Below are 115,343 nucleotides of genomic sequence, written 5' to 3'. Positions count from 1 at the left end.
GAGGTGTAGGCTGAACGGTATGCCGGGTGGCGGCTGACGCCTTACCCGGCCTACGGTTGTGTCGTTGTAGGCCTGATAAGCGCAGCGCCATCAGGCGTAGGGTGTTGCCGGATGGCGGCGTAAACGCCTTACCCGGCCTACAAATGTTGTCTGTTTTCACAGCCGGCATTCAGATTCGCTTACAGCTTATCCAGCAGCTTCTTCACGTCTTTACCGTTGCGGGTCTCTTTATTACGATCCGCCCAGTCGCTCAGACGACGTTTTGCTTCATCCTGCAAATGCTTACGCAGAATCTGGTCAACCTGGAGATTGTAATTCAGCGCCTGCCACTTACCGTATACGCGCAGCGGAACCGGCGTCTCTTTCAGGAAATCAATCAGCTTGCTTTCACCTGTCCAGCCGCCCAGCACGCGCACGTTAAACTGCGTGTCGCAGGTCTGCTCAACAAGATTCAACGCGCCATTACCGGAAACCGCCAGTATTGCAGACTGCCCTTCCATGCTGCCCAGCGTGAGCTTACCGTTATCCAGCGCCAGGTCGGTGACAAAGCGATCCAGACGGGTCGCGTTATCAAAATTCTGCTGCGATTGCTGCACATCGCCACCGCTACGCGTTACCGCCTGCTGCACCAGTTGCTGGAAGTTCATCCCTTCCATACGCGTGTCGCGCATTTCAACATGCGCCTGCCCTTGCCAGCTGTGACGAAACGCCTGGGCGTCAATATCCGCGCCGGAAAAATCACCCGCCAGCGACATTTTGCCGGTCAGCGCGATGGGATAGTCAAACGCGTTCAGAATCGTGCCAATTTCCACATCTTCAAGGCGCGGCTGGAACACGGCGCGCGGATTTGCCGCTCTCGCGTCCAGCGTACCGGGCAGAGAAATCTCACCGCCGTCGAGTTTCCCCTGCAACTCGACGATATTCAGCAAACCGGCCTGATTCGTCATTTTCGCCGACACGTCGGTAAACGCCATGCCACGCCACTGCGCGTTATCCGCCCGCAGAGAGAGGGCCGCAGAAAACCCTTTTAGCCCCTGATAAGCGGGTTCATCAACGCGGGACGCGATAACCGGCCGCGGCCGCGTCGACTGCTGCCCCGTTTGCGCCACGTTTTTGGATGTGCTTGCCACGTCATTTCGCGGAAGAAGGTTATCCAGATTCAGCTTGCCAAATTGCAGATCGATCGCCCATTCCGGCTCATCGCTCAGCGTCACCTGAGCCTGTCCGGTCAGGGTGCTGTCGTTGGCGGTTAAACTGAGCTGACTGAAAGAGAGCCTTTTTTGCCCTTCCTGCCACTGCGCCTGTAATTGCCCCTGGCCCTGAATACCCTGTTTCGGTAAATCGGCTCCCTGCAACTGCCAGTTGAGCTGCTCGATACCGACCGTTAAGTTGTGCGGATAGTCAGACGCATCGACCGTTCCGTTGAAGGAGAGCGAGAGATCGCGCTGATCGCGGTTCACCCGCCCGGAAAAATCAAACGTCCCGCGATGCTGTTCATCCTGCTCCATTTGCAGGCGAATATCGCGAACCGTAATTTGCTCGTCGTCTTCATGCTGGAACACCAGCACGCTGTCAGCAACGCGTAAGCTGCTGATATCAAAAGACCAACCACGGTCTTCCGGGACATCCGGCAGCGTATTGTCTTTTGGCGCAACAGGCGCGTCTTCCCGGCGCGCCGCTTCCGTCTGCGGCGTCAACTGGATGACCGCGCCTTTGAGCATCACCTGTTCAACCTTCAACTGATGACTAAGAAGCGGCCACAGCGCAACGTCCAGACGCATATTGTCGGCCCGAACCAAGGGTTCGCTGGCGCCTTCCGCTGTCAACGCCATCCGTCCAGAAAGGATGCTGAGTTGAGGCCATACGTGCCAGCGCAGAGGGCCATCCAGTTGCAGTTGATATCCGCTACGCGCAGCGACCTGCTGCACCATATACGCGCGGAAATCATTCGGATTCACCAACATCACCAACGCCGAGAAACCGGCCACCAGCACGACCAGGAGAATCATCAGCGTCGTCAGAAATCGTCTCATGCTATCCTCAGTGGAGCAGACTCAGTCTTTGTCAATCCGGCTGGCAACAGCGCCTTGCTGATCGCGGTATTTCGCATCCTGGCGACGGTTATAAGGGCGTGCGGCAGGGCCGGAGAGCGGCTCAAAGCTCAGGGCGCCAATCAGCATTCCCGGACGCAGGGCCAGCGGTAATTTCCCGGAGTTGTAGAACTCCAGAACGATGCAACCGGACCAGCCGGGATCGATACGGTGCGCGGTAACGTGCACCATCAGCCCAAGACGCGCCAGCGAGGAACGGCCATCCAGCCACCCCACGAGATCCGGCGGCAGCGTGACGGACTCAAAGGTCACGGCCAGCGCCAGCTCGCCCGGATGAAGATAAAACGCGTCGCCTTCATCCAGCACGATTTCATCGCTCATCACGCGATCCAGCGCGGCGCTGACCTCATCCTTCGGGCCGCTTAAATCAATAAACGCAGCCGTGTGGCCACGAAATGTACGAAATTTATTGCCAAGGCGCACATCCACCGTCGCGCCATTAATACGCTCAACAGGAGGACGCGGGTTGATCGACAAGCGGCCTTCATCCAGCCAGGCTTCAATATCTCGGTCACACAAACGCATGGCACTTTCTCCTTTCGTGCATCAGGCCCTTAACGTTCAACGCGTCAAGGGCGAACCAGGTTATCACTGAACGGTACACAATTCGCTGGGCTTATTCAAAGAACTGACTGATTTTCGCTTTCAGAATATCAATCGCAATGCGGTTCTTACCGCCGCGCGGTACGATAATATCGGCGTATTGCTTGGAAGGTTCAATAAATTGCAGGAACATCGGGCGTACGGTTTTCTGGTACTGCGCCATCACCGAATCCATTGAACGCCCACGCTCGTTGACGTCGCGCTTAATACGGCGCATCAGGCAGATATCCAGCGGGGTATCGACAAAAATGGAGAAGTTCATCTCTTCACGCAAACGCGCGTCCGTCAGCAGCAAAATCCCTTCAAGAATAATGACTTTTTTGGGCTCGACGCGAACGGTTTCCTGCATGCGGGTATGTTCAACATAGCTGTATACGGGCAATTCAATCGCCGAACCGCGCTTGAGCGCTTGCAGATGCTGGAACAGCAAACTGTGATCCATCGCATTAGGATGGTCGTAGTTGGTTTTTACACGCTCTTCCATCGACAGATGGCTTTGATCTTTGTAATAGCTGTCTTCGGGAATAACGCCGATATGTTCATCACCCACTTGTTCACGCAATTCGCGATAAAGGGTACTGGCAATAAGACTCTTGCCGGAAGCCGATGCGCCAGCAATACCGATAATGACGCACTGATGAGACTGAACAGTCATAAATTTAGCGACCTGATTAACCTGGATGTTAGGGAGGGCGACGCCGAAGCGTCAAACGCGGCAATTATAGGGATTTCAGCGGCACGATACCAGTCGAGATAACAGAACGCTAAATTGCCGTCCATCTCTCCTTGTCGCAAATTAAAATGCTTATTTTTAAAGCAGCTGCCGGATTTATTCGTTTATGCCGGAATTAATCCCCCGGAGATGTCAAATTATGAGCCGCTGACGTATAAATCGTAAATTGTTTGTACTAGCATGATCCTGAATGAAAACTGACGCGTCCGGGCCCTCCGCGACGGCAAGGGCTATTCGGATAACGTGGTAATGAGTAAACAAACCCAACATGTTTTAGTTACCTTGCCTCACCCTCTACTGCGTCTCGTCAGTTTAGGTCTGCTCACCTTTATCTTTACACTCTTCTCGCTGGAACTGTCGCGTTTCGATACGCCGCTGGCGCCGCTGTGGTTCCCGACGTCAATCATGATGGTCGGTTTTTATCGCCACGCAGGACGGATGTGGCCGGGGATCGCACTGGTCTGTTCCCTCGGCAGCATAAGCGCGTCACTCGTTTTTTCTCCTGCCGGTTCGCTGAATTTTGGCTGGACGGCGATCAATATTATTGAAGCGGTGGTCGGCGCAATCCTGTTACGTAAGCTACTGCCCTGGTATAACCCCTTACAAAATCTGAATGACTGGCTCCGCCTGGCGACGGGCAGCGCGGTGATTCCACCGTTACTGGGAGGCGCGCTGCTCTGGCTGCTGATGCCCGAAGGGACACCAGTAAAAACATTTTTGATTTGGATTCTGTCCGAGTCTATCGGCGCGCTGGCGCTGGTGCCATTAGGCTTGCTGTTTAAACCGCGCTACCTGCTTCGCCATCGCGATCCCCGCTTACTGCTTGAAACGCTGCTTACGCTGACGATAACGCTGGGGCTAAGCTGGCTCTCTATGCTGTACGTCCCGTGGCCTTTCACCTGCATTATTGTTCTGCTGATGTGGAGCGCGATACGTCTGCCGCGTATGGAAGCGTTTCTGATCTTCCTCGCCACCGTCATGATGACGTCGCTGATGCTGGCATCCGACCCGGCGCTGCTGTCAACGCCCAAAACATACGCCATGATGAACGTTCCCTGGCTGCCGCTTTTAATGATCCTGCTGCCCGTCAACATCATGACAATGGTGATGTATGCGTTTCGGGCGGAACAAAAAAATATCACGGAAAGCGAATTACGCTTTCGTAACGCGATGGAATATTCCGCGATCGGCATGGCGTTAGTGGGCACCGAAGGCCAATGGCTACAGGCCAACAAGGCATTGTGTCAGTTTCTTGGCTACAGCCAGGATGAACTGCGCGCCCTCACCTTTCAACAGCTTACCTGGCCTGAGGATCTGCATAACGACCTTGAACAGCTGAATATGCTGGTGCGCGGCGATATCAACAGCTATTCCATGGAGAAACGCTATTACACCCGCGACGGCGATGTGGTCTGGGCATTACTGGCCGTTTCACTGGTTCGCCATAGCGACAACACCCCGCTCTATTTCATTGCGCAAATTGAAGATATCAACGACCTGAAACATACCGAACGGGTAAACAAGCGCTTGATGGAACGGATTACGCTGGCGAACGAAGCGGGCGGTATCGGCATCTGGGAATGGGAACTGCGGCCTGACGTGATCAGCTGGGATAAGCGCATGTTTGAGCTGTATGAGGTTCCGCCGCATATCAAACCCACCTGGCAACTCTGGCACGACTGCCTGTTGCCGGAAGACCGCGCGCCGACGGAAAAGATCATCCGCGAGTCTCTGGCGGCACGTCTCCCCTTTAAGCTCGAATTCAGGATTGGCGTAAAAGATGGCATCCGGCATATCCGCGCCCTGGCGAACCGGGTGCTGGATAAAGACGGCGACGTGGAACGCCTGCTTGGCATCAACATGGACATGACCGAAGTCAAACAGCTTAACGAGGCGCTGTATCAGGAAAAAGAGCGCCTGCACATTACGCTGGACTCCATCGGGGAAGCGGTTGTCTGTATTGACGTCGATATGAACGTAACCTTTATGAACCCTGTCGCCGAAAAGATGAGCGGCTGGCAGCAGGAGCATGCGTTCGGCATCCCGCTGCTGACGGTATTGCGCATCACTTTTGGCGATAACGGCCCGCTGATGGAAAATATCTATAGCGCGGATATGTCGCGTTCCGCCATTGAGCAGGATGTGGTGCTTCACTGTCGCAACGGCGGTCGCTACGACATTCATTACAGCATTACGCCGCTCAGTACGCTGGACGGCGGGAATATCGGCTCCGTACTGGTCATTCAGGACGTCACGGAATCGCGGAAAATGCTGCGCCAGCTCAGCTACAGCGCCTCTCATGACGCCCTCACCCACCTGGCTAACCGGGTCAGTTTTGAAGGCCATCTTAAAGAAATCCTGCTTACGGTACGCGATACGCGCCAGCATCATGCGCTGGTCTTTATTGATCTTGACCGCTTTAAAGCCGTTAACGACAGCGCCGGGCATGCCGCAGGCGATGCGCTGCTTCGCGAGCTGGCCGCCTTAATGCTCAGTATGCTGCGTTCCAGCGATATGCTGGCCCGCCTGGGCGGGGACGAATTTGGCCTCCTGCTGCCGGATTGCAATATCGACAGCGCGCGCTTTATTTCTACGCGGATCGTCAACGCGATTAATGAATACCGCTTTACGTGGGAAGACCGTGAACACCCCATTGGCGCCAGCGCCGGGATCACGCTAATCAATAACGCCAATCGCCTTGCGGCAGACGTGATGTCCCAGGCGGATATCGCCTGCTACGCCTCTAAAAACAACGGTCGGGGATGTGTCACCGTGTACGAAGCGCAGCAGGAACAGGCGCACAGCGAGCGGGAAGTTACGTCTCAGGATGAACAATGGCGCATAATCAAAGATAACCCTCTATTGATGATCGCCTGCGGGGTCGCGTCGCCGCGCATCCCTGAAACGTGCGGTTTTTGGCTGATCTCGCTGCGGCTGTGGGCCAGCGACGGCGAAATCATGGAGGAGCAGGCATTCCGCGCAGGGCTAACCGATCCCGAACTCAGCCACGCTCTCGATCGTCGCGTGTTTCAGACATTTTTCCAGCACGCGGCATCCACCGTCGCCAGTAAGGGGGTGAGCATCGCCCTGCCGCTTTCCGCCGCCGGACTCAGTCGCGCAACATTCATTGATGAGCTGCTCGAACAGCTGGAGCGCAGCCCACTTCCGCCGCGCTTATTGCATCTGGTTATCCCGGCAAATGTCCTGATGCAAGAGTCCGATAAGGCCATACCCGCGATACAGATACTGCGTCAGGCGGGCTGTCGCATTGTTCTCAGCCAGGTCAACCGTGACCTGGCGCTTTTCGATTGCTTAAGCGCCCACATGGCTGACTACCTGTTGCTTGATAGCGAACTCTGCGCCAGCCTTCACGGTAATTTAATGGATGAAATGCTGGTATCGATTATTCAGAGCCATGCGCAGCGGCTGGGCGTCAGAACCATTGCCGGCCCGGTACAAATGCCGCTGATCATGGATGCGCTTTCCGGTATTGGCATCGATCTGATTTACGGCGACGTCATTGCCGATGCCCAGCCGCTGGATCTGTTACTGAACACCAGTTATTTCGCCATCAACTGACGGCTGCCAGCCATCCGTATACCAGATATGCAGCAACGCGTAGGAGCGCCAGGGTTTCCAGCGCTCCGCATAACGGCGGATTTGCGCGGGCGTCATTCCCGAAAACCGCTGTTTAATCAGATAATCATCCGGCAAAAAGATATCTTTCGCCTGCCAGCCGCGCAGCGCGAAGTAGTTGGCCGTCCAGCGCCCAATCCCAGGAAAGGTTTGCAGGTTTTTCACCCCCAGCGCAATATCCGGCGGCGCAGACGTCTCTAACGTTCCATCCAGCGTCGCACGCGCCAGATGGATCAGCGCTTCCGCGCGTTTCAGCGGCATCCCCAGTGCTTTAAGCGCGAATGGGTCCACCGCCGCCAGCGTTTGCGGCGTGGGGAAACAGACATACTCCGGTGCGTCGGCAAGCACATCGCCATAACAACGGGCGACTTTCGCCGTCAGCTTTGCCGCCATCGCCACGCTGACCAGTTGCCCGAGTATCGCCCTTACGCCCTGTTCGAAGGCATCCACCGAGCCGGGCAGGCGCAATCCCGGTCGCGCAGCCCCCAGACTGCCGAGCGCATCGGCAATCTGATCGGGGTTACAGCGCAGATCGAACAGGCGTTCAATTTTTGCCAGACATTCTTCGGCAACGGGCAACAAGCCCGCGCTCAGGGTTACGCGCAGCGTATGCGTCTGGTGCTCCGGTACAACGGCGATAAGCCCCCGATGTTCTCCCGTCGCCAGACTGCGAACGTAACGCGCGGGCTCAACCGTTTCGACGCCGCTCACCGCACGCGCGGCGAGAAAACCCAACATCCAGGACCAGTCATAAGGCGGCTGCCAGCTTAGGATATACATTGCGACTCCTGTTTTTATTCTCCTTCAGCATAAACGCTATTCAAACGCCGCGCCTTGCTTTCATATTCCAGTTGTCGGGATTACAACATTTCGTTAAAGTCACGCCCCTTCTTCACTGGCATGGGGATTATTAAGGTGTTTATTGGTTTTGACTACGGCACGGCAAACTGTTCCGTTGCCGTCATGCGCGACGGGCAACCGCAGTTGCTAAAAATGGAAAATAACAGCACGCTGTTGCCCTCAATGCTTTGCGCCCCGACGCGTGAAGCCGTCAGCGAGTGGCTGTACCGCCATCACGCGGTTCCGGCGACGGATGACGAAACGCAGGCGCTGTTGCGGCGCGCAATGCGCTACAACCGTGAAGAAGATATTGAGGTCGGCGCAGGCAGCGTGCAGTTCGGGCTGGCTTCGCTGAGCCACTACATTGACGACCCGGAAGAGGTTTACTTCGTTAAATCGCCAAAATCCTTCCTCGGTGCCAACGGCCTAAAACCGCAGCAGGTTGCGCTGTTTGAGGATCTGGTCTGCGCGATGATGTTGCACATCCGTCATATGGCGCAAACGCAGTTGCCGGAAAGCATCACGCAGGCGGTGATTGGTCGACCGATTAACTTTCAGGGGCTGGGTGGCGATGAGGCCAACCGCCAGGCGCAAGGCATTCTGGAGCGCGCGGCAAAACGCGCCGGTTTTCAGGATGTCGTCTTCCAGTTTGAACCGGTTGCGGCGGGTCTGGATTATGAAGCCACGTTGCAGGAAGAGAAGCGCGTACTGGTGGTGGATATTGGCGGCGGGACGACCGACTGTTCATTGCTGCTGATGGGGCCGCAGTGGCATCAGCGCGCTGACCGCGCCTCCAGCCTGCTCGGGCACAGCGGCTGTCGCGTGGGCGGTAACGACCTGGACATCGCGCTGGCGTTTAAACACCTGATGCCGTTGCTGGGCATGGGCGGCGAAACCGAAAAAGGCATCGCATTGCCGGTTCTGCCGTGGTGGAACGCTGTCGCGATCAATGATGTTCCCGCACAAAGCGATTTCTACAGCAGCGCCAACGGTCGTCTGCTCAACGAGCTGGTTCGGGACGCCCGCGATGCGGATAAAGTCGCGCTGCTGCTTAAAGTCTGGCGTCAGCGCCTCAGCTATCGTCTGGTACGCAGCGCGGAGGAGAGCAAAATCGCCCTGTCCGGGCAGCCCGATATCCTCACCACGCTGCCGTTTATCAGCGATGAGCTGGCGACGTCTGTCAGTCAGCAGGGGCTGGAAGCCGCGCTGAGCCAGCCGCTGGCGCGTATACTGGAGCAGGTACAACTGGCGCTGGACAATGCGCAGGAAAAACCGGATGTCATCTATCTGACCGGCGGCAGCGCACGCTCACCGCTGATCAAAAACGCGCTGGCGGAGCAGTTGCCGGGCATTCCGATTGCTGGCGGCGATGACTTCGGTTCCGTCACCGCCGGTCTTGCGCGATGGGCGGACGTCGTATTTCGTTAACCGCCTCGCAAGCTGAGCGGCTTGCAGATTGACATTATTTTTGCTGTGGCTTATTTTCAGGAGTGAGGGTTAGGGAGGGTTTCCCCTCCCCCTGGTGTCTTAGTAAGTCTGAAAGCTAATCACTAAGAGTATCACCAGTATGATGACGCACTTCATCATAACCCTTTCCTTATTTTAGCCCCTTCCTCGGGAGGGGCTTTCCCGTTCCAGCGTCCTGCTGAAAGCTGTGGCTTACCTCCTTTTTTTGCCGTGCCGCCACTCTAACGTAAGAGTAAATATCCGTGTTTTTCATGGGTGATTGTTGCGTAACGCCTCGCAAAGGCCGACGTCATTCAGACGAATCCAGACAGTGTTTCATAATTCCTCCATTTTTCTCCCGTTATGGATGACTAAACTAGTATCATTCCGCGAAACGTTTCAGGATGAGAAACTTATAACGATGAAAGGCAGTAAAAAATCCCGCTGGGTGATAGCAATCGTGGTCGTTGTGGCGGCCATTGCCGTGTACGAGTTCTGGCATAGTCGCAGCGAAACCCAGGGGAATGCGCCGGGCGCTAACGAACATGCGCAACGTCAGGCTGGCGCAGGACGTCGCGGCATGCGTTCCGGCCCGCTGGCGCCGGTTCAGGCGGCTACCGCAACGGAACAAGCCGTACCACGCTATCTGACCGGGCTGGGCACGATCGCTGCCGCCAATACCGTCACGGTACGCAGCCGCGTGGATGGTCAACTGATGGCGCTGCACTTCCAGGAAGGACAACAGGTCAAAGCGGGCGATCTGCTGGCGGAAATCGATCCCAGCCAGTTTAAAGTCGCCTTAGCGCAAGCGCAGGGGCAGCTCGCGAAAGACAAAGCCACGCTGGCGAATGCCCGTCGCGATTTAGCACGCTATCAACAGCTGGTGAAAACCAACCTTGTCTCCCGCCAGGAGCTGGACGCGCAACAGGCGCTGGTCAGCGAAACAGAAGGCACCATTAAGGCCGATGAAGCCAGCGTCGCCAGCGCGCAGTTGCAGCTTGACTGGAGCCGCATCACCGCACCGGTAGAGGGTCGCGTGGGGTTAAAACAGGTGGATGTCGGTAATCAAATTTCCAGCGGCGATACCACAGGCATTGTCGTTATCACCCAGACGCACCCAATCGATCTGATTTTTACCTTGCCGGAAAGCGATATCGCCACCGTCGTACAGGCGCAAAAAACGGGCAAAACATTGACCGTTGAAGCCTGGGATCGCACTAACTCACAGAAATTAAGCGACGGCGTACTGCTCAGCCTGGACAACCAAATCGACGCCACGACCGGCACCATCAAAATCAAAGCCCGTTTTAACAACCAGGATGACGCGCTGTTCCCTAACCAGTTTGTTAACGCCCGCATGCTGGTCGACACGCAGCAAAACGCGGTGGTGATACCGACAGCGGCCGTGCAAATGGGTAACGAAGGCCACTTTGTCTGGGTGCTAAACGATGAGAACAAAGTCAGCAAGCATCTGGTTAAACCGGGTATTCAGGACAGTCAGAAAGTGGTAATCAGTGCCGGGCTGTCGGCAGGCGATCGCGTCGTGACGGACGGGATCGATCGTCTGACGGATGGGGCTAAAGTCGAAGTGGTGGAAGCGCAAGCGCCTGCGGCGAAAGAAGATAAAGCCACGAATCGGGAATACGGTAAGAAAGGAGTGCGCTCCTGATGCAGGTGTTACCTCCGAGCAGCACAGGCGGCCCGTCGCGCCTGTTTATTATGCGCCCTGTCGCGACCACGCTGCTGATGGTGGCGATTTTACTCGCCGGGATTATCGGTTACCGCTTCCTGCCCGTCGCCGCATTGCCGGAGGTGGACTACCCCACCATTCAGGTGGTAACGCTCTACCCCGGCGCCAGCCCGGATGTGATGACCTCCGCCGTCACCGCGCCGCTTGAACGCCAGTTCGGGCAAATGTCCGGCCTGAAACAGATGTCGTCACAAAGTTCCGGCGGCGCATCGGTTGTGACGTTGCAGTTCCAGCTGACTCTGCCGCTGGATGTCGCCGAGCAGGAAGTACAGGCCGCCATTAACGCGGCCACAAACCTGCTGCCGAGCGATCTGCCTAACCCGCCGGTATACAGCAAAGTTAACCCGGCAGATCCACCGATCATGACGCTGGCCGTCACCTCAACCGCCATGCCCATGACGCAGGTGGAAGATATGGTGGAAACCCGGGTGGCGCAGAAAATTTCCCAGGTTTCCGGCGTAGGGCTGGTCACGCTGTCCGGCGGCCAACGCCCGGCCGTGCGTGTGAAGCTGAATGCGCAGGCGATTGCCGCGCTGGGGCTTACCAGCGAAACGGTTCGCGCCGCCATCACCAGCGCTAACGTCAACTCGGCGAAAGGGAGCCTTGATGGCCCAACTCGCGCGGTCACGCTCTCTGCTAACGATCAGATGCAGTCTGTAGATGAGTATCGCCAGTTAATCATCGCCTGGCAGAACGGCGCGCCGGTACGTCTGGGCGATGTGGCAACGGTCGAACAAGGCGCGGAAAACAGCTGGCTCGGCGCGTGGGCCAATAAAGAACAGGCCATTGTGATGAATGTGCAGCGCCAGCCCGGCGCCAACATTATCTCCACGGCGGACAGCATTCGTCAGATGCTGCCGCAGCTTACGGAAAGCCTGCCGAAATCGGTCAATGTCACCGTGCTGTCGGATCGCACCACCAACATTCGCGCTTCCGTTACCGACACCCAGTTCGAACTGATGCTGGCGATTGCGCTGGTGGTGATGATCATCTACCTGTTCCTGCGTAATGTCCCCGCCACAATCATTCCGGGCGTCGCCGTGCCGTTATCGCTGATCGGCACTTTTGCGGTAATGGTCTTTCTCGATTTCTCGATCAATAACCTGACGCTAATGGCGCTGACCATCGCCACCGGCTTCGTCGTGGACGACGCGATTGTGGTGATTGAGAACATTTCGCGTTACATCGAGAAAGGGGAAAAACCGCTGGCGGCGGCGCTCAAAGGCGCTGGCGAAATCGGTTTTACCATTATTTCATTAACCTTCTCGCTGATTGCGGTACTGATCCCGCTGTTATTCATGGGCGATATCGTCGGGCGTTTGTTCCGCGAATTTGCGGTCACGCTGGCGGTAGCGATCCTGATCTCCGCCGTCGTGTCGCTGACCCTGACGCCCATGATGTGCGCCCGGATGCTCAGCCAGGCGTCGCTGCGCAAGCAAAACCGCTTCTCCCGCGCGGCGGAAAAAATGTTTGATCGCGTCATTGAGAAATACGGTCAGTGGCTGGCAAAAGTGCTCAACCATCCGTGGCTGACGCTGAGCGTGGCGCTCGGCACCCTGCTTCTCAGCATCATGCTGTGGGTCTTTATCCCGAAAGGGTTCTTCCCGGTGCAGGATAACGGCATTATTCAGGGCACATTGCAGGCTCCGCAATCCAGCTCGTTCGCCAGTATGGCCCAGCGCCAGCGCCAGGTGTCTGATGTGATTTTAAAAGACCCGGCGGTAGAAAGTCTGACCGCCTTTGTCGGCGTTGATGGCACCAACCCGGCGCTGAACAGCGCGCGTCTGCAAATTAACCTTAAACCGCTGAATGAACGTGACGATCGGGTGCAAAAAGTCATCGCCCGCCTGCAACACGCCGTGGCGAAAGTGCCCGGTGTCGATCTCTACCTCCAGCCAACGCAGGATCTCACCATTGATACTCAGGTGAGCCGCACGCAGTACCAGTTTACGCTACAGGCCACCTCACTGGACGCGCTCAGCACCTGGGTGCCGCAGCTGATGGAAAAACTCCAGCAGCTTCCGCAGCTTTCTGACGTCAGCAGCGACTGGCAGGACAAAGGTCTGGTGGCGTATGTGAACGTTGACCGCGACAGCGCCAGCCGTCTTGGCATCAGCATGGCGGATGTCGATAACGCCCTGTATAACGCCTTTGGCCAGCGCCTGATTTCGACCATCTACACCCAGGCGAATCAATATCGCGTCGTGCTGGAACATAACACCGACACCACGCCGGGGCTGGCGGCAATGGACACCATCCGTCTGACCAGCAGCGACGGCGGGATTGTGCCGCTTAGCGCCATCGCCAAAATCGAGCAGCGTTTCGCGCCGCTTTCCATTAATCACCTGGATCAGTTCCCGGTAACGACCTTCTCGTTTAACGTGCCGGATAATTATTCGCTCGGCGATGCGGTACAGGCCATTCTGGACACGGAGAAAACGGTCAACCTGCCAGTCGATATCACCACCCAGTTCCAGGGCAGCACGCAGGCCTTCCAGGCCGCGCTCGGCAGCACCGTCTGGCTGATCGTGGCGGCAGTGGTGGCGATGTATATCGTGCTTGGCGTGCTGTACGAAAGCTTTATCCACCCAATCACGATCCTCTCCACCCTGCCGACGGCGGGCGTCGGGGCGCTGCTGGCGCTCATGATTGCCGGTAGTGAACTGGACGTGATTGCCATCATCGGGATCATTTTGTTGATCGGTATTGTGAAGAAGAACGCCATCATGATGATCGACTTCGCCCTGGCCGCCGAGCGCGAGCAGGGAATGGCGCCGCGTGATGCGATTTTCCAGGCCTGTCTGCTGCGTTTTCGCCCGATTCTGATGACCACGCTGGCGGCGCTGTTAGGCGCGCTGCCATTGATGTTAAGTACCGGCACAGGCGCGGAATTACGCCGCCCGTTAGGGATTGGCATGGTAGGCGGCCTGCTGGTCAGCCAGGTCTTAACCCTGTTCACCACGCCCGTCATCTATCTGCTGTTTGACCGCCTGTCGCTGTATGTGAAAAGCCGCTTCCCCCGCCAGGAAGAGGAGGCGTAAATGAAATTTTTCGCCCTTTTCATTTACCGCCCGGTGGCGACCATTTTAATCTCCATCGCCATTACGCTCTGCGGCGTGCTGGGTTTCCGGTTATTGCCGGTCGCCCCGCTGCCGCAGGTGGATTTTCCGGTCATTATGGTGAGCGCATCGCTTCCGGGCGCTTCGCCGGAAACCATGGCGTCGTCGGTCGCCACGCCGCTGGAGCGTTCGCTCGGACGCATCGCGGGAGTCAGTGAGATGACCTCCAGCAGCTCGCTGGGTAGCACGCGAATTATTCTTCAGTTTAACTTTGACCGCGATATCAACGGCGCGGCGCGTGACGTGCAGGCGGCAATTAATGCCGCACAGAGTCTGCTGCCCAGCGGAATGCCCAGCCGCCCGACCTACCGTAAAGCCAACCCGTCCGACGCGCCGATTATGATTCTGACGCTCACATCGGACACCTGGTCGCAGGGAGAGCTGTATGACTTCGCCTCAACGCAGCTGGCGCAGACAATCGCGCAGATTGACGGCGTCGGCGATGTGGATGTCGGCGGCAGTTCGCTGCCCGCCGTACGCGTGGGGCTTAACCCGCAGGCGTTGTTTAATCAGGGCGTATCGCTGGATGACGTGCGCAGCGCCATCAGCAATGCCAACGTGCGTAAGCCACAGGGCGCGATCGACGACAAGACTCATCGCTGGCAGATTCAGACAAATGATGAACTGAAAACGGCGACGGAATACCAGCCGTTGATTATCCACTACAACAACGGCGCCGCCGTGCGTCTGGGCGATGTCGCCACGGTAACTGACTCGGTACAGGATGTGCGTAACGCCGGGATGACCAACGCCAAACCGGCGATTTTGCTGATGATTCGCAAGCTGCCGGAAGCCAATATCATCCAGACGGTAGACAGCATTCGCGAGAAGCTCCCGGAATTACAAACGCTGATTCCCGCCTCAATTGACCTGCAAATCGCTCAGGATCGTTCCCCGACGATTCGCGCCTCGCTGGAGGAAGTGGAGCAGACGCTGGTTATTTCCGTCGCGCTGGTCATTCTGGTGGTCTTTTTATTCCTGCGCTCCGGGCGCGCAACGTTGATTCCTGCCGTTGCAGTTCCCGTGTCGCTGATTGGCACCTTCGCCGCAATGTACCTGTGCGGTTTTAGCCTGAACAACCTGTCGCTGATGGCGCTGACTATCGCCACCGGTTTTGTCGTCGATGACGCCATTGTGGTGCTGGAAAATATCTCCCGCCATCTTGAAGCCGGCATGAAGCCCTTGCAGGCGGCGCTTCAGGGAACGCGCGAAGTTGGCTTTACGGTGCTCTCCATGAGCCTCTCCCTGGTGGCGGTATTCCTGCCGCTCTTGCTGATGGGGGGATTGCCCGGAAGATTATTACGCGAGTTTGCCGTCACCCTTTCGGTGGCGATCGGCATCTCGCTGCTCGTCTCGCTCACGCTAACCCCCATGATGTGCGGCTGGATGCTGAAGTCCAGCAAGCCTCGCGAGCAGACGCGAAGCCGCGGCTTTGGCCGTCTGCTGACTGGCCTGCAACAGGGGTACGGCACATCGCTGAAATGGGTGCTAAACCATACGCGGCTGGTGGGCGTCGTCTTGTTGGGCACCATTGCGCTGAATATCTGGCTCTATATTTCCATCCCCAAAACCTTCTTCCCCGAACAGGATACGGGCGTACTGATGGGCGGCATTCAGGCTGACCAAAGTATTTCGTTTCAGGCGATGCGCGGCAAACTTCAGGACTTTATGAAGATCATTCGCGACGATCCGGCGGTCGACAACGTGACCGGCTTCACCGGCGGTTCGCGGGTCAACAGCGGGATGATGTTTATTACGCTGAAATCACGCGGCGAGCGCCATGAAACGGCGCAGCAGGTTATCGACCGGCTGCGGGTCGCACTGGCAAAAGAGCCGGGCGCAAACCTGTTTCTGATGGCGGTACAGGATATCCGCGTCGGCGGGCGGCAGGCTAACGCCAGCTACCAGTATGCCCTGCTGTCTGATGATTTAAGCGCGCTGCGAGAATGGGAGCCGAAAATCCGTAAGGCGCTGGCGGCGCTCCCCCAACTGGCGGACGTTAACTCCGATCAGCAAGATAACGGCGCGGAGATGAACCTGATTTACGACCGCGAAACCATGTCCAGGCTGGGGATCGACGTGCAGGCCGCCAACAGTCTGCTGAATAATGCCTTCGGTCAACGGCAAATTTCCACCATCTATCAGCCGATGAACCAGTATAAGGTTGTGATGGAGGTTGACCCACGCTATACCCAGGACATCAGCGCGCTGGAGAAGATGTTCGTCATTAACAGCGACGGGAAGGCGATTCCGCTCTCTTATTTTGCAAAATGGCAGCCCGCCAATGCACCGCTGTCAGTGAATCACCAGGGGTTGTCCGCCGCCTCGACTATCGCGTTTAACCTGCCTACGGGCACGTCGCTGTCCGAAGCGACGGAAGCCATCAACCGGGCGATGACACAGCTTGGCGTACCGTCAACGGTGCGCGGCAGTTTCGCCGGAACGGCACAGGTTTTCCAGGAGACGATGAATTCGCAGGTGATTCTGATCCTGGCGGCGATCGCGACGGTCTATATTGTGTTGGGGATATTGTATGAAAGTTATGTTCATCCGCTGACCATCCTCTCTACCCTCCCCTCCGCAGGCGTGGGGGCGCTACTGGCGCTGGAGCTGTTCAATGCCCCGTTCAGCCTAATCGCGCTCATCGGGATCATGCTATTAATTGGCATTGTGAAGAAAAACGCCATCATGATGGTCGATTTTGCGCTTGAGGCGCAGAGAAACGGCAACCTGACGCCGGAACAGGCGATTTTCCAGGCCTGCCTGCTGCGTTTTCGCCCAATCATGATGACCACGCTGGCGGCGCTGTTTGGCGCGCTGCCGCTGGTTATCTCCGGGGGCGATGGTTCAGAGTTACGTCAACCATTAGGGATTACGATCGTGGGCGGACTGGTGATGAGCCAGCTGCTGACGCTCTATACCACCCCGGTGGTCTATCTCTTTTTCGACCGTCTGCGGCTGCGTTTTTCACGTAATAATAGCCAACCGGAATCCATAACAGAGCCATGACAGAACTTCCTGACAGCACACGCTGGCAACTCTGGATTGTGGCATTCGGCTTTTTTATGCAATCGCTGGATACCACAATCGTCAACACCGCGCTTCCCTCTATGGCGCTCAGTCTGGGGGAAAGCCCGCTGCATATGCACATGGTCGTGGTTTCCTATGTACTGACCGTGGCGGTAATGCTGCCTGCCAGCGGCTGGCTGGCGGATAAAGTCGGCGTGCGTAATATCTTCTTTACCGCCATTGTGCTGTTTACGTTGGGATCGCTATTTTGCGCCTGGTCCAGCACGCTGAATGAACTGGTGCTGGCGCGCGTTTTACAGGGCGTGGGCGGCGCCATGATGGTGCCGGTCGGCAGACTGACGGTCATGAAGATCGTTCCGCGCGAACAATATATGGCGGCGATGACCTTCGTCACGCTGCCCGGTCAGGTCGGGCCGCTGCTCGGCCCGGCGCTGGGCGGTATTCTGGTCGAGTACGCCTCCTGGCACTGGATTTTCCTGATTAACATTCCGGTCGGCATTGTCGGGGCGATTGCGACGCTCATGCTGATGCCGAATTACACCATGCAAACCCGGCGCTTCGATCTTTCAGGGTTCCTCCTGCTGGCCGTCGGCATGGCGGTACTGACGCTGGCGCTGGACGGCAGCAAAGGCACAGGGCTCTCGCCTCTCTCACTGGGCGCACTGGTGTTGTGCGGCATCCTGGCGATTGCGCTCTACCTGAAACACGCCAAAAACAATCCGCGCGCGCTGTTTAGTCTGGCGCTGTTTCGCACCCACACCTTCTCGCTGGGCCTGTCTGGTAGCTTCGCCGGGCGCGTCGGGAGCGGCATGCTGCCCTTCATGACGCCGGTCTTTTTGCAGATTGGTCTGGGGTTCTCGCCGTTTCATGCCGGGTTGATGATGATCCCGATGGTACTCGGCAGCATGGGAATGAAACGTATCGTCGTACAGGTGGTAAACCGCTTTGGCTATCGTCGCGTACTGGTCTCCACCACCCTCGGCCTGTCGCTGGTCAGCCTGCTGTTTATGAGCGTCGCGATGCTTGGCTGGTATTACGCCCTGCCCTTTGTGCTGTTCCTGCAAGGCATGGTCAACTCCACCCGTTTTTCATCCATGAACACCTTAACGCTCAAAGATCTGCCCGATGAACTCGCCAGCAGCGGCAACAGCTTGCTGTCCATGATCATGCAACTGTCGATGAGTATTGGCGTGACCATCGCCGGGCTGCTGCTGGGCATGTTTGGTCAACAACATATCGCGGCCGACAGCGGCGCGAGCCACACGGTGTTTATGTATACCTGGCTGTGCATGGCCCTGATTATCGCGCTGCCCGCACTCATCTTCGCCCGGGTGCCGAACGACACGCATAAAAACGCCGTCATTTCACGACGCAAAAGGAGCACGCAATGAAGTTCTGGCGGCCCGGTATTACCGGCAAATTGTTTCTGGCGATTTTCGCCACCTGCATTGTCTTGCTGATCAGCATGCACTGGGCCGTACGCATCAGCTTTGAGCGTGGGTTTATCGACTACATCAAACATGGCAACGAACAGCGGTTGCAGATGCTCGGCGACGCGCTGGGCGAGCAGTATTCGCTGCACGGCAACTGGCGTTTTTTACGCAATAACGATCGCTTCGTTTTCCAGATCCTGCGCTCTTTTGAGCATGACAACGACGATAACAAACCCGGCCCCGGGATGCCGCCTCATGGCTGGCGAACCCAATTTTGGGTCGTCGATCAACACGCCAATGTGCTGGTCGGCCCGCGAGCGCCAGTCCCGCGTGACGGCACCCGCCGGGCTATTCACGTAAACGGTGTGGAGGTTGGCGCGGTGATTGCCTCTCCCGTTGAGCGACTGACGCGCAATACCGATATTAATTTTGATAAGCAACAGCGCCGTACAAGTTGGCTGATCGTGGCGTTGTCGACTCTGCTGGCGGCGCTGGCAACGTTTCCGCTGGCGCGCGGGTTGCTGGCGCCCGTTAAGCGGCTGGTGGAAGGCACGCACAAACTGGCCGCAGGCGACTTCACGACGCGCGTAACGCCGACCAGCGCGGATGAACTGGGTAAACTGGCGCAGGATTTTAACCAGCTCGCCAGCACGCTGGAAAAAAATCAGCAAATGCGCCGCGATTTTATGGCGGATATCTCCCACGAACTGCGCACGCCGCTGGCGGTATTGCGCGGTGAGCTGGAGGCTATCCAGGACGGAGTCCGCCAGTTTACGCCCGAATCGGTGGCCTCGCTCCAGGCTGAAGTCGGCACGCTCACCAAGCTGGTTGACGATCTGCATCAGCTTTCTATGTCCGATGAAGGCGCGCTGGCGTACCAGAAAACATCGGTGGACCTGATTCCCCTGCTGGAGGTGGCGGGCGGCGCGTTTCGCGAGCGCTTCGCCAGCCGTGGGCTGACGTTACACTTTTCCCTTCCTGACAGCGTAATGGTATTCGGCGATCCGGATCGTCTGATGCAGTTATTCAATAATCTGCTGGAAAATAGTCTGCGCTACACCGACAGCGGCGGCAGCCTGCACATTTCCGCCGAGCAGCGCGACAACATGCTGCTGTTAACGTTCGCCGATTCCGCGCCCGGCGTTCGCGATGAGCAGTTACAAAAACTGTTTGAACGTTTCTACCGCACGGAAGGCTCCCGCAACCGCGCCAGCGGCGGGTCCGGTCTGGGACTGGCGATTTGCGACAATATCGTACAAGCGCATAATGGTCGTATTCGGGCGTCCCATTCGCCTTTTGGCGGGCTTAGCATTACAGTAGAGTTACCGCTGGAACGCGATTTACAGAGAGATGTATGACTGAGTTACCCATTGATGAAAACACGCCACGTATTTTAATCGTGGAAGATGAACCCAAGCTGGGACAACTGCTGATCGACTATCTGCGCGCCGCAAGCTATGCCCCCACGCTAATCAGTCATGGCGATCAGGTATTGCAGTATGTGCATCAAACACCGCCAGACCTGATCCTGCTGGACTTAATGTTGCCAGGTACGGACGGCCTGACGCTGTGCCGGGAAATTCGCCGTTTTTCTGACGTACCCATTGTGATGGTCACGGCAAAGATTGAAGAGATCGACCGCCTGCTTGGGCTGGAGATTGGCGCCGATGATTACATCTGTAAACCTTACAGCCCCCGTGAGGTGGTCGCCCGCGTGAAAACGATTTTGCGCCGCTGCAAGCCGCAGCGTGAGCTGCAACAGCTGGACGCGCAAAGCCCGCTGATTGTCGATGAAGGCCGTTTTCAGGCATCCTGGCGCGGCAAGATGCTCGACCTGACCCCCGCAGAGTTTCGCCTGTTGAAAACGCTGTCTCACGAGCCGGGGAAAGTCTTCTCCCGCGAGCAGCTGCTTAATCATCTCTACGATGATTATCGCGTGGTGACGGACCGCACCATTGACAGCCACATCAAAAACCTGCGCCGCAAGCTGGAATCGCTGGACGCCGAACAGTCGTTCATCCGTGCGGTATACGGCGTCGGGTATCGCTGGGAAGCGGATACCTGCCGGATTGCATAAGTCACGCCTGCAATAGCCGGATGACGCTCCGCTGATCCGGCCGACAAATAAGAGCGTTGTCGGCCAGAGAAGGCGCTACGCCGCCATCCGGCGTTTTTCTTTACCTGCCTCCCCCACAGCGCTACAATGCCCGCCCTTAACGTAGGGGCACTCCCCTAACCGCCTCATTCAGTGAAGCGGATCTGACCTGTCATCAGAACGAGAAAATTATGTTTAAACCGGAACTCCTTTCCCCGGCGGGAACGCTGAAAAATATGCGTTACGCTTTCGCTTATGGCGCAGATGCCGTGTATGCGGGCCAACCGCGTTACTCCCTGCGCGTGCGCAACAACGAATTTAACCACGAGAATTTGCAGCTCGGCATTAACGAAGCCCACGCGCTTGGCAAAAAATTCTATGTGGTCGTGAACATTGCGCCGCATAACGCGAAACTGAAAACCTTTATTCGCGATCTTAAACCGGTTGTGGAAATGGGGCCGGATGCGCTGATCATGTCCGATCCCGGGCTTATCATGCTGGTGCGTGAAAACTTCCCGGAGATGCCGATTCACCTTTCGGTGCAGGCCAACGCCGTAAACTGGGCAACGGTGAAGTTCTGGAACCAGATGGGGCTGACCCGCGTTATTCTTTCCCGCGAACTGTCGCTGGAAGAGATTGAAGAGATTCGTCAACAGGTGCCGGAAATGGAGATCGAAATCTTCGTACACGGCGCGCTGTGCATGGCCTACTCCGGTCGTTGCCTGCTCTCTGGCTACATCAACAAGCGCGATCCGAACCAGGGAACCTGCACCAACGCCTGCCGTTGGGAATATAACGTGCAGGAAGGGAAAGAAGACGTCGTAGGCAACATCGTCCATAAATACGAACCTATTCCGGTACAGAACGTCGAACCGACGCTGGGTATCGGCGCACCAACCGACAAAGTGTTTATGATCGAAGAGGCTCAGCGTCCGGGCGAATACATGACCGCGTTCGAAGATGAACACGGCACCTACATCATGAACTCGAAAGATCTGCGCGCCATTGCTCACGTTGAGCGCCTGACCAAAATGGGCGTGCACTCACTGAAAATCGAAGGCCGTACCAAATCCTTCTACTACTGTGCGCGTACCGCTCAGGTTTATCGCAAAGCGATCGACGATGCCGCTGCGGGCAAGCCGTTTGATCCGCAACTGCTGGAAACGCTGGAAGGCCTGGCGCATCGCGGTTACACCGAAGGCTTTCTGCGCCGTCACACGCATGATGACTACCAGAATTACGAGTACGGTTACTCTGTTTCTGAACGTCAGCAGTTCGTGGGTGAGTTCACCGGCGAGCGTAAAGGCGCCCTTGCCGCCGTTGCCGTGAAGAACAAATTCTCCATCGGCGACAGCCTGGAGCTGATGACGCCGCAGGGGAACGTCAACTTCACTCTGGAGCATATGGAAAACGCCAAAGGTGAAGCAATGCCGGTGGCGCCTGGCGATGGCTACACCGTCTGGATGCCGGTGCCGCAGGATATGGATCTGAATTATGCGTTGTTAATGCGTAATTTTTCCGGCGAATCCACGCGGAACCCACACGCTAAGTAGTTAATCCACGTTATTTTTTCATTATGGGAAGATTCTTAGAAATCGATCACATACCGCCTCGTTCATTACGGGTATTATCCGAGGCGCTGAAAAACATAACCCATAAATGCTAGCTGTACCAGGAACCACCTCCTTAGCCTGCGTAATCTCCCTTACGCAGGCTTATTTTTTTTGTGCTGCACAAACCTTCTATTTTCAGCCTGTTCTGACCTTTCCGCGCCTTTTCTGCTATACACTTTCAACAGGTTAACGACAGAGGCAAACAAAGGATGGCTACGTTTCCCGCCAGCTTACTGATTTTAAATGGCAAAGGCGCTGATAATCAGCCCCTGCGCGACGCGATAGGGCTACTTCGCGATGAGGGCGTGGAGATTCACGTCCGGGTTACCTGGGAAAAAGGCGATGCCCAGCGTTATGTTGATGAAGCCCGACAGCTTGGCGTTGAGACGGTCATTGCGGGCGGCGGCGACGGCACCATCAATGAGGTTTCCGCCGCGCTGATTCAGTGTCAGGGCGGCAACGTTCCCGCGCTTGGCATTTTGCCTCTGGGCACGGCCAATGACTTCGCCACCAGCGCAGGCATCCCGGAAGCGCTGGATAAAGCCTTAAAACTGGCGATTGCCGGTAACGCGGTTGCGATCGATATCGCTCAGGTCAACGATAAAACCTGCTTTATCAATATGGCGACAGGGGGTTTCGGGACGCGCGTCACCACCGAAACGCCGGAAAAACTCAAGGCCGCGCTGGGCGGCGTCTCTTACTTTATTCATGGGCTGATGCGCATGGACACCCTCAAGCCCGATCGCTGTGAGATTCGCGGCGAGAATTTTCACTGGCAGGGCGATGCGCTGGTGATTGGCATTGGTAATGGTCGTCAGGCCGGTGGCGGACAACAGCTCTGCCCTGGCGCACTCATTAATGACGGGCTGCTGCAACTGCGGATCTTCACCGGGGAGGAGCTGCTTCCGGCGCTGTTTTCCACATTGACGCAGCCGGAAGAGAACCCCAACATTGTCGATGGCGCATCCGCCTGGTTTGATATTCAGGCTCCGCATGAAATCACCTTTAACCTCGATGGCGAGCCGCTCAGTGGTCAGGAATTTCATATTGAAATACTTCCCAACGCGCTGCGTTGCCGTTTGCCGCCAGACTGCCCGTTACTGCGCTAACGAAAAAAGAAAGTAAGCGCAGAGAGGGATAATCAGACCGGCGACATCCCGGAACCTCTGCGCTCACAAACGGGTCATTTACCCTGCGGCCCGAACCGGCGGGGCCAGCGTCTCCAGGAGTTGCGGCATTGACGTGTAGCGCCCGATGGCCTCACTAAAGCAGGGATGCTGGCAGCCGTCAGACACCACGATGGTATCAATTCCGGCGGCCTGCGCGGCGCGAAAACCACTCAGGCTGTCTTCAATCACCAGACACTCTGCGGCGGGCAGGCCCAGCTTTTTCAGCGCGGAGAGATACACCGCCGGGTGCGGTTTTCCGTAGCGTTCATCGTCAGCGCTGCAAATGACGTCAAAATGCCCCCGGAGATTAAGTTTAGAGAGAACAGCCTCAATAACCTGATGGGATGATGACGTAGCCAGCGCAATCCGATACCCCCTGTGGCGAAAATGATGCAATACCGCGTAGACGCCGTCCATCGCTTCGCCTTCCGTTGCAATAAGTCCGGTAATGCGTTTGCGAATGGCCGATTCCAGCACCCCGGGGTCTGTCTGCAACGGGCAGTATTCGCACCAGACGCGGGCAATCTCATCCAGTCGCTTCCCTTTGGTTAACGTTTCACACTCCTCGTCATTAACCGTCACTCCCCAGCCTGCCAGCGCGTCTTTTTGCGCCTGACGCCACAGCCCTTCGGAGTCAATGATGACGCCATCCATGTCGAAAATTACCGCTTTACTCTTCATCATTTACCGCCTTAAAAAGGCCCGGCAGCGCAGCCGGGCCCGACATCATTAAGAAATACCGACCGTTTCGCCTTCACATGCCTCCTGACGCGTGAATCCGGGTTGTTCAACACGAATAAACGGACACAGAATAAACGCCACAATATAGAGCAACGTATACGCAATCACGACGCCAATGGTGCTGAAGTGCGGTAACAACACCACGGCGATCGCCGGGGCGAGGAAGTTGGAAAGCCCAGCCGACAGGTTGTAGACCGAAATCGCGGCCCCTTTGTGTTTTGGCTCAAGCGCAGGAAAGACGGCGGCCATCGGCACAAACGCGGCAACGAAGATCCCCAGCGCGATTGCCGGAACCAGCGCCATCGCGAAGTTATGGCCAAAGTGCTGCGGAATGTAATAAAACGCGAGGCTGGAGAGCGCCATCCCGATGCAGCCAAACCAGCGGACAACCTTCATCCAGCCCATTTTCTCTGCCAGTACGCCCCAAAAGACGTTGGAGAAGATGGTTGTGAAGAAGAACGCCGCCCATACCTGTAGCCATTCAGAGGTGGTGAAGCCCAGTTCATCCACAAACATCATCGGCATGACCACCGCAAAACCGAACAGCGATAACGTATTGATAATACGCACGATGCTGGACAACATAATGCTACGGTTGGTGTAAAGCAGCGTGACCGCACGCCCCAGTTCGCTGAACTTTTCACGGGTGGTGAGGTTTTGCATATGGCGCGGCGTTTCAATTTTACGCAGCGAAACCAGCGCGATAACACCGCCGGTCAGGCAGAACGCCAGCGCCAGCCACAGGGTGCCCATTTCGCCAATATGCGGAATGGTAAAACTCGGGATATAACTGCCGAAAACGCCGATCCCAATAGAGTAGACCGCCCAGAACCAGCCCAGCGCGGCGCTGGTGCTGTCGCTACGGACGTTATGCACAATGGCGACGATAAACGCATAAAGGAACAGCGGATACGCCAGACCGCGAATACCGTAAAACAGCAGAATTAAGGCGTAGTTGGACTGACCCAGCCCAAAAACGAGGAACAATACGTGGAATACGCACCACAGCACAAAGCCGATCATCATGGTTTTTTGCGGCGTGATGATCTCCGCCACTACGCCGGATACCCAGGCCGACAGCGCCGCCGCCAGGCCATATAGCGTAAAGGCGAAGGAGGCTTCCGCCGGGGTAAAGCCCAGCGCTTTGATGTAGTGCGACAAAAATGCCAGCTCGAAACCATCACCAGTCATGAATACGGCGATGGCGATATACCCCCAGACCAGACTTAAGGGTAATCCCAGCCATTGTTTGTTAGTTAACGACATATTGACCTCGTTTTAGGGTGCAGGGAGCCACTCCGGTACATTCACCGGAGGGCTTTTGTTATAGAAATTATTGATTTCGATAGTTCAGGTCGTTTCGGTACAGTGCGTTAAACTGCTGATAACGCTGCATCAGCGCCGTATGGCGAACCGGATCGCCATACCAGGTTTTATAGACTTCCGGTTTTTCGCAAACGGACGCCAACGGTTTACCTGCCGCAAGGCACGCCAGTCGCGCCGCGCCCAGCGCGCCGCCGGTTTCTCCGCCTTTGTGCGTCACCACGGGCATATCCAGAATATCTGCCAGCAGTTGCGCCCAGAACGGACTTCGGGCGCCGCCGCCCACCAGCGAACATTGTTCGATATTTGTACCGCTCTCCTGCAAAACACGGAGCCCGTCAGCGATGCCGAAACTGACGCCTTCCAGAACCGCATAACCCATCAGCGCGCGCTGGCTGGAGTGCGTCAGCCCCCAGAACATACCCCGGGCGTCAGGATCGTTATGCGGCGTGCGTTCGCCGGAAAGGTACGGCAGGAACATCGGCGCGCTGGCTTTTTCCGCATCGCTTAACTGCGCGATTTCTTCCAGCAGTTCCGTTTCCGTTGTCCCCACCAGGCGGCAGAACCATTGCAGACAGCTGGCGGCGCTGAGCATTACGCTCATCTGGTGCCACAAATTCGGCAGGACGTGGCAAAAAGCATGTACTGCGGATTGCGGCGCGGGACGGTACGCGTCCGTCACCACAAACAGCACGCCGGACGTCCCCAGTGAAATAAACGCATCGCCGGGCGATACCGCGCCAACGCCAATAGCGCTGACCGCGTTGTCTCCGCCGCCCCCGGCGACCACCACCGAAGGGTTTAACCCCCAGCGTTGCGCGACGACGGGATCGAGCGTGGCAGAAATATCGCAGCCTTCCACCAGTTCCGGCATATTGGCTCGCGTCAGCCCGCATTTCTCCAGCAGCGCATCCGACCAGTCGCGCTTCTCGACGTCAAGCCACAGCGTCCCTGCTGAATCGGACATGTCGGAGACTTTTTTACCCGTCATTTTGAAACGCAGATAATCCTTCGGCAGCAGCACCGTTTCGATGCGGGCAAAATTCTGCGGTTCATGGCGACGCACCCACAGCAATTTCGGCGCGGTAAACCCCGGCATCGCCAGGTTACCGGCAACCTGATGCAGCTCTGGGGCAATTTCTTCCAGCTCCGCACACTCCTGGGCGCTACGGGTGTCATTCCACAAAATCGCCGGGCGGATCGCATTCCCGGCGGCATCAAGCAGTACCGCGCCATGCATCTGACCGGAAAGACCGATCGCCTTAATCGCCTGCCAGTGATGACCACATTTCTCCCGCAGGGTGGACATCAGATACTCCGTCGCGTCCCACCAGGCTTCCGGTGATTGCTCTGACCAGTGTTGATGGGGCCGCTGAATCGTCAGCGGCGCGCTATGGGTGGCGACAATGTCATTATTTTCATCAATGACCAGCGCCTTCACTTCAGATGTGCCGAGATCGATACCCAGATACATAGCCACCTCTCAGTTAATCAGCGTGTGAACAGCGGCGATTTTCTCGCGCAATAGCGCGGCGAAATCATCACGTTCCGTCAGGTCGCCAAACAGCGCTTTATCACTGGCATACGCCGCGATCGGATCGGCGGATTCAAACATGGCATGTACCGCTGGCGCATCCAGAATGCCGTCCTGGTATTCATAAGGCAGCGTGCCCTTGTGCCACTGCTCCATAAAGACGTAAAACAGTGCGGGCAGCATAGCGGTAGCGTTCGGCCGCACGCCGCGCTGATAGCACTCGCGCAGCGTCGGCGCAATCATCGCCGGGATTTTCGAGAATCCGTCGGCGGCAACGCGCTGGTTGGTATCCTGAATATGCGGGTTGGTAAAACGCTTAAGCACCACATCACGATAGGTCGGGAGATCGATGCCGTTATCTCCCAGGCAAGGGATCACGTCTTCCGTCACGTAGCGGTCGGCAATCTGGTAGATAAAGTCCGTCAGGGTGCTTTCATGAATATACTGCTGGCCGATTAACGTACCCGCCCACGCAATGCAGCTATGTGATGAGTTGAGGATGCGGATTTTCGCCTCTTCATACGGGATAACAGACGTCACCAGCTCCACACCGACATTTTCCAGCGCAGGGCGCACATCGCGGAAACGATCTTCAACCACCCACTGGATAAAGGTTTCGCCCATTACCGGCGCTTTATCATCAATGCCCGTCTGCGCTTTGATACGCGCCGGAAGATCGGCTGCCGGACGCGGCGTGATGCGGTCCACCATCGTATTCGGGCAGGTCGCATTGGCGCTAAGCCAGTCAATCACCGCCTGTTTGCCGGTCAGCTGTAAAAACTCAACCAGACCATCGTGGAACCGTTCACCGTTGTGACGCACGTTGTCGCAGTTGAGCAGCGTCAGCGGCCCTGCGTTATTGGCCATACGCGCTTCCAGAATGCGGGTAATGACGCCGTAAATCGTTTTACAGCCGCCGTTGAGATCGCTCGCCAGATCGAGGTTATTCACTTCCAGCTTGTGGCTGGTGTTCAGGTAGTAGCCCCCTTCCGTCACGGTAAAGGCAATCACTTTGGTCTGCGCTCTGGCGCCTTCGGCAATCAGCGGCTGCAAATCCGCCTGCCACGGCAGCAGTTTCTGAATCGACGTGATCTCTTCGTACTCACGTTCGCCCTCCGGGCTGACCGTTTCCAGCACATAACGACCGTTTTGCGCCGCCAGCGCCTGCACAACGTGCTCGGCGTCATTGCGAATATTGCCGGCGGCAATGTGCCAGCGCGTATCGCCGGAAGCGATCAGACGATGCAGATACCACGCCTGATGGGCGCGGTGAAAAGAACCTAAGCCAATATGAAGCCATGTGTATTGATCGTTCATTGTTCTGCTCTCCAGTGAGGTTATGCCTGCACTCTAGTCGATCATTTGTATTAAATAAGAGCCATAGATCACAAAAGATCAATTGCTCTATAAAATTACAAATGACCACAAAAGAGCAAAGAGCTTGCCTCAATCCTGAGCACCCGCCAGAATGACCTTATCGGTTGAGGGAAATTAACGCCCCCAACGCCACTCTTAAGGTAGGGAAACGTGAGCAAAGAAGATGACATCAGGCTGGATCAGAAAGTCCGGGCCGCATGGATGTACTACATTGCGGGTTTAAACCAAAGTGAGATAGCCAGCCAGCTTGGGACGTCAAGACCGGTGGTACAACGCCTTATCGCTGCGGCGAAAGAGGAAGGCATTGTTTCGATTGGTCTGCACCATCCTGTCGCGAACTGCCTCGATTACGCGCAGCTTTTGCAGGAAAAGTATCAGTTAATTAACTGCAATATTGTTCCCGCCTACAGCAGCGAAAGCACCCTCGACAGCGTAACCTTTGGCTGTTATCAACTGATGGCCCGCTACTTACAGGGCGACAAACCGACGGTAGTCGGCATTGGTTCCGGGTTGACGCTGAAAAAAACCATCAAACGCATTGATTTCGACAGTCGCAATACGCGCTGCGTGGCGTTGATCAGCGCCATGAACGAACACGGACAATGTAACTATTACGACGACGTCCCACTGTTGCTGGCGCGTAAAATTCAGGGCAAATATTACCAGTGGCCCGCGCCACGCTATGCGCAATCCTGTGATGAATACGAGATGTGGTGCACCAGCCGTCTGTTTCGCAACGTCTCTGCCGTCGCCGAAGCGTCGGAGGTCATTTTTGTCGGCATCGGCGCGCTGGGGAAACAGAGCCCTATTTTCAAAGACGGTTTTATCAATGAGGCGCAACTGGACGAACTGACCGCGCGCGGCGGCGTAGGAGAAATACTTGGCCGCTTTATTGACGCAGACGGCAACGTAGTGGATAGCCTCATCAACCGCTACATCACCAGCTACGATATACGCCAGAGCCAGTGTCCGCGTATTGCGGCGGCCTGCGGTGAAGATAAGCGCCCTGCTATCCTCGCCGCACTGAAAGGCGGCTGGATCAACGGTCTGGTCACCGATGAACATACCGCGCGCTGGTTGCTGACGCGCTAACGCGCCATGTTCTGGCTGGCGATCAATTCCGGCGGGATCTCAATACGACGTATTGTGGTGTCGCCGGAATCCACAATCTCAAACACTTTGTCCAGCATGGCTGGCACATCCTGGCGCACCATATCGATATCGTGCCCCAGCAGAGAGACAAACGGGTCCCAGTCAAAACAGCCCATTGGCGGCTGATGGCTTCCCGTCTGCCCGTTCTGCGCCAGCCAGCGCACCACCCCTTCGAGCGAAATTGTCGAATTAACAAACAGCCCCGGCAGCGGAATATCAGGCGACGGGTAGACCGATTTCAGTAGCCCTTCCACCCTTGCGGAAGAATACCCCGTAACCAGTTGCTGCGTTTCCGGTACCGTCAATCCATGCGCTTTATGCGCGTCGAGGAAGCCGCGCAAGCGTTCGGCGGTGTTATTGTCGGTGATTCGCCCCCCCACAAACGTCAGCGGAGCCAAAACGCCATACCGCTTTTGGCTGCTGGCGAGAATGCTTTCCGTCAGCGCTTTAGCCCCCGCATAGTTATCCGAAATAATCGACGGCGCCAGCGTTCCGGGCAGATCGAGGTTCAGCGTGGGTACACCCGCCTGATGACACATCTGCGCGATCTTATCCGGGTGCGTCGCCCCGGTGGCGATAACCCAGTCCACCTGCCAGGAGAGCATCGCCCTCGCCGCTTCAACCTCCAGCTCCGGTTGACGCCGCGTACAGGTAATGATGGGCAGCAGCCCCCTGGCACGCGCCATCTCTTCAAACTTTTCAGCAATGGAGCCAAAGTAGCGGTTGTCGTATTTCGGGACAATCATCCCGATGACATTCGATTTCTTACTGCGAAGCAGGCTGGCCTGTCGGTTCAGCGCATATCCCTGCTCTTCAGCAATCCGGGTCACCTTCTCCGCCAGCTTTGCGCTAATGCGTCGCTTCTTCCAGTTGCCATTCAAAATTGCGCTCACCGCGCTGGCGGAAACCCCGGTTAACTCAGCCAGGTCGTAGATGGTTGTTTTCTTCGTTTTCTCAACGCGCGTCACAAAATCGCCTCTTCATTTTGAATGTCTCTTGCTGAGGAAATAAACAAGTGCTAGATCAGCTTCATCGATTGAGCAATATGCTTCACACGCCAGTCAGAACGCCCCCGTTCTTCGCGCAGAAGCAAATACACCTTAAAAATCACCTATGCATAAAGGATTATAAAATGAATCACTCTGTCCCCTCCATGAATACTTCCCTCAACGGCAAGGTTGCAGCCATTACCGGCGCAGCCTCCGGTATCGGCCTTGAATGTGCGAAAACCCTGCTTGCCGCAGGAGCAAAAGTGGTCCTGATCGACCGCGAAGGCGAGAAGCTGAAGAAAATCGTCGCGGAACTGGGCGATAACGCGTTTGCGCTGCAAATCGACTTGTTCAATACCGGGCAGGTCGACAACATGCTGGCAGGCATTATCGAGCTGGCCGGTGGGCTGGATATTTTCCATGCTAACGCAGGCGCTTACATTGGCGGGCCGGTCGCCGAGGGCGATCCTGACGTCTGGGATCGCGTACTGAACCTCAACATCAATGCCGCATTTCGCTGCGTCCGCGCCGTATTGCCGCATATGATTGCGCAAAAATCCGGCGATATCATTTTCACCAGTTCTATCGCTGGCGTTGTACCGGTCATCTGGGAACCTATTTACACGGCCTCCAAATTTGCCGTTCAGGCCTTTGTCCATACAACCCGCCGTCAGGTGTCCGAACATGGCGTACGCGTCGGAGCGGTGCTGCCGGGGCCGGTAGTGACCGCGCTGCTGGACGACTGGCCGCAGGCGAAAATGGAAGAAGCGCTGGCAAATGGCAGCCTGATGCAGCCGATCGAAGTCGCAGAATCGGTGCTGTTTATGGTCACTCGTTCGAAAAACGTCACTGTTCGCGATCTGGTTATCCTCCCCAACAGCGTTGATCTGTGAGGAAAAGCGCCATGAACAGCTTACAGAAAACCGTTATCGGCGTGGATGTTGGTTCAGGCAGCGTCCGCGCAGGTATCTTCGACCTGAGCGGCACGTTGCTCTCTCATGCCACGCAAAAAATCACGACCACTCACCGGAGCGGCAGCCGCGTGGAGCAGTCCAGCCAGGAGATCTGGCAGGCCGTTTGTCACTGCATCCGGGAAGCGCTCAGGCAGTCCGGCGCGGCGCCGGAAAGCGTGGCGGGGATCGGTTTCGACGCCACCTGCTCGCTGGTGGTTCTGGATAAAAACGGCGCGCCGCTCCCCGTGAGCGCCGAAGGCGATGCGGCGCAAAACATCATCGTCTGGATGGACCATCGCGCGACTGAACAGGCTGAACGCATTAACGCCAGCCAACATCCGGTGCTGAACTATGTCGGCGGGAAAATCTCACCGGAAATGGAAACGCCTAAGATTTTATGGCTGAAGGAAAATCGCCGCGAGGTGTACGAAAACGCATGGCAATTTTTCGACCTTGCAGACTTCCTGACCTGGCGCGCCACCGGCGACCTTGCCCGCTCCATCTGTACAGTCACCTGCAAATGGACCTGGCTTGCTCATGAAAACCGCTGGGACCCGGACTATTTCCGTACGATCGGGCTGGCAGAACTGGCTGATGACGAGTTTGCCCGCATCGGACAGCGCATCGTGCCGCCGGGTACGCCCTGTGGCGACGGCTTAACCGCGCAGGCGGCGCAGGAGATGGGCCTGCCTGCGGGCACGCCAGTCGCCGTGGGTCTGATTGACGCCCATGCGGGCGGCATCGGGACTGTCGGCGTTGAAGGCGGCGCCCTCAATAATATGGCATATGTGTTTGGCACTTCATCCTGCACCATGACCTCAACGAACGATCCCATTTTCGTTCCCGGCGTCTGGGGGCCGTATTACAGCGCGATGGTGCCAGGGCTCTGGCTTGTTGAGGGAGGGCAAAGCGCCGCGGGCGCGGCTATCGATCAGCTATTGGCGTTTCATCCCGCCGCCGAAGACGCGCGGAAACTGGCGCAGGAGGCAGGATTACCGCTGCCGGTTTATCTTGCCGATCGGGTGTCAGAAAAAGCACCGCAGGCATCGGACGCCGTCACGCTGGCGGCGGGTATTCATGTTGTACCGGAGTTTTTAGGCAACCGCGCGCCGTTTGCCGACCCGCACGCACGCGCCGTTATTTGCGGATTGGGTATGGAACGCGATCTGGACAATTTACTGGCGTTGTATGTGGCGGGACTGTGCGGTATCGGTTACGGTTTGCGGCAAATTATTGATGCGCAGAATGCCTGCGGCGTACGGAATAAAAATATCGTGATTAGCGGCGGCGCGGGTCAGCACCCTCTGGTGCGGCAACTATTAGCCGATACCTGCGGACTTCCGGTATTAACCACCCAGTGCAGCGAGCCCGTTTTATTAGGTTCCGCAATCCTTGGCGCCGTCGCCGGAAATATTTCCCCCTCGGTTGCCGAGGCCATGAAGCAGTTTACGCATGTGGATACCTGTTATTACCCACAGACAGCGTATCAGCCATTGCATCATCGTCGTTACGAGGCCTATAAGCAGTTGCAACACATGGCGAAAATGCTCAGAGAGTGATTTTTGCGCCGTCCTGATAACCAATACCCTCCCCGGAAACCTGGGGAGGGATACGTGACATCAGGCAATCGTCACTTTATTGTCCAGGTAGACGTCCTGCACGGCGTTAATCAGTTTCACGCCATCCGCCATTGTTTTCTTGAAGGCTTTACGCCCCAGAATCAGGCCCATGCCGCCCGCGCGTTTGTTGATAACCGCAGTACGCACAGCGTCGCTGAGATCGGTCTCGCCGCCCGCCGCGCCGCCGGAGTTAATCAGCCCCGCGCGCCCCATATAGCAGTTGGCTAACTGGTAACGCACCAGATCGATAGGGTTATCGCTGGTCAGCTTGCTGTAAACACGATCGTCGGTGTAACCGAAATTCACCGCTTTATAGCCGCCGTTATTTTCCGCCATTTTTTGTTTGACGATATCTGCGCCAATCGTCGCCGCCAGGTGGTTAGCCTGCCCGGTCAGGTCGGCGGAAACGTGGTAATCCACGCCGTCTTTTTTAAATGCAGAGTTACGCAAGTATGCCCACAGGACGGTCACCATCCCCAGCTCATGCGCACGTTCAAAAGCGGCGGAAATCTCTTCAATCTGACGACGCGACTGCTCAGAACCGAAGTAAATGGTCGCGCCGACGGCCACAGCGCCCAGATTGAACGCCTGCTCAACGCTGGCATAGAGCGTTTGATCGTACTCCGTTGGGTAGCTCAACGTCTCGTTGTGGTTCAGTTTGACGAGGAACGGAATGCGGTGCGCGTAACGGCGTGAAACCGATGCCAGTACCCCATACGTCGAGGCCACGCAGTTACAGCCTGCTTCAATAGCCAGTTCGACGATATTCTTTGGATCAAAATAAAGCGGGTTTGCGGCAAACGACGCCCCGGCAGAATGTTCAACGCCCTGATCGACGGGCAGAATGGAGAGGTAGCCCGTTCCGGCCAGACGTCCGGTATTATACAGCGTCTGCATGTTACGCAGTACGGCAGGCGGACGGTTGTTATCAACCATCACGCGGTCTACGTAGTCATGTCCGGGTAAATAAAGTTGGTCAGAAGGAATGGTCATACAACGATGCTGTAAAAGGCTGTCGGCGTCTTTGCCAAGCAACTGCGCAATATCAGTCATAGCTATGCTCCCGTAAGTTCCGATTGAGTACCGGAATGTGGATTGTCCTGACCCGCGTTTTGCGGGCAGCAATAAGCCTGGTACCGACCGGCCATTTTTTCCATCTGTAGCGCATTTTTCAGCGCTATCTGCTGGCACGTTTCAGGTACGAAAAAGTGTTACAGCAGTCAAATTTACGCCTCAAAGGTATTTAAAAGGTATTATTAAGTGGTACTGTCATCGCGTACCTTACCTGTCATGAAGGATTTAACGATGAAAACTACAGTGAAACTGTCGTTCATGATGTTCGTGGAGTGGTTTATCTGGGGCGCCTGGTTCGTCCCCCTCTGGCTTTGGCTGAACAAAAGCGGTTTTAGCGCCGGAGAAATCGGCTGGTCTTACGCATGTACCGCGATTGCCGCCATTCTCTCGCCGATTCTCGTCGGCTCACTGACTGACCGCTTTTTCTCCGCACAAAAAGTGCTGGCGGTGCTGATGTTCGCAGGCGCAGTCCTGATGTATTTCGCCGCGCAGCAAACAACATTCGCCGGGTTCTTCCCGCTGCTGCTGGCCTATTCCTTAACCTATATGCCCACTATTGCGCTGACAAACAGCATCGCCTTCGCCAACGTGCCGGACGTCGAGCGCGATTTCCCACGCATTCGCGTGATGGGCACCATTGGCTGGATCGCATCCGGGCTGGCGTGCGGCTTCTTACCGCAAATGCTGGGCTATAACGATATCTCGCCAACCAATATTCCGCTGTTGATCACCGCAGGCAGTTCCGTCCTGCTGGGCGCCTTTGCGTTCTTCCTGCCGGATACGCCGCCAAAAAGCACCGGCAAGCTGGACATTAAAGTTATGCTGGGGCTGGATGCGCTGATCCTGCTGCGCGATAAAAACTTCCTGGTCTTTTTCTTCTGCTCGTTCCTGTTTGCGATGCCGCTGGCGTTCTACTACATCTTCGCGAATGGCTATCTGACGGAAGTCGGCATGAAAAACGCCACCGGCTGGATGACGCTGGGCCAGTTCTCCGAAATCTTCTTTATGCTGGCGTTACCCTTCTTCACGAAGCGCTTTGGCATTAAAAAGGTCTTACTGCTTGGTCTTATCACTGCGGCAATCCGCTACGGCTTTTTTGTTTACGGCGGCGCGGAAGAATATTTCACCTATGCCCTGCTGTTTCTTGGCATTTTGCTGCACGGCGTCAGTTACGACTTCTACTATGTTACGGCCTATATCTATGTCGATAAAAAAGCGCCTGTGCATATGCGTACTGCCGCTCAGGGGTTGATCACCCTCTGCTGTCAGGGGTTTGGCAGCCTGCTGGGCTACCGTCTCGGCGGCGTGATGATGGAAAAAATGTTTGCCTATAAAGAGCCGGTAAACGGCCTCACCTTCAACTGGGCGGGCATGTGGACATTCGGGGCGGTGATGATCGCCGTGATTGCCGTGTTGTTTATGATTTTCTTTCGCGAATCCGACAAAGAGATCACTGCGATTAAAGTGGACGATCGCGATATTGCGCTGACACAAGGGGAAGTTAAATGAAAGCTGAACGTATTCTCGGTGCCCTTTATGGGCAGGCGTTAGGGGATGCGATGGGAATGCCGTCGGAGCTATGGCCCAGAACGCGCGTAAAAGCGCATTTTGGCTGGATTGATCGCTTTCTGCCCGGCCCTGCGGAAAATAACGCGGCCTGCTATTTTAACCGCGCTGAATTTACTGACGATACGTCGATGGCGCTGTGTCTGGCGGATGCGCTGCTGGAGCGCGACGGACAGATCGACCCGGACCTGATTGGCCGTAACATTCTGGACTGGGCGCTGCGCTTTGACGCCTTTAATAAGAACGTTCTTGGCCCAACGTCGAAAATAGCGCTGAACGCCATTCGTGACGGCAAGCCCGTTGCTGAACTGGAAAACAACGGCGTGACCAACGGGGCGGCCATGCGCGTTTCCCCACTGGGGTGTTTGCTTCCACCACGCGATCTGGATGCGTTTATTGATGATGTGGCCCTGGCCTCCAGCCCAACGCACAAGTCCGACCTGGCTGTTGCTGGTGCGGTCGTTGTGGCATGGGCTATCTCACGCGCGATTGAGGGTGATTGCTGGTCTGATATTGTCGATTCGTTACCGGCTATCGCCCACTATGCGCAGCAAAAACGCATCACGACCTTTAGCGCCTCGCTCTCGGCTCGCCTGGAAATCGCACTGAAGATCGTCCGTGACGCGAACGGCATTGAATCCGCCAGCGAACAGCTTTACCAGGTGGTTGGCGCGGGCACCAGCACCATTGAATCGGTGCCCTGCGCCATCGCAATGGTCGAGCTGGCCAACACCGACCCTAACCGCTGCGCCATTCTGTGCGCCAATCTCGGCGGCGACACCGACACCATTGGGGCGATGGCAACGGCGATTTGTGGCGCATTGCACGGCGTGGAGGCCATCGAGCCTGCGCTGAAAGATGAGCTGGACGCGGTAAACCAACTGGACTTCATGCGCTATGCCACCGCGCTGGCGCGCTATCGCCAGCAGCGGGAGGCGGTATGAACACAACGCGCCTGCGGGCGTTGCTGCCCGATTTAACCCGCCGCCAGCCGGTGACGGTCGTGGGCGCTGCGGTCATTGATGTGATTGCCGATGCTTACGCGCTGCCCTGGCGTGGCTGCGATATTGAGCTTAAACAGCAAGGCGTCAACGTCGGCGGCTGCGCGCTCAATATCGCCGTCGCCTTAAAGCGTCTGGGGATTGAGGCCAGTAATGCCCTGCCCCTCGGTCAGGGCGTATGGTCAGACATTATTCGTCATCGCATGGCGAAAGAGGGGTTACACAGCCTGATCGACAACGCAGAGGGAGACAACGGCTGGTGTCTGGCGCTGGTAGAACCGGATGGCGAACGCACGTTTATGTCGTTCAGCGGCGTTGAGAACCAATGGAATGCCGACTGGCTGGCGCAGTTGACAATTCCGCCCGACAGTTGGATCTACTTTTCCGGTTATCAACTCGCCTCGCCATGCGGCGAACTGCTGGTGAGCTGGCTGGAAGGGTTAGAGCGCGTGACGCCGTTTATCGACTTCGGGCCGCGAATCGGCGACATTCCCGACCCGCTAATGGCGCGGATTATGGCTTGCCATCCGCTGGTATCGCTGAACCGTCAGGAGGCAGACATTGCTGCCGAACGGTTTGGCTTTAGTCATGAACCTAACGCGTTTGGCGCCGCCTGGCTTGCGGCGTTTGCCTCACCGGTTATTGTCCGCCACGATAAAGACGGAGCATGGTATTTCAGCCAGCAATCATCCGGCTGCGTGCCCGCATTTGCCACAACGGTCGTCGATACCATTGGCGCGGGAGACAGCCACGCGGGAGGCATGCTGGCCGGGCTGGCATCCGGCTGGGCGCTTGCAGACGCGGTGCTGCTGGGGAACGCGGTCGCCTCCTGGGTGGTAGGCCATCGCGGCGGTGATTGCGCGCCAACGCGCGAGGCGCTACTCCTCGCACACAAAAACGTATAGATCGCTGCGACAGTAGCTGATGCTGTATTCAATGGGCCGCTGTTGCTGGTCAAGCGCCACCTGCTTGATCACCAGCACCGGCACTTTGCTGTCCATCTGAATATGTGACTGAAATTCCGCATCCGGCATACGCGCGCTGACGCGAGAGCGTGTACGTTGCGGAAAGATATGCTGGCTGCGGAAATAGTCATACAGCGAGATCCCGATGGCGTCCGCATCATGAATCAGGTGCGCAGGCACCCAGGACTCCTCAATGGACACCGCATCCTCATCCACATAACGAATACGTTTGAGCAAGAACACATCGCTGCCTGCGGCGATCGCCAGCTGCTGCGCCACCTCATCCGGGCATTTCACTACCCGCTTGTTGACCCACAGGGTATCCGGCTTTTTACCGCGCAATACCACCTGCTGCGAAAAGCCGCGCGCCTCTTTCAGAGAATATTCGAAGATGTTATTAATCTGCGTTCCGTAGCCACGGGCGCGGGTCACGACGCCTTCTTCTTCCAGCGCCTGCATTGCCTTGCGCACCGTAATACGCGAAACGCCGGTCAACTGGCTGAGATCGCGCTCGCCGGGCAAAATGTTGCCATGCTCAAGAATCCCGCTGCGAACGGCATTTTTGACCGTCTCGGCAAACTTCCTGTACAGCGGCGTGTTATCCACCGCGGCAATTCGTTCATTCAGTTGCGCGATAAGCCGGGTATGCGCTTGTTCCATTTATCTTTTTCCAGGCCGACAAGTCTGGGATCAGTATACTACCATTACCACCACGCGTGGAAATGATGTACCGGGCCAATCCCCTCGCCTACCTCCAGCGTATCCGCCTGGGCTAACGCCGCCGAAAGCCAGGTTTTTGCTTCCTGTACCGTATCGGCCCAGTTGCTATGGCGCGGGCGCAACGCCGCCAACGCCGCCGACAGCGTACACCCGGTGCCGTGGGTATTTTTGGTCATCACCCGTGGGGCGGTAAAACGCTGCTCCCCTTCACGGGTAAAGAGCCAGTCCGGGCTTTGCGCATCATCCAGATGACCACCTTTCATCAGCACGGCGCCACAGCCCAGCGCCAGTAGCGCACGCCCTTGTTCCAGCATTTCCTGTTCCGTGCGGGCGTGCGGCGCATCCAGCAATGCCGCGGCCTCCGGCAGATTCGGCGTGATAATCGACACCTGCGGCAATAACCGGCTGCGCAACGTCTCCACCGCTGACGGAGAAAGCAGCGGATCGCCGCTTTTCGCCAGCATCACCGTATCCAGCACCACGTTTTGCACCTGGTGACGCTGCAAACGCTCTGCAACAGCTTCAACAATATCCGTTTCCGCCAGCATACCGATTTTGGTGGTGTCGATACGCACATCGCTGAAGACAGAATCCAGCTGCGCTGCGACAAAATCAGGCTCAATGCGGTACACCGACTGCACGCCGCGAGTATTTTGCGCCACCAGCGCCGTAATGACGGAGCAACCATACGCGCCCAGCGCCGAAAAGGTCTTCAAATCGGCCTGAATCCCGGCGCCGCCGCTTGGGTCAGTGCCTGCAATGGTTAACGCGTTAATCCGTTTCATACCTGTTCCTCCGCATTAAGGTGATACAGCGCATCAAGAAAAGCCGGAATAAAGCTCCCGGGCCCCTGACTGCGTTCGGCAGCGATCTGCCCGGCCTGTTTCATCCAGCTACAGGCTGACGCCACATTGTCCAGCGTATTTCCCGGCAGCGCGCAACTGGCCGCCACAACCGCAGATAAGGCGCATCCCGTTCCGACGACGCGCGTCATCAGCACATCGCCGCCGGTAACGCTGACGGTACGCTGCCCGTCGGTGACATAATCCACCTCACCCGTTACCGCAACGACGGCCCCCGTCTGACGCGCCAGCGCCTGAGCGGCCGGTAATGCCGATACCGCCGTATCGGTGGTATCCACTCCACGCCCACCCGCCGCTAATCCAGCCAGGGCGAGGATCTCCGAGGCATTGCCGCGTATTGCCCTGGGCTTAAGAGACAGCAGTTCCAGACAGAAACGGCGGCGATAATCGAGCGCGCCAACCGCCACGGGATCAAGCGTCCAGGGGGTTTTCGCTATATGGGCCTGCTCTGTCGCAGCGCGCATAGCCTCCGCGCGCGACCGGGTCAGCGTGCCGACGTTAATCAGTAACGCACTGGCGATAGCAGCAAACTGGCGCGCCTCTTCGGGCTCAATCACCATCGCCGGTGAGGCGCCTGATGCCAGTAATGTATTGGCGGTAAAGTTCTGCACGACGTCGTTCGTCATACAGTGGGTCAGCGGAGAAAGGATACGAAATTGTTGTAAGGTATGAGCCGCAAGCGTGCGGCTGTGCAGGTCAGGCTGCATGGTTCAGCTCCTGCCCGCGTGAAGAAGGGACACGAGCAGTGTCAGACTTCCCTACGCTGGCATTATCCAGATCAGGTAATACGGGTATGTCTCAGCCCTTCGTGAAAAGGGGCACCCCGAGTCAAATAAAACAAAATCAAAAGCTTGCGATTAACGTCCCGTTAATCCCTGTTCTGGATAATGCCAGCGGAAAGCCAAAGACTCAACCCTAAAAAATGCTCTGTGTCCCAGCTTGTGTCTCAAGTTGTGGCTCACAGTACAAAACACCGAACACAAAAAAGGCCGGGTTTCCCCAGCCTCAACAGCACAATTAAAGGTGCCTTCACAAATCTATTTACCTAGATGTGCTCTTACCTTAGCGGTGCCATTACCAACAGCTCTAACAGCAGCCCTAAGCTGAGATTCAGTAACACCCAACGCTTGGGTCCAATATGCTACTTCCCAAGATTCACTCAAGCTGATGAAACGTTTATCTTCTGGCTGCCGACGCTGTAAGTTATCTGCCATTTGGTTTGTCCTGAGTATTACAAGCTTATGCCTGCACACTACCTATATGACTTCTCTACCACTTCGTAAACGGTCAGTTATCAAACAATTGACACTGGTCATAAAACCAGTAAAAACTTTTTTCCGAGCTTGCTAAGCTTGCCGCTTCGCTTCTATCATAACTACTACATATTGTGTTTATTGATATAACAAATACAATATATCCAAAAATCCATCCCGTGAATAGGTGTTGAAATGGCGAACAATGATAAGCAATCCTCGAAAGATGTAGCTCATCTGGCGGCAGAGACTCTAAACAACCCAAACGCCTCTGCGATTCAGAAAAGTTTAGCGGGTTCGGTGCTATCACAAGCAGGAACAAAAAATCAGACTGGCGCGAACATGGAAGCCAAAGCATCAGCAGCTTTGAAAAACCCACGTTCAAGCGAGGTTACTAAAACCTTAGCTGGTTCGGTTGTTTCTCAATCGAATAAAAAGCGCTAAAAAAAAGCCGGGATTAACCCGGCTCTCATGTTTTCAGTTTCCGTTGTCGCTGTTCGCTCAAGTAGTACCTAATAGCGCTGTCGAATCCATGCGTATGGATGCGGTCAAGTAAGCTGGAACGACTACACTCAAGCCTGCGTGCTAATGCAGACATGTTGATGATCGAATCATCGCCTTTACCGTCCAGAATCCACTGCATCAGCGGCATGTTGCCAGTACCGATCAAAGCTAATTTCATATGTATCTCCTTTCGAGATTTGCCACAGGCAAACCCGATAACGGGTATCTGTGTATCTCCTCTTCTTTGCCTCGCCAGCAGCGGGGACAATGCGTCCCCAATAACTGCTTACTGATCGTTAAGCTGCGTCGTTCGCCAGTTTGGTCACAAAGTCTGGACGGTACACCACAGGCAAGATTGAGCTTTCCGCGAATAGCTCCACGTTCTTAAACTTGTCCTGTACGCTCCAGATACGGAAATCAACCGGATCAGCAAATGCAAGATCAAGATTGCGGCTGGTAGCCGTTGCTACATAACCGAAAGGCAGAGCAATATCAGAGGATAGCGGTTTGCTAAAGCGCGGAACCAAGAAGGATTCATCCGGACCAATTCCATAAAGATTTTGGTCCGTTACTTCCACCACTCGGACATTTTCAATAATGAATGTTGAGAACGCCGGAAGCACTTCTTTGTTAAACAGTACATCACGATCAAGCACACCGAACTGAACATTCTGGCGCACGTCTGGGTGATACTTGATGCCGCGAAAAACATTGCTACCTGCAAACAGGATAAATCCATCAAGCTGACCAGCAAGCCCCCCCATACGCACTTTAGCGGCGGTTACAGCATCATCGAGGCTGCGAAGTGGGTCACCAGAGCTAACGTTGGTTTTGATTGTCCCGGTTGCCTGTTGATATCCAAATTCATCTTCCCAGGAAATGATCGGCTGCTGGGTGTAGGTCGCTTCGATGGTATTACGAAAAAGCGCATCAGCAAAAATCCGCTCACGGGTACGCATGTACTTATCGTGCATTGCTACAGCAGAAGAAGTGACCGCATCCATTACAGACATTTGCAGGTCGGAGCCTGGTTTGCGATATGGTTGCACGTCTGCCGCTGTAATACGGTCCTGAAAAGCATAAAGCGGAGCTTCAATCAGGTGATTGCTAGCGCTACGCTTAGGAATGCTAGACCACTCAGAGCCGTAACGATTAACAGAGCTTGCCACCTTCTGAGCGACTTCATCAATGATATCGAGACTCACCTTCGGACTTGCAGAAGTCTGACGATCACTGAAAACATTAAGCGTGGACAGCAAAGTGTTCTTTGCATCCATGTTCACAAAAGTATTGGTGTAATCCGCGTAGCTGAAATTGGTTGATAGTCCCATGTTGTCTTCTCCTTATTATTCTGCGTCCGGTGCGCTGGTACGGATTGCGCCCATTTTGGTGAGTGCTGCAATAGCATTGGCGGCAGCGGTAGCGCCCATAACAGCGACGATGGTGTCTTGTTTGATGTAAATCCCGCGATCAGCAACGATGATATGAGCAGCATCTTCTGCCCTGTGGTGGCTCAGGACCAGCAGGCAGTCATCACCAGAGACATAAGCAGCCCCAGCGCTGGTAATGCAACTACCCGGCTGGACTTCTACAGCCAGATCGACAGTAATAGTCTTGCGGTCAAAATTCGGATCGACTGCATACGCGATCACGTCATTGTAAGAACGTTCAGTTGTTCCCATTTTCATATAATTTACTCCCGTTAAATTTCACATAGCTATGTAAACAAAAGGCCAGCGCCTGCTTGAGCCGTAAACGGCGACAGGGCCAGCCTTTCGAATTGTTCCGATGAAAAAGAAAACCGGACGGAGAGAGGCCCGGTGTGAATTTCACTGGTAGGAATGAGGAGGTGATCATCGCCATCCAAGAGGTAAGGAGCCTCAAACGCTGAACACCTGAGCCAGTTTGCATCATGGCTGATGACCGGAGGAGAGCCGGATTTAATGGCAAATCCAGACCAGAGGCCTAGACTTTGTACGCCCTATGACATCGCAACGCGATTTAAAACAAAGTTTTAAACCCGTCCACGGGTGCTAAAGGCGAATCTTAATCTTTTATTGGGTTGCCGCCATGGCATAGCCTTTTCAGGCCGATAATCTCTAGAGAGCAATCACCGCAGGAAAGGATTCAATGATAATAATAACCAATATAAACTATTTTATCATTTACTTATTATTTTTACAATCAAAAGGTTACATCATTACTAGGTGTAAGAGCTATAAAGTTCTATGAAGCTATACCGGTATCCACTTCCAACAGCATCAGAAGAGTTAGCAAATTTAAGTGGAGTAAAGAAGTCACATCTGTCTATTCATCCAGTTATTTTCTTGTTTTTCTCCCTCAATTGAGGTATAAAAAACAGAAAATAATCATGAGGCCTATACCGATGTACTCTCATAATCTCGAAAAAACCGTAGTATTGGCTGATCCGAATGATATCGAATCTTACTTGCAACCTCTGAATCTCAGTCAAAACGACCTTATACGCATTCTTGAGCGTGGTTTGTCTGGTCGCTATTCCACTACACAAAATCACCCTGTAACGTCTCGCGGACAGTACTTTTACGGTGAAGGGGTAAGCGCTGCCAGAGATATCCTTGCTCCGAAGGGATTCAAGCGATTGTCTCTACGAAACGTTGAATTGACTATTAGTGAAACGGTGGCGATTTATCTCTGCCGTGGCTGCGATCAAACGGGTTTGGTTCATGGCTATCCTGAGTCACGTATGAAGAAAGGAGACTTTACTCGTGAACTCATGGGGTTAATCCATAATAACCACCCTGGTCAGGGGAAACTAATGCTGGATGATAACCAGCTCAAATTAGATTTAGACCTGCCAGAAGGTGAGGTTGTCCCATTACTCCCGAACAAAATCGGACGGGACTTATGGTTCTTACTTTACGATTTTGATGAACTGGATGAATTCAACCGTGTAGGTATTCGCGCGGAGCTGTCCCGGCCTGTTTCCTACAATGACAAAAATGTTGTTAACAGTTTTTCTACTCGTTTGATTCTTGATGCCCATCAGCCAGATCCAATGGTTCAGGGTGGTGAGACTCCTCAGTTTACACCAGATATTGATCTTGATATTTTGAAAACAGGCTAAAGATGCACCATGTTTAATTCAGAGCGTTTACGTATAGCAAGAGAACGGAGAGGCCTGACTCAAAGAGCGCTAGCTGAAGCTGCTGGATTAACCAGCAAGACCATTTCTAACTATGAAAAAGCAGGTATCTTCGAGCCAATTGCCAGCGATAGTATGGAAAGAATCGCTTCTGTTTTGGAATATCCTATCGAATTTTTCCTCGATCGGGATGTTCCTTCATTGACGCCCGAAGCCGTCAGTTTTCGTGCAATGACAAAGTTAAGCGCCCAAAAACGTGATTCGGCACTCGGCGCTGGCAAACTAGCACAAGAATTATCGGCATGGATTGATGGGCAATTCAAGTTACCGAAGCCCAACATCCCTGATTGTAGTTTCGACGGATATTCTGAGCCGGAGCGTGCTGCTAGAGCAGTTAGAGAAGCCTGGGGTATTGGTGAACTATCAATTTCGAACATAATTCATTTGCTTGAAGCTAATGGCGTCAGGGTATTCTCACTTGCTGAAAATTGCGTTGAAGTAGATGCTTTTTCATTTTGGATGGACGAAAAACCCTTTGTTCTGCTGAATACAATGAAAACTCCAGAACGCAGCCGCTTTGACGCTGCTCATGAGCTTGGTCATTTGGTTCTGCACAAACACTCCAGCAACAATGGTCGCCAAGCTGAACAGGATGCAGATCGCTTTGCTTCGGCGTTATTGATGCCTGAGCGTAGTATCTTAGCCTCAGTACCAAGGATGCCTAGCCTAGACCAGCTTGTTTTATTGAAGAAAAATTGGAAAGTGTCCCTAGCGGCTTTAGTTCGACGTACCTTTGATGTCGGTTTGTCTTCTGAATGGCATTACAGACAACTGGCGATAGAACTCAACCGCCGTGGTTACCGTACTGGGGAACCCCAGGGCATGCCAGAACGAGAGAAGTCGTTGATTTTGGAAAAAGTCTTTACATCGTTGCACTCTCAGGGAGTAAAGCGTGTCGAAATACTTAAACAGCTGCGCTTCCCCGCTGATGAAATAGGAGCGCTCACATTTAACAATCGCTTCTTCATGGAGGCCATAGCTGGGGACGGCCTTTCGTCGTCGATCAAACACAAACGACCACCTCATCTAAGTCTTGTCAAATAATCCTATATGCGACAACCGGCGGTTTACTCCGCCGTATTTAGCTCGAGTCCGTTAATCTCATATTAAGCTAATCTGTTGATCTGGTAGCCTAAATACTTTAGCGCTAACCACTGTTCATTAGTCAGATCTTCGATCTTGCTCTTCATCAGCAGACTGACCGGACGGAGATTTGCGCTGTACCCTTGAGCTGCACAAGTCATAGCTATACCTTTGATTTTGATCGCCTTGCCGCCCTTCGTCTGGGTCGGCTGGCTGTTAGATGTAGGTGAAGCAAGATAAGTAGTAATTGCATCTGCCAGCACCTGATCAGCACTTTTGCTCAGGTCTTCCGGTTCGTCTGTTCCTGCGATCATCGCTTCCAGAATACTGGCTCGAATTTCTTCGATGTTTTTCATTATTATGTTTCCTGTAGAGGTCCAGGCCGTCACGAAGCCATAGAAGTACGGCTACGCAGATCCGCAGTAAGGATAAATATTCAAATAGGGTCAAGTTTCCCCGGCTGGGGTATTAATAATGCAGGCGTGGTGATCGGCGTTGGGGCGCTGCCTGCTTGCGTGAAATAGTCTTCCGGTACTCAATGAACAACGGATCGTCACTAACAGGCATTCGGGATGCCATTTCCTGATCGCTCACTCCGTCACGTTGAAGAAACGTGATCACAGAAAATAGAGGTAACTGGAGGTCAGCACAGATTTTTTCGAGCATTGCACCTGAGTCAAAATACTGGCGTACAGTTCGCTTAGTTGCGTACTGACTGGTGTATTTCACCTTTCGAAACTTGGGATTCCATGTCTTAGCCAGTTCAGCTACAAACTCAGGATCAAGACGTAATAGTAAGGCAACTTTGCCGGGGGTCATGCCATGCACAAGGAGTGTCTTAGCGGTTTTAACAATATCCTCATCACGGCGGCGCTTTTTAAAAAGACGCTCTAAATCTGGTTTTTTCTGGTCAGCCAGAGAGTGGCTGTTGCCAGTTACGTTCTCACACAAGCAGTCCTCCAATTGTTAAAATGGGATCGTTTCGTCATATTCGTACCAGTTATCCTCTTGCTGCTGCGGGGCATTAGTAGCCTGTTTAGCTGCGGCTGCTCTCTGTGCTTGCTGCTGTTTGTAATAAGCATCAGCACCGGATGAAGTATCGTTAGCGGCAGACCTCGATCCTTTGTATCCATCGCTCTGGATTTTTTTGATATGGCTCTTTATCAGATCCATTATCTCACCGGGTTTTGTTATCCACCATAGCGCACCATAGGCCATAAATCCTTCTTCGTCGTAACCTTCTACCCAGTTGTTGAGGGTATCGATATCAGCCATCTGGGGCTGGTCTGGTCTTTTGACTGTTGGGAATTGGATAACATTTCCACCATTCACCGCATCATCACCACCGGATAAATCAGCATTGCCGCCAGCAACCACAGAAGGTACGCCGTCTGGTTTTCCAGCAACAGGCGCGGCAGGTTCCACCACGGAAGATTCCACAACAGGTTTTTGTTCATTATTACCACTCTCCGTACCGGCTTTAACTTTTTGTTTTTTTGCGATGGTAACTACTGCATCACCCTGCTGTGACAATCCAGCGTTGAGTTCAGCTAGTATGTCCTCGGGATCTTTGACCGTATAGATACAGTGAGAAGTGTTGCTTTTGCCCTCGTCAGAGATTGTTTTCCAATCTAACCACCCCATTTCTTTAAGTGCTTTACGAGCACGTTTCACCGTAGATTCTGAGATCCCCGCGCAATCATCACTGATCCGGGGGATTGATACCGTTACTCGTCCAGTGGTTTTCTTCCACCCCAGAAGGTAGCCGTATACTGCAATAATATTGAGGTCGATTTTGACCCCATTAAAATCACGAATTCGAGAAAGCAGAACGATACAGGGGGAAAATATATCAACTGTGATCGGTTTGTCTTCGTTCGGCTGCGGTAGTGATTTGTAGAGCTTAGTTTCTGTTGTCTCGGTCATTTTTATCTCCCTGTGGGTTCGTCAGTGGTTGTTCATTGCGTTTCTGAATGTGTTTCGCCAGGTTCTGGCACATGTTCCGGATCATCCTCGGAACTGGCATCCCCAGCCGATCAGACTCTTCACGTAGGATTGCGTATGTTTCGTCATCCAGGCTCAGCTTCATATCAAAAATCCTCCTCAATTAGGTACAAAAGAAACCTCTCCAGTGGTCACCAAGAAGGCGAACCGGATCAGGTTTTGTTCAGTGTTGTTAGGCTGCGGTTGCTGTCGGGAATTCGCCAGCCAGTGGATAACCGTAGGCTTCAAGTTCTTCTGCACCGCTGACAGCCACAAGCAGCATAATGATCTGCTCATGAGTCAGTGCAAGATTGAATTTGTTCAGATAAAGCTGGCGATGACCTTCCAGGATTGGGCGAAGTATCTCGGTCAACTGCATTCCGGCAGCGCGTTGATTACTCAGCGGCTTAAGGATGGTTTTAAACGCTCGCGCCTGCTTTGCCTTTTTGCGCTCCTGCTTCAGGATATGCAGGCAGACGGCAATCTGTGGGAATCGAGCATGTACAGCATCCGCGCCACCATTCCTACTGATGAAGGCCCACAAGGCTGATTTGGTGTATTTGCCGTTCAGGATGAGATCAGCGATCTGCTCGCCTGTCATAGTGGTCAGGTCGAGACGTTGGGATTTTGGTTTGTTCATGTTGGGTTCTCCGTTTCTGTTAAAAGAATTATTCGCGGAGGTCTTTTTGTACCCATTTTGTATTGCCGTGAGATTGACAAAGGATGTCGTGATGACGGCAGAATTATTCGAGGATTCGTAGGAAAATCATTACCCTACTAAGATCTAGTATATCAGTATTTGCTTAAAATAGAAAGCTTTATTTTAGTAAATTTTAAAATACCTCATCATTACATTATCAGCCATAGAAATATTTGTCAATAGGGCTAAATCGCTCTGTAACGCATTATGCGGGGACTTGCCTTTATAGCAGTACCATCGTATTACCCACACCATTTAAACGCCGTAGAGAGGCAGTGAGGGCGTCAGTTAGCCAACCCACGCCGCCCCGGAGTAGATCGGGTAAACAAGTTTGCCCCTGTCGCCAATCGGCTCCATTCACATTGAACTGCCGCGCCTTGCGGCTTGTCCCCACACAGTGAGAGCGGTAGCTCTCTGGCGTAGCCTGTAGGGTTACCCGACACACAGAACAGCAACCGGAGGTTGTTGTGATGGGCTATGGAGGGTTAGAAGGTCACGAGATGGCGAGTCTGTTCACGTCATCTAAGATGAACTTCTTACCAACAGATATCTGAAGTGGCGAAGCCATTGCAGAGCGGAGCGATACATGAGCATCACTCTTTAAACACACTAGTGAACACCAGTTCACCCGGCCTTTGACCTTAAAGTCTTTAAGATCTTATGGGTGTTTTTATTTTTGGTTTTATGTTGTTCTTATTGCAGGTCATACAGGCCCCCCCCTGGGTTCTCTGTGGACCCACCCTCAGTTCATGCAGAACCCACCACCAGTTCATATAGAACCCCTCCCTACCCCGCCATTCTCCTTACAAGCCGAAGATTGGCAACCCAATACTGGTTTTCTGTCAAAACTTGGTGGATGATCTCACTTATTGCTCACTAAGCAATCAATCAAATTTAAATACCCCCTAAAATACCTATTAATCGCAGTTATTAATGCTGACTTAATGATCCTACGGGTAGATCGAAGATCCTGATCCACTCAACGTCCTCTTGTAATGAACATAACGAAGCCAGCAATGGCGCGGCCTCGGCAGATTTACCAGTCAGACTGGAGCTAAACACAATCACCGATCCCTCCTCATTTCAAACCGAAATAATAATTTCTCGTGCAAAATCAACGAAAATCGTCCATTTCTGGGCCTGTGAGAGCCTCTCAGCGGGGCGCTGTGCTATGGGTGCGTCAGTTTACAGTTGTGTGGAGATAACGCCGCTACAGGCTTCTGGTGAAGCGCAGGATGGATTGGTGGGTTGGCTGTTTACATTGTTGTGGGAAATGGTACGAAACAGTGGCGGCCTGGCTCGGTGAATATCGCCAGGTGATCGCAGACCTTCACCCCGTTGTGGTAACGTCTCTGTAGTAGCTTTGTGTCTGCTGGTAAATAGAAAAATGTGCTTTTATGGCGTTTGACACACTGGCAACCTCAAAGGCCTGAAACCTGAAATTGTGTGGTGACCAGACAAACTCATCCAAAATCCTTGAACAAGAGAACTCACCTCGAATCCTCCCGAATGCTTTCCTTCTGTTGGTTAAATCGCTGTTGTGTATCCAGCTTCGCGTCAACGTTCCGAAAAGCAATACCTGACTATTCCAGTCAAGTACTTATAAGAACCATTATGTTAAATAGACCGGAAAATGAACAGCAGAATGCCCTATTGTGGCAAGTTTTCCCTGTTGTGATGTTCTACGGGATGAAGTGGTAACGTACGTTACCGGGCCTGTCGGCTCTGCGATATTTCAGCAAGAAGATAAGAAATTATTGAGGGATCGTCTGTCACGTCAGGCACATGGCCCAGAGAGCCGTAGGATATTTTCAGCAAGAGCATGTAAGCTGGATCGTCAAATAGCAGGGACATCCATGAGGTGGGGTGGATGAGTTGCCGGGAATTTTACCCGGCAGACCGTATGACAGATTAGTTAAAGGTGCAGTTTCCGCCAGACGGTGCACCGATGAAAAACTGCATCTTTTCGCAAGTCACGGTGATCTTCTGGCCCTTTTTCAATTTCGACGCCTTCGCCTTTTCTGAATCAGACATACTCAGACTGACTGGCATGAAGCGATTACCGCTTTCAAGTTTAAGAACTACATCATCCGTGAAATTTTTTGTTATATCCTGAACAGTTCCGGTTACTTCCACCTTACGACCACCAATTTTGTCATCGGCTGCAACCTCGTTAGCTTTATAAAGTTCAGCTAGATCTTTCGCTGTGGTCCGATACATGCTTTCGTCAGAATATGCAGCCTTTTGTTTTACGGTGCCAGATTGCGATTGTGCTGATGTTGTCATCTCGTCAACCACCATTTTCATAAAATCTTTTTGCATCGAGATATAGGCAGCGACCCCATCGCAGCTATCAAGGGCGATCTTATCTTTCGTTATCAACCTCCCTTTAGCTTTAAGCGCAGCACCAGCACCAGCGCCCTCAACGACAGAATTGTAGATAGCGTAATAGCTAGGCGTATCTTTCTTCATACCCTGCGTTGCCTGCTTTATCAATACATCTTCAGAACCGCCTTTCAGCGTCTGCTCACAACTGACATTAATCAGCGTTTTGACATAGGTCGCCAGGTACTCAGGGTAAGGCTGTACTTCCGCAGGGGGAACACCATCAGCGAAAGATGAGAAGGAAAAGAACACAAGAGGTAATGCAAGAATTTTTTTCAAAACAGCCTCCATAGCTGAATAGATTAAGTACACCATCGGCAAGTGTCTCAACGCCATCAATTACTTTAATCGATCGAAATTACAAAATCGATCGTTAAAATTGATCAATTTAGTTACTATAATCTTCCAAGGATGTTTACTCGGATTGCCATTTGGCATTGTAGAGGGCAGATCATTCTAGGGGGAGATATGAGAGGAATTCTATTGATTTGCGGTACTCTGGTGACTTTTTATGCAATGGCAGGCAAAATCACCATGCAACTGACAGAACAGACCCAGACTGCCAACGGGACGCTGTGTCGCTATTCCAATTCAATCTACGATTTTATGTACAAAACGAAAAGCAAGCATTGTCCAAATGTGAAAACGTTCTCTACAGAGGACAAGTAAGGTTAAATTCTGTCAAAATCAGAATTGCAGCGGCGGCAATGCCAATGCTTATAGTCGTATGATCCCATCATACCGATGACCTTCTCCCTTGCTTCCATGTGGAATTTAATATTCTCACTTTCATAGCATTTAGGGCAAAATGCTATTTCATCACCCTCTTTCCACCAAACACCGTTTTGGAAAATGAAGGTTTGCTTATCCTTTAATTGCTCCTCTAATTGCTTGTTCTTCTGTTCTGCATCAAAAAGTAGCGCCTGGGTGGTGATAACCTCCATCTTAACGCCAGCAAGCTCTGTCATGAGGTTTGCAAGCTCAAGTTTAAGCGTCGCTTTATCAAGTTCACCGCTATCATCCGCAAGTTTCTTTGCAATGCCAACAGCTTTATCAATAATCCCTACAGCCGCTGCTGTACTCGCTAACACTCCAGACATATTTTTTCCTTAAACCAAAATTCGATTCATTACAGCTTCTGAAGCAATTTTACCATAACTGATTAAATCCCTCGGCCCAAGGTGATGCACATTTGAGGGGAAGGTTTGGTACATGTATTTATAAGCCGTTGCCGCTGCTGCAATCGCGGTATTGAACTCAGGTGTAGAACCGTTCGAAAAATGTTCAGCGTTGAAATGCGCGATTACATTGCTTCTGAACTCCGTCATTTTCTTCCAGTAAGCATGAAATTCGGTTGGCGTCGTTCGCAGTTCATCGAATAAGACCTTTCGAAATCTGTCGTGATCATCCACTACACACTTCCAGTGAGTCCCCTCAGCATCAGATCCAAAAACTTTGCACCAATGTATCGCCGCATCACCAATTAAGGCATTACAAACGCCCCTGAAAGGGAATAAATCACCAGTACCACGATCCAAGTGTTCTAAAGCATCAGCCAGAGCGAAAAAAGTGTGAATAGATCGTGAGAATATGGTTAAACACATCATGCTGTTTTCAATAGCTTTTGCCCTTGCAATATCCATCTCTTGCGATCCCTTACCCTTTTTACACATTTTATTGATAGTACATTGTAAGCCCGCAGGTGATAAGACTGTAAGCAAGGCTTTACTTCTCCAAATTTTAAATCATCCCCATTCCAAGCCATCAATCACATAACAAACCGTGGAAAGCGGGAAGGTGTGCAAATAGCGTCTAGTAATACCTGAGCCACTCTTCTCATGACCAACTACCTGTTGCAGGTGTGCCAGGTTGCCAACCCAACCAGCTAAACAGCCAGAAATCATCGTATGCCGAAAGCTATGCACCAATCGCCGCTGCCCATAATCATCAAGATAAGGAATGCCAAGCTGATCTCGAACATCTGCTAAGACCTTGCCGATCTTCGGCATGTTTTTGCCAGATACAGGGGAGAAGATTTTCTCTTTCCACTGTCGATTAACGAAATCAAGAAAACCCCACTCGATCAGTTTGGGATGAATCACTACCTGCCTTGTAGCGTTCTCAGTTTTGCCTTGCCCCCCTTCTGCGATCAGGAGATAGTGCCGCTGGCTATCTTCATCAAATTTGATCTGTGATTTCTCCAGCTTGGCGATCTCGCCTCTTCTGGCTCCCGTGTACGCCAATAGCAAAGTGATCCACTTCTGCCACCCGTCAGGCTGCTTGAGCGCCCACCCCACAAACTTTCTCATTTCTGCTGCGCTATATGCACCAAACCTTGCTTTAGATGGTGAGGCGACCACTCCATCAGTCGGAGACTTCTCCAGAATATCTTTATTGTCAGTCAGGAAGGTTTTGAACAGCGATTTGTAAATCTTCAAATGCTTGTGGATAGACTCAGCGCCAACCAAATCTTCTGGCGGAACATCATCACACTCGATCAGTTGCTGAACCGTCATTGACCGATAAGGTTGCACAACACGCTTTGGCAAGTTTTCAACAACTTCCATCACCTGCTTGATGTCCTGCTTGGTTATCGTCGTTACGTCTGTTGATGCACCGAGGACAATGAACATGACTTCCATAAAGCGCTCATTAGCCTGTGAAATTGCCTTCGTCCAGTTCTGAGCCTTCTCCTTTTTGTATATATTCCACGCGCCAGCCAGCGTTAGCACTTCTTTTGGTTGTGCTTCCGTTTGTTCTTCCTCTTCTCCGGAAGGAGTAACAACCTCGCGGTATTCCTGTGCAACCATCGGCGGAATATTGCGCCGCACATCATTCAGAAATTGGTGCGCCAGCCATTGTTCATTCTGCTGCTTCAGAATATTGCCATACTCAGAAAGACGCTTACTGAAGTGATCCGGTTGGATAGTTCCACGTTGAACCAGAGGAATTACAGGAGAAGCAAAAGACATGAGCAACTGCGCCTGGGTGTGGCTGTCAGTCTCTAACGACTTACGGAAAAACTTATTATCAGGCAGGCGAAAACGAACGTAATAAACCCCGTTACGTTTAATGGTGTGGCGTATGGTATGGTGTCCCATTTCGTGAGCCTCGATGTGATCGGCTAAACAAAACGGTTCGAAAATCGCAGATAAGTTTTTGATTTTAAATTGAATAATCGCCAGGACTACGCTGGCATTATCCAGATCAGGTAATACGGGTATATCTCAGCCCTTCGTGAAAAGGGGCACCCCGAGTCGTTGAAACCGAAGCATTTATTATGCATGTTTCGCCAACAGGATACTGGGTGCGTCAGGGGATGTAAATCAGCGAAATGCCGATATCGCTGGCCCCAGCTCAGGTCAGATAGTTCCCAAAACCGTCATTCGTGATGCGAACTGCCTACGGCATGTGTTGCTTGCGCACGCTTTCGTTTACACTTTTTACGAAATTATTGGCGTGATAACAAAATAGTTCTTGTCAGACTTGCTGCACAGTGAGAATGATACACGACTGATTTTTATGACCCGAATACGTGGAGAGTTTATGGGTATGAAGAATAAATTTTTAATGGGCGCACTGCTGCTGGCAACCAGCGCAGTCTGGGCCGCACCCGCCGCAACGGGGATTGATCAGTACGAATTGAGCAGCTTTGTTGCCGACTTTACCCATTTCAAACCTGGCGATACCGTTCCTGAGCTGTACCGCACCGACGAGTACAATATTAAGCAATGGAAGCAACGCAATCTGCCAGCGCCCGACGCAGGAACCCACTGGACCTATATGGGCGGCGCTTATGTACTGATTAACGACACCGACGGCAAAATTATCAAAGCCTACGACGGCGAGATTTTTTATCATCGGTAAAAAAAGCCCCCTCGAAAACGAGGGGGAATGGCAACATTATTTTTCTATTTCTTTATTGTCGTTAACTGCACATTTACCTTGTATTATTCAATCATACTTCACATAGATTAGTGCCGTAGCCTTAAGCTCACCAGGTTTTATTTTACTCCTGTCATAAACATAATAACTGGCAACAACAGGGATCGTAACCGTGTTATTGTTTACGGCATCACCAACTTTATCGACTTTCCACAGCGTTGTCGCAGTTCCCTGTTCAGGGGTATCTGAAATATTCACGATTTTATTGCTATTCTCAAGTACAAATCCTACACCGTTATTAGCATCACCACGTAAGACGGTGTTACTGCCTGCCAGCAAATCGCCGCTGGACAAATAAACCACCATTTTTCGTGACGTTTGTTTACGATCCCCAAAAAGATTTTCACATTGTAATCGTATGTTATCAGTAGCATTTTTACTTGTCGTTTTTCCTGAAGCAGGTAATTCTGCAAGCGAAATATCAGGGAGTGCGATAGTTAAATTTTCTGGTTTGCAGGTAGTTTGCTTCCTGTTATATGTCAGTTTTAGATTTGATGAATAAAAACCGCCGGCATCAGAAAGTGAATTACGGTAATTATTTATACATGCTTCCCAGCCTCCTCCAGACAGCAAACATCCAATCAGTACCCAAAACGCCGTATTTCGGGATGTTGAGGAGGCACTAGACAAAGAGGCCGCATTATCTATTCTAACACCCCCCCCTGAATCCGCAGAGATATTCACTGTTGCATTATTACTTGCCTGAGAAATATCAACTTTATATCCTGCAGTAAAACTTTTCTGGTTATCTGTTAATCTAATAGTAGCATCATCCAACCAGCTAATTTTCAGATTCAACTTTACCGTATTATTATAAAAGCCAACAATAACATCAGAAGTTTTTAGACGGGTTACCGTATTCGTTCCCGCGCAGGATGGATCCGTATATTGGTGCACAAAGGATGCAGACTGGGATGGATTTACCGCAAAATCTTCGCGAACAACTAAATCATCCGTAAAAGTGATGTTTCCAGTACATCCTGCATAACTTGTTGGTAAAGTAGCCATCGCGGCTAAGAGTATTAAAAGACTTAATTTCATAACGCCGCCTAAGAATCACCGACAAATATAAACTTTACTTTCATCAATCTCTTTATCGAAGGTGATTGAACATGAAAGTCCCTGTTGTTTATCGACCGCCACACTAACTTCTGGCGGAATCTCATTGGTGCGAATAAAGAGCTGACTTCCCTGGCCGACCACGCCAATATTATGCCCGTGCGTATCCTCGACCTCGTAGCCAAAGATTAGCGGCGAGCCGTCGGGACGTTGCGCCCGAATAAACCACGGCTTTCGTTGGTCGGTGTCAAACGTTGTCAGTACCACTGCCCCACGGTATGGCGCGGTAATTTTCCGATTGCCACGTAATTCCGTTTCACTATTACTTTGTGAAACATCCAGCATCAGGTGGTTTTCACGGTATGGCGTCAGGCTGTCATAGATCACCACGCCATTACGGTTAGTAGTGCGGTATTTCTGTCCATTCGCATAAGCGCCTTCTAATCCCGGCGCCTGCATTATCGCAAACGTCTCCGAAAGACGATTCGCCAGGTTCACACCGCCGGACCAGGCCACCACGCCTCCCGAAATACTGCCGCTACTTTGCGTATATTTAGACGACTGACTGTAACTGCCGTTTAATGTCGCCACAGGCGCATTCCACGTCAGGTTTGTCCCCGCGGTGGTCTCGCTGTTCTGTCGCTGATGGCTAAGGTTCACGCCATAAGTAAACTGATCGCGAGCGCCCGTCGTACCAGACAATCCGGTATTGTTGGAGGCAAAGCCATCATCATCAAAGGTGGTTGAGTTAGACACATATAAAGACCGACGCGGCGAGGTAATATCATCTCCCCAGTCAAATGGAATCGAAATAAAGATATTAAAACGCTTGTCTTCATGATGATCTTCATCATATGTCTGGCTGGCAGAAAACGTATAGCTGATGCGCTGCCACTGGCTGGAATAGCTCAGTTGATAATCTTTACTGTTACCACTGCGTCCCCAATAATCACGCCATAGCGTACTTAAGGAAAACGATCCCCATCCTTCTGGCAAGGTCTGGCTGACGTTAGCGGAAAAACTGTTTTTACGCCCAAAATCATTCTGGTAGTAATCAGTAATGTCATAGACATCATTCTCATCGCGACGGTAGTTATTTTTATTATTGGCCCAGACATGATCGTTAAAAGTACGGTACTCGCGTGACGAGTAGCGGTATGCCGCCAGACCAAAGCGGGTCGCCGTTTGCGTCAAATATTTGTTATAGGCAATCTGATAGCTCTGACCGTCAAAAACATCGCCATTATCCTGTTTGCTATGAGACTTCGTCGCATCCACGGAAATTGCGCCAATACGGGTATTCCATCCTGTACCGAGCGTAAAAGCATTATAATCATCCGCCAGCATTGTGCCGCCATAAAGCGTCAGCAAATTATTCAGGCCATACTGATAGCTGATTTGCGCAAAATCCGTTTGATGACTCGCTCCCTCAATGTGGCTTCGCCCGGCGGCAAAGTCATACTTCGAAACGCCGGGTTGCAGCATGTTAGGGACAGCGGCATACGGTACGAGGTAGGTAGTGACTGAGCCATCGGCCTCTTTCACGCTCACATCAAGATCCGCACCGCCTCCCGCAAGCTGTAAATCAGCGATAGAAAATGGCCCTGGCGGCACCTCTTTCTGATAGACCACAAAACCGTTCTGCTCAATGGTGACCAACGCATTACTTTGTGCAATCCCCTGTACCAGCGGCGTAAAGTTTTGCTTCGAGTTCGGTAACATCTGCATATCCCGATACAGACGTACGCCGCTAAAACGCACAGAATCAAAAATATCTGATGAGGTATACATATCCCCGGCGCGCAGCGTACCCAGAATCTGCGGGATTCCCCGCTCAAGAAAGAGCGTATTGCTTTTCCACTCTCCACGGTTATCGTCAGATTTGCTGTAACTGGCATCCGAATGCAATTGCCACCCCAGCAAATTTAGCCCGCTGTTAAAACGGACATAGGTGCTTTTACTGTTGCCGGACTCTTTATAATCACTGTAATACTGGCTGGCATAATATGACGTATAAAAAGCATTAATCCCGCGATCCCAGTTTTCTGGCGGCACATATCCCTGCTCCAGTTCTTCCACGTATGCCTGCGGCACGCTGAGGTTCAGACGAAACGTACCGATATCCCACGCGTAGCTCCCGCCTTGCACCGCCTGTTTCAACAATAAGCACTCCCCCGCATTATTCAATGCTTCTGTATTAATGCCTAAGCGAGTGAATATCTCACGAGACAGGCAGGTATCATCTGGGTTATCTTTAACTATAACCTCATATTTTCCCCGCCATTGCTGGTTGACATAAATATCGATGTCATATTGCCCGGGTAACGGTTGGCTATCATCCAGACGGAAGTCAGACACTTTCTCGCCTTTCATTCCCCCCATCATAAAATGGGTGTCAAAGGTTTCTTCTGCCGCATAAGCATTCATTCCGGGCAGCAACAGTAATATCGCCGAAGCAAGCGGGGTCATCCTTAACATAACCGACTCCTGTCATTTTACGCTTACACGATCGCTGATATAATTACCGTAATCATCAATAATGGTCAGACTATATTGGCTGGCGTTAACATTTTTTAATGGTACGTCCTGACTGGATAAGGGAGCGACCATGATGCTTTCATTATTTATTTTGACATTACTGGCTTTCACCTCACTTACGGTGATCCAGTTGGCGGCATCATTTCTGATCGTAAACGTTTTACCGCTCCGTTTAATCGCCAGTTTCTGAAAAGTACTTTTATTAACGGGAGCAATACCTTTTGGTCGATAAAACAGCTTAATACGGTTTTGCATAGCAAACTTAAGCACATTCTTTCCGGCGCTTTCTGGATTATTCGGTGGAATATCCAGCACATTCAGGAAAAAAAGACTCTCTTTATTGCCGGGTAACATATTCGGCATAGCTTTAATCTTTAACTGCTGGCCGGAATCACTGGCTACCTTTGCAACCGGTGGCGTAAGCAGAAACGGCACCTGGATTTTCTCCGGCGGTAGCGACGTGTCGCCATCATCAATCCACGACTGCACCAGTGAAGAACGTCCCCCCTGGTTCATTAACTGTACCAGCACTTCTTTTTTCTCTGCCGGGTAGATAATGCGAGTACCGTAGATCACAATTCCCGCATGAGCAGGCATAATGATTGATGATATAATTAATGCGTAAAATCCTTTCATCCATTATCCCTTAAAATTAGCAACCGGCAGCAGAGTGCTGCCGGCAAGATATTATTCCTGAACAACTTTAAGAATCACTTTTGCATTAACCACACCTGAGGTTATCGAGTTTGTTCTTTTAGCATAACGTGCTGCAAGGTCAAGTTTATAAGCCCCATCCGCCGATGTTGGAAACTCACTTAATGGAATACCAACACTACCTGACTTCGCAATAGAGTTATTATTATGAAATAATTTAAAACCGACCCCTGTAACATACCCATCATTAACACCAGGGATAATAACACCGTTGTTATCCACCTCATCGCCGGAGATAAAGACCCTAACATTCGTAGCGCCATCCCCACATTTGATTTCCAGCGGCGCTGCTGCGCGGCCTTCACCATATGTTACATCCTGCCCAATATTCACGTTATCGAAGAAGGTATCAGGAATACTGGCTAACTCGATGGTTGCACTTGTATGCCCGTCAACAAACTGGCATGACGTACCTGTAACTTCACCCTGAATTGTTAATTCACCAGAATCCGCCGCAAAAACCCCGGCACTCATAAAAATAGCAGACAATACGGAGGCAGCAATAATTGAACGTTTCATAGTATCTTCCTTAATAAATGAATTTCTATTTGTTAAGAGGGATTAACTCTTGAAACTAAATTCGCACACACAAAACGTTATCGCAATGTAAACGTGTTGTTTTGTTGATTTAAAACAATTTACAGAATGCAATATAATTACAACAAATAAGTTGTACTAATTATCATTTTTAGAATTTATTAATAATCGTGATTTATCATTAAATACATTCAAAATATAAATAGAAAAGCCCACACCATTCATGCGAATGATGTGGGCTTTCTCGTATTCACGTTATTTTAGTCGTAGCGGTTTAGGACTATCTGGCGAGCGGTGCTTCCTGGCAGGGTGATAACTTCCGTTACAACGCCTCTGACCGGCATTGAGGCCGTTTCTCCTGCGTTTGTCAGATAGGTGTTATTACCGCAACGCTGTTGCAACTGAGTATCCACAACATCAGCGTGACAGGTGGGGGTCGTGACGCTTCCGCTAATCGTGAGCGTCGCGGTATCAGAAGCAAAAACAGGAGAACTCATTCCATAAGCCAGAACTATAATTCCCATCAGCAAAGGATTCTTCATGTTTAGCGTTAATCCTGTCGTAAAAGAGAGCACAGCACAGTTTATCTTCATGGGAAATTATGCTCGCCGGTTCATTGTAAGACCAATCGAGATAATAAATTAATAAGATAGCTATGATCAATTCAAATGATGTATTTGGCGATTTTTTAAGAAAAGCGCCCAATTAATGAAGGGAAAATAAATAATAGCGTGATGATTATTTCATTAATATATTCACCGCATCAATATATTTCTGATGCGGTGAATAACCGTCATCCTGACGGTTCAGGCGAAATTAAACCGCGCGGAAAGCTATTTCTCCGGGAATAACCTCACCCTGCCAGTACAGTTGCGCCGCAACGCGCCCTGCCAGCTCGCGGTATATCGCGGTAAACTCACTGTCGGGACGGCTGATTACCGTCGGCGTTCCGCGATCGAGATCTTCACGCAGGCTGATATGCAACGGCATCTGCCCCAGCAGTTGAGTACGGTACTGCTCGGCCAGTTTCTGTGCGCCGCCGGTGCCAAAAATTGGCTCATGGTGACCGCAGTTGCTACAGATATGCATACTCATGTTTTCAACAATCCCGAGCACCGGTACTTCGACCTTCTCGAACATCACAATGCCTTTTTTGGCGTCAATAAGCGCGATGTCCTGCGGCGTGGTAACGACAACCGCGCCTGTAACCGGAATGTTCTGCGCCAACGTCAATTGAATGTCACCGGTTCCCGGCGGCATATCCAGTACCAGGTAATCCAGATCCGGCCACAACGTTTCCTGCAACATCTGCATCAGCGCTTTGCTGGCCATCGGGCCGCGCCATACCATCGCATTGTCATCCGTCACCAGATAACCGATGGAGTTGGTCGCCAGACCGTGAGACATAATCGGCGCCATATGGGTGCCGTCCGGCGAAGTTGGGCGCTGATTCTCAGCCCCCAACATGGTCGGGATAGACGGGCCGTAGATATCGGCATCCAGAATACCGACTTTCGCCCCTTCCGCCGCCAGCGCTAACGCCAGGTTAACAGCGGTAGACGATTTTCCCACGCCGCCTTTACCGGAACTGACGGCGATAATGTTCTTCACGCCGTTAATGCCAGGCTGATTTTTAACGCGCTTCAGCGTCGCGATGTTATGCGACAGCTTCCAGTCAATGGCTTTCGCGCCCGTAATCCGCAGTAAATCGGCGCTGCATTGCTCTTTTAACACCTCAAACGCGCTGTGCCAGACAAACGGCATGACCAGCTCAACGTGCAGCGTGTCATCCAGCCAGGCGACATGGTGCAACGCTTTCAACGTCGTCAGGTTATGCTTCAGGGTTGGGTGCTGAAAATTCGCCAGCGTCCCGGCGACCATCGCGCGCAGGGTCTCTGGTGATTTAGCCTGGGATTGTGCGTTCATCCCGACTCCTTTTTATCGTTATGAAAAGTACAATTGTAACTTTCTAGTTTACTCCTGCGGTAATAATTATTCATTTATGGATTAATGCCCTTATCACTTGGCGTAGTTATTCCCTTTCAGGTAACATCAGAACCCCCTTTTACTAGAGAAGAAGTAATACCTACTATGACTCAAGTCGCGAAGAAAATTCTGGTAACGTGCGCGCTGCCGTACGCCAACGGCTCCATCCACCTCGGCCATATGCTGGAGCACATCCAGGCTGATGTCTGGGTCCGTTACCAGCGAATGCGCGGCCACCAGGTCAACTTCATCTGCGCGGACGACGCACACGGCACCCCTATCATGCTGAAAGCACAGCAGTTGGGTATTACGCCAGAGCAGATGATTGGTGAAATGAGTCAGGAGCATCAGACTGATTTCGCAGGCTTTAACATCAGCTATGACAACTACCACTCAACGCACAGCGAAGAGAACCGCGAGCTGTCCGAGCTGATTTACACCCGCCTGAAAGAGAACGGTTTCATTAAGAACCGCACCATCTCTCAGCTCTACGATCCAGAAAAAGGCATGTTCCTGCCGGATCGTTTTGTAAAAGGCACCTGCCCGAAATGTAAGTCTCCAGACCAGTACGGCGATAACTGCGAAGTGTGCGGCGCGACCTATAGCCCGACCGAGCTTATCGAGCCGAAATCCGTGGTTTCCGGCGCTACGCCGGTGATGCGCGACTCTGAGCACTTCTTCTTTGACCTGCCCTCTTTCAGCGAAATGTTGCAGGCGTGGACCCGCAGCGGCGCGTTGCAGGAGCAGGTGGCGAACAAAATGCAGGAGTGGTTTGAATCCGGCCTGCAACAGTGGGATATCTCCCGTGACGCGCCATACTTCGGTTTTGAAATCCCGAATGCGCCGGGCAAATTTTTCTACGTCTGGCTGGATGCGCCGATCGGCTACATGGGTTCATTCAAGAATCTGTGCAACAAGCGCGGCGATCTGACCAGCTTTGACGACTACTGGAAGAAAGATTCTGACGCCGAGCTGTACCATTTCATCGGCAAGGATATCGTCTACTTCCACAGCCTGTTCTGGCCGGCCATGCTGGAAGGCAGCGGTTTCCGCAAACCGACCAACCTGTTCGTTCACGGCTATGTAACGGTGAATGGCGCGAAGATGTCTAAATCGCGCGGCACCTTTATTAAGGCCAGCACCTGGCTGAACCATTTTGACGCCGACAGCCTGCGCTATTACTACACGGCGAAGCTCTCTTCCCGCATCGATGACATCGACCTGAATCTGGAAGACTTCGTGCAGCGCGTCAACGCGGATATCGTCAACAAAGTCGTCAACCTGGCTTCCCGTAACGCGGGCTTTATCAACAAGCGTTTCGATGGCGTACTGGCTGCTGAACTGGCCGATCCCGCGCTGTACAAAACCTTCACCGACGCAGCAGCGGTCATCGGCGAAGCGTGGGAAAGCCGCGAATTCGGTAAAGCGATCCGTGAAATTATGGCGCTGGCGGACATGGCTAACCGCTATGTTGATGAACAGGCGCCGTGGGTTGTCGCGAAACAGGAAGGCCGCGATGCCGACCTGCAGGCGATCTGCTCGATGGGCATCAACCTGTTCCGCGTGCTGATGACGTACCTGAAGCCGGTTCTGCCAACGCTGAGCGAACGTGTGGAAGCGTTCCTGAACACCGAGCTGAGCTGGGATGCAATCGCGCAACCGCTGCTGGGCCACAAGGTTAACGCCTTCAAAGCGCTGTATAACCGCATCGACATGAAACAGGTCGATGCGCTGGTTGAAGCCTCGAAAGAAGAGGTGAAAGCGGCGGCGGCGCCAGTTACCGGCCCGCTGGCAGACGACCCGATTCAGGAAACCATTACCTTTGACGATTTCGCTAAGGTCGATCTGCGCGTGGCGCTGATTGAAAACGCTGAGTTCGTTGAGGGTTCCGACAAACTGCTGCGTCTGACGCTGGATCTGGGCGGCGAAAAGCGCAACGTCTTCTCCGGCATCCGTTCCGCGTACCCTGACCCGCAGGCGCTGATTGGTCGCCATACGGTGATGGTCGCCAACCTGGCCCCGCGTAAAATGCGCTTCGGCATCTCTGAAGGGATGGTGATGGCCGCCGGTCCTGGCGGGAAAGATATCTTCCTGTTAAGCCCGGATGACGGTGCGAAGCCAGGCCAGCAGGTGAAATAAACAAAAAAGCCGGAGACATTCTCCGGCTTTTTTATTCCAGTACGCCAGCGAATCACGCCGGATGACGGTGCAAACACCTTATCCGGCCTACCGCTTATCTTATTATGCTTTCTTCTCGTGCTGACGCGCCGCCAGCCCGCGCAGGAAATAACGCAAGAACTGATCGCCGCACTCGCGGAAATTTTTATGCTCCGGGGCGCGCATCATCGCCGTGATTTCCGGCATCGAGACGCGGAATTTTTGCTCCGTCAGAATCGCAAGAATATCGTCGGTTTTCAGCGAGAACGCGATACGCAGCTTTTTCAGCACAATATTATTGTTAACGCGGCGCTCCGGCTCCAGCGCTGGCGCGGACTCATCTTTACCACGCTTTTCGTAAATCAGCCCATTCAGGAAAGCAGAGAGGATGATATCCGGGCAACGTTGAAAGCCCTCTTCCTCTTCTTTACGCAACCAGACAGCAATCTGTTCCGCAGTGGCTTCGGCATTACCCAGCGCCAGAATGCGCACCAGATCGTTATTGTTTGCTTTCAGGATGTAGCGCACGCTACGCAGAATATCGTTACTCAGCATGGGGCCTTCGGGTGTTAATGAGGCAAAAAATCATTTTAGCAGTCTTTTACAGCCCAATCGCCTCTTTTAAACTTTTCAGGTAGCGACGGCTGACAGGAACCGTTAAACCGTTGCGCAAAATCAGCTCGGCCTGACCATTATCCTCCAGACGAATTTCCTGCAACTGCGCCATATTCACCAGATACTGACGATGGCAGCGCAATAACGGTGTGCGGCTCTCCAGCGTTCGCAGTGTCAATTCGGTAAACCCTTCCTTCCCCTCGCTGCTGGTTACGTACACGCCGCTCATCCGGCTGCTGACAAACGCCACGTCATCCATTTGCAACAGATAAATACGGCTGTGCCCGGTGCAGGGAATGAATTTCAACGCTTGTTGATTTTCCGGCAACACCGAAACGTCCTGCATGTTTCGTTCCTGTCGCAGACGCGCCAACGTTTTCTCCAGCCGCTTCTCTTCAATGGGCTTAAGCAGATAGTCAAAAGCGTGCTCTTCAAACGCTTTAATGGCGTATTCGTCAAAAGCGGTCAGAAAAACAATGTACGGCCGATGTTCTGGATCGAGCATCCCGACCATTTCCAGCCCGCTGATGCGCGGCATCTGGATGTCGAGAAACAGCACGTCCGGGTGCAGCTTATGCACCGCGCCAATCGCCTCTACCGCATTCGAGCACTCACCCACAATCTCAATATCACTTTGTTCCTGTAACAGAATCCGCAGATTTTCCCGCGCTAACGGCTCATCATCCACAATCAGCACTTTAATCATGCGTTTTCCTCCAGGGGAAGTCGTAAGGTTATCCGGGTAAAGAGATCGGGTTCGCAGGCCACGTTGATGCCGTAATCATCGCCAAAGCGTTCGCGCAGCCGTTTATCCACCAGGTTCATCCCCAGGCCGCTGGCATTGGTCGTGGGCTGGTACAACCCGGCGTTATCCTCAATGTCCAGCATCAGGTGCTGCCCGTCCTGTCTGGCCGTAATGGAGACTTCACCGGTGCCGAGCAGTTGCGACGTGCCGTGCTTAATGGCGTTTTCCACAATCGGTTGCAGAGTGAACGCGGGCAGTTGCTGGTGCGAAAGTTCCTCCGGCACGTTTAAATTCACCTGCAACCGCGCCTGGAAGCGCGCCTTCTCAATTTGCAAATAGGCATTCACATGCTCAATTTCATCGGCAAGGGTCACAATCTCCGAGGGGCGCTTTAAGTTCTTGCGAAAGAAGGTCGAGAGATACTGCACCAGTTGGCTGGCCTGTTCGCTGTCGCGGCGTACCACCGCTTTAATGGTGTTAAGCGCGTTAAACAGGAAATGAGGATTCACCTGCGCATGCAAAAGTTTAATTTCCGACTGTGTGAGCAGCGCTTTCTGGCGTTCATACTGCCCGGCCAGAATCTGCGCCGACAGCAGTTGCGCAATCCCCTCGCCCAGCGTTCGGTTGATGGAGCTAAAGAGCCGGTTTTTGGCTTCATACAGTTTGATGGTGCCCATCACGCGTTGGTTTTCGCCGCGCAGCGGAATCACCAGCGTTGAGCCTAATTTGCACTGCGGATGCAACGAGCAGCGGTAAGGCACTTCGTTACCATCGGCATACACCACTTCGCCGGTCTCAATCGCTTTCAGCGTGTAGCTTGATGAAATAGGTTTCCCCGGCAGGTGGTGATCGTCGCCAATGCCGGTAAACGCCAGCAGTTTATCGCGATCGGTGATCGCCACTGCGCCGATGTCCAGTTCCTGATACAACACCTGGGCCACCTTCATGCTGTTCACTTCGTTAAAGCCCTGACGAAGGATACCCTCCGTGGAGGCCGCCACTTTCAGCGCGGTGGCGGAAAACGCCGAGGTGTATTTTTCAAACATCGCGCGTTTGTCGAGCAAAATGCGCATAAACAGCGCCGCCCCAACGGTGTTAGTCACCATCATGGGCGCGGCAATACTGCTTACCAGATGCAACGCATCTTCAAAAGGTCGGGCGATCAACAAAATGATCAGCATTTGCACCAGTTCAGCGACGAAGGTAATCGCCCCGGCCGTTAACGGGCTGAAGACTTTATCGGTGCGCCCGCGACGGATCAGCACGCTATGCACCAGGCCGCCTAACAACCCTTCGACAATGGTGGAGATCATGCAGCTCAGCGCCGTCATCCCGCCCATCGAATAACGGTGTAAACCGCCGGTGAGTCCAACCAGGCCGCCGACCACAGGCCCGCCCAGCAAGCCGCCCATCACGGCGCCAATCGCACGGGTATTGGCAATGGAATCTTCGATGTGCAACCCAAACCAGGTGCCCATAATGCAGAAAATAGAGAAGACGATATAACAGAGAAATTTATGCGGCAGGCGAACGGTAACCTGCATTAACGGGATGAATAAACGTGTTTTACTCATTAACCACGCAATGACCAGAAACACGCACATCTGCTGAAGCAGCAGCAACACCAGATTAAACTCGTACATACCCGCAAACCACACATCTCTTAAAAACGCGTAACATACATTGGCTGCGCTTATCTTTCTTTGAACTGTTGCAAAAAAACATGAATTCGTGAGAACGATCACTCAAAAGCGCACGTCAGGCCACAATCTCACCCGCACACTGATTAAAAAACAGACAAAACTACCTGGTTCGTAAAAGAGCGTCTAAAGTAAAACTGGGACCTCGCGAGCAAGGGTGAAACGATGGCGCTTTACACAATAGGTGAAGTGGCTTTGCTTTGTGATATCAACCCTGTCACGTTACGCGCGTGGCAGAGGCGTTACGGATTATTAAAGCCCCAGCGAACAGACGGGGGGCACCGCCTGTTTAATGACGCCGATATCGACAGGATTCGGGAGATTAAACGCTGGATTGATAACGGCGTGCAGGTCAGTAAGGTCAAGGTGCTGCTCAGCAACGATAACATCGATGTGCAAAACGGCTGGCGCGAACAGCAGGAGACGCTGCTGCACTATTTGCAAAGCAACAATCTGCATAGCCTCAGGCTATGGATTAAAGAACGTGGGCAGGATTACCCCGCCCAGACGCTCACCACGCACCTGTTTACTCCTCTGCGACGACGCTTACAGTGCCAGCAACCCACTCTCCAGGCGTTGCTCGGCATCCTTGACGGCATCTTGATCAATTACATTGCGATTTGTCTTGCCTCCGCGCGCAAAAAACAGGGGAAAGACGCGCTGGTGGTCGGCTGGAATATTCACGATACCACCCGGCTGTGGCTGGAAGGCTGGGTCGCCAGCCAGCAAGGATGGCGCGTCGATGTGCTGGCTCACTCGCTGAACCAGCTTCGCCCGGAGCTGTTTGACGGCAGGACGCTGCTTATCTGGTGCGGCGAGACGCAGACGCCCGCGCAGCAGCAGCAACTCAATGCCTGGCGCGCGCAGGGGCACGATATTTACCCGCTGGGCCTGTAGCCTTACCGGATGGCAGCATCAATGCGTGATCAGACATTCTGCGCATTTAATGATTCATTAACAAACGTGCTTTACGGTACAATCCTTTTGTTAACATAAGGAGTGCACAATGCGCGCAGCTAAAATCGGTGTGATTACCCTCTTCCTGCTGATGGCTATCGGCGGTATCGGCGGCGTGATGCTCGCTGGCTATACGTTTATTTTACGTGCCGGTTAAGGCGCAGCACCAGACGCTCGAACAGGCGATCGACAATGATCGCCGCCAGCGCGACCAGTAAAGCCCCCTGAATCACATAGGCGGTGTTAAAGCCGCTCAGCCCGATGATAATCGGCGTGCCGAGCGTGCTGGCGCCCACCGTCGAGGCGATCGTCGCAGTCCCAATATTGATGATTACCGAGGTGCGAATCCCCGCCAGAATCACCGGCGCGGCCAGCGGCAGTTCGACTTTCCACAACTGCTGTCCCCGGCTCATTCCCATCCCGCGCGCCACGCTCATGACGCTGGCGGGAATCGCCCCCAGCCCGGCGAGCGTGGCCTGCAATATCGGCAAAACCCCGTAGAGGATCAGCGCGATAATGGCTGGCTCCTGACCAAACCCCATCACCGGAACGGCTATCGCCAGCACCGCGACCGGCGGAAAGGTCTGCCCGACGGCGGCGATGGTTTCCACCAGCGGGCGAAACTCTGCCCCCCATGAGCGGGTGACCGCAATCCCCGCCCCGACGCCAACCGCCACAGCAATCAGGCTTGATACGCCCACCAGCCAGAAATGGGCCAGCGCCAGCGCCATAAAGCTTTCTTGCTGGTAAACCGGTCGTGGCAGCTGCGGAAACAGCGCGCCAAACACCGCCTGGCTGTACGGCAGCCCCGCAAGCAGCGCCAGAAAAGCGACAATAAGCCAGAGCAGCGGATCAGACAGTCGTTTCACCGGGCAGCGCCTCCGAAAGCAGATCGCGAAAATGGAGCGTCCCGCAGGGAGCGCCCTGCTGATCCACCACCGGCAATACGTCGCACCCTCGCGCCACAAAGACAGACAGCGCATCGCGCAGCGTCATCTCTTCCGCCAGCGCGTCACCGCCCACTTGCTCATGACGACGCACATAATCCCCCACGCTGCGCAGCGACAGCAGCCGCACGCCCAGTTCGCTGCGCCCAAAAAACGCCTGCACAAAATCATTCGCCGGCGCGGTCAGCATTTCCAGCGGCGTGCCCTGCTGTACCACTTCGCCGCCATCCATCAGCACCAGATGCTCCGCCAGACGCAGCGCCTCGTCGATATCGTGCGTCACCAGCACGATGGTGCGGCCAAGCAGCCGGTGAATACGGGTCATCTCCTGCTGAAGCGCCCCGCGCGTTACCGGGTCCAGCGCGCCAAACGGCTCATCCATCAGCAATACCTGCGGATCGGCAGCCAGCGCGCGGGCCACCCCAACGCGCTGCTGTTGCCCGCCAGAGAGCTGGTGCGGATAACGGTGACGCAAATTTACATCCAGCCCCAGCAGCGCCATCAGTTCTTCCGTGCGGTCATCAATACGCGAGCGCGACCACTTTTGCAGTTGCGGTACGGTGGCAATGTTTTGCGCCACCGTCCAGTGCGGGAAAAGGCCGATCGACTGGATGGCGTACCCCATGCGACGACGCAGTTCCAGCACCGGCAAGCTGCGGATCTCTTCCCCGGCAAAACGGATCACCCCGCTGTCATGCTCCACCAGGCGGTTAATCATCTTCAGCGTGGTGGATTTTCCCGACCCCGATGTGCCAATCAGCACCGAAAAGCTGCCTTCGCGAAAATGCAGATTGAGGTCGTTGACGGCCTTCTGCGCACCGAAGGTTTTGCTGACATGGCTAAATTCAATCATCATTCGTTACCTTCAGGAGTGCGATCCATAAATCAAACAGCGCGTCGATCAGCACGGCCAGCGCAATGACCGGGATCACCCCCAGCAGAACCAGATCAACGGCGCTGCTGAGCAGTCCCTGAAAGACCAGGGCGCCAAACCCTCCCGCCCCAATCAGGGCGGCGATGACCGCCATCCCCACCGTTTGCACCATGACCACGCGCAGGCTGCGTAAAAAAACCGGCAACGCCAGCGGCAGTTGTACATGGATAAAGCGTTGAGAAGCGCTCATCCCCATCGCCCGCGCGCTTTCCAGCACGTCTCGCGGCACCTGGTTAAGCCCGGCAACCACGCCGCGCACCAGCGGCAGTAACGCATAGAGCACCAGCGCAATCAGGGCGGGCGTTAACCCGGTTCCCGCCACGCCAAGCGTTCCCAGCCAGGGCCACGCCTTCACCAGCCCGGCAAGCGGGGCAATCAGCAGGCCAAACAGCGCAACGGAAGGGATGGTCTGGATAACATTCAGAACGGCAAAGACCGGCCCCTGCCGCGCCGTTGCAAACGAGCACCAGATGCCCAGCGGTACGCCAATCAGCAACGCGGGCAACACGGTTCCCGCCAGCAGCGTCAGGTGCTGAACCAGCGCATTATCAAAAATATCCTGCCGGTTCGCGTACTCTTTGAGTAAAGAGAGATCGTTGAATGCGCCGGTGAGCAGCAGCGCCAGCGGTAAGAGCGCAATTTGCGCATGCAGAAGCCAGCGCCAGAGCGGTTGGGTGGTGATACGGCGAATGGCATCGCTACAGGCCAGCAGGGTGAGCCCAAGACCCAGCCACAGGCCGCTCCCCAGGCTTGTGCGCGCCAGCGGGCTGCCGGCCTGCGCCAGATGCGTTGCCGCTTTCCCCACGCTCCAGAGCATGGCGATCACCAGCGCCTGCGCCAGCACAAGCGTCAGCACGCTGCCCTTTTTCCCAGGGACAAAGCACAACACCAGCAATGCGCACCCGGCGCCCGCCAGCAGAGAAACCGAACCCGGCCAGATATCCCAGATCTGACGCCCCGCCCCTGACACCAGGCGATTGGGGGCGTAGTTAACGAAAGGCAGCGCGGCGGCAACCCCCGTCAGGATCACCAACAGCAGCAACACACGGTTAAGACTGACTTTTGACACCTTACTGACCTGATACAAAATGTGTTACTTCACCCAGCCTTTTTGCTTCAGGTAATCTGCCGCGACTTTTTTCGCATCCAGCCCTTCAACGGCGATACTGGCATTCAACTGTTGCAACGTTTTTTCATCCAGGCTGGCAAAGACCGGCTGCAACCATTCCGCCATCTGCGGATATTCTTTTAGCACCGACTCACGAACCACCGGAGCAGGCGCATAGATAGGCTGGACGCCTTGCGGATCGCTCAGTGTTTGCAGCCCCAGCGCCGCAACCGGGCCGTCGGTGCCATAGGCCATTGCCGCGTTTACGCCGGACGTTTGCTGGGCGGCCGCTTTAATGGTCACCGCCGTATCGCCGCCAGCCAGCGACAGCAACTGGTTCTGATTCAGTTTAAAATCGTAGGCTTTTTCAAAGGCAGGCAGCGCATCGGCGCGTTCGATAAACTCGGCGGAGGCGGCCAGTTTGAACGTTCCGCCCTCTTTCAGATAGCGTCCGAGATCCGCAAGCGAAACCAGTTTATTCTTTTCCGCAACATCCTGGCGTACCGCAATCGTCCAGGTATTGTTTGCAGGCGCTGGCGTTAACCAGACCAGCTTGTTCTGCTCAGCATCCAGTTTTTTGACTTTTTCAAACCCCGCCTGTGCGTTTTTCCATGCCGGATCGTTTTCGTCTTTAAAGAAGAATGCGCCGTTTCCGGTATATTCCGGGTAAATATCCAGCTCGCCAGAGGTAATCGCGCCGCGTACTACCGGGGTTGTACCCAGTTGCACTTTATTCACCGTTTTAACGCCGTGGCTTTCCAGCACCTGTAAAATCAGGTTGCCAAGCAAGGCGCCTTCCGTATCGATTTTTGATCCGACCGTTACGGGTGATGCGGCCTGCAACGGCAGGCTGACCGCCGCTAACAGCAGCAGCGCCCCCGCCCCTGTTTTTGAAATTGTCATGCTGCTTTCCTCATTCTTTTACATCCCTTTTCAGAGACTTGAGGAAAAAGCATAGTTGAAAAATAGCAGAGCGACAAAAGGCAGGGGCAATTCACAGGCCGGATAAGCGCAAGCGCCATCCGGCAATCAGGCGCACCGGTGCCGGATGGCGACGCTAACGCGTCTTATCCGGCCTACGGAGCTGACAGGTATGGCGCGTGGCTACAGCAGTTCAAACTCGCCCTGCTTCACACGGGCGGAATCGACGCCAATAAAGACGTTAAACTTGCCGGGCTCCGCGTCATACTTCATACGCTGGTTCCAGAATTTCAGCGCCTCAATATCAATCGGGAAGCTAACGGTCTGCGTTTCTCCCGGCTTCAGCGTTACCTTCTCAAAGCCTTTCAGCTGTTTTACCGGACGACTCATCGATGCCGTGACATCCTGCAAATACATCTGGATTACCGTCGCCCCCTCGCGCTTGCCGGTATTCGTCACCCGCACGCTGGCCGTTACCGCGCCATCGCGCTTCATGGTGGGCGCAGAGAGCGTCACATCGGAAACGGTAAACGTGGTGTAGCTCAGACCATAACCAAACGGATACAGCGGGCCATTCGCCTCGTCAAAGTAGCGGGAGGTGTACTTGTTCGGCTTGTCGGCGTTATACGGACGACCGGTGTTGAGATGGCTGTAGTAAACCGGGATCTGCCCGACAGAGCGCGGGAAGGACATCGGCAGTTTACCCGACGGGTTATAGTCGCCGAACAGAACGTCAGCAATGGCGTTACCGCCTTCCGTACCGGCAAACCAGGTTTCCAGAATGGCGTCAGCCTGCTGATCTTCTTTCACCAGCGCCAGCGGACGACCGTTCATCAGCACCAGCACCAACGGTTTACCCGTCGCCTTCAACGCCGCGATCAGATCGCGCTGGCTTTGCGGGATCTGAATGTCGGTGCGGCTGGAAGCCTCATGCGCCATACCCTGCGCTTCCCCGACAACGGCCACAACCACATCGGACTGTTTCGCGGCATTAACGGCCTCGTCAATCATCGCTTCTGGCGAACGAGGGTCTACTTTCACCGCCTCCTCATACTGATTGAGGAAATCAACAATGCCTTTGTCATTAGTGACATTCGCCCCTTTGGCGTATATCACTTTGCCTTTGTCGCCCAGCGCGTTTTTAATCCCCGTCAGCACCGTAACGGACTGGCTGGCGACGCCAGCGGCAGACCAGCTTCCCATCACATCACGCTGACTGTCGGCCAGCGGCCCCACCACCGCAATGGTGCCGGATTTATTCAACGGCAGCGTTTCCAGACGGTTCTTCAGCAGCACCAGACTTTCGCGCGCAACGTCGCGCGCGTCTTTGCGATGCAGGCGGCTCTCAGCGTTCGTGTCCTGCGGATCGGACTCTTTTGCGCCCAGGTGGCTGTACGGATCGTTAAACAACCCCATGTCATATTTCACGTTCAGCACATGGCGCGCGGCATCGTCCAGTTCCGCCATCGTTACTTTGCCTGATTTGACCAGCCCCGGCAGGTATTTGCTGTAATACTCATCGCTCATACTCATGTTGATGCCGGACTTGAGCGCCACGCGCACCGCGTCTTCCGGGTCGGATGCCGTGCCGTGTTTAATCAGCTCTTTGATCGCGCCGTGATCGGAAACGGTGATGCCTTTAAAGCCCCACTCGTCGCGCAGCACCTCTTTCAACAGCCATGAATCTGACGTCGCAGGCGTGCCGTTCAGTGAGTTGAGCGCCACCATCACCGCGCCGCTGCCCGCGTCCAGCCCGGCTTTATACGGCGGCATATAGTCGTTGAACAGGCGCTGCGGGCTCATATCGACGGTGTTGTATTCCTTCCCGCCCTCAACCGCGCCATAGGCGGCGAAATGTTTCACGCTGGTCATCACCGAATAGCGATCCGCCGGGCTTTTGCCCTGCATCGCCTCGACCATCGTTTTGCCCATGATCGCCGTCAGATACGTATCTTCACCAAAGCCTTCCGATGCGCGTCCCCAGCGCGGATCGCGGGACACATCCACCATCGGCGCCCAGGTCATGTTCAGGCCATCGTCAGCCGCCTCATACGCCGAGACGCGACCCACGGTTTTTACCGCCTCCAGATTAAACGAGGAGGCCAGGCCAAGGCTGATAGGGAAAACGGTACGCTGCCCGTGCAGCACGTCATAGGCGAAAAAGAGAGGGATTTTCAGGCGGCTCAGTTCCATCACCTGATCCTGCATTTTTCGGATATCCTGGCGGGTGACGGTGTTAAAAATCGCCCCGACCTGCCCGTTTTTGATCATCTCCCGGATGGCTTCTTTCGGGTTGTCGGGCCCAACGCTTATCAAACGCAGCTGACCGATTTTTTCATCGACGGTCATTTTCGTGAGCAATTCAGTGACAAACGCATCCCGAGCTTCAGGCGTCAGCGGATGGTTGCCAGACAACGCTTCCGCCAGCGCTGGCTGCAACGCAAGGCTTACCGCAACACCTACAGAACATAGCCATTTCATCTTGATTCTCTCTTTTTCTTTAGCCCGACGTGGCAGCAAAAATATAACAAAAACCGCAGTTTGCCATAAGCCTAATCGGGAGAGGAGAAGAAAGCTAAGGTTATTCTCTGATTTTTTTAACGTCCCCTGCGCAGGGAGGAGGATCAGGAATACGCTAAGCCTGCACCGAGACAAGTTGCATGAGAAAGCGTATTGTCATACAAAGCGCTATGCTTAGTTCCGATAGTTTGTCCCACCACAAGGAGTGGAGAATGTCTTCCATTACAACGACAGATAATAAAGCCTTTCTTAACGAGCTCACCCGTCTGGTGGGTCATTCGCACCTGCTCACCGATCCTGCAAAAACCGCCCGCTACCGCAAGGGGTTCCGTTCTGGTCAGGGCGAAGCGCTGGCCGTGGTCTTCCCCGGCTCGCTGCTGGAATTGTGGCGCGTACTGAACGCCTGCGTAAACGCCGATAAAATCATTCTGATGCAGGCCGCCAATACCGGCCTGACTGAAGGTTCCACGCCGAACGGCAACGATTACGATCGCGAAATTGTCATCATCAGCACGCTACGCCTCGACAAGCTGCACGTCCTCAGTAAAGGCGAACAGGTGCTGGCATACCCAGGAACCACGCTGTACTCACTGGAAAAAGCGCTTAAACCTTTTGGTCGCGAACCGCACTCGGTTATCGGTTCCTCCTGTATCGGCGCGTCAGTTATTGGCGGCATCTGCAATAACTCCGGCGGGTCGCTGGTACAACGTGGCCCGGCGTATACCGAAATGTCTCTGTTCGCGCGCATTGATGAGCAGGGCAAATTACAGCTGGTGAACCATCTGGGCATCGAACTGGGCCAGACCCCGGAACAGATCCTCAGCACACTCGATGATGAACGCATCAAAGATGAAGATGTGCGCCACGATGGCCGCCACGCCCACGATTACGATTACGTGACTCGCGTCAGGGACATTGAGGCCGATACCCCTGCCCGCTATAACGCTGACCCGGATCGCCTGTTCGAATCCTCCGGCTGCGCGGGTAAGCTGGCGGTGTTCGCCGTGCGGCTGGACACTTTCGAGGCGGAAAAAAACCAGCAGGTCTTTTATATCGGCACCAATCAGCCCGATGTGCTGACCGAGATTCGTCGTCATATCCTGGCGAAGTTCGACAACCTGCCGGTTGCCGGTGAATATATGCACCGCGATATTTACGACATCGCGGAGAAATATGGCAAAGATACGTTCCTGATGATCGACAAGCTCGGCACCGACAAAATGCCGTTCTTCTTTACGCTCAAAGGCCGTACCGACGCGATGCTGGAAAAGGTAAAAATCTTCCGTCCGCATTTCACCGACCGCGCGATGCAGAAGTTCGGCCATTTATTCCCTAACCATCTGCCGCCGCGCATGAAAAGCTGGCGCGACAAATATGAGCATCATCTGCTGTTAAAAATGGCGGGAGACGGAGTGGCGGAAGCGCAAAGCTGGCTGACCGAGTTTTTCAAAACCGCCGAGGGCGATTTCTTTGCCTGTACCCCGGAGGAAGGCAGCAAAGCGTTCCTGCACCGTTTTGCCGCGGCAGGCGCGGCGATCCGTTATCAGGCGGTGCATGCCGATGAGGTGGAGGATATTCTCGCACTGGATATCGCCTTACGGCGTAACGACACCGAATGGTATGAGCATCTGCCGCCGGAAATTGACAGCCAGCTGGTGCATAAACTCTATTACGGTCATTTCATGTGCTATGTCTTCCATCAGGATTACATCGTGAAGAAAGGCGTCGATGCCCATGCGCTGAAAGAGCAAATGCTGGAACTGCTGCGCCAGCGCGGCGCGCAATATCCGGCAGAGCATAACGTTGGTCATTTGTACAAAGCGCCGGAGACGCTGGCGCGTTTTTATCGTGAAAATGACCCCACCAACAGCATGAATCCGGGTATTGGTAAAACAAGTAAGCTGAAATTCTGGAAAGAAGCGGCGTCCGACGAGACGCATTGATTTCTCGTATTTACAGCGATGGAGCTGTTTTAAATATCGTGCCGGATGGCGGCGCAAGCGCCTTATCCGGCCTACAAACTGTAGGCCGGATTCAGGCACATATCAACAAACTCAATCGTTTTGCGCGGTCTGCTCGCCTGCTGCGGCCATCTGCGCAGCTTTCTGCTTTTTATAACTCAACGCGGCGGCCGGAACGGGCATCGCTTTGCCGGTTTCAATCCAGGTGCGTAAACGGCTGGCATCGGCAAAATGGGTATATTTGCCAAAGGCATCCATCACCACTAACGCCACCGGTTTGTTGTTGATCATCGTGCGCATCACCAGGCAATGACCCGCAGCGTTGGTAAACCCGGTCTTGGTCAACTGAATATTCCAGTTATCGCGGTACACCAGGTGATTCGTATTGCGAAACGGCAAGGTGTATGCCGGGTTTGCAAAGGTCGCCATATCCTCACGCGTGGTGCTTAACTGACCAATCAGCGGGTACTGCTTGCTGGCAATCAGCAGTTTCGTCAGGTCACGGGCGGTCGATACGTTATGAATCGACAGTCCCGTCGGCTCCACAAAACGGGTGTGGGTCATGCCCAACGCTTTGGCTTTAGCATTCATCGCTTTAATAAAAGCGTTATAGCCACCCGGATAATGATGCGCCAGGCTTGCCGCCGCCCGGTTTTCCGAAGACATCAGCGCCAGCAGCAACATATTTTTACGGCTGATTTCACTGTTCAGACGCACGCGTGAGTAAACGCCTTTCATTTCCGGCGTCTGGCTGATATCGACTTTCAGTTTTTCATCCAGCGGCAGTCGCGCATCAAGCACCACCATCGCCGTCATTAATTTGGTGATCGACGCAATCGGACGCACAAGATCCGGGTGGTTCGAATAGATCACTTTGTTGGTGTTCAGATCAACAATCATCGCGCTTCCAGAAGCAATTTCCGGTTGAGACGCTACGGCGGCAGCCGCGGTTTTCGCCACAGCGTGTGGCGCAAAAGGGACAGCCAGCATCAGGGCAAGGCTAAATAATGAAACTCGGAATTTCAGCATGATGAGATTTCTGATAATGATTCACGCACGTAGAACGTACACCGCCTGAGCCAGGATTTTACTCAAGCTAGCTCCGGCATCATAGCGACCCGACAGCGTTGTCGCCATAAGAGAATCGTCACGAAATGCTGCATGCTGGCTTTTACACCCGTCTCTTCCCTGTTTCGGGCCGCAGGCGCGCTGCGGTTGTCCATTTACCGCCCTCCTGCGACCCGAATTCTTTTCATACCTCAGAATAACCGGTATCCATATCCCCACAGGATCACCGTCATCGCCAGCAGCACTTCCAGTACCAGCACGCCGATAGCCAGCGTCGAACTGGAAAAGCTCAGACCTTCCTCTTTACTGATGTTCAGGAATGTCGGGATGCCGAGATACAGCAGATAGCCGGTATAAAACAGTGCGACAGTACCGACTAACGCACAGAGCCACACCAGCGGATAAAGCGCCACCAGACCACTTAAAAACAGCGGCGTTGCGACATACCCGGCAAAGACCATACAGTGTCCCAGGGAAGGCCGTTGCGGGTAGTTGCGCGCCATCCACCAGATGACCCGCCCCATCACGGCAACCCCGGCCAGCATCATGCCGTAAAACAGAACCGCGAACGCCAGCCCCGTAAACAGAGACAAGCGCAGCACATTGCCATCACCAAAATTCCAGCCAATTTGCGTGGTGCCGATAAAGGCGCAAATCACCGGGATCGCCGCCATCAGCAGCACATGGTGGGTATAGTGATGCGACACCGTTTCGTTTTCGCTTTTGATCACGCGCATTTCACGATCGGGATGGGAAAATAGCCCCCAGACATGGTTCATACCGCCCCCCTGCTTGTCAGCTCTGGATCTCAACACTTCAAGTATAATTCAGCTTTCGATTATTTTATGTACAGCGCATAAAAACCGATGCGCTAACGTCGCGCCTTTTCCGGCCATAAACATTGATAGGGTGTATGCTAAAGGCGGGAGGTCGTTTTCACGTATGGATATCAACAGTCTTATCACGCATTACGGTTACGCCGCGCTGATTATTGGCAGTATGGCGGAAGGCGAGACCATCACCCTGTTAGGCGGCGTGGCAGCCCATCAGGGATTGCTTAAATTCCCTCTGGTGGTGCTCTCTGTCGCACTCGGCGGCATGATTGGCGATCAGGTGCTCTATTTGTTGGGTCGTCGCTATGGCGGCAAAATTTTGCGGCGCTTTTCCCGACACCGCGCCAAAATTCATCTGGCGCAGAAAATGATCCAGCGTCGCCCGTACCTGTTTGTGATCGGTTCCCGATTTATGTACGGCTTTCGCATTATTGGGCCGCTATTGATTGGCGCCAGCCACCTGCCGCCTAAAATCTTTCTGCCGCTGAATATTCTGGGGGCGATGATCTGGGCTTTGCTGTTTACCACCCTGGGCTATATTGGCGGCGAGGTGATCGCGCCGTGGCTGCACAGTTTCGACCAGCATATAAAGCATGTGATTTGGCTGGCGCTGGTGGTTGGGCTGGTTTTTGGCGCTCGCTGGTGGTTAAAACGGCGCAATAAGCCTGATGCGCCGTAGCGCTTCAGGCTTATTTGGCCGGCATTAAAGCGCCATCCGGCACAACGCTCAAAGATGATAACCGCCGCCCAGCGCGCTGGTGAGCTGGATGGACGCATCCAGCCATTGCCCTTGCAAAATCAGGCCGTTGCAATGTTCCCGCAGCGCCGGGATCTTCGCCTGGCTGACGCGGGAGCCCGCAATAATTCCGGCATTAAACCGCGCCTGTGCCAGACCAACCACCCGCTGTGCGTCATGCTCAATCTGCCGTTGGTGCTGATTTTTTTCAGCCATCGTTTCAACCTGACTGGCGGCGCGCGCCACATCATTCACCGCATCCACCACCGCTTTGTTGTAATTCGCGACAGAGAGATTACTTTGCGCTTTCGCGATATCAAGACTGGCGTTCAGCCTGCCGCTGTCAAAGATCGGCAGCGTCAGCCCGGCGGTGACGCCCATCTGCTGTGCGGAATGGCGAAACAGATCGCTCAGGTGCAGGGCGTCCTGTTGCAAAAACGCCATCAGGTTGATATCGGGATAAAACGCCGCTTTTGCGGCGTCAACGCTGCCTAAAGAGGACTCAATGTACCAGTGCGCCGCCTGTAAATCGGGTCGGCGAGCCAGAAGTTCATAGCTCAACTGAGCGGGCAACTGGCTTTCAGTCACTGGCAGAGCAACCGTATGCAGGGTCAGCGAGGCCGATTGCGCATTGGTCAGCGCACTCAGACGCGCCTCAATAATCTTCATTTTACCGGCCACATCATTTAGCTGCTGCTGCGTTTTACCGGCATCAATATCGGTTTCCACCCCTTCGACCGAGGAGGTAATACCGTTTTGATACAGCTGGCGATCAACCGTAATGACGTTTTGCTGTTCATGTTCGATTTGCGTCAGCACCGCTTTAAGCGCCGCCTGCGTCTGCCATTCCCAGTATAAACGCGCGACACCGCTTGCCAGCAGTTGCCGGGTTTGCGCCTGTTCCGCTTCACGCGCTTTCACTACGCCGATTCTCGCGCTGACTTCAGCCCGGTTCTTGCCCCAGAGATCCAGATCCCAACCGGCGGTTAAGCCGAACGTCCCGTTGGTGTACCACGGCCCGGTGGTTCCCGCCGCCGGATCGGTGATGGCAAACGGCCCCATCAGCCCTTCCGCAGACATTTTCTGGCGCTCAACATCCGCAGAGAAATCCAGCCGGGGGCCATCCTGCGCTTCAACCTCCTTCGCCTGCGCCTCGGCGAGTTGTATACGCTGTTCAGCCACCTGCATATCAGGAGAATGCTGTAATGCGTTGTTAATTAAGGCATCAAGCTGGGGATCGTGGTACGCCTTCCACCACTGGCTGTCCGGCCAACCGTTTTTTATTGCCGTCGGTAATGGTGAATCAACCTGTGCAGCAGGCGTTTGTCGCGTCAGCGACTGGCGGGTATCGTGCATCGGCGCGCAACCCGCCAGCAGCGTAAAAAGAGACAGGCACACCGTTGTGGCCAGGAGAGAATCGCGGTTCATGGAGACGTTCTGGTAAGAAAAGGTGCGCAGAGATTACGTGGTGTTGCGTCCTGTTTTTTAGTTACGCGTGGCAATACATCTTTGGAAAAGGAAAAATATAATTAGAAAATTATAATTGAAGCAAATAATTATAATTAAAGTATTTCATGAAATGATATTTACCCTTTGCGTAGTACCCTGTCGAACCGCTGACCGCTGACCGCTGCCGGATGGCGACGTACCGTCTTATCCGGCCTACACAGTCTGGAGTCTGTAGGCCTGATAAGCGAAGCGCCATCAGGCACGCGGCCTGATAAGGCGATTTAAATATCAATGGACTGAATGGCGCGAGCAATATCGGGGGAATTATTAAGCGCTCGGATTTCCTGAAATAGCGCGGTGACTTCCGTATATTCCTTACGCAAATACCCCAGCCACTGCTTAATACGCGCCACATGATACAGCCCGGTATCCCCCTGCTTTTCCAGCCGGGTGTATTTTTGTAGCAGTAAAACCACTTCCGGCCAGGGCATACGCGGTTCGTTATATTTCACCACGCGGCTGAGATTCGGGATGTTTAACGCTCCACGTCCCATCATCACCGCGTCGCAGCCGCTGACCGCCATACACTCTTGCGCGCTCTGCCAGTCCCAGATTTCACCATTGGCGATAACCGGAATAGTGAGTCGCTGGCGGATCTCGCCAATCGCCTGCCAGTCAATATGTTCGGCTTTATAACCCTGCTCTTTGGTGCGCCCATGCACGACAAGCTCTGTCGCTCCTGCCTGCTGGACGGCATCAGCAATTTCAAATTTTCTTTCGCCGCTGTCCCAGCCCAGACGCACCTTCACCGTGACTGGTAAATGCGCAGGCACGGCTTCGCGCATCGCTTTTGCCCCCTGATAGATAAGCTCAGGATCTTTGAGCAACGTCGCCCCGCCTCCGCTGCCGTTCACCATTTTCGACGGACAGCCGCAGTTTAAATCCACGCCGTATGAGCCCAGCTCCACCGCGCGGGCGGCGTTTTCCGCCAGCCACTGCGGGTATTGCCCCAGCAGTTGAATACGCACGACTGTGCCGGACGCCGTGCGGCTGGCATTGTGCAGTTCCGGGCAGATGCGATGAAACACTTTTACCGGCAGAAGCTGATCCACCACGCGCAAAAACTCCGTGATGCACAGATCGTAATCATTAACCTCGGTCAGTAGCTCGCGCACCAGAGAGTCGAGCACGCCTTCCATCGGCGCCAGTAAAACACGCATAGCATTTCGTTACCTGCAAAAAAAGAGGCGCTATGGTAGCGCCTCTGTGGTGCGGTTTAAAGTCTCTCAGCGCGGCTCAAGGCAGTTATCTTCCTTCCAGCCATACAGCCACTCAATGCCGCGATAAAACTCCTGCTGGGATTTGCCTTTCCACAGCAGATTACGCACCTGTCGCTCCACGCCTGCGGCATGGTAGACGCGCCCCATCTCGCGGGTTGACCAGACAATCCGCGCCGTGCGGGGAATACGCACCGACTCATACAACGCAAAGGCCTGCTGCGCATCGCCATGACAACGCTCCAGCGCTTTACCCAGCGTAACGGCATCTTCCAGCGCCATGCAGGCGCCCTGCGCCATATATTGCGCAACCGGGTGCGCGGCATCGCCCACCAGCGTGATGCGGTCGGTTCCCCATTTCTCTACCGGTTCCCGGTCAGCGGTCGCCCAACGGCGCCAGGAGGTGGGTTTGTCGAGCATTTGACGCGGACGCGGGTGAATCCCGGCAAAATAAGAGAGCACCTCTTCTTTGCTTCCGTCTTTCACGCCCCACTCCTCCTGCTGACGGCTATGGAACGTCACCACCAGATTGTACTGTTTCCCGCCGCGCAACGGATAATGCACCAGATGGCAGTGCGGCCCGGCCCACAGTACCGGCGCATTGATGCGCAAATCTTCCGGCATGTCGTCGCACTCCACCACGGCCCGGTACACCACATGCCCGGTCACGCGCGGAATATCGCCAAGTAGACTCTGGCGCACGACCGATTTCACACCATCGCAGCCCAGCAGAATATCTGCCGTCCAGCTATTCCCCTGCTCGTCAAACACCGTTACATCGTCCGGCGTCTGGCGGATATCGACAATATTCGTCGAAGTCCGGTACTCCACGCCCGGATGAGTCAGCGCCGCTTCCCAGACGGTGGCATGAATATCCACCCGGTGAATCACGGCATACGGGCCGCCAAAATGGTCGCGAAAGGCCTGGCCGGTTTCAATGCGCACGACCTCTTCGGCATTCACGGCGTCCATCATCGTAATATGATCGGTAAAGACCGCGCGCTGGCGAGCCACTTCGCCAACGCCGAGGCTGTCCAGCGCGGAAAACGCATTCGGCCCGAGCTGAATCCCCGCCCCAATCTCACCAATTTCATGAGCCTTTTCCAGCAGCATTACTTTAATGCCCTGGCGCGCCAGCGACAGCGCGGTCGCTGCGCCGCCAATACCGCCACCCACGATAATTGCGCTTGTCACTTTAGCCATTGTCGTTCTCCTTATCAGGCTGAAATTTTGTCTTGTTGATTTTCGGGGGCAGCGGCGATAAAGGCCGGAAGCCGGGTACAGGCGTCATAAACCGCCTTGCAGCGCGGATAACCGCTCAGGTCACATCCCATTCGCAGCGCATTGGCCCATTGTGGAATCAGGCAGCAATCCGCCAGCGTGGGCGCATCCCCCACGCAAAACTGCCCGGACTGCCCCTGGCGCAACAGCTGTTCCACCGCGCTAAGCCCTTGTTGCACCCAGTGGGCGTACCAGCGTTTCTTGTCTTCTTCGCCAATCTTCAGCTCGTCAGTCAGGTAGCGCAATACGCGCAGGTTGTTCACCGGGTGAATATCACAGGCAATGGCATAGACAATTTCCAGCGCCTGGCTGCGCGCCGGATCGACCAGCGGCAGCAACGGCGTCTGCGGGAAGTGGCGATCCAGCCAGTCGATGATTGCCAGCGATTGCCCGAGAGATTCACCGTCATCAGTCACCAGCGTCGGCACCAGCCCGATCGGGTTCATCCGTCGGTAGCTCAGCGCATTCTGCTGGCCGATACGAATGTTGACGCCCACCGTCTCATAATCAATGCCTTTTAATGCCAGCGCGATACGCACGCGATAAGACGCCGAGCTATTAAAAAAACTGTACAGCTTCATCATTCACCTCAAACAATCTTCACGGCGATCGGCGTTAACCCTTCCACATTGCCGGTAATCACATCCCCTTTCACCACTGCCCCGACTCCTTCTGGCGTACCGGTGAAAATCAGGTCGCCCGGTTGCAGTTCAAAAAAGCCGGACAGGTAGCTGATGGTTTCATTGACGGACCAGATCAGATGGCGAATATCGCTGCGCTGATGATCTTCCCCGTTTACCTGTAACCAAATCGGCGCGTTGTTGACATCTGCCACATCGGTCGCTTTATGCAGCGGCGCAATCGGCGCGGACAAATCAAACGCTTTGCCGATTTCCCACGGGCGCCCCATCTGGCGCATTTCCATCTGGCGGTCGCGGCGGGTCATATCCAGCCCGGTGGCATAGCCCCAGACATACTCATGCGCCTGCTCAAGCGGAATATCGCTGCCCTGCTTGCCTATCGCCACCACCAGTTCAATTTCATAGTGATAGTTATCGGTCTGCGACGGATAGGCCAGCGCCAGCGTTTCGCCAGCCGCAACCGGTACGATCGCATCGGCCGGTTTGCAGAAGAAGAACGGCGGCTCACGATCGGGATCGAACCCCATCTCACGGGCATGGGCGGCGTAGTTACGGCCAACGCAGTAGACGCGGCGAACCGGGAATTGCTCATCGCTGCCAACAACCGGCACCGCGACTGGCGCCTGAGGTTCGAATACATATTTGCTCATCTTTTCTCTCCCAATTTAATCACGCGCTTCGCGGAACAAGCCGAGGGCTTCCTGAACCGGTTTGTCCGAAAAACTGAATAAAACGGTATCTTCCGTGGTCTGGAACGACACCCCGTGCCATGTCGGCACTACAAAGATATCTTTCGCCGTGAAGTGGAACGTCTCATTGCCAATGGTGACCTGCCCGGAACCTTCCACAACGTGATAAATGGTGCTGTCGGTCGTGCGCGCCACGCGCGACGCAAACCCTTTCGGCAACAGTTGCAAAAACGCGCCCATCGAAGGCATCGGATAGCCCCCGGTGACCGGGTTGACATAGCGCATCTTGTAGCCATCCCACTCGTCAGGTTCCCCCATCCGGGTCAGGTCATGCAGCGCTTCACGGCTACGGTCGTAGCGGTAGTTGAAAATCGGCGAGGAATTGCCGACCTGGTGGCGTAGCGGCAGCATGTTGGCGGCGTAGCGCGGCAGGTAATCACCTTCTTTGCGCGTCACCGGCTGCTGTTCTTCCGGGTAATCTTCCGCAAACCCGCAGCCCAGCGTATTCACCAGCGGCAGATCCAGACCGTCCAGCCATACCACCGGCTCGTCGCCAGGGTTGCCGTGATCGTGCCAGCGCCACTGCGGCGTCAGAATAAAGTCGCCCGGGTGCATCTGCGTCCGCTCGCCGTCAACGGCGGTGAACGCGCCTTGCCCTTCCACAATAAAACGCAGCGCTGACTGGTTGTGGCGATGACTCGGCGCCACCTCGCCCGGTAAAATCAATTGCAGCCCTGCGTACAGCGTCGCGGTAATTGACGACTGTCCGCGCAGCGCCGGGTTTTCCAGCACCAGCACCCGGCGGACAGCCTCTTTCGCGCCAATCAGGTTGCCGCTTTCCAGCAACAGCGGGCGGATCTCCTGATAGTTCCAGTACGCAGGCGCGCAATTGGCGTTCGGCGTTTGCGGCACCAGGTGGTGCAGCGATTCCCAGAGCGGCGTCAGGTTTTGCCCGGAAATGTGCTGATAAAACTGCTGACGGTTGTGTTTAACATCCTGATTCACTTCAGACATGGAGGTTCTCCTTATTCATTCACGACGCCTGCCCGGGGCAGCACGTCAGGTTCAGAGGCAGAGTGGTGGACAACCGCCGTCAACATGGCGAGCATCACCGCGCTAATGGCAGCCGGAATCGCGATGACGAAAAACAGCGTATCGAAAGAGAAATTCATCGCCATCATCATGCCACCGGAGAGCGAACCGACAATGGCGCCGCAGCGCCCGACGGCATTGGACCAGCTCACGCCGGTTGCACGGCTTTGAGTCGGGTACAGCGTCGCAGTTAAGGCATTCAACCCCACCTGCGATCCGCTGATGCCAATGCCCGTACCAAAAATCGCCAGCGCCATCAGCCACAGTCCGTTTTCGCTCAGGCCAATCATCACGATGCAGACCGCGCCCAGCGCGTAGCTCACGGCCAGCACCCGGAACGGATTGTGTTTGTCCATCAGTACACCGAGTAACAGCGCGCCGAGCGTACCGCCGACCTGGAATGCGGCAGTGACCCAGGAGGCATGCTGCAAATCGATTCCCCGGTGATTCAGGAGCGTCGGCATCCAGCTGGAGAGCAGGTAGATAATGAGCAGGCTCATGAAGAACACGACCCATAACATCAGGGTAATGGGAAGCTGACGCCCAACAAAAAGCTGGCGGATACTGCCTTTTGAAATGGCGGCGGCTTCATGAAGATAGAAATGCGTATTGTCGTAGCGTTCGCCGGTGATGGCGGCAACCGTTCTGGCAATCGCCGCCTGCGGGCGCTGACGACGCACCTGCCAGCGTGGCGACTCGGGCAGAACAAACAGCAAGGCGAAAAACAGCATTAAGGGCAATACGCCGCCGAGCACCAGAATGCCGTGCCAGCCAATCAGCGGCACCAGTTGCGCGCTGACGATGCCGCCCATCGCCGAACCGAGGGTAAACCCGCAGAACATCAGCGTCACCAGCGCCCCGCGACGGCGGGCGGGAAGGTATTCCGACGTCATCGTGATGGTATTCGGCATCGCGCCGCCCAGCCCTAACCCGGTTAAAAAGCGCAGTACCACCAGCGTTTGCAAATCCGGCGAGAAGGCGGAAAGCAGGCTTAAGGCACCAAACAGCGCCACGCACAGTTCAATCACCCGTTTACGGCCAAAACGGTCTGACAGCGGGCCGCACAATAGCGCCCCTGCCGTCAGCCCCAGCAGACCCGCGCCGAACAGCGGGGCCAGATCGCTGGCGCTCAATTGCCAGTGCGTACGGATATCCGGCGCAATAAAGCCAATTGCGGCCGTATCAAAACCGTCGAGCATTACCACCAGAAAGCAGCAGATGATAACGCGCCACTGCATTTTGCCGACGGGGGCGGCGTCAATCAGTGCTTGTAGATCACGTCGTTGAGTCATAGTGAATGCCTCGGTGCAGGTAAGGTAGATGTCATTTTTGTTTTTTGTATGTTGCAAGTTTGTAATCATGGCGATGAAATGTACAATGGCATTTCGGGCAGAGGCATAACCTGGGGGTTATATCAAATGGCGAATTGGGCGCAAAAATTGAAGCTGCACCACCTGCAAATGCTGGTCGCGCTGGGGGAGCAAGGGAATCTGACCCACGTTGCGCGAATGATGAACATCACCCAGCCCGCGCTGTCGAAGTGGCTGTCACAGCTTGAAGATGAGATCGGAATCACGCTTTTTGAACGCCACAGCAAGGGGTTACGCCCTTCAGAAGGGGGCAAGCTGTTGCTCCAGCATGCACAGCGGCTCATCAACGATATGGAACGTTCGCAGTATGAGATCGCGCGCTTTAAGCAAGGTGGGCTGGTGGGAAGCCTGAAAATCGGCTGTTCACCGGTCGCGACAGACTGCGTGTCGCAGGCGATCCTCTGCCTGCTCAATGAGATGCCGACGCTGCACCTGAATATTGAAGAGAAAGTCATGACCCCGCTTTTACACGATCTGCTCGCCGGGTCGCTGGACGTGGTGGTAGGTCGCGTGGGCGGTCGGGCGCTCCAGCTGCCGTTAAACTATCAGGTGCTCTACACCGAACCGGTCTGCTTTGTCGCCCGCCCCCATCATCCCCTGGCCTCACACGCCACGCTTTCCTGGAACGACCTCGCCCACTGGCGCTGGATTGTCTGGCCGACCGGTACGCCAATTCGCATCAGCATTGATAACGCCCTGGTGGACAACGGCGTGATGCTGCCGGAAAACACCATCGAATCCGCCTCGATGAACGTCAGCACCAATTTGCTGCAAAGCAGCGATATGATCTCTATTCTTTCTCTACGCCTGGCGCAACGCTATGCCAGCCAGGGCCAGTTGGCTATCTTAAACCTGCCGAAAATAGAACAGAAAGGAAGCGTGGGCATGTTCTGGCGCAAGAACGAGACCCCTTCTCTTGCGTTGAGTCGTTTTCTGCATTTTCTGGCGCAGGTTTAGCGCGGGCAACGGGGCGTTGCCCGATGTTCCCGTTGTCTATTTCCACTATGCTCAGAATTCATGATGTGATCGGTAGCACGTTTTAAAGTTTAATTGTATGATGAATCTGTTTCATCAAGGGCTTTTACCATGAGTAAATCACTGAATATCATCTGGCAGTATTTACGCGCATTTGTACTGATATATGCCTGTTTGTATGCGGGTATTTTCATTGCATCGCTGCTTCCTATCACGATTCCCGGCAGCATCATCGGCATGTTGATTCTGTTTGTTTTACTGGCGCTACAAATTCTGCCAGCGAAGTGGGTAAACCCGGGATGCTATGTCCTGATCCGTTACATGGCGCTGCTGTTTGTGCCGATTGGCGTCGGCGTCATGCAGTACTTCGATTTGCTGCGCGCGCAGTTTGGCCCGGTGGTGGTCTCCTGTGCGATCAGTACGCTGGTTGTTTTCCTGGTCGTGAGCTGGAGTTCGCATATCGTACACGGTGAACGAAAAGTGTTAGGGCAGAAAGGATCGAAAAAATGATGTCGTATATCTGGTGGTCGTTACCCCTGACGCTGGCGGTCTTTTTCGCCGCCCGCAAACTGGCTGCGCGCTTTAAGATGCCGTTGCTTAACCCGTTGCTGGTTGCCATGGTGGTCATCATCCCGTTTCTGATGCTGACCGGCATTCCTTACGATCACTATTTCAAAGGCAGCGAGGTGCTCAACGACCTGCTGCAACCCGCCGTCGTGGCGCTGGCGTACCCTTTATATGAACAACTGCACCAGATCCGCGCCCGCTGGAAATCCATCATCACGATCTGCTTCGTCGGCAGCGTGGTCGCCATGGTGACCGGAACCACTGTCGCCTTACTGATGGGCGCCACGCCGGAAATCGCCGCATCGGTATTACCGAAATCGGTCACAACCCCAATCGCAATGGCGGTGGGCGGCAGCATCGGCGGCATTCCCGCCATTAGCGCCGTCTGCGTTATTTTCGTCGGGATACTGGGCGCCGTATTTGGTCATACCCTGCTCAACCTCATGCGTATCCGTACCAAAGCCGCACGCGGTCTGGCAATGGGAACCGCCTCGCACGCCCTGGGCACTGCGCGCTGCGCCGAGCTGGATTACCAGGAAGGGGCGTTCAGTTCGCTGGCGCTGGTGATCTGCGGGATCATCACCTCGCTGCTGGCGCCGTTTCTCTTCCCGATTATTCTGGCGGTAGCGGGTTAAAATTTGCGATGTGTCGCGCATTTTTAATTTAAGTTTCACAAGTTGCAATCACAATGAGATTTGGATCACATATAAAGCCGTAACAGCTCCGTAAACTACGATTCCATTACATTGTTATGAGGCAACGCCATGCATCCACGTTTTCAAACTGCTTTTGGCCAACTTGCGGATAATCTGCAATCAGCGCTGGCGCCGATTCTGGCAGATGAGCATTTTCCCGCCATGCTGACTGCGGAGCAGGTCTCGACGCTTAAGCGTGAATCGGGGCTGGACGAAGACGCGCTGGCTTTCGCGCTCCTGCCGCTGGCTGCCGCCTGCGCACGCACCGACCTTTCCCACTTCAACGTTGGCGCTATCGCGCGCGGCATCAGTGGAACCTGGTATTTCGGTGGGAATATGGAGTTCCTGGGCGCGACGATGCAGCAAACCGTTCATGCCGAGCAAAGCGCGATCGGCCATGCCTGGCTGCGCGGTGAAAAAGGGCTCGCCGCCATCACGGTTAACTACACCCCTTGCGGTCATTGCCGTCAGTTTATGAACGAACTGAACAGCGGCCTGGATCTGCGTATCCACCTGCCGGGGCGCGTACCGCATACCTTACGCGACTATCTGCCTGACGCTTTCGGCCCGAAAGACCTGGAGATCAAAACGCTGCTGATGGACGAGCAGAATCACGGTTTCGCGCTGGAGGGCGACGCGCTGACTCAGGCAGCGATTACCGCCGCCAATAAATGTCATATGCCTTACAGCCACTCCCCAAGCGGCGTGGCGCTGGAATGCAAAGACGGGCGTATTTTCACCGGCAGCTATGCCGAGAACGCCGCCTTTAACCCTACGCTGCCGCCTTTGCAGGGCGCACTGAATCTGCTGAACCTGAACGGGTATGACTATCCAGATATTCAGCGCGCAATTCTGGCGGAGAAAGCCGACGCGCCGTTAATCCAGTGGGACGCCACTGCCGCCACGCTGAAAGCATTAGGCTGCAATAATATCGACCGCGTACTACTGGGTTAAGCCCTGGAACACGCAATGTGCGTAGGCCCGATAAGCGCAGCGCCATCGGGCAACATGCAAATGGCAAGAATGTCTAAAATCCCCCCAATCAGACTGCTGTTTCTTGCGCTTCGACAGCGGGTACAGTAGCCTGATTGAAATTTCATCCCTTTATCGAGTTCTCTGCATGTTAAAGCGCGTGTTTTACAGCCTGTTAGTCCTGATCGGCTTGCTGCTGTTGACTGTGCTTGGTCTCGACAGATGGATGAGCTGGAAAACCGCGCCCTATATTTACGACGAATTACAGGATCTCCCCTACCGCCAGGTGGGAGTGGTATTAGGCACCGCAAAATACTATCGCACCGGCGTCATTAATCAGTATTACCGCTACCGCATTCAGGGCGCGTTAAACGCCTACAACAGCGGCAAGGTCAATTATCTGCTGCTCAGCGGCGATAACGCGCTGCAAAGCTATAACGAACCGATGACGATGCGTAAGGATCTGATCGCCGGGGGCGTTGATCCTGCCGACATCGTGCTCGATTATGCCGGTTTTCGCACGCTGGACTCCATTGTGCGCACGCGCAAAGTGTTTGATACCAACGACTTCATCATCATTACCCAGCGTTTCCACTGTGAACGCGCGCTGTTTATTGCGCTGCATATGGGAATTCAGGCTCAGTGCTATGCGGTGCCGTCGCCAAAAGATATGTTAACGGTACGCGTACGTGAATTTGGCGCCCGATTCGGCGCGCTGGCGGATCTCTATATTTTCAAACGGGAACCTCGCTTCTTAGGCCCGTTAGTTCCCATTCCAACAATGCATCAGGTGCCGGATGACGCCCAGGGCTACCCGGCAGTAACGCCTGAGCAATTGCTGGAACTGCAAAAGAAACAAGGAAAATAAGCGTGGAAGGGAAAACGATCTTTGTGGTCATCGCCGTCCTGATGGTGATGCTGTTTAGCTTACGGGAAGCCTACAAAGGCTGGCGCTCTGGCGCCGTGGATAAAATCGTCAGGAACGCCCGCGAACCCGTATACGCCTACCGTGCAGAAACCCCTCTCCTTTACTGGAGCTACATCGGGTTATATCTGTGCATGTCGGTTTGTACGCTCGCCGCAGGCATTTATTTTCTGTTCTTTAGATAACGCGCAGAAACAAAAAAGCCCGAAACAGTTGCCTGCTTCGGGCTTTTTCATGCCGGTAATTACTTCTTACGGGCGTATTTCAGCGAGTCCAGCGCCACCGCGAAGATAATGATGCCGCCTTTAATGATGTACTGCCAGTAAGGGTTCACGCCGATATAGGTCAGACCGTAGTTGATGACGGTAAAGATAATCACACCGGTCACAACGCCGAATACCGTCCCGACGCCGCCGCTAAACGACACGCCGCCGACCACGCAGGCGGCAATCGCATCCAGCTCATACATAAAGCCGAGGTTGTTGGTCGCAGAACCGATACGCCCCGCTTCCAGCAAACCGCCGAATGCGTAGAACACACCGGACAACGCATAGATCATCAGCAGGTTCAGCCCCACGTTAACGCCGGACACTTTTGCCGCTTCCGGGTTGCCGCCGATAGCGAAAATGTTCTTACCGAAACGGGTTTTATTCCACAGGATCCAGACAAACGCCACCGCAATCAGCGCATAGAAGGTAATGTAGGAGAGCCGGAAACTGCCCAGCGCAATAAAGCCCTGCGCAAACGTCGAGAACCCGCTATCAAACCCCGAAATCGGCGACGCCCCGACGAAGTCGTAATACAGGGAGTTGATGCCATAAACGATAATCATCGTGCCCAGGGTCGTGATGAACGGCGTCACATTAAGGTACGCAATGATAATGCCGTTAAGCAGACCAATGACGGCCCCAATTGCACAGACAATCAGGATCACCAGCGGAATCGGCATGGTGGCCATTTCCGGGAAGACCTTATTGGCGTTTTCCACGGACTGCAACAGCGTTGCGGCGACCACGGCCGCCAGGCCAACCTGACGCCCCGCAGACAGGTCAGTCCCCTGGGTGACAATCAACCCTGCCACACCCAGCGCGATGATAATACGCACGGAGGACTGCGTCAGAATGTTACTTAAGTTCAGCAGACTTAAAAATGTAGGGTCCTGGAAAATAATAATGGCCAGCAAGACTAAAAGAACAACGTAAATTCCGCCTTCTTTCAGATAAGTAAGAAAACTTTTCTTATTTAACGCACTCATGAGGAGCCCCTGATCTTAAAGGTGCAAAGACGCAAGACGCAGAATTTCGTTTTGCGTTGTTGTTTTTGTGTCAACAATCCCGGCAACAAGGCCATTGCTCATTACCAGAATACGATCTGTAATCCCTAACAATTCCGGCATTTCGGAAGAAATGATAATAATCCCCTTCTCTTTTTTCGCCAGTTCCGCAATCAGTTGATAGATTTCAAATTTTGCGCCGACATCAATACCGCGCGTTGGCTCATCCAGCATTAATATTTCTGGCTGCGTTAACAGCCACCGGCCGATAATGACCTTCTGCTGGTTGCCCCCCGAAAGAGAGCCAATTTGCGTGCGATGACCTGGCGTTTTCACGCGCATTGAGTCAATAACCCACTGGGTATCGCTCTTCATGCGGGAATTATCCAGTAAACCGACTTTATTTCTGTAATTGCGGATGTTGGAAATTAAAGAGTTAAAACCAATATCCAGATACGCGTAGATCCCGGTTGAACGACGTTCTTCCGTTACCAGCGCGAAACCGTGATTAATGGCTTCATTCGCGTTGTGGTTATTAATCTTTTTGCCGTGCAGCGTAATCGTACCCGATGATTTTTCCCGGATACCAAAAAGCGTTTCAACAATATCGGTACGCTTTGCCCCTACCAGACCCGCAATCCCGAGAATTTCCCCTTTATGCAGATCAAAAGAGACGTCGCGGATCGACGGCTGGCGCAGAGACGTCAGGTTACGCACTTCCAGAATGACCTCTCCCGGCTTATTTTGCTTGTCCGGGAAACGCTGGTTCAGGGAACGACCCACCATCATGGCGATGATCTTGTCCATATCCAGCCCTTCCAGCGGCTGCGTCGCAATCCACTGGCCGTCGCGCAAGACGGTGACTTCATCGCACAGCTGGAAAATCTCTTCCATTTTATGCGAGATATACACAATACCGCAGCCGCGCTCCTTCAGTTTGCGAATAATAGTGAACAGATGGTTAACCTCTTTTTCCGTTAATGAAGAGGTCGGCTCATCCATGATCACAATTTTGGCATTGTAGGAAAACGCCTTCGCAATTTCGATCATCTGCATTTGTGAAACAGATAATGTCCCGACACGCGCACGCGGATCGATATCAATATCCAGCTCATCAAATATCGCTTTGGTATCCCGGTACATTTTATCCTGATCGACAAACATACCTTTGGTTGGGTAACGCCCTAACCACATGTTATCCATGACGGAGCGCTGTAACACCAGGTTTAGCTCCTGGTGAACCATCGAAATACCATTCTCCAGAGCTTCTTTGGCAGAATGAAAATCGATCTCTTTCCCCTGAAATAAAATGCTACCGGAATCTTTTTGATAGATCCCAAAAAGGCATTTTAATAATGTTGATTTTCCTGCGCCATTCTCCCCCATTAAGGCGTGAATCGAGTGCGGGCGGACTTTTAAATTAACATTGTCAAGTGCCTTTACGCCGGGAAAAGACTTGTTGATGCCGCTCATTTCCAACAAGTATTCGCCTGACGACGGAGTAGTAGTGCTGACCATAATTATACCTTGTTGGCCTCGCAGAGTGCGTTAATAAAGGGCGCAATGTTATTGCGCCCAAAGAAAACGATATACGAATTACTTGTTGGTAAACTCAGCCAGATTGTCTTTATCAACACCTACGTACGGAACGCGAACAATTTTGTTCTCGATTTTCCAGTCGGTGCCGTCAGCCGCGCCTTTACCATCGGCCAGGTTTTTCGCCAGATCAAAGGTGGCTTTCGCCTGGTTGTTGGCATCGTTCAGCACGGTACCTGCCAGCGCACCGGATTTCACCAGTGCCAGCGCTTCAGGTAACGCATCTACGCCGAATACCGGAACGCTGGTTTTATTGTGCGCTTTCAGCGCTTCTACCGCGCCCATCGCCATTGCGTCGTTATTCGCGATAACCACTTCAATTTTGTTGGCGTTCGGGCCGGACAGCCATGCGTCCATCTTGTCTTTCGCCATTGCGGTGTCCCACATTGCGGTATCCATTTGCAGCTGCTCAGTTTTGATGCCTTTGTCGTTCAGCTCTTTGATAACATAGGTGGTACGCGCTTCAGCATCCGGGTGGCCCGGCTCGCCTTTCAGCAGTACGAACTGGATTTGGCCATCTTTGTTCAGATCCCAACCCTGGTTAGCCTGCCAGTGTTTAGCGATCAGATCGCCCTGGATGATACCGGATTCTTTGGAGTCAGTGCCGACGTAATAGGCTTTGTCATAGCTATCCAGCGCTTTGCGGGAAGGTTCTTTGTTGAAGAACACAATCGGGACATTCTGACCACGCGCTTTCTCAATTACCGTACCTGCCGCAGCCGGGTCAACCAGGTTGATCGCCAGCGCTTTTACCCCTTTTGCCAACAGCACGTCGATCTGGTCGTTTTGCTTGGACTGATCGTTCTGCGAGTCATTCATCAGCAACTGCACATCAGGCGCCGCCTGGGCGTCTCTTTCGATAGCCTTACGCACGACGGACATAAAGTTATCGTCATATTTATAAATCGTCACACCAATGCGAGTATCAGCAGCGTGCGCAGCCGCGCCAAATAACATGCTTGCCATCACAGCAGACAGAGTTAACGCCTTCTTATTCATGGTATCTCCGGTTTTATTATGCAGGGTAGTACTTGAGAAAAATGCTCGGCAGGGCAGAACGTTAATGAAGTGTTACTGAACGCCGAAGCTCACTGTTAAAAAATCTTTCTTCCGTGCCCGGTAACGCTCCAAAAATATGCTTTAATTGCTGTTTAATGCCCTGACGATGCGTTAAAAGTGATTATTCACCGTTACATAGTATTTACAGTGCTTCAAACGGTGCCATCATAGCTATCGTATTGTTAAGATACTGTGAATTTACTCACATATTGAAAGCGGTTACATCCCCTGACGTTGCTGGTTAGTGATCGGGGCCGCATTCTGTCTTAGCGCAACCGAATGACGACGCACCAGCGTTGGCATAAAACAGTGCGTCGCCGTTGAATCCAGCGTGCCGGCCGCGCCCTGCAACGCCAGTTCCGTTGCCATTTTCGCCATCGAAGCAATGGGATAACGCACCGTAGTCAGCTGCGGGTCGGTGTAACGGGCAATAGGAATATCATCAAAACCGATGATGGAAAGATGTAACGGGATGGCAATGCCATTGTCTTTTAACGCCGTGAGCGCGCCAGCGGCCATGCTGTCGTTATAGGCGAATACGGCGGTCAGTTGCAGGTTTCGCCCCAGCAGTTCCACCATCGCCGCTTCACCGCCCTGCATGTCCGGGGAACCCGTGCCAATCCAGCTTTCTGGCGGCGTAATCCCCTGCTCCTGCAACGCGCTCAGCCACCCTTCTTTACGCATCGTGTCATCTTCAATGCGGTGGCTGGAAGCCAGATAACCAATCCGTTGATGACCATTATTGAGCAGCATGCGGGTCGCCATTTTTGCGCCGCTGATATTGTCCAGGCACACGCAACGGTGGGCATAACCCGGCACAATACGATTGATCAGCACCATGCCTGGGATCTGGTCCATAAACGCTCCCAGCTCCTGGTCACTTAATGCTTTCGAGTGAACAATCAATGCGTTACAGCGCTGGCGAATCAGAACCTCGATGGCATGACGCTCTTTTTCAGCCTCATGATAACTGTTGCCGATCAGCACATATTTGTTGTGTTGTTGGGCAACCACATCCACCGCTTTGACCAGTGCGCCGAAAAACGCATCTGACACGTCCATCACCACCACGCCGATGGTGTCGCTTATCTGCGTCGCCAGCGCTTGCGCATTAGCATTAGGACGGTAACCCAGCAGCGTGACCGCCTTCATTACCGCTTCGCGCGTATCGGGACTGACCAGCGCACTGTTATTCAGCACGCGAGAAACGGTCGCTACGGAAACGCCAGCCTGACGTGCCACATCACGAATGGTTACCATATTCACTACCCTGTTTGAGATTGCCGTTGCTCACAGACACCCTGTGTTTAGCAGGTGGGTATTTTGTCAGCGCTTCGTTCAGGACTACGTGAGTAAGGTCACAGGGCTGGAAACGGTTACATGCGTTTTGTTAATGAATGTGATCCAGATCGTTATCTGGATGTTCCCGATAATGACGTCCCGGAAGCACGGAGGGTTAATTGCCGCCAGAGCCATTCCACCGGCCCTTGCCGATAGAAACGCAGCCAAATCCAGGAGAAAAGCAGGTTCGCCAGCCAGACAGGAATGACGAATATCAGCAGCGTCAGTCGGTCGAATTTCATAAATAAACCGAACTGGTAGAACAGCGTGGTGCAGATCAGCGTCTGCAACAGATAGTTGCTCAACGCCATCCGCCCTACGCAGGCAATGGCAATGACCAGTTTAAAACGGCTGAGCTGCGGCCAGAATCCCAGCATCAACGCGGTGTAACCTATAGTCTGAAACGGCGCGCTCAATTCACGCGGCGCCTGTAGCAGAAAAGCGCACCAGCGATACGCCCAGTCCAGCCGCCACTGTACAATAATGGCCGGAAGGTTAATCAGCATGCCGACGACGACAAGCAATACGCCCGTACGCCGGTAGTGTTGCAGACTGTACTGGCCCTTCAGCCAGCCGCTGCGCATCAGCGCCGCGCCCAGCAGCATCATTCCCGCCAGCTGCCAGCCATACTGCGCCCCCAGCGCCAGCAGACTGTTCGACAGCAGATCGACCCGGTTGCTGACCGCCTCCATGCCGCCGTTAATCTTCCAGTATTTTTCATACAACAGGGCAGAGGCATCCGGCGTCCAGGCGCGGCTGGTTTCACTCGCCGAGATAGACCCTAACAGCAGCAACACGCCAATCCCCGCCAGATAGAGCAAAATACCGGTATTAAATAAACTTTTTACCGACGGCGCGTCGCGCACCAGTCGCCAGCAAATCAGGCCGACAAGGCCATACGCCAGCAGAATGTCGCCATCCCAGAACAGCAAACCGTGGATAAAGCCCAGCAGGACGAGCAGCGTCAGACGCGACTGAATCCAGCGTTTGCCGCGCGGCAGCAGCATTTGCAGACCCGCGCCGAATAACAGCGCAAAAAGCGTAAGGAATTTTACCTGCGCGAACAGGTCGAGGATCGCCCACGTCCATGCGTCAGACGCGGTGATCTTGCCATACCAGGCGGGATTAAGGTAAGCCGCCTTTGGCAAGCCAAAGGCGCTGATATTAAGAAGCAGGATACCGAGGATGGCGACGCCACGAATAAAATCCAGCGTGACATTACGCTCCATACTCCCTGCCCTGATCAGTTGTGGTGACGCACGGCGCGCAGGAACTCCTGGCGCGTGTTCTGGCTGGATTTAAACAATCCGCCGAGGGAAGTCGTGGTGGTGGCGCTGGTCGCATCGCGAATGCCGCGCGCTTTCACGCAGTAATGCACAGCGTCGATTGAGACCGCGACGTTATTGGTGCCAAGCAGCGTTTGCAGCGCGGTCAGAATCTGTTGGGTCAGACGCTCCTGAACCTGCGGGCGCTGCGCAAAAAACTGCACAATACGGTTAATCTTCGACAGGCCAATCACCGAATCTTTCGGGATATAGGCCACCGTCGCTTTCCCGTCGATCGTGACGAAATGGTGTTCGCAGGTGCTGGTAAGCGTGATATCGCGCACCGTCACCATTTCATCCACTTTCATCTTGTTTTCAATCACGGTGATCTTCGGGAAATTGGCGTAATCAAGGCCGGAGAAAATCTCATCGACATACATTTTAGCGATGCGATGCGGCGTTTCCATCAGACTGTCATCGCTCAAGTCGAGATTCAGCAACTGCATAATCTCGGTCATATGCCCCGAAATAAGACGTTTGCGCGTTTCGTTATCCATCTCATGCACGGGCGGGCGCAGCGGCGTTTCCAGACCACGCGCAACCAGCGCTTCATGAACCAGGGCCGCTTCTTTACTGAGTGATGACATTTATTCTTCTCCTGCAGGTGTGGCGCCTCTGCCCTGCGTGGGGCAAAGTTTTTAGGCTGTTGGCAGCCCGTTTATTGTGCGTGAGGCGGCGCACATAATCCAGTATTCACAACGATAATTATTGAAATCGCCGCTGCCTTTCATGTCCCGGATTCCCCACGGCGGTTCCGCACGCTAAATCTGACGGGCCATGACGCCAGGTGTTAATGTAAAGTTGTGTAGATGATGAGGCATGTTAGATAAATGCGGAAGTGAAAGTTACTCACAGCACAATGAATAATCTGTATTATGGGGAAATTGCACGACTCATTCAGGTTCAACACAAAAGGAGCCACGCATGGATATGCTCGAAGAGCACCGTTGTTTTGAAGGCTGGCAGCAACGCTGGCGACACGACTCCACCACGCTGAATTGCGCCATGACATTCAGCATCTTTCTCCCGCCGCCCCGCAGTACAACGCCGCCTCCGGTGCTGTACTGGCTGTCAGGGTTAACCTGTAATGATGAGAACTTCACCACCAAAGCCGGTGCGCAACGTATTGCCGCCGAACTGGGCATTGTGCTGGTGATGCCGGACACCAGTCCGCGCGGCGAACAGGTCGCCGATGACGAAGGTTATGATTTAGGTAAAGGCGCGGGATTCTATCTCAACGCGACGCAGCAGCCCTGGGCCGCGCATTTCCGCATGTACGACTACCTGCGCGATGAACTCCCGGCGCTGATCCAGTCGCAGTTTAACGTGGGTGAACGTTGCGCGATCAGCGGACATTCAATGGGCGGACACGGCGCATTGATCATGGCGCTGAAGAATCCGGGGAAATACACCAGCGTTTCCGCCTTTGCGCCCATCGTGAATCCGTGCCGCGTACCGTGGGGAGAAAAAGCGTTTACGGCCTATCTGGGGGAAGAGAGATCGGCCTGGGTTGAGTGGGACAGTTGCGCGCTGATGCTCGCCAGCCAGCCGGAACACGCCATTCCAACGCTGATTGATCAAGGCGATAACGATCAGTTCCTCGCCGATCAGCTACAACCGGCGGTACTGGCCGAAGCCGCGCGCCAGAAGGACTGGCCGATGACGTTACGTATTCAACCGGGCTACGACCACAGTTATTACTTTATCGCCTCGTTTATTGAGGATCATCTGCGCTTCCATGCACAGCATCTGCTGAGCTGATCACCAGTACACGGCTTTTTCCAGCGCCGCAATATCGTTATTGTCATCGGCTTGCGGCGCAGACGATTTCCGGTTTAAATCAGCAACCTGCTGGCGAATCTGAAGTCGCCCGGCACTCTCGCTCTCGCTAAAATTGCGCATTTCTGATTCAAACAAAATCGCATCCAGATTGTGCAGTTTATCAAGCGCGCGCAGGAGAGAAATCAGCGTATCAAGGTTCAGGCCAGCGCCTTTCTCAATACGCTTGATCGTCGCGATGCCTACCTGCGCGCGATCGGCAAGCTGCTGTTGCGTCATAGACAGGGAAATCCGCGTTTCCTTGATACGCGCGCAGAGCGACCAGACGATCTCGTCATTATTCATTGTTTGGTATTTCAATGTACTAGCACCTTTTTCTTGGCTGAATTTTTCCGAGGCATCCGTGGTAAGTCTCGCGATATTTTGCGCTCATGTCTTTGCCGGTTTCATACATGGCGGCAATAATTTCATCCAGAGAAATACAGGGCTCGCTGATGCGGCTCATCGCCATCGTCGCCGCATTAATGGCTTTTACGGCAGAGATGGCGTTTCTTTCTATACAGGGAATTTGTACCTGCCCGCCAACCGGATCGCAGGTCAACCCCAGATGGTGCTCCATCGCAATTTCCGCAGCGCTTAATACCTGCCCGACGGATGCGCCCATCAGCTCCGCCAGCCCTGCCGCCGCCATCGAACATGCGACGCCGATTTCCCCCTGGCATCCCACTTCCGATCCTAAAATCGACGCATTCTGTTTAAACAACAGCGCGACGGCACCTGCCGTAAGAAAAAAACGGGTGATGGCGCCCGCGTCCAGCGGACAAACAAACTTATCGTACCAGCTCAATACCGCCGGAATAATGCCGCTTGCGCCATTCGTCGGCGCCGTGACAATCTGCCCGCCTGCCGCATTCTCTTCACTCACGGCAATAGCAAACACGTTAACCCAGTTCAGGGTCGTCAGAAAATCCGCTGCCGAAGGCTTCATACACAACGATTTATGCAATGCGCAGGCCCGACGCGGGATCTGATAAGGGCCGGGAAGCAGCCCTTCGGTATGCAGGCCACGGTGGGCGGCCTGCTTCATAACCTCCCAGACCTGCGTTAAATAGCGCTGTAATGAGGGCTGAGAATGGCTGTTCAGCTCATTTTTCATCATCAGCGCCGCAACGGAAAGCCCGTTTCGTTGGCACAGCGTCTGCAACTGCGCGGCGTTGCGAAAGGCAAAGGGAGAGGCGCGTGTCTGATCTGTCGCCACGGGCGCAGACTCACCGTATTTTCGTACCTGCCCGGCGCCGGTCGAAAACCACGTCTCCTCGTATAACGTAAAGTAATCATCTTTGGCGCGAAAGGTCATCGCATAAGGATGTCCAGGATGCGCATGGTGATTCGCAATAATTTTCACCGCCACTGTCACCGTACTGTTCGCCGGGGCTGGCACGTCAAGCATACCGTCATTTTCCGCACGCCTGATGGCGGTCAGTTGCATACGTAAATCCACCTTCTCCGGCTGATTTCCCAGCAACCCCAGATAAAGCGCGGCATCAACATTGTGGCATTTACGGCTTAACGATAATGCGCCAAACAATTCAATTTCAATATTCCTGAGTAACGGCAGCGTATCCTGCCGTTTTAGCTGCGAAATGAAATTGCAAGCCGCACGCATTGGCCCCACGGTTCTTGAACTGGATGGACCTATCACAATTTTGAATATATCAACGCAACTTTCCATTTTTATATATGTATTCCTAAAAAAAGCGCAGGGTGGGATGGCGATAATATACCGTAATCAACATATTAAAAATGATACTTTTCATGCTTATTCATTATCAGGTATTAAAAACAATACCATTTTATCTTTTCTTTAACATTCATATCTGTGATAGCACGACGCACAAGAAACAAACGCCGCCCATTATAATAAAGCGCAATGTAAAGGAGCAACATGATGGCAATAACTTACTTCGTCACATCAACAAACACAGAGCAACTTCAGGCGTGGTTATATAATGATTTTCTTCGTTCTCACGCGATGCAATGTCATTATTTATTAGAGCGTCGGCATCTGGCATTAATCAATAAGGATTATTTAAAACTTACGCTACCCGATGAAATGCTGACGCAGGTTATTTATCAGAAATTACGCGCTGTATCACTGCAATTGCAGTTTGATTTTTTTGTCAAACCTCAGAGCATCCCCACAAAGGGACTGATTGCATTTGATATGGACTCAACGTTTATTGAAGAGGAAGGCGTGGATGAAATCGCTCACACGCTTGGCATCTCTGCGCAAATCGCGGAGATGACCCAACAGGCGATGGAAGGGAAAGTAGATTTCGACACCAGTTTTACCCGCCGTATTCGCATGTTAAAAGGCACGCACTGTGATGTCCTCAATGCCGTTTGCGATCGAATGACGATTTCCCCCGGCCTTGCCGCTATGTTGCCGGTACTGAAAAACAAAGGGTTTAAAACGGCCATTATTTCCGGTGGTCTGGATATTTTCACTCAACGACTGAAAGAAAAGTATCAGCTCGACTACGCCTTTTCCAACACGGTTGAAATAAAAGATAACGTCCTGACGGACAATATTACCTTCCCGATCATGAATGCTGGGAAAAAGCGGCAAACGCTCTCTGCGCTGGCAACACAACTCAACCTCGCTGTACACAACATTATTGCCTGCGGCGACGGCGCAAACGATCTGCCGATGCTAACGTATGCGGGAACCGGTATCGCGTGGCGGGCAAAACCCGTTGTCAGAGAAACAATCCATCATCAGATTAATTTTCATGGATTCGAATCACTTCTGTTCTTTATTGAAGATGAATTATAACCACATTTCCGTCGCCGGAAGGGAAACTCACGATGAACATAAAAGCATTTATTTTCAGTCGGGCCGATCGGCCTGTTATGAACGCGAAAAAAGAGATTGATCATACTTATAAAAAATTTCGCACAGAGATCATCACCTCGGTATTTATCTCTTATGCCGTATTCTATCTGACCCGTAAAAACTTTTCTGCTGCGATGCCAGCCATGCTGGCGGATACGTCGCTAACCGCAGAAGATTTCGCCATCATGTCCTCCATTTTTTACATTCTTTATGGTTCCATGAAGTTTGTTGGCGGCATGCTGGTTGATAAAATTAACCCTAAAGCCATGACCGGCCCGGTGCTGATTGGCGTCGGCATCGTCAATATTCTTTTTGGCTTTTCCGATAGCGTCGCGGCATTCTACGTATTGTACAGCCTCAATGCGATTCTCCAGGGCACCAGCTTCCCGCCAATGGCGAAAATTATGGCCTCCTGGTTCTCAAAAAACGAACGCGGGCGCTGGTGGGCAATCGTTGAAGCAGCGCATAACATTGGCGGCAGCCTTGCCCCGCTGCTCACCAGCTTCGCCATTGCCTTTAGCGGCAGCTGGAAAATGGGCTTCTATGTCCCTGGGGTCATTTCCCTTCTGATGGGAGTTGTCGCGCTGTTTACGATTCAGGATCGTCCCGGCACCCTCGGGCTACCCAATGTCGGCGAATGGCGTAACGATCCTACCGAGCTTGCACAGGTAAAAGCCAGCCCGGTCAATCTGAGCTTCTGGCAGGTGTTCGTTAAATATATTCTGACCAACCCACTGGTATGGATCATCATCGTGGGCGATATGTCCGTGTATATTGCGCGCACTATTCTCAATGACTGGCCGCAAATCTATTACTCGCAGGTACACGGCTGGAGCCTGATTAAAGCAAACTCCATTATCTCGTGGTTCGAAGCTGGCGGGCTGGCAGGGGGACTGCTGGCCGGATATTTGTCAGACTTTATGTTTAAAAGCAACCGCTGGATGACGGGGTTAATCTTCGCCTTAATGCTCTGCGTATGCATCGTGCTTATCCCACTGGTGCAGGATACCTCTTACACCATCACCGCCGTACTTTTCACCATCATGGGATTTGCACTGTACGGGCCGCATATGCTTTTTGCCGTCGGCTGCCTGGACGTTACTCACAAAGATGCTGCGGGTTCTATTACCGGTTTCCGGGGATTATTCAGTTATGTTGGCGCGGCAATGGCCGGCGTACCGGTCATTCTGGTGAAAAATAGCTGGGAATGGTCTGGCGTCTATATTTACGCCTTCATCGCTATTTTATTAACCACGCTCTCCCTGGCGCTACTTTCTCGTCTCCATCGTCTGTAAAAAACGATAATCTATTGCCATAACGTAACAACGGAGGGTATCTGCCCTCCTTTTCATCCTTCATTTCTCCATTTTTTCTTCAAAATTTCCTCACATTTACGATCCGCCATCTTATTGATTTGAAATCCCTTTCCGTAAAAAACAAATAAACACAAATGATTTCAATTATCATTTGTGTTTACAAATATTCATTCTTTTGTACAATTCGTCCCGCTTATTCACCGCAAAGAGTACTTAAAAGACAAATACATACCGTTGTCATGGCCTTTTTTCATGGCTCGCAGTTTTACTCATTTAATGGAATGACAAAAATGACCATACCTCACGTTAAGGCTATCGCTGCCGCAGTATGCGCAGCGTGTCTCCCATCGCTCGTCTATGCTGCCGATCAGGACACCGTCGTTGTAACCGCCACGGGATTTGAGCAGAAAATCCAGAACGCCCCCGCGTCTATCTCCGTTATCACCAAACAGCAGATCGAAGACAAAGCCTATCGCGATGTCACCGATGCGCTGAAAGATGTGCCCGGAGTCGTCGTTACCGGCGGCGGCAGCAGTAGCGATATCAGCATCCGCGGGATGGCTTCGCAATACACGCTGTTCCTGGTCAACGGTAAGCGCATCAGCACGCGCGGCACGCGTCCGAACAGCGATAACTCCGGGATCGAGCAAGGCTGGCTGCCGCCGCTGGAATCGATCGAGCGTATTGAAGTTATTCGCGGGCCAATGTCATCGCTTTACGGTTCAGATGCGATGGGCGGCGTCATTAACGTGATCACCAAAAAAGTGTCCAACACGAAAGGCTGGACCGGCTCCCTGCATGGCGACGCCACCTTCCAGGAAGACAGGGACTCCGGTGATTTGTACCAGACCAACGCTTATGCGTCCGGCCCGCTGATTGACGGATTGCTGGGGGCGAAAGTGACCGGGCTGCTCTCTCGCCGTGCGGAAGACAAAATCGTCAATGGCTACAATGAGCAGCGCCTGCGCAACGGGGCTTTAACGCTTAACTTTACGCCGGATGATAAAAACGATTTTGACTTCGACATCGCGCGTGAATTGCAGGATCGCGACAGTACGCCAGGCAAGTCAATGGCAGAAGAAAGCTGCCGCAACGGTAGCTGTAAGCCAAACAGCAAAAGCGAAAACCGCTATGAGCACACCACTTATTCCTTAACCCACAGTGGTTATTACGACGACTTCAACACCACCAGCTACATTCAGCAGGAAGAGACCAACAACCCCGGTCGCCAGATGAAGTCTTACAACACCATCTTTAATAACCAGAACCAGATCTTCCTCGGCGCGCATACCCTGACATTAGGTGGGCAGTATCGTTACGAGAAACTGAGCGATAACGGCAACCAGTTAAAAGCCTACGAAGACGTGAACAAGCTGACCCGCTGGAGCTGGGCGCTGTTTGCTGAAGATGAGTGGGCGATGACCGACAGCTTTACGCTGACCGGCGGTATCCGTATGGATAAAGATGAAAACTATGGCGACAACTGGACGCCGCGTGGCTATGGCGTATGGCATCTTACCGATCAGTGGACCTTAAAAGGCGGCGTCTCTGCGGGCTACCGCGCACCGGATCTGCGCCAGTCCTCCCCGACCTGGGGACAGATTACCGGCGGCGGTCGTCTGAACGGTATTATTGTCGGTAACGCAGACCTGAAACCAGAAAAGAGCCTGAGCGAAGAGTTGGGCCTGCTGTGGGATAACGGAGATAACCTTAACGCTGGCGTGACGCTGTTCAATACCGATTTCAAAGATAAGATAACCGAAGTGCGCCGCTGCAACAGCAGTTCAGATCCGGCCTGTACTATTGGTGGTGAGAAATACGACTTTGTCAGCGATCGCGTCAACGTTGATAAAGCCAATATGCGCGGCGTGGAGTCCACCTTTGGCTGGAAGATCACCCGCGATCTCAACTGGACGGCGAACTACACCTATACCGAATCTGAGCAGAAAAGCGGCCAGTTCTCTGGCAAGCCGTTGAATAAAATGCCGAAGCATATGTTCAACACCACGCTGGACTGGCAGGCAACACAAGATGTTGGCTTCTGGAGCCGTCTGAACTTCCGCGGCAAGACCTCCGAATACCTGAGCCGTACTTCAATGGCCCAGGGAACGCCGTCTTATACGCAGGTTGATGTTGGTGTGCGTTATTACGCGTACAAAAATCTGCTGTTAACTGCGGGCGTCTATAACGTTCTGGACAAACAGATCGATTACGAGACTTACGATACCATTCTCGACGGTCGTCGTTACACGGTTGGCCTGACTTATAACTTCTAAGTTCAGTACAACAAAAAGCCCCGGCATGATGAATGCCGGGGCTTTTTTATTTTACCTGCCGGATGGCGGCGTAAACGCCTTATCCGGCCTACAAATGTCGCTCCTGTAGGCCTGATAAGCGCAACGCCATCAGGCACCAGGTTATTTCTTCACACGCTCCGGGAAGTGCATTTCACTGTAGCGAACAAAGTGCGTTCCCTTTGTCAGCTTGTAGCCAAACCAGATAGCCAGGAACAGCGGAATCCCGATATAGGTTGCCGCTACGCCGCCCCAGTCAATGGTGTCTTTCAGGAAGGCTTCATAGTTCTGACCCAACGTGATGGTCAGACACAGCACAAACGCAAAGATCGGCCCCAGCGGGAAGAATCCAGAACGGTACGGCAGATCTTTCACATCGTTACCCTGCAACACATAGCCACGGCGGAAACGATAATGGCTGATGGCAATCCCCAGCCAGGCGATAAAGCCCGTCATCCCGGAGGTATTCAGCAGCCACAGGTATACCGTCTGGTTGCCAAACATCGACGTCAGGAAGCAAAGCCCCGCGATTACCGTCGTCGCATACAGCGCGTTACGCGGAACGCCGCCGCGTGACAGCTGCGCGAAAATACGCGGCGCTTTACCGTCACAGGCCAGGGTGTAGAGCATACGGGTAGACGCGTACATCCCGGAGTTACCCGCCGACAGCACCGCCGTCAGGATAACCGCGTTCATTACCGCCGCAGCGGAAAGCAGACCCGCATGCTGGAACACCAGAGTGAACGGGCTGACGCTGATGTCTTTCACATCGTTACGCAGCAGGCTCGGGTCGGTATACGGGATAATCAGGCTGATAATCAGGATCGCGAACACATAGAACAGCAGGATACGCCAGAATACCTGACGCACCGCGCGCGGAATGTTTTTCTCTGGATCTTCAGACTCACCCGCCGCGATACCAATCAGTTCCGTCCCCTGGAAGGAGAAGCCGACGATCATCGCCACGCCAATCATCGCCGCAAAACCCCCGGCAAACGGCGCATCGCCGGTCGTCCAGTTGCTCCAGCCCACTGGCTGCGCCCCTTTGAAGATGCCGACGATCATCATGACGCCCACGATGATAAAGATAATGACGGTCGCCACTTTGATCAGCGAGAACCAGTATTCTGCTTCGCCAAAGCCTCTGACCGAGATGTAGTTCAGCAGGAAGATCACGCCGAGGAACAGCGCACTCCAGATCCAACCCGGCGTATCCGGGAACCACCAGTTCATCACCAGCTGTGCGGCCACGAGGTCTACGGCGATGGTCACCGCCCAGTTGTACCAGTAGTTCCAGCCGAGCGCGAAGCCAAAGCCTTCTTCAACATAGTTCTGACCGTAAGTCGCAAATGAACCGGATACCGGCATATACGCCGCCAGTTCGCCGAGACTGGTCATCAGGAAGTAGACCATCAGACCGATCAGGATATAAGAAAACAGCGCGCCGCCTGGACCCGCCGCAGAAATGGTTGCACCAGATGCAACGAAAAGACCCGTACCGATGGAACCGCCAATGGCGATCATTGTCAGGTGACGCGCCTTTAATTCGCGACGTAACGCGGGCGCTTCTGTGGTTTTAGTTTCGGAAACCATGTGAAAATGCTATCCATCCAAAAAATGAGGCGCGATTGTAGCAGACGAAACGCCATCCTTCCGGCACAAATGCGCAGTTATAAGAGACCTTCATGACTGGCCGTGGATTATAAGTAAAGTGTAGATCGGATAGACGGTAAGACATTCGCCTGATGGCGCTACGCTTATCAGGCCTACAGGATCGACATTTGTAGGCCGGATAAAGCGTCGAGTCTGTAGGCCGGATAAGGCGTTTACGCCGCCATCCGGCAAAGGACGCTTATTCGCAGTAGCGCAGAAAACGCTGTAAGGCATTGGAAAGGTGTTTCTGGCGATGGTGGATTCGCCACAGGGTTCGCACCAGGCGCGGCAAAGGCACCGCGATTTCACTCAACGTTCCCGCCTGAAGCTGTTCCTCAATAACCCGCCGCGACAGGCAACTGATGCCCAGACCATGACGCACGGCGTGTTTGATCGCTTCGGAGTTACCCAACTCCATCGCCATTTCGAATTTTGGCAAGTGCGAAAGCAACAGGTAGTCGACAATCTCACGCGTACCGGAACCGCGCTCGCGCAGTATCCAGGGCGCGGCGGCCAGTTGTTCAAGCGTTACCGGCCCTTGCGCCAACGGCGAGGACGGTGCGGCAAACACCACCAGCTCATCGTCCAGCCACGGCTCAGAAATAATCTCGGTATTGTGGCACGGGCCTTCAATCAGGCCGATATCTACCCGAAAATCGAGCACCGCCGTAATGACATCCTGGCTGTTGCCCACGCTAAGTTCCAGCGGCAGATCGGGAAAGTCCTTCCTGTAACGGGCAATTACCGCAGGCAGGATGTAATTGCCGATGGTGCTACTGGCATAAACGCGGATTGCGCCGTTGTCTTCCCGAAACAGTTGCTCAATTTCGACAGCCTGCTCCAGCAGCGCCAGCGCGCGCGGGTACAGCAAGCGCCCGTGTTCATTGACCACCAGCCGTTTTCCGACACGGTCAAATAGCTGTACGCCAAGCTGACCTTCCAGATCGGTCAATGCCGCGCTTACGGCCGACTGCGACAGCGACAGCATGACAGATGCCTGGGTCGTCGAGCCGCTTTTTAGCACCTCAGTAAAAACTTCTAGTTGTCGTAGCGTGATATGCATTGTTGTTTTCCACTGGCAGGCCGTCGCTTACCACTTATAAAGATTAATTATAAATATATAATCAATTTTATTTTTAAACCAGTTCGCCATAACATTTTACCCATATAGAGGAGAAGGTTATGACAGAACTCACCTTACAGAATCACCATCGTACAGTGTGGCATTTTATACCGGGGCTTGCCCTGAGCGCAGTTATCACAGGGGCCGCCCTGTGGGGTGGATCTATTCCAGCCGTCGCGGGAGCCGGGTTCAGCGCCCTCACCTTAGCCATCTTACTGGGAATGGTCATCGGCAATACGGTGTATCCGCAAATCTGGAAAAGCTGTGACGGCGGCGTGCTGTTCGCTAAACAACATCTATTACGCCTGGGGATCATTCTCTACGGGTTTCGCCTCACCTTCTCACAGATTGCAGACGTGGGCGTCAGCGGGATTGTGATTGATGTACTGACGCTCTCCAGCACTTTTTTACTCGCCTGTTTCCTCGGGCAGAAAGTGTTTGGTCTGGACAAGCACACCAGTTGGCTGATTGGCGCCGGAAGCAGCATTTGCGGAGCGGCGGCAGTGCTGGCAACGGAGCCTGTCGTTAAAGCGGAGGCCAGTAAAGTTACGGTGGCCGTCGCGACGGTGGTGATTTTCGGTACGCTGGCAATCTTCCTCTACCCGGCAATGTATCCGCTGCTGGCGCACTGGTTCAGCCCGGAAACCTACGGCATCTATATTGGTTCGACTATGCATGAAGTAGCCCAGGTCGTTGCCGCCGGGCACGCCATTAACCCGGACGCGGAAAACGCCGCGGTGATTGCCAAAATGTTGCGCGTAATGATGCTGGCGCCGTTTCTGATTCTGCTGGCCGCCCGTGTGAAACAACTTTCTCCGGCGACGGGCGCGGAGAAAAGCAAAATCACCATCCCGTGGTTTGCGGTGCTGTTCATCGTAGTGGCAATCGTTAACTCGTTCCATCTGCTGCCGCAGGCGGTGGTAAACATGTTGATTACGCTGGATACGGTTCTGCTGGCGATGGCAATGGCCGCGCTGGGTCTTACAACGCACGTCAGCGCGCTGAAGAAAGCCGGGGCGAAACCGTTACTGATGGCGCTGGTGCTGTTTGTCTGGCTGATTGTTGGCGGCGGCGTGATTAACGTACTGATTCACCATCTTATCGCATAAAGCACTACATTTTGCCCCTGTTAACCCGCTATCATTGGAGAGTATTTTTTTCGAATACACGACATTATTCAAACCTGAAGAATAATGTGTATAGCGGGTTTAACAGGAGTCTTCCATGAAATATATCGGAGCGCATGTCAGCGCCGCTGGCGGGTTAGCCAACGCTGCAATTCGCGCCGCAGAAATTGACGCAACCGCATTTGCGCTGTTCACGAAAAATCAGCGTCAATGGCGCGCCGCGCCGCTCACTGCCCAAATCATTGATGACTTTAAGGCCGCCTGCGAGAAATACCACTATTCGCCTGCGCAGATCCTTCCCCACGACAGCTATCTGATCAACCTCGGGCACCCTGTCAGCGAAGCGCTGGAAAAATCGCGCGATGCGTTTATTGATGAAATGCAGCGTTGTGAGCAACTGGGGCTATCGCTGCTCAATTTCCACCCGGGTAGCCATTTACAGCAAATCCCGGAAGAGGAATGTCTGGCTCGAATTGCAGAGTCGATCAACATTGCCCTTGAGAAAACGCAAGGGGTCACGGCAGTCATTGAAAACACTGCGGGTCAGGGGAGCAATCTGGGATTCAGGTTTGAGCATCTCGCCGCCATCATCAACGGCGTGGAAGATAAGTCCCGCGTGGGCGTCTGTATTGATACCTGTCACGCGTTCGCGGCCGGTTACGATCTGCGTACCACCGACGAATGTGAAAAAACATTCGCCGATTTTGAGCGTGTTGTGGGCTTTACATACCTGCGCGGCATGCACCTGAACGACGCGAAAAGCGCCTTTGGCAGCCGCGTTGACCGTCACCACAGTTTGGGCGAAGGCAACATTGGTCATGATGCATTTCGCTGGATCATGCAGGACGATCGTTTTGACGGTATTCCGCTGATTCTGGAAACCATCAACCCGGATATCTGGGCAGAAGAGATCGCCTGGCTGAAAGCGCAGCAAACGGCAAAGGTGGTTGCGTAATGATGAACGACAGGGAAAAGCAGATCCTCAAGATCCTGCGCCGCAATCCGCTCATTCAGCAAAATGAAATCGCTGATATTTTGCAGATCAGTCGCTCACGCGTGGCGGCCCATATTATGGATCTGATGCGCAAAGGGATGATCAAAGGCAAAGGCTATATCCTCACCGAGCAGGAGTATTGCGTGGTGGTCGGGGCGATCAATATGGATATTCGCGGCGTGGCGGATATCCATTATCCGCAGGCGGCTTCCAACCCTGGCAGCATTCACTGTTCTGCTGGCGGCGTGGGGCGCAATATTGCGCATAATCTGGCGCTGCTGGGTCGCGATGTGCATTTGCTCTCTGCGGTCGGTAGCGATTTTTATGGTGAAACGCTGCTGGAGCAGACTCGTCAGGCTGGCGTGAACATCTCCAGCTGTATCCGTCTGCATGGGCATAACACTTCAACCTATCTGTCCATCGCCAACCAGCAGGAAGAGACAGTGCTGGCGATTAACGACACCCACATTCTGCAACAGCTGACGCCGCAGTTGCTGAATAGCTCGCGGGATCTGATCCGTCACGCTGGCGTGGTGCTGGCGGACTGCAACCTGACGCCGGAAGCCATCGAATGGGTCTTTACCATTGCGGATGAAATCCCGGTCTTTATTGATACCGTTTCAGAGTTCAAAGCGGAAAAAATCAGGACCTGGTATTCACGCATTCATACGCTAAAACCCACGCAAAAAGAGCTGGAGATTCTGTGGGGGAAAGCGGTGCGTTCCGATGCCGACCGTGTACAGGCCGTCAATGACCTGCATCAGCAAGGCGTACAGCGAATCTTCGTTTGCCTGGAAGATGAAGCGGTCTTTTGTAGCGAGAAAAATGGCGAGCAGTTTTTACTCACCCCGCCGTCTCACACCCGCGTGGACAGCTTCGGCGCGGATGATGGCTTCATGGCCGGGTTGCTCTACAGCTTTCTGGAGGGAAGTGATTTTCGCGATAGCGCGAATTTCGCAATGGCCTGCGCGGCGTTATCGCGCGCCAGCATCAGCATTAACAACCCCACCCTCTCCGCCGATAACGCGCTTTATCTGCTGAAAACAACCCTGGCATAATGCCTGATGGCGCTGCGCTTATCAGGCCTACGGGGTGCGTCACTATGGGTCGGATATGCCTGATGGCGCTACGCTTATCAGGCCTACGGAGTGCGTCACTGTGGGTCGGATATGCCTGATGGCGCTGCGCTTATCAGGCCTACGGAGTGCGTTACTGTAGGCCGGATAAGGCGAAGCCGCCATCCGGCAAAATCGTCTACTACAACTACGCCAGCCCGATAAAGAACCCCGCGATAGTAGCGCTCATCAGGTTAGAGAGCGTTGCCGCCGCCAGCGCACGCATTCCTAGCTGAGCGATTTCCGGCGCACGCTGCGGCGCAATCGCAGAAAACGCGCCAACCACCACGCCAATCGAACCAAAGTTGGCAAAGCCACACAACGCGAAAGAGATGATCGCTATCGTCTTCACATCCAGCGTACCGGCAGCTTGCAGATACGGAGAGAAGTTGAGGTAAGCGACAAACTCGTTAATCGCCAGTTTTTGTCCAATCAGGCTACCGGCAAGCGTCGCATCGCTCCAGTCCACGCCCATAATCCAGGCCAGCGGCGCTAAAACCCAGCCGAAGATCCCTTCTAGCGTGGCGTGACCAAAGCCGAACCAGCCGCCAATGCCGCCGATGATGCCGTTAATCAGCGCGATAATCGCCACAAACGCCATCACCACCGTCGCTACACCAGCGGCGATTTTCAGCCCGGTCATCGCGCCGCTGGCCGCCGCTTCAATGATGCTTTTTGGCGGCGTTTCGGTAAACGACAGATTTTCAAACGTCACTTTAGACTCTTCCGTCGCCGGGCTCAGCATACGGGCAAACAGAATGCCGCCAGGGATCGCCATTAAGGACGCCGCCAGCAGATAATCAATCGGCACCCCCATTCCGGCATAGCCAATCATCATCGAACCGGCGATTGAGGCCATGCCGCTACAAATGGCGGTAAACAGCTCGTTGCGGTTGAGACGATCGATAAACGGCTTAACAATCGCCGGGATCTCGTTTTGCCCGAGGAAAATGGTAGTGACCGCAACGAACGACTCGATCTTGCTGATGTTCAGCGCTTTCTGGAAAATACCGCCGAGGATACGGATCAGCAGTCCCATCACGCCAATGTAGTAAAGCAAGCTGATCAGCGCAGTCACAAAGATGATGGCAGGCAACACGCGAAAGGCGAAGATAAACCCGGCGCCGTCAAACAGCACATCCATTTTTGGCCCTACTAATGAGCCAAAGATAAATGCGCTACCCGCGTCGCTGTAGGACATCACCTTGTGGACGCCAAGCGCGGCCTGCTCCACCAGCCATTTCCCCGGCGGGAAATAAAGCATGATCCCACCGATGGCGATTTGCAGCACCAGCGCCGCGCCAACGGTACGCAGGCTGATACGTTTTTTATTCACTGACAGCAGAAATGCGATTGCCAGTAGTACCACCATACCCACAACACTTCTCATTATATCCATAATGATTTTCCCTTCATGCCAGGAAACCCGGCGTGAAAGCCAGGTTTTGATATCGTGGGCGACCGCTCTCTGCCCGTGCGTTTTTATCAGGCGAGGCGTTGATATTCCTTCGCTATTTCACAGGCCAGTACAGCGTTGTTGAACACCAGTTGGATATTGGATTTCAGGCTATCGCCGCCGGTCAGTTCCGCCACGCGCGCCAGCAAGAATGGCGTGCTTTCTTTCCCCACGACGCCCTGCTCTTCCGCTTCTTTCACGGCCTGATCGATCGCCGCGTTGATTTTCTCTTCCGCCATCGCAAACTGTTCCGGGATCGGGTTTGCCACAACCAGACCACCGTTCAGGCCGGTTTGCCATTTCACCGCCATTGCGCGGGCGATGTCTTGCGCGCTGTCCAGGCGGATACTGACGTCAAACGGGCTGGTACGGCAGAAAAATGCCGGTAATGCCTGGGTCTGATAGCCAATTAACGGCACGCCAAAAGTCTCTAAATATTCGGTGGTTAATCCCAGGTCGAGAATTGATTTCGCCCCTGCACAAACCACCGTGACATTGGTATGCGCCAGCTCCTGCAAGTCAGCAGAAATATCAAACGTATGTTCTGCGCCACGATGTACGCCACCGATACCGCCGGTTGCAAATACTTTAATTCCGGCCAGTGCGGCAATAATCATGGTGGATGCGACCGTCGTTGCGCCATTTTTTCCAGCGGCAACCACAAACGGTAAGTCACGACGACTGACTTTTGTAACGTTATGTCCTTCACGACCTAATAATTCAATTTCTTCTTTATTCAGGCCCACTTTCATTACACCGCCAATAATGGCAATGGTTGCGGGCACGGCGCCATGCTTACGAATGGTTTCTTCAACTTCAATTGCCGTTTGCGCATTTTGCGGAAAAGGCATGCCGTGGGAAATAATGGTTGATTCCAGCGCAACAATGGGTTTCTTACTCTTTAATGCGTCCTGTACTTCTGGCGAAATTTGTAATAATTCAGAGGAAAGAGTTAATTCAGACATTCTGTGTTCTCCACTAACGATGTAACATTCGCGACAGATAAATCAGGGTTATTGGTATATTCACAGGCAAGCGCCATTGATGAACAACCCTGTGCAAATCGAACCGAATCTATAAAGGGTAAGCCGTCCATCCAGCAGGCGGCGAGTCCCGCCATCATGGCGTCGCCAGCGCCGGTCACATTGACGACGTTGGTTTTAATGGGGAGCGACCAGCCGTTTTCGCCGTTGATATCGCTGTAATAAACGCCGTCGCCACCCATACTAAGCACCAGACGGTTCAGGCCATGTTCATGAAACCATGCCGCAACGCTCCCGACATCTTCCCGCCCGGAGAGGGGAATGCCGCTAAGGGTTTCAGCTTCAAGCCGGTTGGGTTTCAGCGTGTGAATTTTGCCAAGTCGCTCGCGAATTTTGACACACTTCCAGGCAGAAACCGGATCAACAAATACCGGCACATCGCCTGCATTTTCCAGCACCCAGTTCAGTGCCTCTTCGCTGATATTACAATCGGCGACAATCACTTTTGCCCCACGAATAAAATCAGCATGCTGTGATAAAAATTCAGCCGAAATAAAGTCGGTAATGCTCATGTCATTTATGGCGACCAGCATTTCTCCGGTATTGTCGAGCAGGGATAAGTAACTTGACGTATTTTCTCCCGGCACAATCAGACATTTATCAACGTGCACACCGGATTGATTCGTTTGCGCCATCAATGACTGCCCATAGAAATCACTCCCGACGGCCGTCAGTAGCCATGAGTTTTTTCCCAGCAGCGCCAGATTATGCGCAATATTGCGCCCCACGCCGCCGGGGGTAAATTTTATTTTCCCCGGATTGGAGTCCGCATAATTTAAAGAAGCATGCGAATACCCGGCAACATCCATATTGGCTGAGCCAATCGTCACTATGTATTCCGTTTCACGCATAGAACGTCCTCTGGCATTAAGCTGCCATAACAATGAGTTCGTTAAGAATAACCACCGCCACAATCGAGATTATTAGAGCACATGTTCATATTAAAACATGTGTTCATGATATGCGTGTTTTTGATAAAGTAAATCCATCCGCAAGCCCTAAAGCGAATAGATATGAACAGAGTCACAATTTTTTATAGATACAGTTTGCAAGGGAGGAAAAAGTTGCGAGCCAGGACACAAAATGGGGGGGATAAAAAAGGCAGAAAAATGCCGGATGACGACGCTAATGCGTTTTATCCGGCCTACAGGATCGGTATCCGTAGGCCGGATAAGGCGCTCACGCCACCATCCGGCACAAGGTTTACATTATGCCGCTTTCGCGATAACTTCAGCTTCCGGGCGTTTCAGGAACGCATAGGCCAGACCGGCAACCAGCGTACCCGCAACAATCGCCAGCAGATAGCCCAGCACCGGTGTAATCGCGCCAGGAATCAGCAGCACAAACAGACCGCCGTGCGGCGCCATCAGTTTCGCGCCAACCCACATTGAGATTGCGCCTGTCAGCGCGCCGCCGACGATACAGCATGGCAGGACACGCATCGGGTCACGCGCCGCAAACGGGATCGCGCCTTCGGTAATGAAGCACAGCC

At 53.6% G+C, this 115,343-nt stretch carries 103 protein-coding genes, 1 pseudogene and 2 riboswitches (2 of these 106 running past the window's edge); of the genes and pseudogenes, 40 read left to right on the top strand and 64 right to left on the bottom strand.

From position 1 onward, the window contains the following. Positions 1-9 carry the 3' end of a TerC family protein gene (locus OGV83_RS12340; protein WP_283313523.1) on the top strand. 1,575 nt of this gene lie to the left of the window's left edge, so 9 of the gene's 1,584 nt are visible here — the last part of the coding sequence; the start codon falls outside the window, past its left edge; its stop codon occupies positions 7-9. Positions 10-179: 170 nt separating this feature from the next. Here OGV83_RS12340 and asmA read toward each other — a convergent pair whose 3' ends face one another. The 3 genes from asmA to udk form a co-directional block, all read right to left on the bottom strand. Continuing rightward, on the bottom strand, positions 180-2,033 hold the full coding sequence (gene asmA, locus OGV83_RS12335; RefSeq protein ID WP_130029080.1) for an outer membrane assembly protein AsmA: 1,854 nt from the start codon (positions 2,031-2,033) through the stop codon (positions 180-182). Positions 2,034-2,054: 21 nt separating this feature from the next. Continuing rightward, positions 2,055-2,636 carry a dCTP deaminase gene (dcd, locus tag OGV83_RS12330; RefSeq protein WP_012131692.1) on the bottom strand — a complete coding sequence of 194 codons (582 nt, stop codon included), beginning with the start codon at positions 2,634-2,636 and terminating at the stop codon, positions 2,055-2,057. A 91-nt stretch (positions 2,637-2,727) separates the two neighbouring features. Continuing rightward, entirely contained in the window at positions 2,728-3,369 is a 642-nt protein-coding gene (gene udk / locus OGV83_RS12325) for a uridine kinase (RefSeq protein WP_024130192.1), read from the bottom strand. A 327-nt stretch (positions 3,370-3,696) separates the two neighbouring features. On the opposite strand from udk, the gene OGV83_RS12320 reads away from it, so the two are divergent. After that, a complete protein-coding gene (locus OGV83_RS12320) occupies positions 3,697-7,026 on the top strand; it encodes a diguanylate cyclase (protein ID WP_286463699.1) in 3,330 nt (1,109 codons plus the stop codon). Here OGV83_RS12320 and alkA read toward each other — a convergent pair. Then, on the bottom strand, positions 6,994-7,863 hold the full coding sequence (alkA, locus tag OGV83_RS12315; RefSeq protein WP_286463697.1) for a DNA-3-methyladenine glycosylase 2: 870 nt from the start codon (positions 7,861-7,863) through the stop codon (positions 6,994-6,996). The two genes, OGV83_RS12320 and alkA, sit on opposite strands and share 33 nt — an antisense overlap. A 135-nt stretch (positions 7,864-7,998) precedes the next feature. Here alkA and yegD point away from each other — a divergent pair, with 135 nt between their 5' ends. Next, a complete protein-coding gene (gene yegD, locus OGV83_RS12310) occupies positions 7,999-9,351 on the top strand; it encodes a molecular chaperone (RefSeq protein ID WP_104869119.1) in 1,353 nt (450 codons plus the stop codon). A gap of 99 nt (positions 9,352-9,450) precedes the next feature. On the opposite strand, the gene OGV83_RS12305 is transcribed toward yegD, so the two are convergent. Beyond that, positions 9,451-9,510, bottom strand: a complete 60-nt coding sequence (locus OGV83_RS12305) for a type I toxin-antitoxin system Ibs family toxin (RefSeq protein ID WP_075203763.1) — start codon at positions 9,508-9,510, stop codon at positions 9,451-9,453. A 280-nt stretch (positions 9,511-9,790) separates the two neighbouring features. Between OGV83_RS12305 and OGV83_RS12300 the strand changes: the two genes are divergently transcribed. The 8 genes from OGV83_RS12300 to yegS all read left to right on the top strand — a co-directional run bounded on the left by OGV83_RS12300 (position 9,791) and on the right by yegS (position 23,518). After that, positions 9,791-11,038 carry an MdtA/MuxA family multidrug efflux RND transporter periplasmic adaptor subunit gene (locus OGV83_RS12300; protein ID WP_248623356.1) on the top strand — a complete coding sequence of 416 codons (1,248 nt, stop codon included), beginning with the start codon at positions 9,791-9,793 and terminating at the stop codon, positions 11,036-11,038. Beyond that, positions 11,038-14,160, top strand: a complete 3,123-nt coding sequence (gene mdtB / locus OGV83_RS12295) for a multidrug efflux RND transporter permease subunit MdtB (RefSeq protein WP_248623355.1) — start codon at positions 11,038-11,040, stop codon at positions 14,158-14,160. The genes OGV83_RS12300 and mdtB overlap by 1 nt, the downstream gene beginning before the upstream one ends. Beyond that, on the top strand, positions 14,161-17,247 hold the full coding sequence (gene mdtC, locus OGV83_RS12290) for a multidrug efflux RND transporter permease subunit MdtC (protein ID WP_200029104.1): 3,087 nt from the start codon (positions 14,161-14,163) through the stop codon (positions 17,245-17,247). Next, complete coding sequence (locus tag OGV83_RS12285; protein ID WP_115181415.1) at positions 17,244-18,659, top strand: MFS transporter; 1,416 nt, start codon at positions 17,244-17,246, stop codon at positions 18,657-18,659. Before mdtC ends, OGV83_RS12285 begins: the two co-directional genes overlap by 4 nt. After that, positions 18,656-20,059 (top strand): envelope stress sensor histidine kinase BaeS, encoded by a 1,404-nt coding sequence (gene baeS, locus OGV83_RS12280; RefSeq protein WP_047462573.1) that lies wholly within the window; start codon positions 18,656-18,658, stop codon positions 20,057-20,059. The genes OGV83_RS12285 and baeS overlap by 4 nt, the downstream gene beginning before the upstream one ends. Beyond that, positions 20,056-20,778, top strand: a complete 723-nt coding sequence (gene baeR / locus OGV83_RS12275) for an envelope stress response regulator BaeR (RefSeq protein ID WP_012131679.1) — start codon at positions 20,056-20,058, stop codon at positions 20,776-20,778. The genes baeS and baeR overlap by 4 nt, the downstream gene beginning before the upstream one ends. 209 nt (positions 20,779-20,987) lie before the next feature. Further along, the gene (gene trhP / locus OGV83_RS12270; protein WP_012131678.1) at positions 20,988-22,349 is read left to right on the top strand and encodes a prephenate-dependent tRNA uridine(34) hydroxylase TrhP; all 1,362 of its coding nucleotides are present in this window, start codon (positions 20,988-20,990) and stop codon (positions 22,347-22,349) included. Positions 22,350-22,618: 269 nt separating this feature from the next. Beyond that, positions 22,619-23,518 carry a lipid kinase YegS gene (gene yegS, locus OGV83_RS12265; RefSeq protein ID WP_200029106.1) on the top strand — a complete coding sequence of 300 codons (900 nt, stop codon included), beginning with the start codon at positions 22,619-22,621 and terminating at the stop codon, positions 23,516-23,518. A 78-nt stretch (positions 23,519-23,596) separates the two neighbouring features. Here the strand turns inward: yegS and OGV83_RS12260 are convergent, their stop codons facing one another. The 4 genes from OGV83_RS12260 to dalD all read right to left on the bottom strand — a co-directional run bounded on the left by OGV83_RS12260 (position 23,597) and on the right by dalD (position 28,493). Continuing rightward, the gene (locus tag OGV83_RS12260; RefSeq protein WP_048902422.1) at positions 23,597-24,259 is read right to left on the bottom strand and encodes an HAD family hydrolase; all 663 of its coding nucleotides are present in this window, start codon (positions 24,257-24,259) and stop codon (positions 23,597-23,599) included. Between the two features lie 48 nt (positions 24,260-24,307). Beyond that, positions 24,308-25,585 (bottom strand): RbtT/DalT/CsbX family MFS transporter, encoded by a 1,278-nt coding sequence (locus OGV83_RS12255; RefSeq protein WP_012131672.1) that lies wholly within the window; start codon positions 25,583-25,585, stop codon positions 24,308-24,310. A gap of 67 nt (positions 25,586-25,652) precedes the next feature. Further along, positions 25,653-27,116, bottom strand: a complete 1,464-nt coding sequence (gene xylB, locus OGV83_RS12250; RefSeq protein ID WP_286463692.1) for a xylulokinase — start codon at positions 27,114-27,116, stop codon at positions 25,653-25,655. 9 nt (positions 27,117-27,125) lie between these two features. Next, positions 27,126-28,493: a D-arabinitol 4-dehydrogenase gene (gene dalD, locus OGV83_RS12245; protein ID WP_286463690.1), complete on the bottom strand. Its 1,368-nt coding sequence runs from the start codon at positions 28,491-28,493 to the stop codon at positions 27,126-27,128. A 210-nt stretch (positions 28,494-28,703) separates the two neighbouring features. Between dalD and OGV83_RS12240 the strand changes: the two genes are divergently transcribed. Beyond that, a complete protein-coding gene (locus OGV83_RS12240; protein WP_012131669.1) occupies positions 28,704-29,645 on the top strand; it encodes a sugar-binding transcriptional regulator in 942 nt (313 codons plus the stop codon). Here the strand turns inward: OGV83_RS12240 and OGV83_RS12235 are convergent. Next, positions 29,642-30,673: a LacI family DNA-binding transcriptional regulator gene (locus OGV83_RS12235; protein WP_286463687.1), complete on the bottom strand. Its 1,032-nt coding sequence runs from the start codon at positions 30,671-30,673 to the stop codon at positions 29,642-29,644. The two genes, OGV83_RS12240 and OGV83_RS12235, sit on opposite strands and share 4 nt — an antisense overlap. A gap of 164 nt (positions 30,674-30,837) precedes the next feature. Between OGV83_RS12235 and OGV83_RS12230 the strand changes: the two genes are divergently transcribed. After that, entirely contained in the window at positions 30,838-31,587 is a 750-nt protein-coding gene (locus OGV83_RS12230; protein WP_165383417.1) for an SDR family oxidoreductase, read from the top strand. An 11-nt stretch (positions 31,588-31,598) separates the two neighbouring features. Beyond that, on the top strand, positions 31,599-33,206 hold the full coding sequence (locus OGV83_RS12225) for an FGGY family pentulose kinase (protein WP_286463685.1): 1,608 nt from the start codon (positions 31,599-31,601) through the stop codon (positions 33,204-33,206). A 60-nt stretch (positions 33,207-33,266) separates the two neighbouring features. On the opposite strand, the gene fbaB is transcribed toward OGV83_RS12225, so the two are convergent. Then, the gene (gene fbaB, locus OGV83_RS12220) at positions 33,267-34,319 is read right to left on the bottom strand and encodes a class I fructose-bisphosphate aldolase (protein ID WP_012131665.1); all 1,053 of its coding nucleotides are present in this window, start codon (positions 34,317-34,319) and stop codon (positions 33,267-33,269) included. 252 nt (positions 34,320-34,571) lie between these two features. Between fbaB and OGV83_RS12215 the strand changes: the two genes are divergently transcribed. The 3 genes from OGV83_RS12215 to OGV83_RS12205 are packed head-to-tail and all read left to right on the top strand — an operon-like array spanning position 34,572 to position 37,812. Beyond that, on the top strand, positions 34,572-35,849 hold the full coding sequence (locus tag OGV83_RS12215; RefSeq protein ID WP_047462559.1) for a nucleoside permease: 1,278 nt from the start codon (positions 34,572-34,574) through the stop codon (positions 35,847-35,849). Beyond that, positions 35,846-36,850, top strand: coding sequence for an ADP-ribosylglycohydrolase family protein (locus OGV83_RS12210; protein WP_047462557.1), 1,005 nt, complete (start codon positions 35,846-35,848; stop codon positions 36,848-36,850). Before OGV83_RS12215 ends, OGV83_RS12210 begins: the two co-directional genes overlap by 4 nt. After that, positions 36,847-37,812: a PfkB family carbohydrate kinase gene (locus tag OGV83_RS12205; protein ID WP_071258943.1), complete on the top strand. Its 966-nt coding sequence runs from the start codon at positions 36,847-36,849 to the stop codon at positions 37,810-37,812. The genes OGV83_RS12210 and OGV83_RS12205 overlap by 4 nt, the downstream gene beginning before the upstream one ends. Here the strand turns inward: OGV83_RS12205 and OGV83_RS12200 are convergent. The 4 genes from OGV83_RS12200 to OGV83_RS12185 all read right to left on the bottom strand — a co-directional run bounded on the left by OGV83_RS12200 (position 37,786) and on the right by OGV83_RS12185 (position 40,669). After that, positions 37,786-38,532 (bottom strand): GntR family transcriptional regulator, encoded by a 747-nt coding sequence (locus OGV83_RS12200; protein ID WP_012131660.1) that lies wholly within the window; start codon positions 38,530-38,532, stop codon positions 37,786-37,788. The genes OGV83_RS12205 and OGV83_RS12200 overlap by 27 nt on opposite strands. A gap of 44 nt (positions 38,533-38,576) precedes the next feature. Further along, entirely contained in the window at positions 38,577-39,377 is an 801-nt protein-coding gene (thiD, locus tag OGV83_RS12195) for a bifunctional hydroxymethylpyrimidine kinase/phosphomethylpyrimidine kinase (RefSeq protein ID WP_047462552.1), read from the bottom strand. Next, complete coding sequence (gene thiM / locus OGV83_RS12190) at positions 39,374-40,162, bottom strand: hydroxyethylthiazole kinase (RefSeq protein ID WP_134769237.1); 789 nt, start codon at positions 40,160-40,162, stop codon at positions 39,374-39,376. The genes thiD and thiM overlap by 4 nt, the downstream gene beginning before the upstream one ends. Positions 40,163-40,193: 31 nt before the next feature. Continuing rightward, positions 40,194-40,291: riboswitch (TPP riboswitch) on the bottom strand. A 201-nt stretch (positions 40,292-40,492) separates the two neighbouring features. Then, on the bottom strand, positions 40,493-40,669 hold the full coding sequence (locus tag OGV83_RS12185; RefSeq protein WP_071579603.1) for a DUF3606 domain-containing protein: 177 nt from the start codon (positions 40,667-40,669) through the stop codon (positions 40,493-40,495). A 234-nt stretch (positions 40,670-40,903) separates the two neighbouring features. Here OGV83_RS12185 and OGV83_RS12180 point away from each other — a divergent pair, with 234 nt between their 5' ends. After that, positions 40,904-41,152 (top strand): hypothetical protein, encoded by a 249-nt coding sequence (locus OGV83_RS12180; RefSeq protein WP_000002667.1) that lies wholly within the window; start codon positions 40,904-40,906, stop codon positions 41,150-41,152. A 25-nt stretch (positions 41,153-41,177) separates the two neighbouring features. Here OGV83_RS12180 and OGV83_RS12175 read toward each other — a convergent pair whose 3' ends face one another. From OGV83_RS12175 to OGV83_RS12165, 3 genes are all read right to left on the bottom strand, one after another. Next, complete coding sequence (locus tag OGV83_RS12175) at positions 41,178-41,390, bottom strand: hypothetical protein (protein ID WP_063144558.1); 213 nt, start codon at positions 41,388-41,390, stop codon at positions 41,178-41,180. Between the two features lie 118 nt (positions 41,391-41,508). Next, positions 41,509-42,543, bottom strand: coding sequence for a major capsid protein (locus OGV83_RS12170; protein WP_286463675.1), 1,035 nt, complete (start codon positions 42,541-42,543; stop codon positions 41,509-41,511). Positions 42,544-42,558: 15 nt separating this feature from the next. Continuing rightward, positions 42,559-42,900, bottom strand: a complete 342-nt coding sequence (locus tag OGV83_RS12165; RefSeq protein ID WP_182400938.1) for a hypothetical protein — start codon at positions 42,898-42,900, stop codon at positions 42,559-42,561. A gap of 698 nt (positions 42,901-43,598) precedes the next feature. Between OGV83_RS12165 and OGV83_RS12160 the strand changes: the two genes are divergently transcribed. Continuing rightward, a complete protein-coding gene (locus OGV83_RS12160) occupies positions 43,599-44,318 on the top strand; it encodes a hypothetical protein (RefSeq protein ID WP_286463668.1) in 720 nt (239 codons plus the stop codon). Between the two features lie 9 nt (positions 44,319-44,327). After that, complete coding sequence (locus OGV83_RS12155) at positions 44,328-45,440, top strand: helix-turn-helix domain-containing protein (RefSeq protein WP_209417914.1); 1,113 nt, start codon at positions 44,328-44,330, stop codon at positions 45,438-45,440. Between the two features lie 62 nt (positions 45,441-45,502). Here the strand turns inward: OGV83_RS12155 and OGV83_RS12150 are convergent, their stop codons facing one another. From OGV83_RS12150 to OGV83_RS12130, 5 genes are all read right to left on the bottom strand, one after another. Then, positions 45,503-45,835 carry a phiTE-211 family phage-derived protein gene (locus tag OGV83_RS12150; RefSeq protein ID WP_195995140.1) on the bottom strand — a complete coding sequence of 111 codons (333 nt, stop codon included), beginning with the start codon at positions 45,833-45,835 and terminating at the stop codon, positions 45,503-45,505. A gap of 112 nt (positions 45,836-45,947) precedes the next feature. Further along, positions 45,948-46,430 (bottom strand): hypothetical protein, encoded by a 483-nt coding sequence (locus OGV83_RS12145; RefSeq protein ID WP_286463660.1) that lies wholly within the window; start codon positions 46,428-46,430, stop codon positions 45,948-45,950. 15 nt (positions 46,431-46,445) lie between these two features. Further along, a complete protein-coding gene (locus tag OGV83_RS12140; RefSeq protein ID WP_286463659.1) occupies positions 46,446-47,405 on the bottom strand; it encodes a helix-turn-helix domain-containing protein in 960 nt (319 codons plus the stop codon). Positions 47,406-47,655: 250 nt separating this feature from the next. Beyond that, entirely contained in the window at positions 47,656-48,102 is a 447-nt protein-coding gene (locus OGV83_RS12135) for a hypothetical protein (protein ID WP_286463657.1), read from the bottom strand. Between the two features lie 1,971 nt (positions 48,103-50,073). After that, positions 50,074-50,826, bottom strand: coding sequence for an OB-fold protein (locus OGV83_RS12130; protein WP_286463656.1), 753 nt, complete (start codon positions 50,824-50,826; stop codon positions 50,074-50,076). A gap of 189 nt (positions 50,827-51,015) precedes the next feature. On the opposite strand from OGV83_RS12130, the gene OGV83_RS12125 reads away from it, so the two are divergent. Continuing rightward, on the top strand, positions 51,016-51,216 hold the full coding sequence (locus OGV83_RS12125; protein WP_223579677.1) for a hypothetical protein: 201 nt from the start codon (positions 51,016-51,018) through the stop codon (positions 51,214-51,216). 2 nt (positions 51,217-51,218) lie between these two features. On the opposite strand, the gene OGV83_RS12120 is transcribed toward OGV83_RS12125, so the two are convergent. The 3 genes from OGV83_RS12120 to OGV83_RS12110 form a co-directional block, all read right to left on the bottom strand. After that, entirely contained in the window at positions 51,219-51,647 is a 429-nt protein-coding gene (locus OGV83_RS12120; protein ID WP_286463655.1) for a hypothetical protein, read from the bottom strand. Between the two features lie 9 nt (positions 51,648-51,656). Beyond that, positions 51,657-52,190, bottom strand: a complete 534-nt coding sequence (locus OGV83_RS12115) for a hypothetical protein (protein WP_187509879.1) — start codon at positions 52,188-52,190, stop codon at positions 51,657-51,659. Between the two features lie 102 nt (positions 52,191-52,292). Further along, the gene (locus tag OGV83_RS12110) at positions 52,293-53,648 is read right to left on the bottom strand and encodes a site-specific integrase (protein WP_286463653.1); all 1,356 of its coding nucleotides are present in this window, start codon (positions 53,646-53,648) and stop codon (positions 52,293-52,295) included. A 66-nt stretch (positions 53,649-53,714) separates the two neighbouring features. After that, a riboswitch (TPP riboswitch) is annotated at positions 53,715-53,812 on the bottom strand. Between the two features lie 281 nt (positions 53,813-54,093). Between OGV83_RS12110 and rcnB the strand changes: the two genes are divergently transcribed. Next, positions 54,094-54,414, top strand: coding sequence for a Ni(II)/Co(II) efflux transporter accessory subunit RcnB (gene rcnB / locus OGV83_RS12105; protein WP_024130186.1), 321 nt, complete (start codon positions 54,094-54,096; stop codon positions 54,412-54,414). Positions 54,415-54,501: 87 nt separating this feature from the next. Here rcnB and OGV83_RS12100 read toward each other — a convergent pair whose 3' ends face one another. From OGV83_RS12100 to apbC, 6 genes are all read right to left on the bottom strand, one after another. Next, positions 54,502-55,533, bottom strand: coding sequence for a putative fimbrial-like adhesin protein (locus OGV83_RS12100; RefSeq protein WP_286463651.1), 1,032 nt, complete (start codon positions 55,531-55,533; stop codon positions 54,502-54,504). A 15-nt stretch (positions 55,534-55,548) separates the two neighbouring features. Beyond that, a complete protein-coding gene (locus OGV83_RS12095) occupies positions 55,549-58,029 on the bottom strand; it encodes a fimbrial biogenesis outer membrane usher protein (RefSeq protein ID WP_286463649.1) in 2,481 nt (826 codons plus the stop codon). A gap of 12 nt (positions 58,030-58,041) precedes the next feature. Continuing rightward, entirely contained in the window at positions 58,042-58,725 is a 684-nt protein-coding gene (locus OGV83_RS12090) for a fimbria/pilus periplasmic chaperone (RefSeq protein ID WP_130029052.1), read from the bottom strand. Positions 58,726-58,776: 51 nt separating this feature from the next. Continuing rightward, the gene (locus OGV83_RS12085; protein ID WP_286463647.1) at positions 58,777-59,322 is read right to left on the bottom strand and encodes a fimbrial protein; all 546 of its coding nucleotides are present in this window, start codon (positions 59,320-59,322) and stop codon (positions 58,777-58,779) included. A gap of 278 nt (positions 59,323-59,600) precedes the next feature. Continuing rightward, positions 59,601-59,882: a DUF2574 family protein gene (locus tag OGV83_RS12080; RefSeq protein ID WP_049011722.1), complete on the bottom strand. Its 282-nt coding sequence runs from the start codon at positions 59,880-59,882 to the stop codon at positions 59,601-59,603. A 274-nt stretch (positions 59,883-60,156) separates the two neighbouring features. Continuing rightward, positions 60,157-61,266: an iron-sulfur cluster carrier protein ApbC gene (apbC, locus tag OGV83_RS12075; protein WP_012131650.1), complete on the bottom strand. Its 1,110-nt coding sequence runs from the start codon at positions 61,264-61,266 to the stop codon at positions 60,157-60,159. A gap of 165 nt (positions 61,267-61,431) precedes the next feature. Here apbC and metG point away from each other — a divergent pair, with 165 nt between their 5' ends. Next, positions 61,432-63,465 carry a methionine--tRNA ligase gene (metG, locus tag OGV83_RS12070; protein WP_012131649.1) on the top strand — a complete coding sequence of 678 codons (2,034 nt, stop codon included), beginning with the start codon at positions 61,432-61,434 and terminating at the stop codon, positions 63,463-63,465. 102 nt (positions 63,466-63,567) lie between these two features. On the opposite strand, the gene OGV83_RS12065 is transcribed toward metG, so the two are convergent. From OGV83_RS12065 to OGV83_RS12055, 3 genes are read right to left on the bottom strand one after another with little or no spacing between them, the layout of a single operon-like run. Further along, positions 63,568-64,038: a YehS family protein gene (locus OGV83_RS12065; protein WP_012131648.1), complete on the bottom strand. Its 471-nt coding sequence runs from the start codon at positions 64,036-64,038 to the stop codon at positions 63,568-63,570. 46 nt (positions 64,039-64,084) lie between these two features. Next, the gene (gene btsR / locus OGV83_RS12060; RefSeq protein ID WP_012131647.1) at positions 64,085-64,804 is read right to left on the bottom strand and encodes a two-component system response regulator BtsR; all 720 of its coding nucleotides are present in this window, start codon (positions 64,802-64,804) and stop codon (positions 64,085-64,087) included. Next, positions 64,801-66,486, bottom strand: a complete 1,686-nt coding sequence (locus OGV83_RS12055) for a sensor histidine kinase (protein WP_012131646.1) — start codon at positions 66,484-66,486, stop codon at positions 64,801-64,803. Before OGV83_RS12055 ends, btsR begins: the two co-directional genes overlap by 4 nt. A gap of 222 nt (positions 66,487-66,708) precedes the next feature. Between OGV83_RS12055 and mlrA the strand changes: the two genes are divergently transcribed. Both mlrA and OGV83_RS12045 read left to right on the top strand, forming a co-directional pair. Beyond that, positions 66,709-67,440 carry an HTH-type transcriptional regulator MlrA gene (mlrA, locus tag OGV83_RS12050; RefSeq protein WP_012131645.1) on the top strand — a complete coding sequence of 244 codons (732 nt, stop codon included), beginning with the start codon at positions 66,709-66,711 and terminating at the stop codon, positions 67,438-67,440. Positions 67,441-67,549: 109 nt separating this feature from the next. Beyond that, positions 67,550-67,657 carry a protein YohO gene (locus OGV83_RS12045; RefSeq protein WP_047462533.1) on the top strand — a complete coding sequence of 36 codons (108 nt, stop codon included), beginning with the start codon at positions 67,550-67,552 and terminating at the stop codon, positions 67,655-67,657. Here OGV83_RS12045 and OGV83_RS12040 read toward each other — a convergent pair. The 5 genes from OGV83_RS12040 to bglX all read right to left on the bottom strand — a co-directional run bounded on the left by OGV83_RS12040 (position 67,638) and on the right by bglX (position 73,891). Further along, positions 67,638-68,369, bottom strand: coding sequence for an ABC transporter permease (locus OGV83_RS12040; protein ID WP_049011719.1), 732 nt, complete (start codon positions 68,367-68,369; stop codon positions 67,638-67,640). The genes OGV83_RS12045 and OGV83_RS12040 overlap by 20 nt on opposite strands. Further along, positions 68,353-69,300: an ABC transporter ATP-binding protein gene (locus OGV83_RS12035; protein ID WP_110494897.1), complete on the bottom strand. Its 948-nt coding sequence runs from the start codon at positions 69,298-69,300 to the stop codon at positions 68,353-68,355. Before OGV83_RS12035 ends, OGV83_RS12040 begins: the two co-directional genes overlap by 17 nt. After that, positions 69,293-70,450: an ABC transporter permease gene (locus tag OGV83_RS12030; RefSeq protein ID WP_110494898.1), complete on the bottom strand. Its 1,158-nt coding sequence runs from the start codon at positions 70,448-70,450 to the stop codon at positions 69,293-69,295. Before OGV83_RS12030 ends, OGV83_RS12035 begins: the two co-directional genes overlap by 8 nt. Before the next feature lie 24 nt (positions 70,451-70,474). Further along, on the bottom strand, positions 70,475-71,392 hold the full coding sequence (gene osmF / locus OGV83_RS12025; protein WP_012131641.1) for a glycine betaine ABC transporter substrate-binding protein OsmF: 918 nt from the start codon (positions 71,390-71,392) through the stop codon (positions 70,475-70,477). A 201-nt stretch (positions 71,393-71,593) separates the two neighbouring features. After that, positions 71,594-73,891 (bottom strand): beta-glucosidase BglX, encoded by a 2,298-nt coding sequence (gene bglX, locus OGV83_RS12020; protein WP_047462528.1) that lies wholly within the window; start codon positions 73,889-73,891, stop codon positions 71,594-71,596. Between the two features lie 251 nt (positions 73,892-74,142). Here bglX and dld point away from each other — a divergent pair, with 251 nt between their 5' ends. Continuing rightward, on the top strand, positions 74,143-75,873 hold the full coding sequence (gene dld / locus OGV83_RS12015) for a D-lactate dehydrogenase (protein WP_024130181.1): 1,731 nt from the start codon (positions 74,143-74,145) through the stop codon (positions 75,871-75,873). A gap of 111 nt (positions 75,874-75,984) precedes the next feature. Here the strand turns inward: dld and pbpG are convergent, their stop codons facing one another. Together pbpG and OGV83_RS12005 are read right to left on the bottom strand one after the other, a co-directional pair. Beyond that, positions 75,985-76,920, bottom strand: a complete 936-nt coding sequence (pbpG, locus tag OGV83_RS12010; protein ID WP_012131638.1) for a D-alanyl-D-alanine endopeptidase — start codon at positions 76,918-76,920, stop codon at positions 75,985-75,987. Positions 76,921-77,150: 230 nt separating this feature from the next. Continuing rightward, entirely contained in the window at positions 77,151-77,738 is a 588-nt protein-coding gene (locus OGV83_RS12005; protein ID WP_012131637.1) for a Yip1 family protein, read from the bottom strand. A gap of 163 nt (positions 77,739-77,901) precedes the next feature. Here OGV83_RS12005 and OGV83_RS12000 point away from each other — a divergent pair, with 163 nt between their 5' ends. Continuing rightward, positions 77,902-78,471, top strand: coding sequence for a DedA family protein (locus OGV83_RS12000; RefSeq protein ID WP_049011492.1), 570 nt, complete (start codon positions 77,902-77,904; stop codon positions 78,469-78,471). Between the two features lie 48 nt (positions 78,472-78,519). On the opposite strand, the gene mdtQ is transcribed toward OGV83_RS12000, so the two are convergent. The 7 genes from mdtQ to mhbT form a co-directional block, all read right to left on the bottom strand. After that, entirely contained in the window at positions 78,520-79,956 is a 1,437-nt protein-coding gene (mdtQ, locus tag OGV83_RS11995; protein ID WP_286463645.1) for a multidrug resistance outer membrane protein MdtQ, read from the bottom strand. A 302-nt stretch (positions 79,957-80,258) separates the two neighbouring features. Then, on the bottom strand, positions 80,259-81,197 hold the full coding sequence (dusC, locus tag OGV83_RS11990) for a tRNA dihydrouridine(16) synthase DusC (RefSeq protein ID WP_286463643.1): 939 nt from the start codon (positions 81,195-81,197) through the stop codon (positions 80,259-80,261). A gap of 66 nt (positions 81,198-81,263) precedes the next feature. Beyond that, positions 81,264-82,457, bottom strand: a complete 1,194-nt coding sequence (locus OGV83_RS11985; RefSeq protein ID WP_058669415.1) for a 3-hydroxybenzoate 6-monooxygenase — start codon at positions 82,455-82,457, stop codon at positions 81,264-81,266. Between the two features lie 14 nt (positions 82,458-82,471). Further along, positions 82,472-83,116 carry a maleylacetoacetate isomerase gene (gene maiA / locus OGV83_RS11980; RefSeq protein WP_024130180.1) on the bottom strand — a complete coding sequence of 215 codons (645 nt, stop codon included), beginning with the start codon at positions 83,114-83,116 and terminating at the stop codon, positions 82,472-82,474. A gap of 8 nt (positions 83,117-83,124) precedes the next feature. Then, on the bottom strand, positions 83,125-83,826 hold the full coding sequence (locus OGV83_RS11975) for a fumarylacetoacetate hydrolase family protein (RefSeq protein ID WP_058669417.1): 702 nt from the start codon (positions 83,824-83,826) through the stop codon (positions 83,125-83,127). Positions 83,827-83,841: 15 nt separating this feature from the next. Further along, positions 83,842-84,879: a gentisate 1,2-dioxygenase gene (gene gtdA / locus OGV83_RS11970; protein WP_071258977.1), complete on the bottom strand. Its 1,038-nt coding sequence runs from the start codon at positions 84,877-84,879 to the stop codon at positions 83,842-83,844. 11 nt (positions 84,880-84,890) lie between these two features. Further along, on the bottom strand, positions 84,891-86,249 hold the full coding sequence (gene mhbT / locus OGV83_RS11965; protein ID WP_286463642.1) for a 3-hydroxybenzoate transporter MhbT: 1,359 nt from the start codon (positions 86,247-86,249) through the stop codon (positions 84,891-84,893). Positions 86,250-86,375: 126 nt separating this feature from the next. On the opposite strand from mhbT, the gene OGV83_RS11960 reads away from it, so the two are divergent. The 6 genes from OGV83_RS11960 (at position 86,376) to OGV83_RS11935 (ending at position 90,646) form a co-directional block, all read left to right on the top strand. Next, positions 86,376-87,284, top strand: a complete 909-nt coding sequence (locus OGV83_RS11960) for a LysR substrate-binding domain-containing protein (RefSeq protein WP_024130178.1) — start codon at positions 86,376-86,378, stop codon at positions 87,282-87,284. 129 nt (positions 87,285-87,413) lie between these two features. Further along, positions 87,414-87,812 carry a CidA/LrgA family protein gene (locus tag OGV83_RS11955; RefSeq protein ID WP_012131626.1) on the top strand — a complete coding sequence of 133 codons (399 nt, stop codon included), beginning with the start codon at positions 87,414-87,416 and terminating at the stop codon, positions 87,810-87,812. Beyond that, on the top strand, positions 87,809-88,504 hold the full coding sequence (locus tag OGV83_RS11950) for a CidB/LrgB family autolysis modulator (protein ID WP_012131625.1): 696 nt from the start codon (positions 87,809-87,811) through the stop codon (positions 88,502-88,504). The genes OGV83_RS11955 and OGV83_RS11950 overlap by 4 nt, the downstream gene beginning before the upstream one ends. Before the next feature lie 129 nt (positions 88,505-88,633). Continuing rightward, positions 88,634-89,518, top strand: coding sequence for a cytidine deaminase (gene cdd / locus OGV83_RS11945; protein ID WP_071258982.1), 885 nt, complete (start codon positions 88,634-88,636; stop codon positions 89,516-89,518). A gap of 166 nt (positions 89,519-89,684) precedes the next feature. After that, positions 89,685-90,404: an outer membrane permeability protein SanA gene (gene sanA / locus OGV83_RS11940; RefSeq protein ID WP_012131623.1), complete on the top strand. Its 720-nt coding sequence runs from the start codon at positions 89,685-89,687 to the stop codon at positions 90,402-90,404. A 2-nt stretch (positions 90,405-90,406) separates the two neighbouring features. After that, on the top strand, positions 90,407-90,646 hold the full coding sequence (locus tag OGV83_RS11935; protein WP_012131622.1) for a DUF2542 family protein: 240 nt from the start codon (positions 90,407-90,409) through the stop codon (positions 90,644-90,646). Positions 90,647-90,705: 59 nt separating this feature from the next. Here the strand turns inward: OGV83_RS11935 and mglC are convergent, their stop codons facing one another. From mglC to folE, 6 genes are all read right to left on the bottom strand, one after another. Then, positions 90,706-91,716, bottom strand: coding sequence for a galactose/methyl galactoside ABC transporter permease MglC (mglC, locus tag OGV83_RS11930; protein WP_012131621.1), 1,011 nt, complete (start codon positions 91,714-91,716; stop codon positions 90,706-90,708). A 15-nt stretch (positions 91,717-91,731) separates the two neighbouring features. Then, the gene (gene mglA, locus OGV83_RS11925) at positions 91,732-93,252 is read right to left on the bottom strand and encodes a galactose/methyl galactoside ABC transporter ATP-binding protein MglA (protein WP_047462502.1); all 1,521 of its coding nucleotides are present in this window, start codon (positions 93,250-93,252) and stop codon (positions 91,732-91,734) included. 78 nt (positions 93,253-93,330) lie between these two features. Beyond that, entirely contained in the window at positions 93,331-94,329 is a 999-nt protein-coding gene (gene mglB, locus OGV83_RS11920; protein ID WP_012131619.1) for a galactose/glucose ABC transporter substrate-binding protein MglB, read from the bottom strand. Positions 94,330-94,608: 279 nt separating this feature from the next. Next, on the bottom strand, positions 94,609-95,649 hold the full coding sequence (gene galS / locus OGV83_RS11915) for an HTH-type transcriptional regulator GalS (protein WP_012131618.1): 1,041 nt from the start codon (positions 95,647-95,649) through the stop codon (positions 94,609-94,611). 152 nt (positions 95,650-95,801) lie between these two features. Continuing rightward, positions 95,802-96,959: a DUF418 domain-containing protein YeiB gene (yeiB, locus tag OGV83_RS11910; protein ID WP_012131617.1), complete on the bottom strand. Its 1,158-nt coding sequence runs from the start codon at positions 96,957-96,959 to the stop codon at positions 95,802-95,804. 14 nt (positions 96,960-96,973) lie between these two features. Next, a complete protein-coding gene (gene folE, locus OGV83_RS11905) occupies positions 96,974-97,642 on the bottom strand; it encodes a GTP cyclohydrolase I FolE (protein ID WP_012131616.1) in 669 nt (222 codons plus the stop codon). A gap of 337 nt (positions 97,643-97,979) precedes the next feature. Between folE and fghA the strand changes: the two genes are divergently transcribed. Next, positions 97,980-98,816 (top strand): S-formylglutathione hydrolase, encoded by an 837-nt coding sequence (fghA, locus tag OGV83_RS11900; RefSeq protein ID WP_047462493.1) that lies wholly within the window; start codon positions 97,980-97,982, stop codon positions 98,814-98,816. Here fghA and OGV83_RS11895 read toward each other — a convergent pair whose 3' ends face one another. Beyond that, complete coding sequence (locus OGV83_RS11895; RefSeq protein ID WP_024130176.1) at positions 98,817-99,194, bottom strand: helix-turn-helix transcriptional regulator; 378 nt, start codon at positions 99,192-99,194, stop codon at positions 98,817-98,819. It abuts the gene before it with no gap. Between the two features lie 4 nt (positions 99,195-99,198). Further along, positions 99,199-100,566 (bottom strand): L-serine ammonia-lyase, encoded by a 1,368-nt coding sequence (locus tag OGV83_RS11890; protein WP_214143323.1) that lies wholly within the window; start codon positions 100,564-100,566, stop codon positions 99,199-99,201. A gap of 216 nt (positions 100,567-100,782) precedes the next feature. On the opposite strand from OGV83_RS11890, the gene serB reads away from it, so the two are divergent. From serB to OGV83_RS11875, 3 genes are all read left to right on the top strand, one after another. Next, complete coding sequence (serB, locus tag OGV83_RS11885; RefSeq protein WP_286463992.1) at positions 100,783-101,670, top strand: phosphoserine phosphatase SerB; 888 nt, start codon at positions 100,783-100,785, stop codon at positions 101,668-101,670. A 32-nt stretch (positions 101,671-101,702) separates the two neighbouring features. Next, positions 101,703-103,025 (top strand): MFS transporter, encoded by a 1,323-nt coding sequence (locus OGV83_RS11880; protein ID WP_286463641.1) that lies wholly within the window; start codon positions 101,703-101,705, stop codon positions 103,023-103,025. A 311-nt stretch (positions 103,026-103,336) separates the two neighbouring features. Then, positions 103,337-105,322, top strand: coding sequence for a ligand-gated channel protein (locus OGV83_RS11875; protein ID WP_024130173.1), 1,986 nt, complete (start codon positions 103,337-103,339; stop codon positions 105,320-105,322). A 51-nt stretch (positions 105,323-105,373) separates the two neighbouring features. On the opposite strand, the pseudogene OGV83_RS21635 reads toward OGV83_RS11875, so the two are convergent. From OGV83_RS21635 to yieE, 3 genes and pseudogenes are all read right to left on the bottom strand, one after another. Further along, positions 105,374-105,462: pseudogene (locus OGV83_RS21635) on the bottom strand (hypothetical protein); the annotation flags it as partial. A gap of 1 nt (position 105,463) precedes the next feature. After that, the gene (gene lysP, locus OGV83_RS11870) at positions 105,464-106,933 is read right to left on the bottom strand and encodes a lysine-specific permease (RefSeq protein WP_012131607.1); all 1,470 of its coding nucleotides are present in this window, start codon (positions 106,931-106,933) and stop codon (positions 105,464-105,466) included. Between the two features lie 259 nt (positions 106,934-107,192). Then, entirely contained in the window at positions 107,193-108,056 is an 864-nt protein-coding gene (gene yieE / locus OGV83_RS11865) for a DNA-binding transcriptional regulator YeiE (protein ID WP_012131605.1), read from the bottom strand. Between the two features lie 119 nt (positions 108,057-108,175). Between yieE and OGV83_RS11860 the strand changes: the two genes are divergently transcribed. The 3 genes from OGV83_RS11860 (at position 108,176) to OGV83_RS11850 (ending at position 111,295) form a co-directional block, all read left to right on the top strand. Then, a complete protein-coding gene (locus tag OGV83_RS11860; RefSeq protein WP_012131604.1) occupies positions 108,176-109,225 on the top strand; it encodes a YeiH family protein in 1,050 nt (349 codons plus the stop codon). Between the two features lie 115 nt (positions 109,226-109,340). Beyond that, the gene (gene nfo / locus OGV83_RS11855) at positions 109,341-110,198 is read left to right on the top strand and encodes a deoxyribonuclease IV (protein WP_286463640.1); all 858 of its coding nucleotides are present in this window, start codon (positions 109,341-109,343) and stop codon (positions 110,196-110,198) included. A 2-nt stretch (positions 110,199-110,200) separates the two neighbouring features. After that, entirely contained in the window at positions 110,201-111,295 is a 1,095-nt protein-coding gene (locus OGV83_RS11850; RefSeq protein ID WP_024130172.1) for a sugar kinase, read from the top strand. Between the two features lie 205 nt (positions 111,296-111,500). On the opposite strand, the gene OGV83_RS11845 is transcribed toward OGV83_RS11850, so the two are convergent. From OGV83_RS11845 to fruA, 4 genes are all read right to left on the bottom strand, one after another. Beyond that, a complete protein-coding gene (locus OGV83_RS11845) occupies positions 111,501-112,751 on the bottom strand; it encodes a NupC/NupG family nucleoside CNT transporter (RefSeq protein WP_112001909.1) in 1,251 nt (416 codons plus the stop codon). 86 nt (positions 112,752-112,837) lie between these two features. Beyond that, positions 112,838-113,773, bottom strand: a complete 936-nt coding sequence (locus OGV83_RS11840; protein WP_012131595.1) for a pseudouridine-5'-phosphate glycosidase — start codon at positions 113,771-113,773, stop codon at positions 112,838-112,840. Next, positions 113,761-114,702, bottom strand: a complete 942-nt coding sequence (locus tag OGV83_RS11835; protein WP_012131594.1) for a pseudouridine kinase — start codon at positions 114,700-114,702, stop codon at positions 113,761-113,763. The genes OGV83_RS11840 and OGV83_RS11835 overlap by 13 nt, the downstream gene beginning before the upstream one ends. Before the next feature lie 357 nt (positions 114,703-115,059). Continuing rightward, positions 115,060-115,343, bottom strand: partial view of a PTS fructose transporter subunit IIBC gene (fruA, locus tag OGV83_RS11830; protein ID WP_012131593.1) — the final stretch only. Its footprint extends 1,408 nt past the window's final position; 284 of the gene's 1,692 nt are visible here — the last part of the coding sequence; its start codon lies beyond the right edge, outside the window — the gene reads right to left on this strand; it ends in the stop codon at positions 115,060-115,062.

This window comes from Citrobacter sp. CK189, from assembly GCF_030333505.1.
In the GTDB taxonomy this organism is placed as follows: domain Bacteria; phylum Pseudomonadota; class Gammaproteobacteria; order Enterobacterales; family Enterobacteriaceae; genus Citrobacter_B; species Citrobacter_B koseri.
This window is presented reverse-complemented; position numbering and strand designations above follow the sequence as displayed.

Coding starts and splice junctions, on each gene's coding strand:
- asmA (WP_130029080.1), bottom strand. CDS start 2,033: ATGAGACGATTTCTGACGACGCTGATGATTCTCCTGGTCGTGCTGGTG.
- dcd (WP_012131692.1), bottom strand. CDS start 2,636: ATGCGTTTGTGTGACCGAGATATTGAAGCCTGGCTGGATGAAGGCCGC.
- udk (WP_024130192.1), bottom strand. CDS start 3,369: ATGACTGTTCAGTCTCATCAGTGCGTCATTATCGGTATTGCTGGCGCA.
- OGV83_RS12320 (WP_286463699.1), top strand. CDS start 3,697: ATGAGTAAACAAACCCAACATGTTTTAGTTACCTTGCCTCACCCTCTA.
- alkA (WP_286463697.1), bottom strand. CDS start 7,863: ATGTATATCCTAAGCTGGCAGCCGCCTTATGACTGGTCCTGGATGTTG.
- OGV83_RS12300 (WP_248623356.1), top strand. CDS start 9,791: ATGAAAGGCAGTAAAAAATCCCGCTGGGTGATAGCAATCGTGGTCGTT.
- mdtB (WP_248623355.1), top strand. CDS start 11,038: ATGCAGGTGTTACCTCCGAGCAGCACAGGCGGCCCGTCGCGCCTGTTT.
- mdtC (WP_200029104.1), top strand. CDS start 14,161: ATGAAATTTTTCGCCCTTTTCATTTACCGCCCGGTGGCGACCATTTTA.
- OGV83_RS12285 (WP_115181415.1), top strand. CDS start 17,244: ATGACAGAACTTCCTGACAGCACACGCTGGCAACTCTGGATTGTGGCA.
- baeS (WP_047462573.1), top strand. CDS start 18,656: ATGAAGTTCTGGCGGCCCGGTATTACCGGCAAATTGTTTCTGGCGATT.
- baeR (WP_012131679.1), top strand. CDS start 20,056: ATGACTGAGTTACCCATTGATGAAAACACGCCACGTATTTTAATCGTG.
- trhP (WP_012131678.1), top strand. CDS start 20,988: ATGTTTAAACCGGAACTCCTTTCCCCGGCGGGAACGCTGAAAAATATG.
- yegS (WP_200029106.1), top strand. CDS start 22,619: ATGGCTACGTTTCCCGCCAGCTTACTGATTTTAAATGGCAAAGGCGCT.
- OGV83_RS12260 (WP_048902422.1), bottom strand. CDS start 24,259: ATGAAGAGTAAAGCGGTAATTTTCGACATGGATGGCGTCATCATTGAC.
- OGV83_RS12255 (WP_012131672.1), bottom strand. CDS start 25,585: ATGTCGTTAACTAACAAACAATGGCTGGGATTACCCTTAAGTCTGGTC.
- xylB (WP_286463692.1), bottom strand. CDS start 27,116: ATGTATCTGGGTATCGATCTCGGCACATCTGAAGTGAAGGCGCTGGTC.
- dalD (WP_286463690.1), bottom strand. CDS start 28,493: ATGAACGATCAATACACATGGCTTCATATTGGCTTAGGTTCTTTTCAC.
- OGV83_RS12230 (WP_165383417.1), top strand. CDS start 30,838: ATGAATCACTCTGTCCCCTCCATGAATACTTCCCTCAACGGCAAGGTT.
- OGV83_RS12225 (WP_286463685.1), top strand. CDS start 31,599: ATGAACAGCTTACAGAAAACCGTTATCGGCGTGGATGTTGGTTCAGGC.
- fbaB (WP_012131665.1), bottom strand. CDS start 34,319: ATGACTGATATTGCGCAGTTGCTTGGCAAAGACGCCGACAGCCTTTTA.
- OGV83_RS12215 (WP_047462559.1), top strand. CDS start 34,572: ATGAAAACTACAGTGAAACTGTCGTTCATGATGTTCGTGGAGTGGTTT.
- OGV83_RS12210 (WP_047462557.1), top strand. CDS start 35,846: ATGAAAGCTGAACGTATTCTCGGTGCCCTTTATGGGCAGGCGTTAGGG.
- OGV83_RS12205 (WP_071258943.1), top strand. CDS start 36,847: ATGAACACAACGCGCCTGCGGGCGTTGCTGCCCGATTTAACCCGCCGC.
- OGV83_RS12200 (WP_012131660.1), bottom strand. CDS start 38,532: ATGGAACAAGCGCATACCCGGCTTATCGCGCAACTGAATGAACGAATT.
- thiD (WP_047462552.1), bottom strand. CDS start 39,377: ATGAAACGGATTAACGCGTTAACCATTGCAGGCACTGACCCAAGCGGC.
- thiM (WP_134769237.1), bottom strand. CDS start 40,162: ATGCAGCCTGACCTGCACAGCCGCACGCTTGCGGCTCATACCTTACAA.
- OGV83_RS12185 (WP_071579603.1), bottom strand. CDS start 40,669: ATGGCAGATAACTTACAGCGTCGGCAGCCAGAAGATAAACGTTTCATC.
- OGV83_RS12180 (WP_000002667.1), top strand. CDS start 40,904: ATGGCGAACAATGATAAGCAATCCTCGAAAGATGTAGCTCATCTGGCG.
- OGV83_RS12175 (WP_063144558.1), bottom strand. CDS start 41,390: ATGAAATTAGCTTTGATCGGTACTGGCAACATGCCGCTGATGCAGTGG.
- OGV83_RS12170 (WP_286463675.1), bottom strand. CDS start 42,543: ATGGGACTATCAACCAATTTCAGCTACGCGGATTACACCAATACTTTT.
- OGV83_RS12165 (WP_182400938.1), bottom strand. CDS start 42,900: ATGAAAATGGGAACAACTGAACGTTCTTACAATGACGTGATCGCGTAT.
- OGV83_RS12160 (WP_286463668.1), top strand. CDS start 43,599: ATGTACTCTCATAATCTCGAAAAAACCGTAGTATTGGCTGATCCGAAT.
- OGV83_RS12155 (WP_209417914.1), top strand. CDS start 44,328: ATGTTTAATTCAGAGCGTTTACGTATAGCAAGAGAACGGAGAGGCCTG.
- OGV83_RS12150 (WP_195995140.1), bottom strand. CDS start 45,835: ATGAAAAACATCGAAGAAATTCGAGCCAGTATTCTGGAAGCGATGATC.
- OGV83_RS12140 (WP_286463659.1), bottom strand. CDS start 47,405: ATGACCGAGACAACAGAAACTAAGCTCTACAAATCACTACCGCAGCCG.
- OGV83_RS12135 (WP_286463657.1), bottom strand. CDS start 48,102: ATGAACAAACCAAAATCCCAACGTCTCGACCTGACCACTATGACAGGC.
- OGV83_RS12125 (WP_223579677.1), top strand. CDS start 51,016: ATGAGAGGAATTCTATTGATTTGCGGTACTCTGGTGACTTTTTATGCA.
- OGV83_RS12120 (WP_286463655.1), bottom strand. CDS start 51,647: ATGTCTGGAGTGTTAGCGAGTACAGCAGCGGCTGTAGGGATTATTGAT.
- OGV83_RS12115 (WP_187509879.1), bottom strand. CDS start 52,190: ATGGATATTGCAAGGGCAAAAGCTATTGAAAACAGCATGATGTGTTTA.
- OGV83_RS12110 (WP_286463653.1), bottom strand. CDS start 53,648: ATGGGACACCATACCATACGCCACACCATTAAACGTAACGGGGTTTAT.
- rcnB (WP_024130186.1), top strand. CDS start 54,094: ATGGGTATGAAGAATAAATTTTTAATGGGCGCACTGCTGCTGGCAACC.
- OGV83_RS12100 (WP_286463651.1), bottom strand. CDS start 55,533: ATGAAATTAAGTCTTTTAATACTCTTAGCCGCGATGGCTACTTTACCA.
- OGV83_RS12095 (WP_286463649.1), bottom strand. CDS start 58,029: ATGTTAAGGATGACCCCGCTTGCTTCGGCGATATTACTGTTGCTGCCC.
- OGV83_RS12090 (WP_130029052.1), bottom strand. CDS start 58,725: ATGAAAGGATTTTACGCATTAATTATATCATCAATCATTATGCCTGCT.
- OGV83_RS12085 (WP_286463647.1), bottom strand. CDS start 59,322: ATGAAACGTTCAATTATTGCTGCCTCCGTATTGTCTGCTATTTTTATG.
- OGV83_RS12080 (WP_049011722.1), bottom strand. CDS start 59,882: ATGAAGAATCCTTTGCTGATGGGAATTATAGTTCTGGCTTATGGAATG.
- apbC (WP_012131650.1), bottom strand. CDS start 61,266: ATGAACGCACAATCCCAGGCTAAATCACCAGAGACCCTGCGCGCGATG.
- metG (WP_012131649.1), top strand. CDS start 61,432: ATGACTCAAGTCGCGAAGAAAATTCTGGTAACGTGCGCGCTGCCGTAC.
- OGV83_RS12065 (WP_012131648.1), bottom strand. CDS start 64,038: ATGCTGAGTAACGATATTCTGCGTAGCGTGCGCTACATCCTGAAAGCA.
- btsR (WP_012131647.1), bottom strand. CDS start 64,804: ATGATTAAAGTGCTGATTGTGGATGATGAGCCGTTAGCGCGGGAAAAT.
- OGV83_RS12055 (WP_012131646.1), bottom strand. CDS start 66,486: ATGTACGAGTTTAATCTGGTGTTGCTGCTGCTTCAGCAGATGTGCGTG.
- mlrA (WP_012131645.1), top strand. CDS start 66,709: ATGGCGCTTTACACAATAGGTGAAGTGGCTTTGCTTTGTGATATCAAC.
- OGV83_RS12045 (WP_047462533.1), top strand. CDS start 67,550: ATGCGCGCAGCTAAAATCGGTGTGATTACCCTCTTCCTGCTGATGGCT.
- OGV83_RS12035 (WP_110494897.1), bottom strand. CDS start 69,300: ATGATTGAATTTAGCCATGTCAGCAAAACCTTCGGTGCGCAGAAGGCC.
- osmF (WP_012131641.1), bottom strand. CDS start 71,392: ATGACAATTTCAAAAACAGGGGCGGGGGCGCTGCTGCTGTTAGCGGCG.
- bglX (WP_047462528.1), bottom strand. CDS start 73,891: ATGAAATGGCTATGTTCTGTAGGTGTTGCGGTAAGCCTTGCGTTGCAG.
- dld (WP_024130181.1), top strand. CDS start 74,143: ATGTCTTCCATTACAACGACAGATAATAAAGCCTTTCTTAACGAGCTC.
- pbpG (WP_012131638.1), bottom strand. CDS start 76,920: ATGCTGAAATTCCGAGTTTCATTATTTAGCCTTGCCCTGATGCTGGCT.
- OGV83_RS12005 (WP_012131637.1), bottom strand. CDS start 77,738: ATGAACCATGTCTGGGGGCTATTTTCCCATCCCGATCGTGAAATGCGC.
- OGV83_RS12000 (WP_049011492.1), top strand. CDS start 77,902: ATGGATATCAACAGTCTTATCACGCATTACGGTTACGCCGCGCTGATT.
- mdtQ (WP_286463645.1), bottom strand. CDS start 79,956: ATGAACCGCGATTCTCTCCTGGCCACAACGGTGTGCCTGTCTCTTTTT.
- dusC (WP_286463643.1), bottom strand. CDS start 81,197: ATGCGTGTTTTACTGGCGCCGATGGAAGGCGTGCTCGACTCTCTGGTG.
- OGV83_RS11985 (WP_058669415.1), bottom strand. CDS start 82,457: ATGGCTAAAGTGACAAGCGCAATTATCGTGGGTGGCGGTATTGGCGGC.
- maiA (WP_024130180.1), bottom strand. CDS start 83,116: ATGAAGCTGTACAGTTTTTTTAATAGCTCGGCGTCTTATCGCGTGCGT.
- OGV83_RS11975 (WP_058669417.1), bottom strand. CDS start 83,826: ATGAGCAAATATGTATTCGAACCTCAGGCGCCAGTCGCGGTGCCGGTT.
- gtdA (WP_071258977.1), bottom strand. CDS start 84,879: ATGTCTGAAGTGAATCAGGATGTTAAACACAACCGTCAGCAGTTTTAT.
- mhbT (WP_286463642.1), bottom strand. CDS start 86,249: ATGACTCAACGACGTGATCTACAAGCACTGATTGACGCCGCCCCCGTC.
- OGV83_RS11960 (WP_024130178.1), top strand. CDS start 86,376: ATGGCGAATTGGGCGCAAAAATTGAAGCTGCACCACCTGCAAATGCTG.
- OGV83_RS11955 (WP_012131626.1), top strand. CDS start 87,414: ATGAGTAAATCACTGAATATCATCTGGCAGTATTTACGCGCATTTGTA.
- OGV83_RS11950 (WP_012131625.1), top strand. CDS start 87,809: ATGATGTCGTATATCTGGTGGTCGTTACCCCTGACGCTGGCGGTCTTT.
- cdd (WP_071258982.1), top strand. CDS start 88,634: ATGCATCCACGTTTTCAAACTGCTTTTGGCCAACTTGCGGATAATCTG.
- sanA (WP_012131623.1), top strand. CDS start 89,685: ATGTTAAAGCGCGTGTTTTACAGCCTGTTAGTCCTGATCGGCTTGCTG.
- mglC (WP_012131621.1), bottom strand. CDS start 91,716: ATGAGTGCGTTAAATAAGAAAAGTTTTCTTACTTATCTGAAAGAAGGC.
- mglA (WP_047462502.1), bottom strand. CDS start 93,252: ATGGTCAGCACTACTACTCCGTCGTCAGGCGAATACTTGTTGGAAATG.
- mglB (WP_012131619.1), bottom strand. CDS start 94,329: ATGAATAAGAAGGCGTTAACTCTGTCTGCTGTGATGGCAAGCATGTTA.
- galS (WP_012131618.1), bottom strand. CDS start 95,649: ATGGTAACCATTCGTGATGTGGCACGTCAGGCTGGCGTTTCCGTAGCG.
- yeiB (WP_012131617.1), bottom strand. CDS start 96,959: ATGGAGCGTAATGTCACGCTGGATTTTATTCGTGGCGTCGCCATCCTC.
- folE (WP_012131616.1), bottom strand. CDS start 97,642: ATGTCATCACTCAGTAAAGAAGCGGCCCTGGTTCATGAAGCGCTGGTT.
- fghA (WP_047462493.1), top strand. CDS start 97,980: ATGGATATGCTCGAAGAGCACCGTTGTTTTGAAGGCTGGCAGCAACGC.
- OGV83_RS11890 (WP_214143323.1), bottom strand. CDS start 100,566: ATGGAAAGTTGCGTTGATATATTCAAAATTGTGATAGGTCCATCCAGT.
- serB (WP_286463992.1), top strand. CDS start 100,783: ATGGCAATAACTTACTTCGTCACATCAACAAACACAGAGCAACTTCAG.
- OGV83_RS11880 (WP_286463641.1), top strand. CDS start 101,703: ATGAACATAAAAGCATTTATTTTCAGTCGGGCCGATCGGCCTGTTATG.
- OGV83_RS11875 (WP_024130173.1), top strand. CDS start 103,337: ATGACCATACCTCACGTTAAGGCTATCGCTGCCGCAGTATGCGCAGCG.
- lysP (WP_012131607.1), bottom strand. CDS start 106,933: ATGGTTTCCGAAACTAAAACCACAGAAGCGCCCGCGTTACGTCGCGAA.
- yieE (WP_012131605.1), bottom strand. CDS start 108,056: ATGCATATCACGCTACGACAACTAGAAGTTTTTACTGAGGTGCTAAAA.
- OGV83_RS11860 (WP_012131604.1), top strand. CDS start 108,176: ATGACAGAACTCACCTTACAGAATCACCATCGTACAGTGTGGCATTTT.
- nfo (WP_286463640.1), top strand. CDS start 109,341: ATGAAATATATCGGAGCGCATGTCAGCGCCGCTGGCGGGTTAGCCAAC.
- OGV83_RS11850 (WP_024130172.1), top strand. CDS start 110,201: ATGAACGACAGGGAAAAGCAGATCCTCAAGATCCTGCGCCGCAATCCG.
- OGV83_RS11845 (WP_112001909.1), bottom strand. CDS start 112,751: ATGGATATAATGAGAAGTGTTGTGGGTATGGTGGTACTACTGGCAATC.
- OGV83_RS11840 (WP_012131595.1), bottom strand. CDS start 113,773: ATGTCTGAATTAACTCTTTCCTCTGAATTATTACAAATTTCGCCAGAA.
- OGV83_RS11835 (WP_012131594.1), bottom strand. CDS start 114,702: ATGCGTGAAACGGAATACATAGTGACGATTGGCTCAGCCAATATGGAT.